Source organism: Pseudomonas monteilii (genome assembly GCA_001534745.1).
GTDB lineage: Bacteria > Pseudomonadota > Gammaproteobacteria > Pseudomonadales > Pseudomonadaceae > Aquipseudomonas > Aquipseudomonas alabamensis.
Genome location: CP013997.1, coordinates 227,503 through 342,845 on the forward strand (window position 1 = coordinate 227,503; position 115,343 = coordinate 342,845).

Annotated in this window: 92 protein-coding genes and 2 tRNA genes (1 of these 94 running past the window's edge); 51 read left to right on the plus strand and 43 right to left on the minus strand. The window is 64.5% G+C overall.

Going from position 1 to position 115,343, the window contains the following annotated elements; all coding sequences use genetic code 11:
- On the plus strand, positions 1-1,166 hold the 3' portion of the coding sequence (locus APT63_01050) for a hypothetical protein (protein ID AMA44308.1). 124 nt of this gene lie to the left of the window's left edge; 1,166 of the gene's 1,290 nt are visible here — the last part of the coding sequence; its start codon lies beyond the left edge, outside the window; its stop codon occupies positions 1,164-1,166.
- A 167-nt stretch (positions 1,167-1,333) separates the two neighbouring features.
- On the opposite strand, the gene APT63_01055 is transcribed toward APT63_01050, so the two are convergent.
- A complete protein-coding gene (locus APT63_01055) occupies positions 1,334-2,656 on the minus strand; it encodes a histidine kinase (protein AMA47760.1) in 1,323 nt (440 codons plus the stop codon).
- 67 nt (positions 2,657-2,723) lie between these two features.
- Positions 2,724-3,440, minus strand: coding sequence for a two-component system response regulator (locus APT63_01060; GenBank protein ID AMA44309.1), 717 nt, complete (start codon positions 3,438-3,440; stop codon positions 2,724-2,726).
- A gap of 134 nt (positions 3,441-3,574) precedes the next feature.
- On the opposite strand from APT63_01060, the gene APT63_01065 reads away from it, so the two are divergent.
- Both APT63_01065 and APT63_01070 read left to right on the plus strand, forming a co-directional pair.
- Positions 3,575-5,869, plus strand: a complete 2,295-nt coding sequence (locus APT63_01065; protein ID AMA44310.1) for a TonB-dependent receptor — start codon at positions 3,575-3,577, stop codon at positions 5,867-5,869.
- A gap of 270 nt (positions 5,870-6,139) precedes the next feature.
- Positions 6,140-6,379 (plus strand): bifunctional antitoxin/transcriptional repressor RelB, encoded by a 240-nt coding sequence (locus APT63_01070; protein ID AMA44311.1) that lies wholly within the window; start codon positions 6,140-6,142, stop codon positions 6,377-6,379.
- Positions 6,380-6,572: 193 nt separating this feature from the next.
- On the opposite strand, the gene APT63_01075 is transcribed toward APT63_01070, so the two are convergent.
- The 10 genes from APT63_01075 to APT63_01120 all read right to left on the minus strand — a co-directional run bounded on the left by APT63_01075 (position 6,573) and on the right by APT63_01120 (position 14,247).
- Entirely contained in the window at positions 6,573-7,799 is a 1,227-nt protein-coding gene (locus APT63_01075; GenBank protein AMA44312.1) for a toxin/anti-toxin system, HipA-like toxin module, read from the minus strand.
- On the minus strand, positions 7,799-8,122 hold the full coding sequence (locus APT63_01080) for an XRE family transcriptional regulator (protein AMA44313.1): 324 nt from the start codon (positions 8,120-8,122) through the stop codon (positions 7,799-7,801). Before APT63_01080 ends, APT63_01075 begins: the two co-directional genes overlap by 1 nt.
- A 335-nt stretch (positions 8,123-8,457) precedes the next feature.
- Positions 8,458-8,769 (minus strand): hypothetical protein, encoded by a 312-nt coding sequence (locus APT63_01085; protein ID AMA44314.1) that lies wholly within the window; start codon positions 8,767-8,769, stop codon positions 8,458-8,460.
- Positions 8,770-9,253: 484 nt separating this feature from the next.
- A tRNA-Thr gene (locus tag APT63_01090) sits at positions 9,254-9,329 on the minus strand.
- Positions 9,330-9,434: 105 nt separating this feature from the next.
- Positions 9,435-9,650 (minus strand): hypothetical protein, encoded by a 216-nt coding sequence (locus APT63_01095; protein ID AMA44315.1) that lies wholly within the window; start codon positions 9,648-9,650, stop codon positions 9,435-9,437.
- Positions 9,651-9,975: 325 nt separating this feature from the next.
- Positions 9,976-11,223 (minus strand): SAM-dependent methyltransferase, encoded by a 1,248-nt coding sequence (locus APT63_01100; GenBank protein ID AMA44316.1) that lies wholly within the window; start codon positions 11,221-11,223, stop codon positions 9,976-9,978.
- 46 nt (positions 11,224-11,269) lie between these two features.
- Positions 11,270-11,959, minus strand: a complete 690-nt coding sequence (locus tag APT63_01105) for an ABC transporter permease (protein ID AMA44317.1) — start codon at positions 11,957-11,959, stop codon at positions 11,270-11,272.
- Positions 11,956-12,651 (minus strand): ABC transporter permease, encoded by a 696-nt coding sequence (locus APT63_01110; GenBank protein ID AMA44318.1) that lies wholly within the window; start codon positions 12,649-12,651, stop codon positions 11,956-11,958. Before APT63_01110 ends, APT63_01105 begins: the two co-directional genes overlap by 4 nt.
- Before the next feature lie 55 nt (positions 12,652-12,706).
- Complete coding sequence (locus tag APT63_01115; GenBank protein ID AMA44319.1) at positions 12,707-13,462, minus strand: amino acid ABC transporter; 756 nt, start codon at positions 13,460-13,462, stop codon at positions 12,707-12,709.
- A gap of 11 nt (positions 13,463-13,473) precedes the next feature.
- Positions 13,474-14,247: an amino acid transporter gene (locus APT63_01120; GenBank protein AMA44320.1), complete on the minus strand. Its 774-nt coding sequence runs from the start codon at positions 14,245-14,247 to the stop codon at positions 13,474-13,476.
- 602 nt (positions 14,248-14,849) lie between these two features.
- Between APT63_01120 and APT63_01125 the strand changes: the two genes are divergently transcribed.
- Complete coding sequence (locus APT63_01125; GenBank protein ID AMA44321.1) at positions 14,850-16,250, plus strand: GABA permease; 1,401 nt, start codon at positions 14,850-14,852, stop codon at positions 16,248-16,250.
- Positions 16,251-16,916: 666 nt separating this feature from the next.
- Here the strand turns inward: APT63_01125 and APT63_01130 are convergent.
- The 5 genes from APT63_01130 to APT63_01150 all read right to left on the minus strand — a co-directional run bounded on the left by APT63_01130 (position 16,917) and on the right by APT63_01150 (position 21,311).
- Complete coding sequence (locus tag APT63_01130) at positions 16,917-17,360, minus strand: hypothetical protein (GenBank protein AMA44322.1); 444 nt, start codon at positions 17,358-17,360, stop codon at positions 16,917-16,919.
- Between the two features lie 202 nt (positions 17,361-17,562).
- Positions 17,563-17,638 (minus strand) — tRNA-Phe (locus tag APT63_01135).
- Positions 17,639-17,728: 90 nt separating this feature from the next.
- Positions 17,729-18,001, minus strand: a complete 273-nt coding sequence (locus APT63_01140; protein AMA44323.1) for a Fe(2+)-trafficking protein — start codon at positions 17,999-18,001, stop codon at positions 17,729-17,731.
- Positions 17,998-19,065, minus strand: coding sequence for an A/G-specific adenine glycosylase (locus tag APT63_01145; GenBank protein ID AMA44324.1), 1,068 nt, complete (start codon positions 19,063-19,065; stop codon positions 17,998-18,000). Before APT63_01145 ends, APT63_01140 begins: the two co-directional genes overlap by 4 nt.
- Positions 19,062-21,311 (minus strand): cell envelope biogenesis protein AsmA, encoded by a 2,250-nt coding sequence (locus APT63_01150; GenBank protein AMA44325.1) that lies wholly within the window; start codon positions 21,309-21,311, stop codon positions 19,062-19,064. Before APT63_01150 ends, APT63_01145 begins: the two co-directional genes overlap by 4 nt.
- 379 nt (positions 21,312-21,690) lie before the next feature.
- Between APT63_01150 and APT63_01155 the strand changes: the two genes are divergently transcribed.
- The 6 genes from APT63_01155 (at position 21,691) to APT63_01180 (ending at position 26,688) form a co-directional block, all read left to right on the plus strand.
- Positions 21,691-23,352, plus strand: coding sequence for an MFS transporter (locus tag APT63_01155; GenBank protein AMA44326.1), 1,662 nt, complete (start codon positions 21,691-21,693; stop codon positions 23,350-23,352).
- Positions 23,353-23,547: 195 nt separating this feature from the next.
- A complete protein-coding gene (locus APT63_01160) occupies positions 23,548-24,141 on the plus strand; it encodes an imidazoleglycerol-phosphate dehydratase (protein ID AMA44327.1) in 594 nt (197 codons plus the stop codon).
- On the plus strand, positions 24,141-24,779 hold the full coding sequence (hisH, locus tag APT63_01165) for an imidazole glycerol phosphate synthase subunit HisH (protein ID AMA44328.1): 639 nt from the start codon (positions 24,141-24,143) through the stop codon (positions 24,777-24,779). Before APT63_01160 ends, hisH begins: the two co-directional genes overlap by 1 nt.
- Positions 24,779-25,042: a 1-(5-phosphoribosyl)-5-((5-phosphoribosylamino)methylideneamino)imidazole-4-carboxamide isomerase gene (locus tag APT63_01170; GenBank protein ID AMA44329.1), complete on the plus strand. Its 264-nt coding sequence runs from the start codon at positions 24,779-24,781 to the stop codon at positions 25,040-25,042. Before hisH ends, APT63_01170 begins: the two co-directional genes overlap by 1 nt.
- 106 nt (positions 25,043-25,148) lie before the next feature.
- Positions 25,149-25,877 (plus strand): 1-(5-phosphoribosyl)-5-((5-phosphoribosylamino)methylideneamino)imidazole-4-carboxamide isomerase, encoded by a 729-nt coding sequence (locus tag APT63_01175; protein ID AMA44330.1) that lies wholly within the window; start codon positions 25,149-25,151, stop codon positions 25,875-25,877.
- 40 nt (positions 25,878-25,917) lie between these two features.
- Positions 25,918-26,688 carry an imidazole glycerol phosphate synthase cyclase subunit gene (locus APT63_01180; protein ID AMA44331.1) on the plus strand — a complete coding sequence of 257 codons (771 nt, stop codon included), beginning with the start codon at positions 25,918-25,920 and terminating at the stop codon, positions 26,686-26,688.
- A gap of 560 nt (positions 26,689-27,248) precedes the next feature.
- Here the strand turns inward: APT63_01180 and APT63_01185 are convergent.
- From APT63_01185 to APT63_01195, 3 genes are all read right to left on the minus strand, one after another.
- Positions 27,249-28,427, minus strand: coding sequence for a choline ABC transporter ATP-binding protein (locus APT63_01185; GenBank protein ID AMA44332.1), 1,179 nt, complete (start codon positions 28,425-28,427; stop codon positions 27,249-27,251).
- Positions 28,424-29,269: a choline ABC transporter permease subunit gene (locus APT63_01190; GenBank protein AMA44333.1), complete on the minus strand. Its 846-nt coding sequence runs from the start codon at positions 29,267-29,269 to the stop codon at positions 28,424-28,426. The genes APT63_01185 and APT63_01190 overlap by 4 nt, the downstream gene beginning before the upstream one ends.
- 75 nt (positions 29,270-29,344) lie before the next feature.
- On the minus strand, positions 29,345-30,292 hold the full coding sequence (locus tag APT63_01195) for a glycine/betaine ABC transporter substrate-binding protein (protein AMA44334.1): 948 nt from the start codon (positions 30,290-30,292) through the stop codon (positions 29,345-29,347).
- Between the two features lie 442 nt (positions 30,293-30,734).
- Between APT63_01195 and APT63_01200 the strand changes: the two genes are divergently transcribed.
- Positions 30,735-32,114: a serine dehydratase gene (locus tag APT63_01200; GenBank protein AMA44335.1), complete on the plus strand. Its 1,380-nt coding sequence runs from the start codon at positions 30,735-30,737 to the stop codon at positions 32,112-32,114.
- Between the two features lie 392 nt (positions 32,115-32,506).
- A complete protein-coding gene (locus APT63_01205; GenBank protein AMA44336.1) occupies positions 32,507-33,613 on the plus strand; it encodes an AraC family transcriptional regulator in 1,107 nt (368 codons plus the stop codon).
- A 227-nt stretch (positions 33,614-33,840) separates the two neighbouring features.
- On the opposite strand, the gene APT63_01210 is transcribed toward APT63_01205, so the two are convergent.
- The 4 genes from APT63_01210 to APT63_01225 all read right to left on the minus strand — a co-directional run bounded on the left by APT63_01210 (position 33,841) and on the right by APT63_01225 (position 36,513).
- Positions 33,841-34,098, minus strand: a complete 258-nt coding sequence (locus tag APT63_01210; protein AMA44337.1) for a hypothetical protein — start codon at positions 34,096-34,098, stop codon at positions 33,841-33,843.
- Between the two features lie 320 nt (positions 34,099-34,418).
- Positions 34,419-34,814: a hypothetical protein gene (locus APT63_01215; GenBank protein ID AMA44338.1), complete on the minus strand. Its 396-nt coding sequence runs from the start codon at positions 34,812-34,814 to the stop codon at positions 34,419-34,421.
- A gap of 135 nt (positions 34,815-34,949) precedes the next feature.
- On the minus strand, positions 34,950-35,693 hold the full coding sequence (locus tag APT63_01220; protein AMA44339.1) for a hypothetical protein: 744 nt from the start codon (positions 35,691-35,693) through the stop codon (positions 34,950-34,952).
- A 49-nt stretch (positions 35,694-35,742) separates the two neighbouring features.
- The gene (locus APT63_01225) at positions 35,743-36,513 is read right to left on the minus strand and encodes a hypothetical protein (protein ID AMA44340.1); all 771 of its coding nucleotides are present in this window, start codon (positions 36,511-36,513) and stop codon (positions 35,743-35,745) included.
- A 252-nt stretch (positions 36,514-36,765) separates the two neighbouring features.
- Here APT63_01225 and APT63_01230 point away from each other — a divergent pair, with 252 nt between their 5' ends.
- From APT63_01230 to APT63_01260, 7 genes are all read left to right on the plus strand, one after another.
- Positions 36,766-37,743 (plus strand): peptidase M19, encoded by a 978-nt coding sequence (locus APT63_01230; protein AMA44341.1) that lies wholly within the window; start codon positions 36,766-36,768, stop codon positions 37,741-37,743.
- Positions 37,744-37,821: 78 nt separating this feature from the next.
- Positions 37,822-38,352, plus strand: a complete 531-nt coding sequence (locus APT63_01235) for a hydrocarbon binding protein (protein ID AMA44342.1) — start codon at positions 37,822-37,824, stop codon at positions 38,350-38,352.
- Between the two features lie 16 nt (positions 38,353-38,368).
- Positions 38,369-40,429, plus strand: a complete 2,061-nt coding sequence (locus tag APT63_01240; GenBank protein ID AMA44343.1) for an N-methylproline demethylase — start codon at positions 38,369-38,371, stop codon at positions 40,427-40,429.
- A gap of 189 nt (positions 40,430-40,618) precedes the next feature.
- Positions 40,619-42,574, plus strand: a complete 1,956-nt coding sequence (locus APT63_01245) for a (Fe-S)-binding protein (GenBank protein AMA44344.1) — start codon at positions 40,619-40,621, stop codon at positions 42,572-42,574.
- The gene (locus tag APT63_01250; protein ID AMA44345.1) at positions 42,574-43,806 is read left to right on the plus strand and encodes an electron transfer flavoprotein subunit alpha; all 1,233 of its coding nucleotides are present in this window, start codon (positions 42,574-42,576) and stop codon (positions 43,804-43,806) included. Before APT63_01245 ends, APT63_01250 begins: the two co-directional genes overlap by 1 nt.
- 10 nt (positions 43,807-43,816) lie before the next feature.
- Positions 43,817-44,587, plus strand: a complete 771-nt coding sequence (locus APT63_01255; protein AMA44346.1) for an electron transfer flavoprotein subunit beta — start codon at positions 43,817-43,819, stop codon at positions 44,585-44,587.
- 492 nt (positions 44,588-45,079) lie between these two features.
- A complete protein-coding gene (locus tag APT63_01260) occupies positions 45,080-45,559 on the plus strand; it encodes a hypothetical protein (GenBank protein AMA44347.1) in 480 nt (159 codons plus the stop codon).
- A gap of 53 nt (positions 45,560-45,612) precedes the next feature.
- Here APT63_01260 and APT63_01265 read toward each other — a convergent pair whose 3' ends face one another.
- Positions 45,613-46,905: a Rieske (2Fe-2S) protein gene (locus APT63_01265; GenBank protein ID AMA44348.1), complete on the minus strand. Its 1,293-nt coding sequence runs from the start codon at positions 46,903-46,905 to the stop codon at positions 45,613-45,615.
- A 295-nt stretch (positions 46,906-47,200) separates the two neighbouring features.
- On the opposite strand from APT63_01265, the gene APT63_01270 reads away from it, so the two are divergent.
- The 3 genes from APT63_01270 to APT63_01280 all read left to right on the plus strand — a co-directional run bounded on the left by APT63_01270 (position 47,201) and on the right by APT63_01280 (position 49,018).
- A complete protein-coding gene (locus APT63_01270; protein ID AMA44349.1) occupies positions 47,201-48,301 on the plus strand; it encodes a hybrid-cluster NAD(P)-dependent oxidoreductase in 1,101 nt (366 codons plus the stop codon).
- Positions 48,302-48,500: 199 nt separating this feature from the next.
- A complete protein-coding gene (locus APT63_01275) occupies positions 48,501-48,731 on the plus strand; it encodes a hypothetical protein (GenBank protein ID AMA44350.1) in 231 nt (76 codons plus the stop codon).
- Entirely contained in the window at positions 48,728-49,018 is a 291-nt protein-coding gene (locus APT63_01280; GenBank protein AMA44351.1) for a cell division protein ZapA, read from the plus strand. The genes APT63_01275 and APT63_01280 overlap by 4 nt, the downstream gene beginning before the upstream one ends.
- Positions 49,019-49,219: 201 nt before the next feature.
- Here APT63_01280 and APT63_01285 read toward each other — a convergent pair whose 3' ends face one another.
- The gene (locus APT63_01285; protein ID AMA44352.1) at positions 49,220-50,260 is read right to left on the minus strand and encodes a threonine aldolase; all 1,041 of its coding nucleotides are present in this window, start codon (positions 50,258-50,260) and stop codon (positions 49,220-49,222) included.
- Positions 50,261-50,607: 347 nt separating this feature from the next.
- Between APT63_01285 and glyA the strand changes: the two genes are divergently transcribed.
- The 7 genes from glyA to APT63_01320 all read left to right on the plus strand — a co-directional run bounded on the left by glyA (position 50,608) and on the right by APT63_01320 (position 60,008).
- The gene (gene glyA / locus APT63_01290) at positions 50,608-51,861 is read left to right on the plus strand and encodes a serine hydroxymethyltransferase (protein AMA44353.1); all 1,254 of its coding nucleotides are present in this window, start codon (positions 50,608-50,610) and stop codon (positions 51,859-51,861) included.
- A 15-nt stretch (positions 51,862-51,876) separates the two neighbouring features.
- Positions 51,877-53,127, plus strand: coding sequence for a sarcosine oxidase subunit beta (locus tag APT63_01295; protein ID AMA44354.1), 1,251 nt, complete (start codon positions 51,877-51,879; stop codon positions 53,125-53,127).
- A gap of 15 nt (positions 53,128-53,142) precedes the next feature.
- Entirely contained in the window at positions 53,143-53,478 is a 336-nt protein-coding gene (locus APT63_01300) for a sarcosine oxidase subunit delta (protein AMA44355.1), read from the plus strand.
- Positions 53,475-56,492, plus strand: a complete 3,018-nt coding sequence (locus tag APT63_01305) for a sarcosine oxidase subunit alpha (GenBank protein ID AMA44356.1) — start codon at positions 53,475-53,477, stop codon at positions 56,490-56,492. The genes APT63_01300 and APT63_01305 overlap by 4 nt, the downstream gene beginning before the upstream one ends.
- Before the next feature lie 172 nt (positions 56,493-56,664).
- Positions 56,665-57,297: a sarcosine oxidase subunit gamma gene (locus APT63_01310; protein AMA44357.1), complete on the plus strand. Its 633-nt coding sequence runs from the start codon at positions 56,665-56,667 to the stop codon at positions 57,295-57,297.
- 11 nt (positions 57,298-57,308) lie between these two features.
- Positions 57,309-58,166, plus strand: a complete 858-nt coding sequence (locus APT63_01315) for a formyltetrahydrofolate deformylase (protein AMA44358.1) — start codon at positions 57,309-57,311, stop codon at positions 58,164-58,166.
- 642 nt (positions 58,167-58,808) lie between these two features.
- A complete protein-coding gene (locus tag APT63_01320; GenBank protein ID AMA44359.1) occupies positions 58,809-60,008 on the plus strand; it encodes an aldehyde dismutase in 1,200 nt (399 codons plus the stop codon).
- Between the two features lie 47 nt (positions 60,009-60,055).
- On the opposite strand, the gene APT63_01325 is transcribed toward APT63_01320, so the two are convergent.
- Together APT63_01325 and APT63_01330 are read right to left on the minus strand one after the other, a co-directional pair.
- The gene (locus tag APT63_01325; protein ID AMA44360.1) at positions 60,056-60,265 is read right to left on the minus strand and encodes a hypothetical protein; all 210 of its coding nucleotides are present in this window, start codon (positions 60,263-60,265) and stop codon (positions 60,056-60,058) included.
- A gap of 3,971 nt (positions 60,266-64,236) precedes the next feature.
- Positions 64,237-65,133 (minus strand): acyltransferase, encoded by an 897-nt coding sequence (locus tag APT63_01330; protein AMA44361.1) that lies wholly within the window; start codon positions 65,131-65,133, stop codon positions 64,237-64,239.
- A gap of 194 nt (positions 65,134-65,327) precedes the next feature.
- Between APT63_01330 and APT63_01335 the strand changes: the two genes are divergently transcribed.
- From APT63_01335 to APT63_01350, 4 genes are all read left to right on the plus strand, one after another.
- A complete protein-coding gene (locus tag APT63_01335; protein ID AMA44362.1) occupies positions 65,328-65,828 on the plus strand; it encodes an ATP-dependent zinc protease in 501 nt (166 codons plus the stop codon).
- Between the two features lie 115 nt (positions 65,829-65,943).
- Entirely contained in the window at positions 65,944-66,624 is a 681-nt protein-coding gene (locus APT63_01340; protein AMA44363.1) for a two-component system response regulator, read from the plus strand.
- A complete protein-coding gene (locus tag APT63_01345) occupies positions 66,624-68,054 on the plus strand; it encodes a histidine kinase (GenBank protein ID AMA44364.1) in 1,431 nt (476 codons plus the stop codon). Before APT63_01340 ends, APT63_01345 begins: the two co-directional genes overlap by 1 nt.
- 105 nt (positions 68,055-68,159) lie before the next feature.
- The gene (locus APT63_01350) at positions 68,160-69,488 is read left to right on the plus strand and encodes a hypothetical protein (protein ID AMA44365.1); all 1,329 of its coding nucleotides are present in this window, start codon (positions 68,160-68,162) and stop codon (positions 69,486-69,488) included.
- A gap of 285 nt (positions 69,489-69,773) precedes the next feature.
- On the opposite strand, the gene APT63_01355 is transcribed toward APT63_01350, so the two are convergent.
- The 5 genes from APT63_01355 to aceE form a co-directional block, all read right to left on the minus strand.
- Positions 69,774-70,397, minus strand: a complete 624-nt coding sequence (locus APT63_01355) for a glutathione S-transferase (protein AMA44366.1) — start codon at positions 70,395-70,397, stop codon at positions 69,774-69,776.
- A gap of 10 nt (positions 70,398-70,407) precedes the next feature.
- Positions 70,408-71,073, minus strand: coding sequence for a peptide-methionine (S)-S-oxide reductase (locus APT63_01360; GenBank protein ID AMA44367.1), 666 nt, complete (start codon positions 71,071-71,073; stop codon positions 70,408-70,410).
- Positions 71,074-71,136: 63 nt separating this feature from the next.
- A complete protein-coding gene (locus tag APT63_01365) occupies positions 71,137-73,830 on the minus strand; it encodes a diguanylate cyclase (protein ID AMA44368.1) in 2,694 nt (897 codons plus the stop codon).
- Positions 73,831-74,127: 297 nt separating this feature from the next.
- A complete protein-coding gene (locus APT63_01370; GenBank protein ID AMA44369.1) occupies positions 74,128-75,786 on the minus strand; it encodes a pyruvate dehydrogenase complex dihydrolipoyllysine-residue acetyltransferase in 1,659 nt (552 codons plus the stop codon).
- Positions 75,787-75,797: 11 nt separating this feature from the next.
- On the minus strand, positions 75,798-78,443 hold the full coding sequence (gene aceE, locus APT63_01375; GenBank protein ID AMA44370.1) for a pyruvate dehydrogenase: 2,646 nt from the start codon (positions 78,441-78,443) through the stop codon (positions 75,798-75,800).
- 380 nt (positions 78,444-78,823) lie between these two features.
- On the opposite strand from aceE, the gene APT63_01380 reads away from it, so the two are divergent.
- The 8 genes from APT63_01380 to APT63_01415 all read left to right on the plus strand — a co-directional run bounded on the left by APT63_01380 (position 78,824) and on the right by APT63_01415 (position 88,975).
- Complete coding sequence (locus APT63_01380; GenBank protein ID AMA44371.1) at positions 78,824-81,754, plus strand: bifunctional glutamine synthetase adenylyltransferase/deadenyltransferase; 2,931 nt, start codon at positions 78,824-78,826, stop codon at positions 81,752-81,754.
- Between the two features lie 259 nt (positions 81,755-82,013).
- Entirely contained in the window at positions 82,014-83,063 is a 1,050-nt protein-coding gene (locus APT63_01385) for an ADP-heptose--LPS heptosyltransferase (protein AMA44372.1), read from the plus strand.
- Position 83,064: 1 nt separating this feature from the next.
- Positions 83,065-84,123 carry an ADP-heptose--LPS heptosyltransferase gene (locus tag APT63_01390; protein AMA44373.1) on the plus strand — a complete coding sequence of 353 codons (1,059 nt, stop codon included), beginning with the start codon at positions 83,065-83,067 and terminating at the stop codon, positions 84,121-84,123.
- Complete coding sequence (locus APT63_01395; GenBank protein AMA44374.1) at positions 84,123-85,247, plus strand: glucosyltransferase I RfaG; 1,125 nt, start codon at positions 84,123-84,125, stop codon at positions 85,245-85,247. Before APT63_01390 ends, APT63_01395 begins: the two co-directional genes overlap by 1 nt.
- On the plus strand, positions 85,244-86,050 hold the full coding sequence (locus APT63_01400) for a heptose kinase (GenBank protein AMA44375.1): 807 nt from the start codon (positions 85,244-85,246) through the stop codon (positions 86,048-86,050). The genes APT63_01395 and APT63_01400 overlap by 4 nt, the downstream gene beginning before the upstream one ends.
- A complete protein-coding gene (locus tag APT63_01405; protein ID AMA44376.1) occupies positions 86,050-86,784 on the plus strand; it encodes a heptose kinase in 735 nt (244 codons plus the stop codon). The genes APT63_01400 and APT63_01405 overlap by 1 nt, the downstream gene beginning before the upstream one ends.
- Complete coding sequence (locus APT63_01410) at positions 86,781-87,533, plus strand: lipopolysaccharide kinase (protein AMA44377.1); 753 nt, start codon at positions 86,781-86,783, stop codon at positions 87,531-87,533. Before APT63_01405 ends, APT63_01410 begins: the two co-directional genes overlap by 4 nt.
- Positions 87,533-88,975, plus strand: a complete 1,443-nt coding sequence (locus APT63_01415; protein AMA44378.1) for a serine/threonine protein kinase — start codon at positions 87,533-87,535, stop codon at positions 88,973-88,975. The genes APT63_01410 and APT63_01415 overlap by 1 nt, the downstream gene beginning before the upstream one ends.
- On the opposite strand, the gene APT63_01420 is transcribed toward APT63_01415, so the two are convergent.
- The 3 genes from APT63_01420 to APT63_01430 form a co-directional block, all read right to left on the minus strand.
- On the minus strand, positions 88,948-91,953 hold the full coding sequence (locus tag APT63_01420) for a hypothetical protein (GenBank protein AMA44379.1): 3,006 nt from the start codon (positions 91,951-91,953) through the stop codon (positions 88,948-88,950). The two genes, APT63_01415 and APT63_01420, sit on opposite strands and share 28 nt — an antisense overlap.
- A 117-nt stretch (positions 91,954-92,070) precedes the next feature.
- Positions 92,071-92,775: a DNA polymerase III subunit epsilon gene (locus APT63_01425; protein ID AMA47761.1), complete on the minus strand. Its 705-nt coding sequence runs from the start codon at positions 92,773-92,775 to the stop codon at positions 92,071-92,073.
- Positions 92,776-92,783: 8 nt separating this feature from the next.
- Positions 92,784-94,721: a cyclic nucleotide-binding protein gene (locus APT63_01430; GenBank protein AMA44380.1), complete on the minus strand. Its 1,938-nt coding sequence runs from the start codon at positions 94,719-94,721 to the stop codon at positions 92,784-92,786.
- Between the two features lie 205 nt (positions 94,722-94,926).
- Between APT63_01430 and APT63_01435 the strand changes: the two genes are divergently transcribed.
- Positions 94,927-95,385: a two-component system response regulator gene (locus tag APT63_01435; GenBank protein AMA44381.1), complete on the plus strand. Its 459-nt coding sequence runs from the start codon at positions 94,927-94,929 to the stop codon at positions 95,383-95,385.
- 621 nt (positions 95,386-96,006) lie between these two features.
- On the opposite strand, the gene APT63_01440 is transcribed toward APT63_01435, so the two are convergent.
- From APT63_01440 to APT63_01465, 6 genes are all read right to left on the minus strand, one after another.
- The gene (locus APT63_01440) at positions 96,007-98,196 is read right to left on the minus strand and encodes a malate synthase G (GenBank protein ID AMA44382.1); all 2,190 of its coding nucleotides are present in this window, start codon (positions 98,194-98,196) and stop codon (positions 96,007-96,009) included.
- Positions 98,197-98,615: 419 nt separating this feature from the next.
- Positions 98,616-99,503, minus strand: a complete 888-nt coding sequence (locus tag APT63_01445) for a chloramphenical resistance permease RarD (GenBank protein AMA44383.1) — start codon at positions 99,501-99,503, stop codon at positions 98,616-98,618.
- A 61-nt stretch (positions 99,504-99,564) separates the two neighbouring features.
- Positions 99,565-100,539: a serine/threonine protein kinase gene (locus APT63_01450; GenBank protein ID AMA44384.1), complete on the minus strand. Its 975-nt coding sequence runs from the start codon at positions 100,537-100,539 to the stop codon at positions 99,565-99,567.
- Positions 100,540-100,628: 89 nt separating this feature from the next.
- Complete coding sequence (locus APT63_01455) at positions 100,629-101,393, minus strand: molybdenum-dependent transcriptional regulator (GenBank protein AMA44385.1); 765 nt, start codon at positions 101,391-101,393, stop codon at positions 100,629-100,631.
- A 655-nt stretch (positions 101,394-102,048) separates the two neighbouring features.
- The gene (locus APT63_01460; GenBank protein AMA44386.1) at positions 102,049-102,504 is read right to left on the minus strand and encodes a transposase; all 456 of its coding nucleotides are present in this window, start codon (positions 102,502-102,504) and stop codon (positions 102,049-102,051) included.
- A gap of 214 nt (positions 102,505-102,718) precedes the next feature.
- Positions 102,719-103,456: an amidophosphoribosyltransferase gene (locus APT63_01465; GenBank protein ID AMA44387.1), complete on the minus strand. Its 738-nt coding sequence runs from the start codon at positions 103,454-103,456 to the stop codon at positions 102,719-102,721.
- A 79-nt stretch (positions 103,457-103,535) separates the two neighbouring features.
- Here APT63_01465 and APT63_01470 point away from each other — a divergent pair, with 79 nt between their 5' ends.
- The 8 genes from APT63_01470 to APT63_01505 all read left to right on the plus strand — a co-directional run bounded on the left by APT63_01470 (position 103,536) and on the right by APT63_01505 (position 112,425).
- Complete coding sequence (locus tag APT63_01470) at positions 103,536-104,594, plus strand: biotin synthase (protein AMA44388.1); 1,059 nt, start codon at positions 103,536-103,538, stop codon at positions 104,592-104,594.
- A 2-nt stretch (positions 104,595-104,596) separates the two neighbouring features.
- Complete coding sequence (locus APT63_01475) at positions 104,597-105,748, plus strand: 8-amino-7-oxononanoate synthase (GenBank protein AMA44389.1); 1,152 nt, start codon at positions 104,597-104,599, stop codon at positions 105,746-105,748.
- Between the two features lie 13 nt (positions 105,749-105,761).
- Positions 105,762-106,493, plus strand: coding sequence for a transporter (locus APT63_01480; GenBank protein AMA44390.1), 732 nt, complete (start codon positions 105,762-105,764; stop codon positions 106,491-106,493).
- Positions 106,486-107,310, plus strand: a complete 825-nt coding sequence (locus APT63_01485) for a malonyl-[acyl-carrier protein] O-methyltransferase BioC (GenBank protein AMA44391.1) — start codon at positions 106,486-106,488, stop codon at positions 107,308-107,310. Before APT63_01480 ends, APT63_01485 begins: the two co-directional genes overlap by 8 nt.
- Position 107,311: 1 nt before the next feature.
- Entirely contained in the window at positions 107,312-107,995 is a 684-nt protein-coding gene (locus APT63_01490) for a dethiobiotin synthase (protein AMA44392.1), read from the plus strand.
- A gap of 104 nt (positions 107,996-108,099) precedes the next feature.
- Positions 108,100-108,396: a pyrroloquinoline quinone biosynthesis protein PqqE gene (locus tag APT63_01495; GenBank protein ID AMA44393.1), complete on the plus strand. Its 297-nt coding sequence runs from the start codon at positions 108,100-108,102 to the stop codon at positions 108,394-108,396.
- Between the two features lie 353 nt (positions 108,397-108,749).
- On the plus strand, positions 108,750-110,555 hold the full coding sequence (locus tag APT63_01500; protein AMA44394.1) for an acyl-CoA dehydrogenase: 1,806 nt from the start codon (positions 108,750-108,752) through the stop codon (positions 110,553-110,555).
- Between the two features lie 91 nt (positions 110,556-110,646).
- Positions 110,647-112,425: an acyl-CoA dehydrogenase gene (locus tag APT63_01505; protein AMA44395.1), complete on the plus strand. Its 1,779-nt coding sequence runs from the start codon at positions 110,647-110,649 to the stop codon at positions 112,423-112,425.
- Positions 112,426-112,686: 261 nt separating this feature from the next.
- On the opposite strand, the gene APT63_01510 is transcribed toward APT63_01505, so the two are convergent.
- Complete coding sequence (locus APT63_01510) at positions 112,687-113,610, minus strand: LysR family transcriptional regulator (protein AMA44396.1); 924 nt, start codon at positions 113,608-113,610, stop codon at positions 112,687-112,689.
- A 221-nt stretch (positions 113,611-113,831) separates the two neighbouring features.
- Here APT63_01510 and APT63_01515 point away from each other — a divergent pair, with 221 nt between their 5' ends.
- Positions 113,832-115,088, plus strand: coding sequence for an acetylornithine aminotransferase (locus APT63_01515; GenBank protein ID AMA44397.1), 1,257 nt, complete (start codon positions 113,832-113,834; stop codon positions 115,086-115,088).
- The last annotated feature ends 255 nt before the right edge of the window (positions 115,089-115,343 follow it).

Consider the following 115,343-nt stretch of genomic DNA (forward strand, 5'->3'; position numbering starts at 1 on the left):
ACGCCTACATCCACCGCGACAAGAAGCACGGCGCCTCGAACCAGGCCGAATGGGGCCAGGGCTTCATCGGCACCTTCGCGTCGGGCTTCACCCAGGGCACCGTGGGCGTGGGCGTCGATGCCTTCGGCCTGTACGCCCTGCGCCTGGACGGCGGCAAGGGCCGCAACGGCGGGGCGGGTGTCGACTTCTTCAAGCCGAGCGACGGCGAGCCGACCAACTCCCCGCACAACCTGGCGCGTGCTGGCGCGGCGATCAAGTTCCGCGTGTCCAACACCGTGCTCAAGTACGGCGACATGATGCCGTCGCTGCCGGTCCTGCAATACGACGACTCGCGCCTGCTGCCAGAAAGCTTCGCGGGCACCATGATCACCTCCAAGGAGATCGACGGCCTGGAGCTGAACGCCGGCCGCTTCACCCAGGAAGCGCGCAAGAGCATGGAAAGCCGCGACAGCGGCGGCCTGAAGTCGATCAACGTGTTGGGCGGCAGCTACAAGTTCACCGACAACCTGTCGGCCTCGCTGTACACCTCGGACATCGAGGACGTGCTGAAGAAGCACTACCTGGGCGTCAACTACGTCCATGCGATCGCCGACGATCAGGCACTGACCCTGGACTTCAACGGCTACAAGACCAGCATCGACAGCAAGTACGAGCGTGAAGCCGGCCTGACCGGTGACTCCAACACCATCTGGAGCCTGGCCGCGACCTACGCGTACGGCCCGCACTCGTTCACCCTGGCGCACCAGCGCAGCACCGGCAGCACCGGCTACAACTACGGCTGGTACCAGAACCGTGGCGGCGTCGGCGACGGCGGCTCGACCATCTACCTGGCCAACTCCTACTGGTCCGACTTCAACGCCGAGGACGAGCGCTCCTGGCAGGTCGCCTACGGCCTGGACTTCAGCGCCTACGGCGTGCCGGGCCTGAGCTACAAGGTCGCCTACGTGCGGGGTGACAACATCAACACCCACGGCTTCGGCGAAGGCAAGGAGCGCGAGTTGTTCAACCAGGTGCGCTACGTCGTTCAGGAAGGCCCGGCCAAGGACCTCTCGGTCAAGCTGCGCAGCTCGATCCTGCGGACTTCCAACAGCGTGCGCCAGAACGGCTACAACGACGACGGCAACGAAGTGCGCGTGTTCGTCGAATACCCGATCAGCATTCTCTGATCCTCTGGACGGGGTGGCGTGAAGTTTTGCAGCACGCTATCCCCGACCGCACCGATGTCCCTGTGAGCGAGCACGTGTTTCGCGTGTCGCGACGTCATCGAAGGGACATCGTGTTTCGGGCATTCCGGTCTGTTCAGGCCCTCTTCATGCCTTCCCTCGATCACCTCTCACGCCTCTGGCTCGACCGGTAAGCTCACCGTCGCCTGCAACCCGCCGCCTTCCCGATTCGCCAGCCTCAACTGCCCGCCATGACTCGCCGCGATCCGCTGGGCGATGCTCAACCCCAGGCCATAGCCGCCATGGGCCCGATTGCGTGAGCCCTCACCCCGCACGAACGGCTCGACGATGCTCGCCAGCTGGGCCGGATCGATGCCTGGCCCGCGATCTTCCACGTGCACGCACACCCAGCCCGCTTCGCGCTCCAGGCGGACACCGACCTCGCGGCCATAGCGCAGGGCATTGGTGATCAGGTTCTGCAGGCAGCGCTGCATCATCAGCGCGTCCACTTCTACAGCACCTACGCTGCCTTGCACCGGCAAGGGCTCGTCGGCACTGGCCAGGTCGGCGCAGACCCGACTCACCAGACGTTCCAGAGTCACGACCTGCAGGTTCTGCTGCTCGCCGGCCTGCAGGTAATCGAGCACCTGGCCGATCATGCCGTCCATCTGCGCGACGTTCTGGCGCAGGCGGTCCTTGTCCACGCCCTCGGGCAGGCGCTCGAGGCGCAGGCGCATGCGGGTCAGGGGTGTGCGCAGGTCGTGGGAGACCGCCGCCAGGAAGTAGGCCTTGTCATGGATCATGCCCACCAGCCGCTGCTGCATGGCGTTGAACGCCTGCGCCGCCTGACGCACCTCGTGCGGCCCGTCCAGCCGTAGCGGCGGCTGCGCCAGGTTCTGGCCCAGCCCGCGCGCCGCTTCGCTCAGCCGTTGCAGCGGCCGCAGGCACAAGCGCACCGCGACCAGGCAGACCACCAGCACCGCGATGATGCGCAACACATAGACACGCAGCAGGTAGTCGCCGATCAGCACCCAGGCCGACTCGCCGCTCCAGCCCTGCAGTTCACGACCCTCGACGATCAGCCAGTGACCGTCCGGCAGCCCCACCGCGAAGCGCAGGTGTGCCTGGGCCGTGCGCAGACCGAACAGGCTGTGCCAGACCACCGGACGCCCCTGTTCATCGATCAGTTCACCGAGCAGCAAGCGGACGGCCCGTGGCTGACCCAACTCGTGGGTGAGTGCCTGGTTGAGGAGCAGCTCGATCCGATGCCGACCGGGCCGATCGTCATGGCGCGTGGCAGGCAGCCGGTCGGCGCAGCGCACTCGGTAGCGCGGCGGCACTTGGGCGCTGGGCACATGGCAATCGGCCTGGGCGATGAGCGGAGCGGCCCGCGCCGCCATCAGGCGCACCGGCGCCTCCAGCACCTGGGCGAAGCGCACGTCGAACCAGATGCTGCTGGACATTAGCTGCACCACCAGGGTGCCGCTGACCATGATCAGCAACAGTTGACCGAACAGCGTCCGCGGCCACAGGCGGCGGAGCAGGGCAGGGACGGCCACCTCAGCTGGCCGCGACGGCGCGCGCGATGCTCAGCAGGTAGCCTTCGTTGCGGATGGTGAGGATCTGCACGCCGCTGTCCGGGAGGCGTTGCAGGTGCTGGCGCAGGCGGCTGACGCACATGTCTACCGAGCGGTCCTCGGGCAGGTGGTCACGACCGAAGGCACTGCGCGTCAGTAGATCCCGCGAGACCACGCGCTCGCTGGCTTCGAGCAGCTCGCGCAGGACCCGATGGTCGGAGCGCGGCAAGGTCAAGGTCGTGCCATCGGGGAAGGTCAGCAGGCGCTTGACCGAGTCCAGCCGATGCCCGGCGAAGGCCTGCACCGTCTCGTCCTGGGTGTCGGCGCATTCGAGCCGCTGGGGGCGGCGCAGCACGGCCTTGATGCGGGCGATCAGCTCACGCGGCTCGAAGGGTTTGGCCAGGTAATCGTCGGCGCCGACTTCCAACCCGACGATGCGGTCGAGGGTGCTGCCCTTGGCCGACAGCATGATCACCGCCAGCCCCGGGTGCGCCTGCAAGTGCCGGCACAGGCTCAGGCCATCCTCGCCCGGCAGCATCAGGTCCAGCACCACCAGATCGACCTTGTGCCGCGCCAACTGGGCGCGCATCTGCACACCGTCGGCCGCCGCGATCACGGTATGGCCGGCCTCGCTGAGGTAGTCGCAGAGCAGTTCGCGGATCTCGTCGTCATCGTCGACGACCAGCAGGGTGGCATTCATGGGTCACGGCCTCGTTGGAAGATGCTGGCGCTCATTACGTTCGATTACATCCCCGTACAAGCTCGTCATGGAGCCCGAGAGCCGCATTCGTAGAATCCTACCAAAAAATCATCTGCGAATACGACGCTTTCCCAATGACATCATCGAACCGCATTACCGTCTCACCCTTCATCAACCGGGGCGGCAGCCGCCTGACCCCATTGGCCGCCTGCATCGCCTTGAGCCTCAGCCACGGCGCGTTCGCCGCCGATGTCCAGCCCCTGCAACTGGATGCCACCCAGATCGAAGACAGCGCCCTGATCGCCGATGACGCCGGCCAGATCGGCTATACCGTCGAGTCCACGCGCAGCTCCACGGGCCTGGACCTCACGCCTCGGCAGACCCCGCAGTCGGTCACCACCATCACCCGCCAGCAGATGGACGACCGGCAGATCCAGACCATCGAGCAGGCGCTGGAAACCACGCCCGGCGTCACCGCCAGCAAGGCCGAGGTAGGCGGGCGTACTGACTACCGCGCGCGCGGGTACTCCATCAGCAACTGGAAGGTCGACGGCCTGCAGTTTCAGGGCGGTTCGGACTTCAACGGCGGCGGCAACGCCCTGAACATGGACCTCTACGAGCGCATCGACATCGTGCGCGGCGCCAACGGCCTGCTGGGCGGCACGGGCGACCCGTCGGCCACGGTCGACCTGATCCGCAAGACCCCGACCCGCACCTTCGGCGGCAGCGCCTACGCCACCTACGGCAGCTGGGACAAGCGTCGCCTGGGCGCCGACCTGAACCTGCCGCTGTCCGAGGACGGTCGCTTGCGCTCGCGCTTCGTGATGACCCAGCAGGAGGCCGACTCCTTCCGCGATCACCAGTCCGACCGCAGCCGCGCCGCCCTGGCCACCTTCGCCTTCGACCTGGACGACGCCACCACCGTCGGTGCCGGCTTCCAGTACGAGTACAACAAGGTCGTCGGCGGCGGCTGGGGCGCGAACATCCCGATCTGGTACGCCAACGGCCGCAAGACCGGCCTGCCACGCAGCACCAACGTGGTGCCCAGCTGGAGCTTCGGCGAATATACCACCCGTACCACCTTCGGCTCGTTGCAGCACCGCTTCGACAATGACTGGAACCTGGACCTGCGCGTGGCCCAGAGCAGCAGCGATGCGCTCAACCACCGCGGCCTGGCCAAGGTCAACTCGGCTGGCCGTGGCCGCTTCGGCGGGTACTGGAACGAGGACGGCAGTGGCGCGATCCTCAACGGCCTGCACAGCTCGACCGACACCACCCAGCAGTCCGCGCAGATCGACCTGGACGGCCCGTTCCAGCTGTTCGGCCGCACCCACCAGGCCATGGTCGGCTACAACGACAGCCGCACCGTCGCCTGGTCGCCCCAGTACAGCTGCACCCTGGTCGGCGCCGACCGCATCAGCGCGCCCTCGGTGGGCTGCCAGTTCCGCGCCAACAACGGCTTCCCGGTCAGCAACTGGTACGACGACGTGGACGATGACTTCGACATGCTCACGTCCAGGACCGGCCTGCACAGCAAGACCACCACCCGCCTGCAAGGCCTGTACGCCGCCACCCGCCTGAGCGTTACTGACCCACTGTCGGTCATCCTCGGCGTGCGCAGCAGCGACTACAGCGCCATCACCCGCAGCACCGCCGGCGTGCGCAGCAGCCAGCAAGAGCACGGCATCGTCACCCCGTACATGGGCGTGGTGTACGACCTCAACGACACCTACTCGCTGTACGCCAGCTACACCGACATCTTCACCCCCCAGAGCGCCGAGACCAGCACCGGCGGCAAGGTCGAGCCGATCCGCGGACAAAGCTACGAAACCGGCCTCAAGGGCGAATGGTTCGACGGCCGCCTGAACGCCTCGGCGGCGTACTTCCGCACCAAGCAGGAAAACAAGGCCGTGACCGACGGCGACCTGCTGACCCCGACCGGCGACACCGCCTATACGACCGGCACTGGCCAGGAAACCGACGGCATCGACCTGGAACTGGCCGGCGCCCTGACCCCGAACTGGAACGTCTACGCCGGCTACACCTACCTGCACTTCCGCCGCGTGGACAGCGATGGGCGCAGTGATCCGTCGCACCTGTTCAAGGCCTCCACCACCTACCGCCTGTCCGGCCCGCTCGAGCGTTTGACGCTGGGGGCTGGGGTGACTGCGCAGAGCAACATCCGCGCATTGTCCTCGCCGGCGGGGCAGCCGGTGAATGGGGTGAGCAGCGGGTCGACCGATGTGAACTGGTCGGGGTATGCGATCTGGAATGCCATGGCCAAGTATCAGGTGACGGATGAGACGGCGGTGAGCCTTAACGTCAATAACCTGTTCGACAAGCATTACTACACGCGGTATGGGTTCTATGCCGGGGCGATTTATGGGGATCCGCGGAGTATGGCGGTGACGGTGAGTACGGCGTTTTGAGGTGAGGTGAAGTTGAGGGAGCTGTGTGGAGCATGCTCAGGGGCTAGGCTGTGTACTCGCTAAAACACCTTCAGCCTTGCCTGCGCTATCTCCATCCTTGGGTCGGCGTGAAACCGCCGACCTGTGGGAGCCAGCTTGCTGGCGATGAGGGCTGTGAAGGCTGTAAAGATGCAGACTGCTGCAATGGCAGCCAAGCATCCTGTGAAGCGCTGCTCAGAAAGCATGCGCTCAGATCTTGAAGAGCAATGACCATTTCTTGAGGACGTTTCCATGGCATGGATAAGTGTTCGCGTCGATGACGAGTTGAAAATGCGTGCTGACAAGGAGCTGGAGAAGCTTGGTGTCACGCCGGCGGAGCTGATGCGTCAAGCACTTCGGTACGTAGCCAAAGGTGGAAATTTGCCTTTCGAGACAATCCCTGTAATGGATGAGGATGAGGCTCTATCGGTCAAGGTGGGAGAGCGGTTGGCACGTCCACAGCGGGTTAAGGTTTCGTTGGATGGCCTGTAGTTCTGAGTTCGACCGACATGCCCGTAAGAATGGCGAACGCTTGGGACTGCGGCAAGACAGCAGTCGTAAAGAAGTATCCGCCACACGTGACGTTCAATCTGTCGATTCAAGCTGGGGCAACTGACAAAGGTGATGCTCGACGATAAAGCAAGCACCAATACTAAGATTTCAATCGAGGGCTTCGCAGCCTGTTCTAAGCCAGCAATCTTTCGCTGCTTGTTGCATCCACCGCCGCATCCAGCTCAGCCCCAGCCAAATACTGCGCATAGTGCTCTTTCAGTTCCGACTCCCAAGAAGCGACCTGATCCAATATGCCTACCGCCTCATCTTCCGTCAGTGCAAAATGCTTATGTTGGCTAAGCAAATTATTTCGACTTATAAGGGTACCGTTCATACCAACACTCATCGACAGCCCTTGTGCAGGCCCCTCTCCCAGTACGGGAAGAACGTCATACATAGGCGAGAGGCGCCAAGCCTTTCCCTGCCAGATCACAGCGTGGTTGCGAGGATGATCGTCACTGTTCCCTACGAGAGCGTTGTAGGCCATTCGCCTATAGAGTTCTTGCCTATCAGAGTCTGGTGCGCCTCTGCGATACAGCTCATCGGCGAGCGCCGCATAGATCCACCCGTCGTTGCGCTGCGCGTGCCATTCGGCATCGAGAAGCGTTAAGCCACTCATCATTGGGATGCGCCGAAACCTTGCATCAGTCTCTGACCATTTTCGGTCAAATCGCTCCACAAGTAACGTGTTGCCTTTTTCACCTTGATGGAGCGCAGTTCGGGCGACATTCATCCCCTTAGTAGCCGCAAAGGTCATGCAGGCATACTCAAATTTCGGCAGGTCGTAGTGATCAAATTTATCGCGAGGCTTAGCAAGAATCAGCTTGTGATCAAAGCGGTATGTGCGCTTGGGCCTGGCACCGCCAACAGCTGAGCGCTGATCCCGTATTTTTAAAGCTTCCAACTGCTCAGCGCTCAGTTGGCTGTCATAGATCGCAGCGCAAACATCTATGAAGTGATTGAGCCCTTTGGCCTCAAGCATTTTCATAGGTCTTTCGCCTGTACCCGGCCTCGGTGTGCGAGCTTCGCCTGCCATGATATTTCCGGCGCGATCTTCGTTAGGAGATAACAACAGGAGCTGGATAGGAGTGAGTTCTCCCTTTTGGGTGCGGCGCAGCAATCGTTCTCCCCAGCCATCTGGCATCGCATCATCAATGAACCCGGGAACGCCGCCATTCTTTTGTACCTGAATGGGTCGAGTGGAGAGCGGATACCGTATCGGATCAGGCACCCAACCCTTGGCATCCACGATCTCCGGCGCGTAGACGAAGGTTCCCGTGCGGCCAGAAAGGGTCAGCCTACCCAGCGTCACAGTCTCACCCGTTTCCGGACACTCCATGTAAATATAAGCGCGAGACATCAGAAGTCCTCCGCGTTGCTGCGCGGCAGTTTTACGCGCTTTGTGGTGTTGGTTTCTAGAGAGTTGAGATCAAGTGCAGGATCATCGAGCAGTGCTTGGAAAACTCGGTCAGAGATCCCCACGGTAAATAGCGCGAGCATGAAATCGCGCAATGAAACACCTTCAGCCTTCCCTCCCTCGAGGTGACGAACAGCTCGGAGAGAAATTCCAGCTAGTTCTGCAAGGTCAGTCTGCCGTATCCCCATGCGCAAACGCGCTTCCTTCATCAGAAGGCCTATACGGTAAAGCACAGAGGTGCTCTGAACAGGGAAAAAATTTTTCATAAGGTAGCACCTAGCGAAATCCTATGGATGTATAAGATACCATTGATCGCACATTAGAAATCTTTTACAGATTTTAAAGTGTAATAAAATGGTACCTTATGTACGATAAGGTCTTATAAGAAGATATCTTAAAAGGGCTAGAACCAGCGCGGGCAAGTCAAATATCGCTTGCGGTAGATTTTTCCCCTTTTAGCACTACCCTTGCCAGGTCAGCCTTCGGCTGTGCCCGCTGCAGGACCCGAACGACGGCGGTTCGGAATCAGCAGCGCATTGCAGAGGCTTTCACTAACGGGTGCCGCTGGCCAGCTACATCTGCGGCACATCGCCCATGTTCCTCAACCGCTCGAATTCTTTAGAGACGACCGGCAGCAGAAGGTCGTCCAGAGATTTTTCAGCTTCACCGCTTGGCCCTCGGTCAGTCGCTTGACTGCCCTAGTCCGAGCGCTAGCACAGCAGACTCGCGCAAGCTGAATCTCCAGTGCATCGAGAGTGCCGTGGATATAGCCGTCCATGTACTCACGGCGCTTGAACAGGATCGAATTCTCCGGCGCTTCCTGGTAGTCCCGGTGGACCTCCCAACTGGTGCTTTTCTGGATCAACTCGATGACAGGACAGGAAGCCGCAGGGGTAGTCCAGAGCTGGGGCAAATGACCCGCATTCAGCGTCTTTGTCAGAGCTGATCGTAGACACGACCAAGGCTTTATATCCCTCAATCTTGGCCTCGGCAGGATCAAGCTTGTGTGCCATCGCGCTGCGCAAGGTGGTGAGCTTCGCTATCAGCGTCCATGGTTTGGTGAGGCTCAAAAGGGCTGATGGAGATAGGGATCTGGCAAGGAGACTGACTTGGGTGAAGCTGAAGCGTGCACCCTCAAGGTGACTCGGCTGCGGCATGGATTCCACGTAGCGATGGCTTTGAGTACAGCTGTCAGCTCATCCAGCCCTTCCGGGAAGTGCCGCTTGTAGCGGTTGAGATTTTCTTGGGAAAAGCTGAGATCAAGTGGGGCCCATCCGCTGTCATCGTGCCTATCCTTAGACCCTTCATCTGTAGTCGATGCGCTTGTTACGCCAGATGTTACGTAAGCGGAAAAAACGAAAGGCCCACCTTTCGGTGAGCCTTTTGAGTACTGCGTATGGTGCCGGCACCAGGAGTCGAACCCGGGACCTACTGATTACAAGTCAGTTGCTCTACCAGCTGAGCTATACCGGCCTAGGGGCGCATTATAACGATCGATTCGCCGGTGTAAACCACTTCCGTGCGTTTAATCGCGCAATCGCTAAGTCACCGCCCACAAACGGGATTTTCCTACCTGCCTCAGCGTGTCGAGGCTGGGTTGAAGAACAGCTTGTGGTTGTCGCATTCGCCCTGGCGGCAGCGGTCGGTGCGGGCTTCCAGCGGCAGGCCGCGGTCGCCGCCGAGCTGCATGGTCGGCATGTCCCAATCGGTGGAGGCATGGGGGTGGGGCGGGCTGGCACAGGCGGTGAGCAGGGCGAGGGCGGCGAGGGCAAAGAGCGGTTTCAACTCAGTCACGGGCTTAGCTTCTGGGATCAGGGAGTCTGGAGGGCGGCCATGATACTGCCGTCGGTGACGAAGCTGAATGCTCCAAATGTATGAAAGGGATACAGCGCCGTGTGGATACCTGCTCGTTAGGGTCGACTGAGCAGGTTTTCGCGGCAGGGGGAACAGGCTGGGGAATAACCGCCAAAATGCTTATTCACAATCCGTGTGCCAAGTCGAGCAGGTTTTCAGATCGTTTGGAAATTGCCCCTGCTCAATCTGCAAGTCCCCATTTCGCGGGTTATAAGGACGCTTGCTGGGGCTTCAGGAATGCCTGAAACGCTAGTGAAAACCTCGATTACGCACCCTTTATCACAGGCTTGTACACAGACTTATCCACAGGTTGTTCTGCGAGGATGAGCAGGTTCCGCGGCGTCAACGCGTAGTCACAAAATACCCCGACCCGCACGTCGTACGCCTGCTCGCGCAGGTACAGCGCCCGGTCCAGCACCAGCCACAGCTCCAGCGGCCGCCGGAACAGGTTCCGTACCCGCTCCAGATTGCGCACCTGGGCCAGTCGCTGCCAGCCATGGGCTTCCAAGGCCGCCCACGCCACGGGACCTTGCACGGGCACGCCCTTGAGCTGCGCCAGGTCCCGGCAGTAGGCCTCGAACGGTTTCTCCAGCCAGGCGACTGGCAACGACGGCGTGGGCAGGTAGTCATCGACGCCGCGCTGCTGGCGTTGCAACAGGTCGAAGCCCAGCCGGCGTGCCATGGAGAGGTCGCGCTGGCGCCGCGTGCGGGCGCCGGCGGTGACGGCTTCGCTCAGGGGCAGGCCGAGATCGTCGAGGGACAGGTGCAGCGACGAGGCGCGTGCTGTCTGGGACACGGGTGTGTACTGCTCGCCGGCGATGCGGTTGTAGCAGCAGGGCGCCACGGCGATCTGGGGGCAGCCGCGCTGGCTGGCCAGGTGCAGTAGGCGTACGTGCAGGTCGCCACAGGCGTGCAGCGCCACGGGGCTGGGCTGGTCTTCGAGCCGATCGATGCAGTCGGCGGCCATGACGTCCTGCCGCAGGTGCCGGGCGGGGAGGTGGTGGTGATCGCTGAGGACCTGGCCGGCGTTCACCAGCGTGGCGTCGTACTCCAGGCAGGTCAGGCGCTGGCCGGGTTGCAGCAGACGACGGCCCAGATGACCCTTGCCAGCGCACCAGTCCAGCCAGTGCTCGGGTGTGCGTGCATAAGTCAGGCAACGACCGAAGGCTTCGATCTGTGCCCACTTGCGGCCGGGCACTCCGGTGGACTGGCGAGGGCCTGCGGCAGCGAGTTCGACCTGGGGCAGGGGCCCTGCATCGGCAAGGCGCAGCGCCTGTTCGGCCAGTGCTGGAAACGGCATCGGCAGCGTCGTCGGGTCGAGCGCCTGTTCGGCGTCTTCCAGGGAGCACCGGCGCAAAGATGCCGCCAGGGCCGGGTGCTCGTCTTCCCAGGCCAGCGTCGGCTCGGTGAAGGGGCGCGGCCTCCACAAGGCCTGGTGCGCGATCAAGAAGCGATCGAGCGCCTGGAAGCGCTCGTCGAGCAGGTCGCCGTGCAGGTAGGAGGTCGGGGTCATGACGGTCGCAGGACACGGGGCCGTTGCCAGCCCCGCGCTCGCTGGCTCAGCGGCCCTGGCTGGCGTCGACGCGCAGCCAGCGCTCGAGCAGCTTGAAGCACTGCACCAGCAGGAAGGAGATCAGCAGGTAGAACACGCCGGCGGCGAAGAAGATCTCCACCGGCAGGTAGGTGCGGGCGATGATGGTACGCGCCATGCCGGTCAGCTCGAGCAGGGTCACGGTGCTGGCCAGGGCGCTGGCCTTGAGCATCAGGATCACTTCGTTGCTGTAGGCCGGCAGGCCGATGCGCGCGGCGCGCGGCAGCATGATGTAGAACAGCGCCTTGCCGCGGGACATGCCCAGGGCGCGGGCCGCTTCGATCTCGCCCCGGGGGATGGCCTGCAGGGCGCCGCGCAGGATCTCGGCTATGTAGGCAGCGGTGTGCAGGGTCATGGTCAGCACCGTGCACCAGAACGGATCGCGCAGGTAAGGCCACAGCGAGCTGCTGCGCACCGCATCGAACTGCGCCAGGCCGTAGTAGACCAGGAACAGCTGCACCAGCAGCGGGGTGCCGCGGAAGAAGAAGATGTAGCCGAAGGGCAGGGCGCGCACGTACCAGCTGCGCGAGGAACGGGCGATGCCCAGCGGGATGGCCAGGATCAGCCCGGCGATGACCGCGATGGCCACCAGCTCCAGGGTCAGGGTCGCGCCCTGGGCCAGGCGCGGCAGCCACTTGATGATGACGTCCCAGTTCATGCGTTGTCCCTCGCGAAGCCGCGAGCGGCGCGTTTTTCCAGCAGGTGCATGCCGGTCATGGCGATGACGGTCAGGCCCAGGTAGATGAAGGCGGCGACCATGTAGAAGGTGAAGGGCTCCTTGCTCACGGTCACGGCGATCTGCGCGTGGCGCATGATTTCTTCCAGGCCGATGACCGAGACCAGGGCGGTGTCCTTCATCAGGATCATGAACAGGTTGCCCAGGCCCGGCAGCGCCACGCGCCACATCTGCGGCAGGACGATGCGCGACAGGATGCGGCCACGGGACAGGCCCAGCGCCAGGCCGGCTTCACGGTGCCCCTTGGGGATGGCCAGGATCGCGCCGCGGAACACCTCGGTGGCATAGGCGCCGAAGCACAGGCCCAGGGCGATCACTCCGGCGGCGAAGGCGTCGAGTTCGAGCCCAGGCAGGTTCAGGGCTTCGCCCAGGCGGTTCATCAGGCTCACGGTGCCGAAATAGATCAGCAGGACCCAGAGCAGTTCGGGGATGCCGCGAACCAGGGTGGAATAAGTGCCGCCCAGCCATTGCAGCGGCTTGAACGGGGAGGTCTTGGCCAGCGCGCCGAGCAGCCCGAGGACCAGCCCCAGCAGCAGGGCGCACAGCGCCAGTTTTACGGTCATCAGTGCGCCGGCCGCCAGGGCCGGACCGAATCCGTGCAGGTCGATAGTCATGGGTAGGTGCATTCAAGGGACGGGCGCCGCGCAGGGCGGCGCCGGTCGGGGTGCCTCAGTAGATGTTGAACGGGAAGTACTTGTCGTTGATCTTCTTGTACGTGCCGTCGGCGATGATTTCTTTCAGGGCGGTGTTCAGCTGGGTGCGCAACGCGTCGTCACCCTTGCGCACGGCGATGCCGATCTTGTCGCTCTCGACCACCGGCTCGCCCTTGAACTCGTAGTTCTGGCCGTCCTTGCTCTTGAGCCACTCGTAGTTGACGTACTTGTCGGCCAGGATGCCGTCGATGCGACCGGCTACCAGGTCCAGGTAGGCGTTCTCCTGGGTGTCGTACAGCTTGATGTCGATGTCGCTGCCGTAGTTGTCTTCCAGCCAGGTGCCAGCCAGGGTCGCGCGCTGGGTGCCGATGGACTTGCCCTTCAGGTAGTCCTTGTCGGTCTTGAAGTCGACGCCCTTGGGTGCGATGAACTGCAGCTTGTTGGAGTAGTAGGGGTCGGTGAAGTCGACCGCCTGCTTGCGCTCGTCGGTGATCGACAGCGACGACACCAGGAAGTCGAACTTCTTGGCGTTCAGGGCCGGGATGATGCCGTCCCAGTCGGAGGTGACCACGCTGCACTCGACCTTCATCTTGGCGCACAGGGCGTCGCCGATGTCCCGGTCGAAACCGACCACGTTGCCGCTGGCGTCCTTGTTGTTGAAGGGCGGGTAGGCGGCTTCGATACCCATGCGCAGCTTTTCGGCGGCCATCGCGTTGGCAGAGAACACCAGCGTGGCGGCAGCGGCCAGGAGGAATTTCTTGTAGGTCTGCATGTGTTGCTCCGTTAGCTGTGACTGGACATGAACTGCTTGCAACGCGCCGAGGCCGGGTTTTCGAAGACCTGCTGCGGCGTTCCTTGCTCTTCGACCAGGCCCTGGTGCAGGAAGACCACTTCGCTCGACACCTGACGGGCAAAGCCCATCTCGTGGGTGACCAGCAACATGGTACGGCCTTCCTCGGCCAGGGCACGGATGACGCTAAGCACTTCCTGGACCATTTCCGGGTCGAGGGCCGAGGTCGGCTCGTCGAACAGGATGACCTTGGGCTTCATGGCCAGTGTACGGGCAATCGCCGCGCGCTGCTGCTGGCCACCGGAGAGCTGTGCCGGATAGGCATGACGCTTGTCGTGAATGCCGACCTTGGCCAGCAGCGCTTCGGCATGCTCGATGGCCTCGGCCTTGCTCTGGCCCAGCACGCGGCGCGGTGCCTCGATCAGGTTGTCGAGGATCGACATGTGCGGCCAGAGGTTGAAGTTCTGGAAGACGAAGCCGATCTCGCTGCGCAGTCGGTTGATCTGGCGATTGTCGGCGGCGACCAGCTCGCCGTTCTTGACTGGCTTTAGCTTGAGTTCTTCGCCGGCGACGAGGATCTGCCCGGCGTGGGGGTTTTCCAGCAGGTTGATGCAGCGCAGGAGCGTGGATTTGCCTGAGCCGGACGAACCGAGGATCGAGATCACGTCACCATCGCGTGCGGTGAGCGAAATGCCCTTGAGAATCTCCTGCTCGCCATAGCGTTTGTGCAGGTTGCGGATTTCAAGCGCGGGCGTGGCCTGGGCCATGTGCGGTCCTCATGTCTTCGAGTGCGTTCCCAGCTTATTGGCGGCCTTCCTGGCGAGCGCCAAGCTAGCATAGCGGCATCGTGACAGCCACCGGGTCGCGGTTTGCTTCAAGGGATGCCAGGGCAGGTTGTCGCATCGTCACAGAAGACTGTCGCGCGGATGTCTGCCTGGCTGCTCGTCCGTGATGAAGCCTTTGATGAAAAAAAGGCGCGATGGTGCCAGTTTTGGCGCGGGGAGGGAAGTCGCGGCCGACGGGGTAGTACCTGGGGCGCCTGTGACGGCGTGCCGGTTGTACCTGGGTTGCGCCTTTATTGCGCCCTTGCGGTGCAGGAGTGTTACCTAGGCCCACCTTTGGTGCAGTTGTAAGTGAGTATTTCAGTAAAACCCCATTCGAGGGGGGATTTGGCGGGCTTTCGGTCACTTTGTGGCCAAAGGGCCTGTAAGCCTTGTTTTACGCGGTTGTGCGAAATATCCGACACTCTGTCTGCTGTCATGGCGCGCTTATTGCCAGTGGATGAACATGGTGCGCAATGCGGCACTGGTCCACGGATCGACCGGCACCTTGCATTCGCAGACGTCCACCCTTCGCAAAAGGTGCTTTCATGAGCGGCAGCAACAATTCCAACGACCTCGCTCAGGGGCTCAAACAACGGCATGTCACCATGCTGTCCATCGCTGGCGTCATCGGTGCCGGCCTGTTCGTCGGCTCGGGCCACGCCATCGCCGAAGCCGGTCCTGCCGTGCTGCTGGCCTATGCCGCTGCCGGTACCCTGGTGGTGCTGGTCATGCGCATGCTGGCCGAAATGGCCATCGCCTCGCCCGACACGGGCTCGTTTTCCACCTATGCCGACCGCGCCATCGGGCACTGGGCCGGTTTCACCATCGGCTGGCTGTATTGGTGGTTCTGGGTGCTGGTGATCCCGCTGGAAGCCAACGCCGCGGCGGCGATCTTGCATGCCTGGTTCCCGGCCGTGGACCTGTGGGCCTTCTCGCTGATCATCACCTTGGCCCTGACCGTCACCAACCTGTTCAGCGTCAAGAACTACGGCGAGTTCGAGTTCTGGTTCGCCCTGCTCAAGGTACTGGCCATCGTCGCCTTCATCGTAGTGGGCTGTGTGGCCATGTTTGGCCTGGTACCGGGCAGCCAGGTCAGCGGCGTCAGCCACCTGTTCGACACCCAGGGCTTCATGCCCAATGGCCTGGGCGCTGTGCTGGCGGCCATGCTGACCACCATGTTCTCGTTCATGGGTACCGAGATCGTCACCATCGCGGCGGCCGAGTCGAAAGACCCGGGCAAGCAGATCACCAAGGCGACCAACTCGGTGATCTGGCGGATCTGCCTGTTCTACCTGGTGTCGATCTTCCTGGTCGTGGCCCTGGTGCCATGGAACAGCCCGGAACTGGCCAACACCGGCTCCTACCAGACCGTGCTGAACCTGATCGGTGTGCCGAACGCCAAGCTGATCGTCGACATCGTCGTGCTGATCGCCGTCACCAGCTGCCTGAACTCGGCGCTGTACACCTCCTCGCGCATGCTGTTCTCCCTGGCCAAGCGTGGCGACGCGCCGGCCGTGGCCCAGCGCACCAGCAAGGCGGGCACACCGCACTGGGCCGTGCTGATGTCGACCGCGGCGGCCTTCCTGACCGTGTTCGCCAACTTCCTCGCCCCGGCGGCCGTGTTCGAGTTCCTGCTGGCCAGTTCGGGTGCGATCGCGCTGCTGGTGTACCTGGTGATTGCCATCTCGCAGCTGCGCATGCGTCGTCAGCGTGAAGCCAACGGTGAAGCCATCGCCTTCAAGATGTGGCTGTTCCCGGGGCTGACCTGGGCGACCATCGTCTTCATCGTCGGCGTGCTGGGGGTGATGGCGGTCCGTCCGGACCACCGTGCCGAGATCGTCGCGACCGCGCTGCTGAGCATCGGCGTGGTGGCGGCAGGGCTGCTGGTGCAGCGTCGTCGCAAGGCGCAGGGCCTGGGCAACGGCCGCGTGGCGCTGGATCACTGAGTAAGAGGTGGGGGCGGGCCCAATCGCGGCCTAAGGCCCCCTTCGATCTGGACGGCATGCTGCCCTGATAGATCGGCGCAGGACCCTTGTGGGAGCAACTGTCTTTTCTGCTCGGCACATGCCCGACCGCATGCGGCGCCTGGCAGGGCCCTATCGCTGGCAAGCCAGCTCCCACACAGACCTTTGCAGCCATCAACGTAGTCATGGCTGCGAAAGCAGCTTGTGGAAGCAACTGTCTTTTCTGCTCGGCAGATGCCCGACCGCATGCGGCGCCTGCAAAGCCTATCGCTGGCAAGCCAGCTCCCACACAGACCTCTGCAGCCATCAGCGCAGTCATGGCTGCGCAAGCAGCTTGTGGGAGCGACTGTCTTTTCTGCTCGGTACATGCCCGACCGCCTGCGGCGACTGGCAGGGCCCTATCGCTGGCAAGCCAGCTCCCACACAGACCTCTGCAGCATCAGCATAGGTATCACTGCACAAGCAGCTTGTGGGAGCGGGCTCGCCCGCGATGGCGTCCGATCCGTCGCCGCCTGCCTTGCAGGCAAGCCCCACAGCTCCGTGTCCTGATTCCTGGACGGTGTGTCTGCCAGCTTGTTGACCTGAACGAAAAAGGCCTCGCCCCCTGAATGGGAGCGAGGCCTTTTTCATGGCCGGGGCATGCTGCCCTCAGCCGAACTGCTTCTGCTGTTGCTGCTGCTTGGCGACCGCTTCGGAGGCCGCGATGTAGGCTTCCTGGAACTCGTCGCTTTCCAGCCAGGCCATGGTGGTGTCTTCGTCGGCGCCGTCGAACCAGTCGCGGTAGGCGGTGAAGACCAGCACGATGTAGTCGGTGGCGTGTTCTTCCTTGTGGCCCTTGAGCACCAGTGCCAACAGCGGATCGACCAGGAACACCGAGATCATCGGCACCAGGCCGCCTTCCTGGGCCTGCTTCATGCGGGCGAACAGGTCGTCGTAGCTGCCCGAGTCCTTGGCCTTGTTGAAGACCTGCTCGACGCTGGTGCTTTCGCCGCTGCTCGCCTTGACCGACTGGCCGCTGCGAACCATGCGGTTCTGCTTGGCCTTGCTGGCGGCGCGCTTGGCGCGTTTCTGTTGTTTGGTGTTGGAGGCCATGGGCGCGGTCCTGGATTGGGTTTTAGAGGCTTGGGGGCTGCTGCGCGGCCCATCGCGGCACAGGGCCGCGCCTGCATGGGTAGGGCGGACCGTGCGCAACGAACAGCGGGGCGGCCTTCAGGGCGGTGTCGCCGATACGCTCATTCTTTCCCGCCGCCCAACAAAAAACCCCTGAACCTTTCGATTCAGGGGTTTCGGATTTTGGTGCCCAGAGACGGAGTCGAACCGCCGACACGAGGATTTTCAATCCTCTGCTCTACCGACTGAGCTATCTGGGCAACGGGGCGCATTAAAAAGCTTTTTCAGGTTTCGGTCAAGCGTCTTTTCAAATTTTTTTAAATTAATTCCGTCGCTTACGGTTTTCCGGCTCATTCGCTGGGCGGAACGTACCCTTCGGCCTTGGCGTAGTCCTCGCCCGAGAAGAACTTGTCCATCTCGCCCTGGAGGAACTTGCGGTCCTCGGCGTTCATCATGTTCAGGCGCTTCTCGTTGATCAGCATGGTCTGTTCCTTCTGCCAATCGGCCCAGGCCTTCTGCGAGATGTGGTCGAAGATGTCCTGGCCCTTGGCCCCTGGGTAGGGCGGACGCTCCAGGCCTGGCAGTTCCTCGTTGTACTTGCGGCACAGCACGGTGCGGGTCATGGCGACTCTCCTGCGTTCAATTCATCGGCCGCGCGGTGCAAGAGCTTCTTGACCGGGGCGGCAAGGCCCAGGCGCGGCGGGGTGGCGAGGTTATACCAGAGCCAGTCGGCCTCCACCACGGGCGCGGCGCGGGTGTCGACCCGCACCTGCCAGGGCGCGATGGCCAGCTGGAAATGGCTGAAGGTGTGGGTCAGGCCAGGCAGCGCGCGCTGGGTGAGCACGTGCAGGCCATGCTGGGCGGCGAGGTCCTCGATCTGCTCGACCTGCTCAAGCTCCGGCAGGCTCCACAGGCCGCCCCACAGACCGCTCGAGGGGCGCCGGTAGAGCAGGATCTCGCCGGCCTCGTTGGTCAGTAGCGGCATCACCGCCTGGCGTTGCGGCAGGGTCTTGCGCGGCTTGGGCTCGGGGAAGCGGGTTTCCAGGCCCAGCAGGTGCGCTTCGCAGCCGGCCTGCAACGGGCAAATCAGGCAGGTCGGCTTGCTGCGGGTGCACACCGTTGCACCCAGGTCCATCATCGCCTGGGTGTAGTGGTTGACCCGGGTGAGCGGGGTGTACAGCTCGGCGGCGTTCCACAGCGCATTGGCCACCTTCGGCTCGCCGGGATAGCCCTGCTGTGCGATGAAACGGGCCAGCACGCGCTTGACGTTGCCGTCCAGGATCGGCGCGCGCAGGCCCATGCTGATGCTGGCGATGGCGCCCGCGGTCGAGCGGCCGATACCCGGCAGCTCGGTCAGCTCGGCCACGCTGCGGGGGAATTCGCCGCCGTACTGCTCGACGACGATCTTCGCGGCCTTCTGCAGGTTGCGGGCGCGGGTGTAGTAACCCAGCCCCGTCCACAGGTGCAGCACCTCGTCTTCCGGTGCGTCGGCCAGGTCACGCACGGTCGGCAGCGCCGTCATGAAGCGGTCGAAGTAGTTGAGCACGGTGCTGACCTGGGTCTGCTGCAACATGATTTCCGACACCCACACCCGGTACGGGTTGATGTCCTGCTGCCAGGGCAGGTTGTGGCGGCCGTGCCGGTCGAACCAGGTCAGCACGGCACTGGAGAACTGCTGGGAATTCATCGTTTGAACAGGCCCTTGAGCGCGTCTTTGAGCTCGGGACTGACCTTGTCACCCAGCTTTTCGTCGATCTTCTCGTTGAGTTTGTCGTTGAGGCGGTTGCCCGCCAGTTTGGCGGCCACCTGGCCCAGGCCGTCCTTGTCCAGGCGGCAGGCCTTGGCGCCCAGTTCCAGCGGGCCTCGGCAGCGCAGAGGCAGCTCGACGCCCACGTAGCGTTCGTTGACCTGGCAGGCCGGGTCCGGCATGGCGCGCTGGTCGCCCTCGACGATGACGCCGATGCGGTAGTCCATGCCCAGCACGCGCAGGTCCAGGTCGCCGTGACCGTTCACGGTCAGGCCCGGAATCCGTGCCTTGAGGTCGGGGTTGCTGGCCACGCCGTTGCGGATCGCCAGGCTGCCGCGCAGCTCCTGGAACGGCGTGTCCTTGCCGCGTGGCTCGCCGGTGAGCGACTTGCGGTTGAGGGTGGCGATGGCCTGGCACAGCTGCTGCTCGAGGTTGGCCTCGACCAGCACGCCATTGGCGATGCTGAAGTTGGCCTTGCCGTTGAGCGTGTCGATCAGCGCCTTCTGGCTGTTGCCACTGGCGGTCAGGTCGCTGGCCAGGGTCAGCTGGCCTTTGACCGGTGGCGCCTTCTGCGGATCGTCGGTCTTGATGAAGTGCTCCACCGGCACGTTGTCGATGCGGGTGTTGACGCCGATCTGCGGTACGGCCGGGCGCGCGTCGAGGGTGCCGGTGACGGCGAAGCTGCCGTTGTACAGGTTGCCGCGCAGGCCTTGCAGCGTGATCAGACCACCCTGGCCGCCGGCCGTGAGGTGAGCGTTGTCGATCGGCAGCTTGTCCAAGGTCAGTTTCCCGAAGGCCAGGTCGGCTTGCAGGTCCAGGGTGCGCAGGCGCTCCACGGGCAGCAGCGTGTCGGTGCTCCAGGCCTGCTGGGTGGGCTTGTCAGGCAAGTCCGAGGTGCCGGCACCCGCCACGGCAGTGGCTTCCTGCTGGTTGACCTCGGCCTGGCGGGCAGCCTTGGCGCCCTTGGCTGCTTCGCTCTTGGCCGGCAGGTAGCGATCGGCGTCGAGCGCATCGGCGTTCAGCTGCACACGCAGGGCCTGACGGGCGAAGTCCTCGACCGCCAGGCGACCGGTGAAGGTGCTGTCGTCGAGCTTCAGGTTGAGGCCTTCGAGGGCCAGGCTATTCTGGCTGGCATCCAGGCGCCCGACGAGTTCGAGCTTGCCGAACGCGGCAGGGTCGCCCGTGGCCGGCAGCGGGTGGCCGATGCCGTCGAGGAAGGTGCGCAGGTTGAATTGGGCGATGGACAGCGTGCCGTTGACCCGTGGCGCCGTGTCCAGGCCACTGACGTCCAGTTCGCCCAGGGCGCGCAGCTGGTTGGCCGACACCTTCAGGCTGCTCCAGGCCGCCGTGTGGGCGGCCATGTCGACCAACAGCTGACCCTGGGCGGCGAACGTCACGGTCTTGCCGGCCAGCGGCTCACCGGACGTCTCGCCGGACAGGCGCATGTCTTCGAGGGTGTAGCGCTTGTTGGTGCGGTCGAAGCGCGCCTGCCCGGTCAGCTCGGCACGCACCTTGAGGTTCGGCTGGCCGACGCTGAGAAAGCCCGAGGCCTTGAGCGGGATATTGATGCCTTCGTGCACGGCATCGGTGCTGACCTGGATGCTTTCGGCCTCGAAGGTCTGGCCCGTGGTGGCGTCGCTGTAGTGCACGCGGGCGTTGTTGACGGTCAGGCTGTCGATGTCGAGCTTGAGCGCGCGTTCGTTGCCCTCGCGCGCGGCCGGTGCGTCCTTGCCGTCAGCCGAAGGGCTGGCGTCGGGCGAGGCAGGTGCCGTGGCGTCCGCCACCGGCTTGCCGATGTCTTCCCAGTTGCCGTGACCCTGGGCGTCACGCGCCAGCGTCAGGTTCAGGCCTTCGATGCGCACGTCGCTCATCTGCACTTCACGGCGCAGCAGCGGCAGCACGCGGACCGACAGGCCGAGCATCTGCAGGTCGGCGAAGGGGGTCTTGGGGTTCTGCAGGGTGGCGACGCTGGCCTGGTGCAATTCCAGGCCCAGCCAGGGGAACAGGCTCCAGCCGATGTCACCGTCGAGGGTCAGTTCGACGTGGGCCTTTTCGCGAGCCAGCTGGCGAATCTCGTCTTTGTAGTCGTTGGGATCGAAGAGGTGGGTCAGGGCGAATCCCAGAGCCACGATGATCAGCAGCAACCCGAGCAGCACCAGCCCCAGGATTTTGCCAAAGGCTTTCATGGGCGAGTCCTTGTAGTCCGATTTCTGAATATGGCGACCGCCGAGTATAACGCCGCCGCTCGCGGGCCTGAGTATCCGACAAGACATATGGGGCATTTCGCGCACTTTTTGTCGGCTTTGGCGACAGTCAGGGCCTACCGTCGTCCTTTCATGCAGGAGCGCGCGGCCGAAGTGTCGCAAAGCGGCGCATGCGTCAATGATGGCATTTCGTCTCTAAAGGCGCGCGCGACCGTCTCGTCGCTGGTACTCTTGCGCGCCTGCAAAACGCCTGCGACCGGTTGTCGCGGCGTTATCAGCACCGGCTGGCCATCGCCTGCGTGCAGTCAGGACGGCACCGCGCATCGATCCGCCTCGCGAATCCGACACTTGAGGAACAACAATGAACAAGAGTATCGAGACCGGAGCCAGGGCCCGCGCCCCAGGTTTCCTGTCCAAGGAGCGCATCATCGCTCGCCCTGGCTTCAACCGCTGGCTGGTCCCGCCGGCGGCGCTGGCCATCCACCTGTGCATCGGCATGGCCTACGGCTTCTCGGTGTTCTGGCTGCCGCTGTCGCAAGCCATCGGTATCAGCGCTCCCGTCGCCTGCTCGCCGGACATGGGCTTCATCGCTCGCCTGTTCAGCGCCGAATGCGACTGGCCGATCTCGATGCTGAGCTGGATCTATACCTTGTTCTTCGTGTTCCTGGGCTGCTCGGCCGCGGTCCTCGGTGGCTGGCTCGAACACGCCGGCCCACGCAAGGCCGGCCTGGTCTCGGCCTTGTGCTGGTGCGGCGGCCTGCTGATCTCGGCCATTGGCGTGAAGACCCACCAGCTGTGGCTGATGTGGCTGGGCTCGGGGGTGATCGGGGGGATCGGCCTGGGTCTGGGCTACATCTCGCCGGTCTCGACACTGATCAAGTGGTTCCCGGACAAGCGCGGCATGGCCACCGGCATGGCGATCATGGGCTTCGGCGGCGGCGCGATGGTCGGCGCTCCCCTGGCCACCACGCTGATGGGGCATTTCGCTACCGGCCAGGACGTCGGTGTCTGGCAGAGCTTCATGGTCATGGCGGCGATCTACTTCGTGTTCATGACCGCTGGCGCGCTCGCCTACCGCGTACCGCCGACCGGCTGGAAACCCGCCGGTTGGACCCCGGTCCAGAAGAAGGCCGGCAGCGGCATGATCACCGACCGTCACGTGCACGTCAGCGTGGCCTGGAAGACGCCTCAGTTCGTGCTGATCTGGCTGGTGCTGTGCCTGAACGTCTCGGCCGGTATCGGCATCCTCGGCATGGCCTCGCCGCTGCTGCAGGAAGTGTTCGGTGGCAAGCTGCTGGGCAATGAGCTGAGCTTCAGCGAACTCAATGCCGGCCAGCTGGCACAGATCGCCGCCATCGCCGCCGGCTTTACCGGTCTGCTGAGCCTGTTCAACATCGGCGGGCGGTTCTTCTGGGCCTCGTTCTCCGACTACATCGGGCGCAAGAACACCTACTTCGCCTTCTTCGCCCTGGGCGTGGCGCTGTACGCGCTGATCCCGAACATGGGCCACATCGGCAACGTCGCGCTGTTCGTGGCGGCCTTTTGCATCATCCTGTCGATGTACGGCGGTGGCTTCTCCACCGTGCCGGCCTACCTGGCCGACCTGTTCGGCACCCAGATGGTCGGGGCGATCCACGGTCGTCTGCTGACCGCCTGGGCCGCCGCCGGCGTGCTCGGCCCAGTGCTGATCACCTACCTGCGCGAGTACCAGCTGGCGCTGGGCGTCGAGCGTTCGGCCGCCTACGACATCACCCTGTACATCCTGGCCGGCCTGCTGGTGCTGGGCTTCATCTGCAACGCCCTGGTGCGTCCGGTGGCCGACAAATACTTCATGACCGAGTCCGAGCTGGCCGCCGAGCGCGCGCTGAGCCATGACAAGGGTGCCGATGGCAGCCAGGTCCTGGAGTGGAGCGCAGCCCCGGCCAGCAAGCCGCTGGTGGTAGTGGCCTGGCTGGTGGTGGGCATTCCGCTGGCGTGGGGGATCTGGATCACCCTGCAGAAGACCGCTGTGCTGTTCAACTGACCTTGCAGCGAGCCGGGGCGGCGCAGTGCGTCGAACCCCGGCACGAAGACGGCCCGTGCAACGCGGGCCCTCGTCGACGGGCACATGCCTGCGACCGGCAAATTTCCCCGATCACACGTCATCCGCGTTTCAAGCCGGGCATTTCTGCGCCTATAATGTGGCCCTTTTCGCCCAACGATTCTTGCGGAGCTGGTGATGGTCGAACGTAAGGCTTCCGTCGAGCGCAATACCCTGGAAACCCAGGTGAAGGCCTCGATCAACCTCGATGGCAGTGGCAAAGCACGCTTCGCCATCGGTGTGCCCTTCCTTGAACACATGCTCGACCAGATCGCCCGGCACGGGCTGATCGACCTGGACATCGAGTGCCAGGGCGACCTGCACATCGACGACCACCATACGGTCGAAGACGTCGGCATCACCCTCGGCCAGGCCTTCGCTCAGGCCATTGGCGACAAGAAGGGCATCCGTCGCTACGGCCATGCCTACGTGCCGCTGGACGAAGCCCTGTCGCGGGTGGTGATCGACTTCTCCGGTCGCCCCGGCCTGCAGATGCACGTGCCCTACACCCGCGCGTCGGTCGGTGGCTTCGATGTCGACCTGTTCCAGGAATTCTTCCAGGGCTTCGTCAACCACGCCCTGGTGACCCTGCACATCGACAACCTGCGTGGGCACAACACCCATCACCAGATCGAGACCGTGTTCAAGGCCTTCGGCCGCGCACTGCGCATGGCCGTGGAACTGGACGACCGCATGGCCGGGCAGATGCCCTCCACCAAGGGTTGCCTCTGATGCAGACAGTAGCCGTGATCGACTATGGCATGGGCAACCTGCATTCGGTGGCCAAGGCCCTGGAGCACGTAGGTGCCGGCAAGGTGCTGGTCACCAGTGACGCGGCCGTGATCCGCGAGGCGGACCGGGTGGTCTTCCCAGGCGTCGGCGCGATCCGCGACTGCATGGCCGAGATCCGTCGCCTGGGCTTCGACAGCCTGGTGCGCGAGGTCAGCCAGGACCGCCCGTTCCTCGGCATCTGTGTCGGCATGCAGGCGCTGCTCGAGCACAGCGAGGAAAACGACGGCGTCGACTGCATCGGTCTGTTCCCGGGCAAGGTCCGGTTCTTCGGCAAGGACCTGCATGAAGACGGCCAGCACCTGAAGGTGCCGCACATGGGCTGGAACGAAGTGACCCAGGGTGTCGACCACCCGCTGTGGCACGACATCCCCGACCGGGCGCGCTTCTATTTCGTGCACAGCTACTACATCGAGGCCGGCAAGCCGAACCAGGTGGTCGGTCGCGGTCACTACGGTGTCGACTTCGCCGCCGCGCTGGCCGAAGGCTCGCGCTTCGCCGTGCAGTTCCACCCGGAAAAGAGCCATACCCACGGCCTGCAACTGTTGCAGAACTTCATCAGCTGGGACGGCCGCTGGTAATGACCCGTGCGCGCCCCACGCCACCGCGCATGACCCTGGCGCCCGAGCAGGAGCGCCAGGCGCTGGAGACCCTCAAGCGGTTTCTCGAAGACCGCTTCGAGCTGCAGCTGGGGTCGTTCGAGGTGGCCGAGGTGCTCGAGGTGTTCAGCCGGGACATCGCACCCCACTACTACAACCGGGCCATCGCCGATGTGCAGGTGCACCTCAAGGACCGCTTCGAGAGCATCGAAAGCGACCTGTGGGCGCTCGAGAAAGGCGACTGACCCGACGATCACCGCACGCACGGCACGATCGCCAGACGAACCATTGACGCGCATGCGTGCGGCCATCGACGCGCAGCATGCCGCCTGAACCGACGAAGGACACAGCATGCTGATTATCCCCGCTATCGATCTGAAGGACGGCGCCTGCGTGCGTCTGCGCCAGGGCCGCATGGAAGACTCCACGGTGTTTTCCGATGACCCGGTGAGCATGGCCGCCAAGTGGGTGGAGGGCGGTTGCCGCCGGCTGCACCTGGTCGACCTGAACGGCGCCTTCGAAGGCCAGCCGGTCAACGGTGAGGTGGTGACCGCGATCGCCAAGCGCTACCCGCACCTGCCGATCCAGATCGGCGGCGGCATCCGTTCGCTGGAGACCATCGAGCACTACGTCAAGGCCGGCGTCAGCTACGTGATCATCGGCACCAAGGCGGTCAAGCAGCCTGAGTTCGTCGCCGAAGCCTGCAAGGCCTTCCCCGGCAAGGTGATCGTCGGTCTGGACGCCAAGGACGGCTTCGTCGCCACCGACGGTTGGGCCGAAGTCAGCTCGGTGCAGGTCATCGACCTGGCCCGTCGCTTCGAGGCCGACGGCGTCTCGGCGATCGTCTACACCGACATCGCCAAGGACGGCATGATGCAGGGCTGCAACGTGCCCTTCACCAAGGCCCTGGCCGAAGCCACCTCGATCCCGGTGATCGCCTCCGGCGGCATCCACAACCTGGGCGACATCCAGGCCCTGCTGGATGCCAGGACGCCAGGCATCATCGGCGCCATCACCGGTCGTGCCATCTACGAAGGCACCCTCGACGTCGCCGAAGCCCAGGCGCTCTGCGACCGTTGAATGGGTGAGCTGCAAGCGTGCAGCTTAAAGGAGAAAGTTCATGGCTTTAGCGAAACGCATCATCCCCTGCCTGGACGTGGACAACGGTCGGGTGGTCAAGGGCGTCAAGTTCGAGAACATCCGCGACGCTGGCGACCCGGTGGAAATCGCCCGGCGCTATGACGAGCAGGGTGCCGACGAGATCACCTTCCTGGACATCACCGCCAGCGTCGATGGCCGCGACACGACGTTGCACACCGTCGAGCGCATGGCCAGCCAGGTGTTCATCCCGCTGACCGTGGGCGGCGGCGTGCGTACCGTGCAGGACATCCGCAACCTGCTCAACGCCGGTGCCGACAAGGTCTCGATCAACACGGCTGCCGTGTTCACCCCCGAGTTCGTGGGCGAGGCGGCCGACCGCTTCGGTTCCCAGTGCATCGTCGTGGCCATCGATGCCAAGCAGGTCTCCGCGCCTGGCGAGCCACCGCGCTGGGAGATCTTCACCCATGGCGGTCGCAAGCCGACCGGCCTGGATGCCGTGGCCTGGGCGCGCAAGATGGAAGGGCTGGGGGCGGGGGAGATCCTGCTGACCAGCATGGACCAGGACGGCATGAAGAATGGCTTCGACCTGGGCGTGACCCGGGCCATCAGCGACGCGGTCGGTATCCCGGTGATCGCCTCGGGCGGCGTCGGCAACCTGCAGCACCTGGCCGACGGTATCCTGGAAGGGCACGCCAGCGCGGTACTGGCGGCGAGCATCTTCCACTTCGGCGAGTACACCGTACCGGAAGCCAAGGCTTACCTGGCACAGCGCGGGATCGTGGTGCGCTGAGGGTTGTGCGACGTGGTTGCGGGTTGCCTGTATCGCTGGCAAGCCCGCTCCCACAGGTGGCGTCGCCATCGTGCCGATACCTGCTTGAAATGCGTGCCTGTGGGAGCTGGCTTGCCAGCGATAGGGCCTGTGCATTCACCTCAGAGTTGGCAGGCCAATGTTCAAGCTGTCGGTCACGTGTCGGGTTTGCCACCGCTATCGCGGGCAAGCCCGCTCCCACAGGTGGCGTCGCCATCGTGCTGCTGCCTGCTTGAAATGGGTACATGTGGGAGTCCACCCGCCGCCTTGGCGCCGCGCTGTCGCGCAGAGAATATGATGATAGCTGGCAGGATCCGAAGCTTCATTGCTAAGCGATTTTAGGGCCGCCTTGCGGCCCATCGCGGCACAGGGGCCGCTCCTACACCCGTAGTCCCACCGCGGGATTGCAGGGTATCGCGGTCACCTGTAGGAGCGGCCCCAGTGCCGCGATTGGGCCCGCAGGGCCCACGAAATCATCGACACGGTAATGCAGGGATCAAACCGCAGGTACCCCACGGGATACCTGCACCTCCCACGCCTACCTACCCATGACTACGCCCCAACAGCGCATGGTACAGCTCGCTGTCCCCCAGGATCCCCACCACCGAATTGCCTTCCTGCAGCACCAGCTTGTTGCCAGTCTGGTAACGGATCTGCAAGGCTTCGCGCATGCCGATGTCGGCATGCACCAGCGTCGGCGTGCGGGCCAGGTCGTCCACCGATTGTCCCGGCGCCCAGTTCTGCAGGGCCATGCCATTGACGCCCTGGCGTGCGCCCTTGATGGTGTTGCCCTCGGCCAGGTCGAGCCAAGAGTCGTTGCTCGGGTCCAAGCACACCGACCCGTTGAGGCGTTTGCAGTTGTCCAGCGTGCGCATCAGGCTGCGGCCGCACAGTACGTTGAGCGGGTTGGTGTGGGCGACGAAGGTGCGCACGTAGTCGTCGGCCGGATTGAGGACGATTTCTTCAGGACGGCTGTATTGAATGATGCGGCCATCTTTCATGATGGCGATGCGGCTGCCCAGCTTGAGCGCTTCGTCCAGGTCGTGGCTGACGAACACGATGGTCTTGCTCAGCTTGCGTTGCAGTTCCAGCAGCTCGTCCTGCAGCCCCTGCCGGATCAACGGGTCGAGCGCCGAGAACGGCTCGTCCATCAGCAGGATGTCGGCGTCCATGGCCAAGGCCCGTGCCAGCCCGACGCGCTGCTGCATGCCACCAGACAGCTCGTCGGGCTTCTTGTTGCGCCACTGCGTCAGGCCGACCAGTTCGAGCTTCTCGTCCACCAGCTTGCGCCGCTCCTTCTCGGGGCGACCCTGCATTTCCAGGCCGAAGCTGATGTTCTCGCGCACGGTAAGCCAGGGCATCAGGGCGAACTTCTGGAACACCATGGCGATGCGCTGGGTGCGCATCATCTTCAGCTCGGCCGGCGTGCAATGGGCGATGTCGATCTGGCTCCCTTCGTGCTCGACGAACAGCTTGCCGCGGCTGACGGTGTTCAACCCGTTGATGCAGCGCAGCAGGCTCGACTTGCCCGAGCCGGACAGCCCCATCAGCACGCAGATCTCGCCTTTCTGGATGTCCAGGTTGGCTTTCTCCACCCCCAGGACCAGCCCGGTGCGCTTGAGGATCTGTTCGCGGTTCAAGCCTTGATCAAGCAGGGCCAGGGCTTCGCGTGGCTTGTTGGAGAACACCACGTCGACGTCTTCGAATCGAATGATACTCATGCTTCGCTCCTGGCTGGCAGCTCGGGTTGCTTGCAGATACGGTCGAGCATGATCGCCAGCAGCACGATGGCCAGACCCGCTTCGAAGCCCAGTGAAATGTCAGCGGTGTTCAAGGCGTTGACCACCGGTTTGCCCAGCCCGTCGGCACCGACCAGGGCCGCGATCACCACCATCGACAGCGACAGCATGATGCATTGCGTGACGCCGGCGGCGATGCTCGGCATGGCGTGGGGCAGCTCGATGCGCGTGAGCAGCTGACGGCGCGAACAGCCGAATGCCTTGCCGGCGTCGAGCAGTTCCTGGGGGACGTCGCAGATGCCCAGGTAGGTCAGGCGGATGGGCGCTGCGATGGCGAACACCACCGTCGAGATCAGCCCAGGCACCACGCCGAGGCCGAACAGCGTCAGCGTGGGGATCAGGTAGACGAAGGTCGGTACGGTCTGCATCAGATCCAGTACCGGGCGCAGGCCGGTGTAGAACATGGGCTTGTGCGCCGCGACGATGCCCAGCGGCACACCGATGGCCACGCACACCACCGTGGCGAAGGTGACCTGGGCCAGGGTCTCCATGGTTTCCTGCCAGTAGCCCAGGTTGAGGATCAACAGAAAGGAGAGGGCGCAGAACAGGGTCAGCGACCACTTGCGCTGGATCAGGTGCGCCAGCCCGGCGAGGAGGGCAATCAGGACGAGGGGGTTGAACCAGGTCAAGGCACTGGTGACACCATGGATCATCAGTTCCAGGCCTTGGGCGATAGCGTCGAAGTAGTTGGCGCCATGCTGGGTCAACCATTCGACAAATGAGGCCATGTACTGCCCTAGCGGTAATTTCTGATCGATAAGCATGATAGCGAACGTCCACCTGCGAGGATTGAGGTCAACCTGCGCCGTCACGGCGGCGACGCAGGGGCATGCGTGCGGTTACTGCGCCAGCTTGGCTTTCGCGGCTTCCAGCCCCGGTTGGCCATCCACGGTCGTCACCCCGGCCAGCCAGGTGTCGAGCACCTGGGGGTTGGCCTTCAGCCAGGCCTTGGCGGCGGCCTCGGGTTTGACCTTGTCGTCCAGAATGGCGCCCATCAGCGTGCTTTCCATGTCCAGGGTGAACGACAGGTTCTGCAACAGGCGTCCGACGTTGCTGCACTGCTCGACATAGCCCTTGCGGGTATTCGTGAAGACGGTCGCCTTGCCATAGTCGGGGCCGAAGAAATCATCGCCGCCGGAGAGGTACTTGAGCGCGAAGCGCTTGTTCATCGGGTGGGGTTCCCAGCCGAGGAACACGATGTCCTCGCCGCGCTGCTGGGCGCGTGCGACCTGGGACAGCATGCCCGCCTCGCTGGACTGCACCAGCTTGAAGCCGGCGTCCTTCAGGCCAAAGGCGTTCTTGTCGATCATGCTCTGGATCGTGCGGTTGCCGTCGTTGCCCGGCTCGATGCCGTAGAGCTTGCCGCCCAGCTGCTCCTTGAAGCGGACGATGTCGGCGAAGTCCTTCAGGCCCTTGTCGTACAGCGCCTGGGGGACGGCCAGGGTGTACTTGGCGTTTTCCAGGTTGGCGCGCACGGTGTCCACCGTGCCGGCGTCGCGGTAGGGCTTGATGTCGTTTTCCATGGTCGGCATCCAGTTGCCGAGAAAGACGTCCAGGTCCTTGCCGGCCGCCAGGGACTTGTAGGTCACCGGTACCGAGATCATGGTGGTTTTCGTCGTGTAGCCCAGTGCCTGGAGCACCGTGCTGGTCACCGCGGTGGTGGCGGTGATGTCGGTCCAGCCGACATCGGAGAAACGAACGGTCTGGCATTGTTCCGGCTCGGCGGCCGAAGCCATCAAGGCGGTTCCGAGCAATGCGACCGGCAACAGCGAAAGCGGGCCTCTCATGGGGTGGACTCCTGTGTTCTTTTCTTCGGGTGTCCCGGGTCGCCGTGCTTCTGTGGCAGCGGTCGGCCAATGGCTGCCGGGCGGCAGCGGTCGGGGCCGTGCAGTGATGAGTCGCATTCGATCATCCACCAGCCTCGGGCGATCGACTACTGCCAGGGTCGTAACCAGTACAGGGTGGGTCGTATCCAGAGAGGAGGGTGTCGCATATGGAGATTTCCCCGGGGATGGGGGCGGGTTTGCGTCATTAGCCACCCTGAAAGCGCCCTGTGACGCCTTTCGGGGCGGGGCGTAGGCGGACAACATTACGTCGGTTGCAGACCGCGTGCGACCCGGCAAAAGCCCGATGATGCGTGCCTGTGCGGCGGTCCCCTGCCTGAGCCTGTCAGGCCCGCCACCCGCGTCATGTCGCGGGAAGACAAGCCCATCAAGAGGTGATTCGACAATGGCCATCAGCGTGTTCGACCTGTTCAAGATAGGCGTCGGGCCTTCCAGTTCCCATACCGTCGGCCCGATGCGCGCCGCAGCCCTGTTCGTTCAGGGCCTGCGTGAACGTGGCGAGCTGGATCGGGTCGAGCGAGTCGAGGTCCGCCTCTACGGTTCGCTGTCGGCCACCGGCGTCGGCCACGGCACGGACAACGCCACGATCATGGGGCTGATGGGGGAGTGGCCCGACGCCATCGACCCGACCCAGATCGTCCCGCGCATTGCCGACCTGCGCGAAACCAATACCCTGCTGCTGGATAACCGCCGCCCCATCGAGTTCGTCTGGGCGCGCGACATGCAGCTGCTCGACGAGAACCTGCCCTACCACCCCAACGCCATGACGCTGATCGCCGAAGGCCCGGGTGGCAGCACCCTGCACAGCGACACCTACTACTCGGTGGGCGGTGGCTTCGTGGTCGATGCCGCGCAGGCGGCCAGCGGGGTGCTGGACGCCGATACCACCGTGCTGCCCTACGATTTCGACAGCGCCGCGCAACTGCTGCGGCTGTGCGAGGAAAACGACCTGAGCGTGGCGCAATTGATGATGGCCAACGAACGGGTCTGGCGCAGCGAGGCGGAGATCCGTGCAGGCCTGCTCAAGCTCTGGGACGCCATGCAGGAGTGCGTGAACAACGGCCTGAAGTACGAAGGCATCCTGCCCGGTGGGCTCAACGTCCGTCGTCGGGCCGCCAAGCTGCACCGCAGCCTGCAGGAACTGGGCAAGCCGAACGTCATCGGCTCGACCTTGAGTGCCATGGAGTGGGTCAACCTGTTCGCCCTGGCGGTGAACGAGGAAAACGCCGCCGGCGGGCGGATGGTCACGGCGCCGACCAATGGCGCGGCAGGAATCATTCCGGCGGTGCTGCACTACTTCATGCGCTTCAGCAGCGTGGTGGGCGAAGCCGATGTGGTGGACTTCTTCCTGGGCGCGGCCGCCGTGGGCATCCTGTGCAAGAAGAACGCTTCGATCTCGGGCGCCGAAGTGGGCTGCCAGGGCGAAGTGGGTTCGGCCTGCGCCATGGCCGCCGCCGGGCTGGCCCAGGTGCTGGGCGCCACGCCCCGGCAGCTGGAAAACGCTGCCGAAATTGCCCTGGAGCACAACCTGGGGCTGACCTGCGACCCGGTGGGCGGCCTGGTCCAGGTGCCCTGCATCGAGCGCAATGCGATCGCGGCGGTGAAAGCGATCAATGCCGTGCAGATGGCATTGCGCGGGGACGGCGAGCACTTCATCTCGCTCGATCAGGTCATCCGCACCATGCGCGACACCGGGGCCGACATGCACGACAAGTACAAGGAAACCTCGCGCGGCGGCCTGGCCGTCAGCGTCATCGAGTGCTGAGCCGCCTGCACTCTTCTGCACCATGAACCCTTCGGCGTGCCGCGTTGCGGTGCGCCGAAGTGCCCTCTGTCCCCCCTTGTCTGAAGACGACACGATCACCAACGGTGACAGGTAGATTCTGTCGCGTGCAGGTATGTTTCCTGCCAGTGCTACTTAAATGCTCACTGGGGACAAGGAAACGCACTGGCACAAGGGTCGGTGAAGGATTACAGACTCTGTAGAAACCGCCTACAAACTGACTGCATGGTCGTTTTCAGGATTTTTTGGACGACCGTTCAATCTCAGGCACGACATTTGCGTCGTGTTTGGCAAAGCCCCGCAGACGAATCGGGGCCATGACAAGAAACAGTGCCCGCCTGAGGCACACCCTGCATTTGTGTGGAGAACTCGCGATGACGTCGTACACCTCCGGAAGCCAGAACCAGAACCGCACGGCCCCTCAGTCCATCGGCTTCCTGCTGCTGGACAATTTCACGCTCATCTCCCTGGCTTCGGCCGTCGAGCCGCTGCGCATGGCCAACCAACTGTCCGGGCGCGAGCTGTATCGCTGGCACACCCTGACCCTGGATGGCGGACAGGTCTGGGCCAGCGACGGTCTGCAGATCACCCCGGACGCCTCCATGCACAGCGCACCGCCCATGGACACGATCATCGTGTGCGGGGGCGTCGGCATCCAGCGCGCCGTGACCCGCGAGCATGTGAGCTGGCTGCAGACCCAGGCCCGACAGTCGCGTCGGCTGGGCGCGGTCTGTACCGGCAGCTGGGCACTGGCCTGTGCGGGTCTGCTCGATGGGTTTGATTGCAGCGTGCACTGGGAATGTCTGGCCGCGATGCAGGAAGCCTTCCCTCGGGTCAACATGAGCACTCGCCTGTTCACCCTCGACCGCAACCGCTTCACCAGTTCCGGCGGCACCGCGCCCCTGGACATGATGCTGCACCTGATCAGCCGCGACCATGGTCGCGAACTGTCGGCGGCGATCTCCGAGATGTTCGTCTACGAGCGTATTCGTAACGAACAGGATCACCAGCGGGTACCCCTCAAGCACATGCTGGGCACCAACCAGCCGAAGCTGCAGGAGATCGTCGCGCTGATGGAGGCCAACCTGGAAGAGCCGATCGACCTGGACGAGCTGGCGGTGTACGTATCGGTCTCACGCCGACAGCTGGAGCGCCTGTTCCAGAAGTACCTGCACTGCTCGCCGTCGCGCTACTACCTCAAGCTGCGCCTGATCCGCGCGCGGCAGTTGCTCAAGCAGACGCCCATGTCGATCATCGAGGTGGCTTCGGTCTGCGGTTTCGTGTCCACGCCGCACTTCTCCAAGTGCTACCGCGAATACTTCGGCATTCCGCCGCGTGACGAGCGTGTCGGTTCGAACACCACCCAGCAGGTGGCGATGATGCCGATTCCCCAGGCGATGGTGCTGTCGCCGCACAGCGGCCCGATGGCGGCGCTGAGCCAGGCGCGCAACGAGTCGACCTTTGCCAGCGTGAGGCTCTGAGAGGGCGGCGTCTGCATCGCAGGCAAGCCCGCTCCCACAGGCCCGTTACAGCCCGCAGGCACTGCGACGGCTTGTCTACCTCGGCGTGACGACGGGGTGTGGGAGCGGGCTTGCCCGCGATGAGGCCGGTGCAGGCGATGCATCGGCCTCAGAAGGTTGGGAAAGGGGCGAACGCCGCCTGAAAGCCCACGCCTTGGCAGAACATCCACCAAGGCCCGGTCTTGGTATCAGCCGCGGGTCTTGAACTGTGCCAAGGCTGGCAACAGTTGCTTGTCGATCGCCTGGCGTACCGCCGGCAGAATCGTCGCGCTGCCGGTGTACATGGCCTCGACCACATCCTTGAGCGCTCGGGCGTTGGCGTCCGTCAGCCCGCGCACCACCGTCTCGCAGGCCTGTTCGGCACTGGCGCCGGCCGGAATGTCGAACCCGCGCGAACGCAGGTGGCCTGCCAAATCGTCCTGGTCAATCAAATCCGCATGCATCATGGCTGTGTTCCTCTTCGATCGCTGAGCGTGTGCTGCTGTTGTTTGCGACCGATTCTGTGGTCACAGCGACAGCCTCGCAACCTTGGCGTACGCACATGGCCGCTTTGGCTAAGAACAGGTCGTTTCCGGCTAAACCAGGCGCTCGGCAAGTGGCCACACTGCATGCATCGACCGCACCGAAGGGCTTGGTCACCCTCGTTCGTGCATCGTGGACAGTGCTCGCGCTTGGCCCCGGACGCTCACGGCTGTCCGGGGCCATTTTTTATGCGGTGTGTCGTTTGCCCGAAGGGGCGAGTGCGAGAAGCGGACTGGTCTGGCAGCTAGGGCTGCAGAATCGATTGCAGGTATTCGGAGCGGTCGTCGCTGTGCTGGGCCATGCAGTTGTTCCAGGCGGCCTGATAGGCCTGACTGTCCGCTTGCAGAGTGCCTGTTTCGGCCTCGCAATCGGCCTTGCGCACCTGGTACCACAGGGTATTGGCCGCGTTCAGACGAGTCGTCAGCGTTTCGGCCTGGGCCTGCGGGTATTGTTCGGTGACACGCTGCAAAAGCTCCTCGAACGCTGCCTTGAGTTCACGCTCTGCAGTCTGCTGATTGAACGCCGCGCACGCATAGGCCTGTTGGTCGTTCTCGACCGTATCGCAGGGCGTGCTCTCGTCCTGCGCGGCATGGGCGTTCAGTAAACAGCACATCAGGGCCAGGCCCGCCATACGTCTCATTCGTTACGCTCCAGGTCACCGGGGAAAGGGCGCGATTTTCGCGCAACACCCCGAGGGTTGAACAGCAGGGGGCGGCGGTTTTCATCGAAACGCTTGCCGCCTTGTCGGCCTGCACACGGCAAGCGTGTCGTTACATCATGCCCTGTCGGTCTTGGGCGTGGGGTGCTGGGCCGGCTCCAGCAGGTCCTGTGGCTCGGGAACGTCCGGCAGGTCCGGCAGGTCCTGGCCATGCTCGATCGGGCTGATGTACTGGCTCACCTTGTCGCCGAGCGCCTTGCTCACCTTGCCTCGGATGGCATCGTAACCTGGCCCCAGCTCGAACTGCCCACAGCGCAGTTTGAACACCGAGCCTTCGGGCAAGGGGTCGAACACGTCAGCCGACGCCTTGAATACCTTGCCCAAGGCCGGGGTTTCGACGGTCAGTGCGAAGGTCTGGATACTGGAGGCGTCCGTCACCTGAACCAGTTCGAACCAAAGGTCTTTCGGCGGCCGAATGCCACGGGGCTTGTAGATCGACGTGTGGAAAATGGACAGGGCTGGCGCGTTGACCGGACGGCGCAAGCTGCGCAGCAGGTACAGCAGCGACTCCTTCGTATGGGTCGACATGGCAGCGGCGTCGACCAGCTCGGAAAGCGTGGTGCTTTGCTCTTCGAGCTTCAGCGTATGGATCGTGTAGCCCTTGCGTACCCACTGAGTGCGCGCCAAGGCCGACGTGTAGTGATGATGCCAATCGCTCAAGGTGGTGAAAGAGGCCTTGTCGGCCATCAGCTGCGCCAGCAGGCTGGATTGCAGGATATCGACTTTCAACGTATCGGCGACGGAGTCTGGGAACGCGACGATCTGCGCGGCATTGACATAGCATTGAGCAAAATCCGACATGGGATGTGTCCTCCGGTAGGGTGCGCCGCGCGGCGGCGCACCTGTGATCTCACAGTTCGATGCCGGCAAAGAAATCTTCGGCGCCCTTGTTGAGCTTGTCTTCGATCTGGTTGCGAATCTTGCTGTAGTGGTGGATGTTCAGCTCGATTTGCGTGGCCGCGCGGTAGATCGTCACGTCGCTCTTGTTGAAGCGGAAGAACAGCACCTTGCGTTGCCTGACGTGCTTCTTGAAGTCGATGCAGGTCATGACCATGGCCGGCACGCCCGAGCGGGTTTCCGTGCAGGGCAGCGTCTGGAACGTGGCGTAGGTTTCGGAGGCGCTATTGTTTTCCAGGATGTTCAAGGCTTTTTCGTTGCCTTCCAGGGCGCCGAACGCCCGGCGCGCCATGTCAACGAAGGCCAATTGCCCCTGGCTGGCCGCCTGGATGATCTCCAGCGCGATATCGTCCATGGAGAAGGTGCGTGCTTTCGGGGAGTACAGCTGGCGTGCGTAGTTTCGGGTGTTCCAGCCGGCGTACCTGAGCACTTCGAAATAGGCGTCGAACCATTTGCCGAGGTGGGTCTCCTTGTTGGCCTTCTTGTTGGCCACCTGTTGGGCGAGCGACACGCAGTTCATGACGTCCTTGGCATTCTGCTCGGACAGGCGATCAGTCAGGCCGAGCACGGCATCGCCGACCACCGCGCCATTGTCCTGGCCAGGGACGATCAGGTCGCCGGGTTTGGAGGTGAGCGCCGACGTCTGGGACGTCAGGGCCATGCGGCGCGGCATGGGCGCCAGCTCGATTTGCGAGAAGAATTCGATGGCTTCGGATTGCAACATGTCAGGTCTCCTGATGAATGGGCCGCATCGGTGCGGCGTGATCCAGCATGCAGGGGGCGCGTTCGACGTCGCAGAGGGAGGGGTTTCAGCGCGAGCCAGACGTTCGGCGATGCCCCGAATCGGCGATTGACGCTTTCGGCAAACCCCCTGTCGTTTTTGCATCCTGTTCGTCGGTCGCGCAGGCATATGCTGGCCTCCAAAGCGCCCATGCACTCGCGGCGCGACCAAGATCGATAAGAAGGGGACAGCCTGATGAGCCCAGCCGAATTGCACGCCGACAGCATCGTCATCGACGGTCTGATCATCGCCAAGTGGAACCGTGAACTGTTCGAAGACATGCGCAAGGGCGGCCTGACCGCCGCCAACTGCACGGTGTCGGTGTGGGAAGGGTTCAAGGCGACCGTGGACAACATCGCCGCCAGCCAGAAGCTGATCCGCGAGAACAGTGACCTGGTGATGCCCGTGCGCACCACCGCCGACATCCGCAAGGCCAAGGAACAGGGCAAGACCGGCATCCTCTTCGGTTTCCAGAACGCCCATGCCTTCGAAGACCAGATCGCCTACGTGGAGATCTTCAAGCAGCTGGGCGTGGGCATCGTGCAGATGTGCTACAACACCCAGAACCTGGTTGGCACCGGCTGCTACGAGCGTGACGGCGGCCTATCGGGCTTCGGTCGCGAGATCGTCGCCGAGATGAACCGCGTCGGCATCATGTGCGACCTGTCCCACGTCGGTTCCAAGACCTCCGAGGAAGTCATCCTCGAGTCGAAGAAGCCGGTCTGCTATTCCCACTGCCTGCCCCTGGGCCTGAAGGATCACCCGCGCAACAAGTCCGACGAAGAGCTGAAGTTCATCGCCGATCATGGCGGTTTCGTCGGCGTGACCATGTTCGCGCCGTTCCTGGCCAAGGGCATCGATTCGACCATCGACGATTACGCCGAAGCCATCGAGTACGTGATGAACATCGTGGGTGAAGACGCCATCGGCATCGGCACCGACTTCACCCAGGGCCATGGCAAGGACTTCTTCGAATACCTGACCCACGACAAGGGCTACGCCCGCCGCCTGACCAACTTCGGCAAGATCATCAACCCGCTGGGTATCCGTACCGTCGGCGAGTTCCCCAACCTTACCGAGACCCTGCTCAAACGCGGTCACTCGGAGCGGGTGGTGCGCAAGATCATGGGCGAGAACTGGGTCAACGTGCTGCGCGACGTCTGGGGCGAGTAAGCCCTCACCTACACGTTTCAGCCTTGGCCACCGCGCCAGGGCGCTCTCATCCAACAATAATTCTGGAGTTAGGTTTCCATGGCCAAGATCGCCCCGCAATTGCCCATCGAAGTCGACAGCGAGACTGGCGTCTGGACCTCCGATGCCTTGCCGATGCTGTACGTGCCGCGTCATTTCTTCGTCAACAACCACATGGGTATCGAAGAAGTCCTGGGCGCCGACAAGTACGCCGAGATCCTCTACAAGGCCGGCTACAAGTCCGCCTGGCACTGGTGTGAGAAAGAAGCCGAGTGCCATGGCCTGGAAGGCGTGGCGGTGTTCGAGCACTACATGAAGCGCCTGTCCCAGCGTGGCTGGGGCCTGTTCGAGATCCAGGACATCGACCTGGACAAGGGCACCTGCAGCGTCAAGCTCAAGCACTCGGCGTTCGTGTACGTGTACGGCAAGGTCGGCCGCAAGGTCGACTACATGTTCACCGGCTGGTTCGCCGGTGCCATGGACCAGATCCTCGCTGCCCGTGGCAGCTCGATTCGCACCGTGGCCGAGCAGGTCTACGGTGGCTCTGAAGAAGGTCACGAAGATGGCCTGTTCGTAACGAAGCCGTTGTAAAGCCGGAGAACGCGTCATGGCCTTCGAAGCAATGTTCCAGCCGATCCAGATCGGCAAACTGACCATCCGTAACCGTGTGCTCAGTACCGCCCACGCCGAGGTGTACGCCACCGACGGCGGGATGACCACCGATCGTTACGTCAAGTACTACGAAGAGAAGGCCAAGGGCGGCATTGGCATGGCGATCTGCGGTGGATCGTCCGTGGTGGCCATCGACAGTCCCCAGGAATGGTGGGCGTCGGTGAACCTGTCGACCGACCGGATCATCCCGCATTTCCAGAATCTGGCCGACGCCATGCACAAGCATGGCGCCAAGATCATGATCCAGATCACCCACATGGGGCGGCGTTCGCGCTGGGACGGCTTCAACTGGCCGACCCTGATGTCGCCGTCCGGCATCCGTGAACCCGTTCACCGGGCCACCTGCAAGACCATCGAGCCCGAGGAAATCTGGCGGGTGATCGGCAACTACGCCCAGGCCGCGCGCCGGGCCAAGGAAGGCGGCCTGGACGGCGTCGAACTGTCGGCCGTGCACCAGCACATGATCGATCAGTTCTGGAGCCCGCGCGTCAACAAGCGCACCGACGAATGGGGCGGCAGCTTCGAAGGTCGCATGAAGTTCGGCCTGGAAGTGCTCAAGGCCGTGCGTGCCGAGGTCGGCGACGACTTCTGCGTCGGCATGCGCATCTGTGGCGACGAGTTCCACCCGGACGGTCTCAGCCACGAAGACATGAAGGAAATCGCCAAGTACTACGATGCCACCGGCATGGTTGATTTCTTCGGGGTGATCGGCTCGGGGTGCGACACGCACAACACCCTGGCCAACGTCATTCCCAACATGAGCTACCCGCCGGAGCCGTTCCTGCACCTGGCGGCCGGCATCAAGGAAGTGGTCAAGGTCCCGGTCCTGCACGCGCAGAACATCAAGGACCCGAACCAGGCCCAGCGTATCCTCGAGGGCGGTTACGTCGACATGGTCGGCATGACCCGCGCCCACATGGCCGACCCGCACCTGATCGCCAAGATCAAGATGGGCCAGGTCGACCAGATCAAGCAGTGCGTCGGTGCCAACTACTGCATCGACCGTCAGTACCAAGGCCTGGACGTGCTGTGCATCCAGAACGCCGCGACCTCCCGTGAATACATGGGCGTGCCGCACATCATCGAGAAATCCACCGGGCCCAAACGCAAGGTGGTGGTGGTTGGTGCCGGCCCTGCCGGGATGGAAGCTGCACGGGTCGCCGCCGAGCGTGGCCACGACGTGACCGTGTTCGAGAAGAAGGAGCAGATCGGCGGGCAGATCACCATCGCCGCCAAGGCGCCGCAACGCGATCAGATCGCCGGCATCACCCGCTGGTACCAGCTGGAGTTCGCCCGTCTGAAGATCGACCTGCGCCTGGGCACTGCCGCGGACGTCGACACGATCAAGGACCTGCGTCCGGACATCATCGTGCTGGCCGTCGGCGGCCACCCGTTCGTCGAGCAGAATCCGCACTGGGGCGCCGACGAAGGGTTGGTGGTGAGCAGCTGGGACGTGCTCGACGGCAAGGTCGCGCCGGGCAAGAACGTGCTGGTCTACGACACCATCTGCGAATTCACCGGCATGTCCACCGCCGACTTCATTGCCGACAAGGGCAGCCAGGTCGAGATCGTCACCGACGACATCAAGCCGGGCGTGGCCATGGGCGGCACGACCTTCCCGACCTACTACCGCAGCATGTACCCCAAGGAAGTGATCATGACCGGCGACATGATGCTGGAAAAGGTCTATCGCGAGGGTGACAAGCTGGTGGCGGTGCTCGAGAACGAATACACCGGGGGCCGTGAAGAGCGTGTGGTCGACCAGGTGGTGATCGAGAACGGCGTGCGCCCCGACGAAGCGTTGTACTACGCCCTCAAGGACGGTTCGCGCAACAAGGGCCAGATCGACGTCGAGGCGCTGTTCGCCATCCAGCCTCAGCCGATCCTGTCGCAGCCGGGCGAAGGCTACCTGCTGTATCGCATCGGTGACTGCGTGGCCCAGCGTAACGTGCATGCGGCGATCTACGATGGCCTGCGGTTGTGCAAGGACTTCTGATCGCCCCCGTATCGACCCCGTCCTGATGGGCGGGATTGGTTCCCTTGGAGGAGCGGGCTTGCCCGCGATGCGCCAGTACACGCAACGGTGTTGTCTGATCTGACGCAGTCGCGGGCAAGCCCCGCTCCCACAGGGGTCGGCGTCGCCCGCAAGCGCGGCGCGCAATCGCAGTTGTTGTGGGAGCCTCCCATGTTGAACACCCTGATACCCATTCTCCTGTTCGCCGCGTTGGGCCTGGCCGTGCTGGGTGCCGTGCGCCGCGTGCGCATGTGGCGCCGTGGGCGGCCGTCCAAGGTGAACGTGCTCGGCGGCCTGCTGGCCGTGCCGCGTCGCTACCTGGTCGACCTGCACCATGTGGTCGGGCGCGACAAGTACATCTCCAATACCCACGTGGCGACTGCGGGCGGCTTCGTGCTGTCGGCACTGCTGGCCATCCTGGTCTACGGCTTCGGCCTGCAGAGCCAGATCCTCGGCTACGCGCTGCTGGTGGCCACGGCGATCATGTTCACGGGTGCCATCTTCGTCTACAAGCGTCGCGTGAACCCGCCAGCGCGCCTGTCCAAAGGCCCCTGGATGCGTCTGCCCAAGAGCCTGCTGGTGTTCGCCGCGACCTTCTTCATCGCCACCTTGCCAGTGGCGGGCATCCTGCCGGCCGGGACCGGTGGCTGGATCCTGGTCGGTCTGCTGTGCCTGGGCGTGTTCTGGGGCGTGTCCGAGATGTTCTTCGGCATGACCTGGGGCGGGCCGATGAAGCACGCCTTCGCCGGTGCCCTGCACCTGGCCTGGCACCGTCGCCCCGAGCGCTTCGGCGGTGGCCGTTCCAGCGGGCTCAAGCCGATCGACCTGGAAGACCCGAATGCATTGCTGGGCGTGGAAAAGCCGGCCGACTTCACCTGGAACCAGCTGCTGGGCTTCGACGCCTGCGTCCAGTGCGGTCGCTGCGAAGCAATGTGCCCGGCGTTCGCCGCCGGCCAGCCGCTCAACCCGAAGAAACTGATTCAGGACATGGTCGTCGGCCTGGCCGGCGGCACCGATGCCACCTTCGCCGGCAGCCCTTACCCGGGCAAGCCGATCGGCGAGCACGGCGGTGGTCCTCACCAGCCGATCGTCAACGGCCTGGTCGATGCCGAAACGCTGTGGTCGTGCACCACCTGCCGCGCCTGCGTCGAGGAATGCCCGATGATGATCGAGCACGTCGATGCCATCGTCGACATGCGCCGTCACCTGACGCTGGAAAAAGGCGCCACGCCGAACAAGGGCGCCGAAGTGCTGGAAAACCTGATCGCCACCGATAACCCGGGCGGCTTCAACCCAGGCGGGCGGATGAACTGGGCGGCGGACCTGAACATGCAGCTGCTCAGCGAGGTCAAGCGTACCGAGGTGCTGTTCTGGGTCGGTGACGGCGCCTTCGACATGCGCAACCAGCGTACCCTGCGCGCCTTCGTCAAGGTGCTCAAGGCGTCCGGTGTGGACTTCGCCGTACTCGGTCTGGAAGAACGCGACAGCGGCGACGTGGCGCGCCGACTGGGCGACGAGGCGACCTTCCAGCAACTGGCCAAGCGCAACATCCAGACCTTGAGCAAGTACAGCTTCCAGCGCATCGTGACCTGCGACCCGCACAGCTTCCACGTGCTCAAGAACGAATACGGCGCGCTGGGCGGCGAGTACCAGGTGCAGCACCACAGCACCTACATCGCCGAACTGATCGCGGCCGGCAAGCTCAACCTGGGGCAGCACAAGGGCGGTAGCGTGACCTACCACGACCCGTGCTACCTGGGCCGCTACAACGGCGAATACGAAGCTCCGCGCGAAGTGCTGCGCGCGCTCGGGATCGAAGTGCGCGAGATGGAGCGCTCGGGCTTCCGCTCACGTTGCTGCGGCGGTGGCGGCGGTGCGCCGATCACCGACATCCCGGGCAAGCAGCGGATCCCGGACATGCGCATGGACGACATCCGCGAAACCGAGGCCGAGGTGGTCGCGGTGGGCTGCCCGCAATGCACGGCCATGCTCGAAGGCGTGGTCGAGCCACGGCCACAGATCAAGGACCTGGCCGAGCTGGTGGCCGACGTGCTGATCGAGGACGAGACGCCTGCTGCCACGCGAAAGGCAGCGCCTGCCAAACCTGAACTCGCGGAGGTGCACTGATGAGCGAGATCATTCGTCGCGACCCACGGGTCGAATGGATTGCCCGCAACCGCCTGCACCCGCTGCATGCGGCGATGCAGACGCAACAGACCCAGTGGATGGGCCCCCACGGGGTGATGCGCAAGAACGTCCACGCGATGGCGGCCGGCTTCATCGGCCCCAGCGGCCTCAAGCGCATCGACCGCAGTGGCGCCCAGCAGGGCACCGCGACGGGCACGCGCCGTGGCGCCGCAGCCGAAGTCCAACTGCCGCTGCATCAGGTCCTGAACCCGGCCTTCTACGTCGCGGTGGTACCCGACATGATCGGTGGCCGCCTGGGCGCCTACGACCGCGACGTGCTCGGCCTGGCGCGCAGCCTGGCAGGCAGCGACGGCGCGGTCCTGGCGATCGTGTTCGGTGAGCACAAGGAAGACCACTTCGACACCGCGGGCGTCGATCGTCTGCTTGTGATCGAAGGCGATCAGTACAAAGGATACGCACCAGAGCAACTGGTCCAGGGCCTGCGCGCGGTGGACAGCCAGTTCGCGCCGCAGCACTGGCTGCTGCCGGACAGCCGTGGCAGTGGCGGTGAGCTGGGGCGTCGGCTCTCGGCGGCACTGGGCGAGCGGCCGGCCACGCGTGTCTGGCAGGTCAAGGACGGCCAGTGCATCGGCCGTGCCGGGGCTGGACAACAGGACCTGCAACGCAGCCTGCCACGGGTGATCCTGGCAGCGCCCGAATGCGCCGAACCCGTCAGCGAGACGCGTCACGAGGCACTGCCGGTGGAGCTTTCGGTACAGGTGGCGCGCAGTCTGTCGCGCATCGAGGACCTGGGCTCGGTTGCGGTCGATCCTGCCTCGATCGCCATGGCCGAATCGGAATTCATCGTCTCCGGGGGCAACGGTATCAAGGACTGGGACCTGTTCCACCGGGCTACTGCCGCGCTGGGCGCGACCGAGGGCGCTTCGCGGGTGGCGGTCGACGATGGCTTCATGCCGCGCCACCGTCAGGTCGGTGCGACCGGTACCTGGGTTACCGCACGGGTGTACGTGGCCGTGGGCATTTCCGGGGCCGTTCAGCACCTGCAGGGCATCGGTGCCTGCGAGAAGGTGGTGGCGATCAACATGGACCCGGGTTGCGACATGATCAAGCGCGCGGACCTTTCGATCATCGGCGACAGCACGGCGGTGCTGCAGGCACTGATCGAGGCCGTCGAACAGCTACGCGGTGGCGAACAGCGCGACGCGGCCTGAGGAGGCAAGCATGAAGACCAAAGTCATCAGTCTGGTGTCGATCGGCTCGCACCCGGGGTCGGGCCGTGCGCGGCGCGCCGAGCAGGACGCGCGTGCCGTGGAACTGGGCTTGCAGTTGGCCGGCGACGCGTTGCAGGTCGTGCATGCCGGGGATCCTCGGGAAGAGGCCCTGCGTGGCTACCTGGGCATGGGCCTGGATCACCTGGACGTGCTCGAGCAACCGGTCGGGGCAGACGTGCTCAACGTCCTCACCGACTACCTGCGAGAGGCTGGCGCGCAATTGGTGCTGACCGGCAGCCAGGCCGAAACCGGCGAGGGGTCGGGCATGCTGCCGTTCCTGCTGGCCGAGCGTCTCGGCTGGCCGCTGGTGGTCGGCCTGGCCGAGGTGGAATCGATCGAGAACGGCACCGCGCATGTGCTGCAAGCCTTGCCACGAGGTCAGCGACGTCGTCTCAAGGTTCGTTTGCCCGTGCTCGCCACCGTCGACACCGCCGCGCCCAAGCCTCGCCAGAGTGCGTTCGGCCCGGCACGCCGGGGTGTACTGGCCGCCCGTAGCGCGGCCATCGTGGAAGACGATCTGCTGGCCGAGGCCGAGCTGCAGCCGGCCAAGCCACGCCCCAAGCGCCTCAAGGTGATCAAGGCCAAGAGCGGCGCCGACCGGATGAAGGCGGCGACGGCCAAGGCCAGTGGGGGAGGCGGCAAGGTGCTCAAGGATGCTTCACCCACTGAAGCGGCCGATGCAATCATGAAGCTTCTGATCGAGGAAGGCGTGTTTCGTTAAGCCTGTCTTGCCGCGTGCGACTGACAAATTTGCCAGTTGCACGCATTTCTCAGCGTTGCAAAATGGTCAGCACCATGGAGCGACGCAATGATGACCACTTTCTTGCTGGCGACTAATATGCAGGGTTCTGTGCTGGGGGGCAGCGGCTTTCCTCATAGAAGCTACCCTCCCTACGGGGCATTACTCACCACTTCCGGGCCTCGCTTGGCCTTCACAGGCCAGCCGAGAGATCCTCTGACCGGTTGCTATCATCTTGGCAATGGGCGACGTCAGTTCAACCCCCGCACGCGGCGTTTCAACAGCCCTGATTGTTCGAGCCCTTTTGCCAGGGGCGGATTGAATGCCTACAGCTATTGCGCAGGGGATCCCCTCAACCGTGTTGACCCCACGGGTGCGTACTTCCAGTTTGTCATCAACGCTGCGAGAATTCTTGCCCCCGCGTCCACGTTGTTTGGTGCGGTGCTGCGTACGGCAAGAAATGTCATCGGGCGCATGCAGCCCGGCGCCGCCACCTTCCCAGATCCGCATGTCTCCACGCGTGTCGGCAACGCCCAGTACATGGTGTCAGGTGCTACAGGCATAGCAGCGCAGACGCTCAATGTCGTTAGTATGGGCCTTGGAGCGGCTGACCTGTCGTCGCCCGTGACGTGGCTCAATTTTGCCAACAATGTGGGAACGATCAGTGCCTCGGTTTCAGCTAACTTCTTGGCTGGACGCGACGTCTACCGCTACTTGCGCAGTCACCCTGGGCAACTGGGGAGAGTGGCGGGAGAAACGTTATTGGAATTGACGTTCGTTGACGAGACATTGTCTGCCGTAGCCAGAGGCGTGACCGCAGCGGGGCGGCGAGTCTTTGATGCAGGACGCAGGATTCAGCAGTTTGGACATGACATGCTGCAGCGCACTTTGCGTGCCGAGGGTGAACAACCACCCTCGATTTCGCTGAGTAACCTGTCCATTCGAACTGGCTAGGCCCTGTATCCAGAAACAGCTCTTCAGCGGTACCCGGGTACAGGGCCAAGGTTTTACTGCGTCTTAACTTCCTTGAGATAGGGCGCAGGCTCAGCCCCCAGGTTGTTCAACACTCGCTCGCTGTACCAGTCGATGAAGTTCACCACGCCGAACTCGTAGGTCTTGGAGTATGGGCCCGGCTGGTACGCCGTGGAGTTGATGCCGCGCTGGTTCTCTTCGGCCAAACGACGGTCCTGGTCATTGGTGGCATCCCAGACCTTGCGCATGTTCGCCGGATCGTAGTCGACGCCTTCGACGGCGTCCTTGTGCACCAGCCACTTGGTGGTGACCATCGATTCCTGGGCGCTGATCGGCCACACGGTGAAGACGATCATGTGGTCGCCCATGCAGTGGTTCCAGGCATGGGGCAGGTGCAGGATACGCATCGAGCCCAGGTCCGGGTTCTGGATGCGGCCCATCAGCTTCTTGCATGCCGGCTTGCCGTCCATGGTCATCGACACGGTGCCCTTGAGCAGCGGCATGCGCACGATACGGTTACGCAGGCCATGGCTCTTGTGCAGGTACGGAATCTTCTCGGCTTCCCAGGCGGCGGAGCAGGCCGCGACCTGGTCCTTGAATTCCTGGCTGGCGCGCGGATCGTTGGTGTCGTCGAACTCCAGCAGGGTCTGCAGCAGCTCGGGGTGCGAACCGTTGCAGTGGTAGCACTCGCGGTTGTTTTCCAGCACCAGCTTCCAGTTGGCCTTTTCGAACAGCTGGGTCTGCACCGCGACCTTGGTGTTCTCCATGTCGTACGGTTCCATGTAGTGGTCCAGAGTGGCCAGGAACTCGTCGATGGCCGGCGGGTTTTCCGCCAGGCTGATGAAGATGTAGCCGCCAGCAACCTTCACGTTGACCGGCTTGAGACCGTACTGCTTCATGTCGAAGTCGGTGCCCATCTCGGTACCGGCGAACAGCAGGCGACCGTCGAGCTCGTAGGTCCACTGGTGGTACGGGCAGACCAGCTTGGCCACCTTGCCCTTGTCGCTGACGCACAGGCGCGAGCCACGGTGACGGCAGACGTTGTGGAAGGCGTGCACCTTGCCCTCGGTACCGCGTACCACCAGGATCGGGTTCTTGCCGATCTGCAGGGTGATGTAGTTGCCCTTGGCCGGGATCTCGCACGTCATGCCCGCGATCAGCCACTCTTTATGGAAGATTTCCTCCATGTCGATCTGGAACAGACGCTCGTCGGTATAGAACGGCTGGGGCAGCGAGTAGGTGCGCTCGCGGGTCTGCAGCATCTCGGCGGTGGCCTTGCGTGCAGGTTCCAGTGGATCGCCCAGGCTCAGGGTTGCGGTGACGTCCATCGTATCGGTCCTCTTGGCCGCCAGCGGCCAACGAAAAAGTGGCTAATCGTTCTTGTTGTGCCGCAGGGCTGCTTGCATGAAACAGCGTGTTCATTTGCGGTGGAGTGTGCGTTCGCCGCAGTCCCGATCCGTATCCATGGGCGACATGGCCGAATCCGTTCCCGACGCGCCAGCCCTTGCCACGCAAGGCTGGTCGCGATAAGCACGCCGACGTCGCAGATAGGCAAGTGCGACGTATCGGGCTTGCGCATCATCGGGCCATAAAAAATGCCGTTGTCGGCTGTTGGAGACGAACATGTCCAATCCTTTCCTCAATCCGGTCACCACCCAGACCTGGGCCAATGGCCGCCATGTCGTGCGCTGCGTCAAGGTCATCCAGGAAACCTGGGACGTGCGTACGTTCTGTTTCATGGCCGACCAGCCGATCATGTTCTTCTTCAAGCCCGGGCAGTTCGTGACCCTCGAGCTGGAGATCGAAGGCCAGCAGGTGATGCGCTCCTACACCATCTCCAGCTCGCCCTCGGTGCCCTACAGTTTCTCGGTGACCATCAAGCGCGTACCGGGGGGCAAGGTCTCGAACTGGCTGCACGACACCCTGCACGAGGGTCAGGAGCTGGCCGTGCACGGACCGGTGGGGCTGTTCAACGCCATCGACTTCCCATCGCCCAAGGTGCTGTACCTCAGCGGTGGCGTCGGCATCACGCCGGTGATGTCGATGGCCCGCTGGTTCTACGACACCAACGCCAACGTCGACATGGTCTTCGTGCACAGCGCCCGCTCGCCCAAGGACATCATCTACCACCGCGAACTGGAGCAGATGGCGTCGCGCGTGCCCAACTTCGGCCTGCACATCATCTGCGAGAAGCATGGGCTGGGTGAGCCCTGGGCCGGCTACCGGGGCTACCTGAACCAGCGCCTGCTGGAGCTGATGGCGCCGGACTTCCTCGACCGCGAGATCTTCTGCTGCGGCCCGACGCCCTACATGACCGCCGTCAAGCGCCTGCTCGAGGAAGCAGGCTTCGACATGAAGCGCTACCACGAGGAATCCTTCGGTGCGACCCCGGCGGAAGCCAAAGCCGACGCCGTGGAGCACGCCGAGCAGGCAGCCGACGCACCGGACGTGCCGACGGCGGACCTGAACCTGGTGGAGTTCGTCGACAGCGGCAAGAGCATCCGCATCGCCCCGGGCGAAACCGTGCATGCTGCTGCTGCCAAGGTCGGCCTGATGATTCCGAAAGCCTGCGGCATGGGCATCTGCGGCACCTGCAAGGTGCTCAAGCTCGGCGGCGAGGTGGACATGGAACACAACGGTGGTATCACCGAGGAAGACGAAGCCGAGGGCTACATCCTGTCGTGCTGCAGCGTGCCGAAGGGCGACGTGCGCATCGAATACTGACGCCAGTTGCACCGCGCCGGCCGCTGCTGCCGGTGCTTTCTTCTCGCTGGGTTCTGGACGAGCGGACAGCCGTTTCCGGAACCCAGTGCGCTCGCTCGAGTCCATGTGCCCAGCTGGTAACGGATGTTACCGATATTTAATGGCAGGCCTGGGCGCTTTTCTTTATCGTGTGCGCCCCCGCAACAACCGAGATAGCGCAATGTTGGAAGCATCCCTGAACACCCTCGAACAACTGGTTGGCGACCTGGTGCAGCAGAACGCCCGTCTGACCGAGCAGAACGCCCAGCTCAGCCAGGAGCTGACCCAGTCCAAGGAAGAGAACGACACGCTGCAGCTGGCGTTGATGGAGCACGAGGAGAAGCACGGTGCCACCGCCGCGCGTATCCAGGCCCTGGTCGAGCGCGCCAGCGCCGGTACCGTCGGCGCATGAGTTCGGTCAACGTCGTGTCGATCCTCGGCAGCGACTACTCGATCAAGGCGCCCGAGGGGCAGGAGCAGACGCTGGCCCAGGCCGTGCAGATGCTGCAGCGCTCGCTGAGCGAGACCAAGCGCCAATACCCGACCCTGATCGGCGACAAGCTGCTGGTGCTGGCCGCGCTCAACCTGTGCTCGCGCCAGATCGACCTGCAGCGTGAGCATCAGCAGACGCTCGACCGTTGCCAGGAGCAGGTCAGCGCCACGGTCCAGACCCTCAGCCGCACCTTGGGTGAAGGCTGAGGCCGATCAGTTCGCCGGTCGTGGCCTCGGTGTCGGCACGGGCGCCATCGCGGGCAAGCCCGCTCCCACGGGCCTCCATTTCAGGCACACAGTACGGCCACTTCGGCGCGGCCTGTGTGGGAGCGGGCTTGCCCGCGATAGCGGCAGTCCCGCTACAGTGCCCTTGCCAGGCCAGCTCGATCCTGTCAGCCCCTGGAGCTCTCAACCCGCCATGACCTGTCGGATATCCGCCGCCAGTTCCTGCACCCGCGCCACCTGAATGTCCCATGAGCACATGAACCGCGCACCGCCGCTGCCGATGAAGGTGTAGAAGCGCCACCCCTTGTCACGCAAAGCCTGCAACGCCGCCTCCGGCATCTGCAGGAACACCCCGTTGGCCTCGACCGGGAACATCAGGCTCACCCCAGGAATGTCACTCACCAGGCTGCCCAACAGCTGCGCGCACTGGTTGGCATGCTGGGCATGACGCAGCCAGGCGCCGTCCTCCAGCAACCCGACCCAGGGCGCCGACAGGAAGCGCATCTTCGAAGCCAGTTGCCCAGCCTGCTTGCAGCGATAGTCGAAGTCGGCCGCCAGGTCATGGTTGAAGAACAGGATCGCCTCGCCCACGGCCATGCCGTTCTTGGTCCCGCCGAAGCACAGCACATCGACCCCCGACTTCCAAGTCAGCTCGGCCGGCGAGCACCCCAGGAACGCGCATGCGTTGCTGAACCGCGCCCCGTCCATGTGCAGGTTCAGGCCCAGTGCCTTGCAGGTCGCGCTGATGGCCTTGAGTTCGTCGGGGCGGTAGACGGTCCCCACCTCGGTGGCCTGAGTCAGCGTCACCACACGCGGCTTGGGGTAATGGATGTCCTGGCGTTTGCTGGCCACGTCACGAATCGACTCGGGCGTGAGCTTGCCGCCGACGCTGCCTGCCGTGAGCAGCTTGGAACCATTGGAGAAGAACTCGGGCGCGCCGCATTCGTCGGTCTCGACGTGGGCGGTCTCCGAACAGATGACGCTGTGGTAGCTCTGGCACAACGAGGCCAGGGCCAGGGAGTTGGCGGCCGTCCCGTTGAAGGCGAAGAACACTTCGCAGTCGGTTTCGAACAGCTGGCGGAAGTGATCGGCCGCGCGCTGTGTCCATTGGTCGTCGCCATAGGCACGTTCGTGGCCCAGGTTGGCCTGCTCCATCGCCGCCCAGGCTTCGGGGCAGATGCCGGAATAGTTGTCGCTGGCGAATTGCTGATTGTTGTTGTTCATGAGGCAGTCCCGAAAGGGTGAAAACGCACTCTAAACCATTGCCAGGCCTACTGCCTACGCACGCTGCCCAGGCTGCCGGACACCACTGCGTGGCCTGTGCGCAGGCTCTCTGGCAAGGGCATTTCCGGCATCTTCACCGTACAGCGTCACACCATCACAGGCCCTTGCCCGAAGCGGCCCGACAGACAGCCCATCGTCAGGTTCCGTCGTCTCGACCGAGCAATGTCGTAAACGCGCCATTGCAAGGCGTGCGCAGGCATCTGCCACCCCCCGTCGCGGCCCTACCATCGCCGCAAAGGGTCGAAGTGCCCTCAATGACAAGAATGATCGCTGCCGGGAGAATCAAGATGTTCAGCAAGCAAGACCAGATCCAGGGTTACGACGATGCACTGCTGGCGGCGATCAATGCCGAAGAGCAGCGTCAGGAAGACCACATCGAGCTGATCGCCTCGGAAAACTACACCAGCAAGCGCGTGATGCAGGCTCAAGGCAGCGGCCTGACCAACAAGTACGCCGAAGGATACCCGGCCAAGCGTTACTACGGCGGTTGCGAGCACGTCGACAAGGTCGAGCAGCTGGCCATCGACCGCGCCAAGGAACTGTTCGGTGCCGACTACGCCAACGTCCAGCCGCACTCCGGCTCGTCGGCCAACAGCGCGGTCTACCTGGCGCTGCTGCAGCCGGGCGATACCTTGCTGGGCATGAGCCTGGCCCATGGCGGTCACCTGACCCACGGCGCCAAGGTCTCGTCCTCCGGCAAGCTGTACAACGCCGTGCAGTACGGCATCGACACCGCCACCGGCCTGATCGACTACGACGAAGTCGAGCGCCTGGCCGTCGAGCACAAGCCGAAGATGATCGTCGCCGGCTTCTCGGCCTACTCCAAGACCCTGGACTTCGCCCGTTTCCGCGAGATCGCCGACAAGGTCGGTGCGCTGTTGTTCGTCGACATGGCCCACGTCGCGGGCCTGGTCGCCGCCGGTCTGTACCCGAACCCGATTCCGTTCGCCGACGTGGTCACCACCACCACCCACAAGACCCTGCGCGGTCCACGTGGCGGCCTGATCCTGGCCAAGTCCAACCCGGACATCGAGAAGAAGCTCAACGCCGCAGTCTTCCCGGGCGCTCAGGGTGGCCCGCTGATGCACGTCATCGCCGCCAAGGCCGTGTGCTTCAAGGAAGCGCTGGAGCCTGAATTCAAGACCTACCAGAAGCAGGTCATCGAGAACGCCCAGGCCATGGCCCAGGTCTTCGTCGACCGTGGCTACGATGTGGTCTCCGGCGGCACCGACAACCACCTGTTCCTGGTCAGCCTGATCCGTCAGGGCCTGACCGGCAAGGACGCCGATGCGGCCCTGGGTCGCGCTCACGTCACCGTCAACAAGAACGCCGTTCCCAACGATCCGCAGTCGCCGTTCGTCACCTCCGGCCTGCGCATCGGCACCCCAGCCGTCACCACCCGTGGCTTCAAGGTCGCCCAATGCGTGGCACTGGCTGGCTGGATCTGCGACATCCTCGACAACCTCGGCGATGCCGATGTCGAGGCCGATGTCGCCCGGAACGTCGCCGCCTTGTGCGCGGACTTCCCCGTTTACCGCTGAGTGGGAGCTTTGATCATGAAACGCTTTTCAGGCTTCGGCCTTCTCAAACATTCCCTCAGCCACCACGAGAACTGGCAGCGCATGTGGCGCACGCCGACGCCGAAGAAAGTCTACGACGTGGTCATCGTCGGCGGTGGCGGTCACGGGCTGGCCACGGCCTACTACCTGGCCAAGGAACACGGCATCACCAACGTGGCCGTGATCGAGAAAGGCTGGCTGGGCGGCGGCAACACCGCCCGTAACACCACCATCGTGCGCTCCAACTACCTGTGGGACGAATCGGCCCGCCTGTACGAACATGCCATGAAACTGTGGGAGGGCCTGTCCCAGGACCTGAACTACAACGTCATGTTCTCCCAGCGCGGCGTCTACAACCTGTGCCACACCCTGCAGGACATCCGTGACTCCGAGCGCCGCGTGAGTGCCAACCGCCTCAACGGCATCGACGGCGAACTGCTGAACACCGAACAGGTGGCGGCCGAGATCCCGTACCTGGACTGCTCGAAGAACACCCGTTACCCGATTCTCGGCGCCACCGTGCAGCGTCGCGGCGGCGTGGCTCGTCACGATGCCGTGGCCTGGGGCTTCGCCCGTGCCGCCGACGCCCTGGGCGTGGACCTGATCCAGCAGACCGAGGTCACGGGCTTCCGCAAGGAGAACGGCGCGGTCATCGGCGTCGAGACCAACAAGGGCTTCATCGGCGCCAAGCGCGTCGGCGTGGTCACCGCGGGCAACTCCGGGCACATGGCGCGCCTGGCCGGCTTCCGCCTGCCGCTGGAATCGCATCCGTTGCAGGCTCTGGTATCCGAGCCGATCAAGCCGATCATCGACAGCGTGATCATGTCCAACGCCGTGCACGGCTACATCAGCCAGTCCGACAAGGGTGACCTGGTCATCGGCGCCGGTATCGACGGCTACGTAGGCTACGGCCAGCGCGGTTCGTACCCGGTCATCGAGCACACCGTCCAGGCCATCGTCGAGATGTTCCCGATCCTCTCGCGCGTGCGCATGAACCGCCAGTGGGGCGGCATCGTCGACACCTGCCCGGATGCGTGCCCGATCATCACCAAGACGCCGGTCAAGAACCTCTTCTTCAACTGCGGCTGGGGTACCGGTGGCTTCAAGGCCACCCCGGGCTCGGGCAACATCTTCGCGGCCAGCCTGGCCAAGGGCGAGATGCACCCGATCGCCAAACCCTTCTCGATGGATCGCTTCTACACCGGCGCATTGATCGACGAGCACGGCGCCGCCGCCGTCGCCCACTAATCGGAGACAACGTCCATGTTGCATATTTTCTGTCCCCACTGCGGCGAGCTGCGCTCCGAAGAAGAATTCCACCCTTCCGGACAGGCGCACATCGCCCGCCCCCTGGACCCGGCGGCCTGCTCCGACGCGGAGTGGGGCGAGTACGTGTTCTTCCGTGACAACCCCCGTGGCATCCACCACGAGCTGTGGGATCACGTCGCCGGCTGCCGCCAGTATTTCAACGTCACGCGCAACACCGAGACCTACGAGATCCTGGAATCCTACAAGATTGGCGAGAAGCCGAAGATGGCCGCTCGTGAACACACACCCGCTCAGTCGGCGGCCGTCAACGCACGGGGAGAAAACGTATGAGCCAGACCTATCGCCTCTCCAGCGGTGGCCGCGTCGACCGTAGCAAGGTGCTGAACTTCACCTTCAACGGCAAGAGCTACCAGGGCTATGCCGGTGACACGCTGGCCGCCGCGCTGCTGGCCAACGGTGTCGACATCGTCGGTCGCAGCTTCAAGTACTCGCGTCCGCGCGGGATCATCGCCGCCGGTTCCGAAGAGCCGAACGCGATCCTGCAGCTGGGCTCCAGCGAAGCCACCCAGATCCCCAACGTGCGTGCCACCCAGCAGGCGCTGTACTCGGGCCTGGTTGCCACCAGCACCAACGGCTGGCCGAACGTCAACACCGACGTGATGGGCATCATCGGCAAGGTCGGCGGCAACATGATGCCGCCCGGGTTCTACTACAAGACCTTCATGTACCCCAAGTCCTTCTGGATGACGTACGAGAAGTACATCCGCAAGGCCGCCGGCCTGGGCCGTTCGCCGTTGCAGAACGACCCGGACAGCTACGACTACATGAACCAGCACTGCGACGTGCTGATCGTCGGCGGTGGCCCTGCGGGTCTGGCCGCCGCCCTGGCCGCCGGACGCAGTGGCGCCCGGGTGATCCTGGCCGACGAACAGGAAGAGTTCGGCGGCTGCCTGCTCGACAGCCGTGAAACCCTCGATGGCAAACCGGCCGCCGACTGGGTCGCCGCTGTCGTGGCCGAGCTGGAATCGCTGCCGGAAGTGACCTTGCTGCCGCGTGCCACGGTCAACGGCTACCATGACCACAACTTCCTGACCATCCACGAACGACTGACCGACCACCTGGGCGATCGCGCACCGATCGGCCAAGTCCGTCAGCGCGTCCACCGCGTGCGCGCCAAGCGTGTGGTGCTGGCGGCAGGGGCCCAGGAGCGTCCGCTGGTCTACGGCAACAACGACCTGCCCGGCAACATGGTGGCGGGTTCGATTTCCACCTATGTGCGCCGCTACGGCGTGGCACCGGGCCGCAAGCTGGTCCTGTCGACCAACAACGACCATGCCTACCGTGTGGCCCTGGACTGGCACGACGCAGGCCTGCAGGTCGTGGCCGTGGCCGACGCCCGCCACAACCCGCGCGGCTCGCTGGTCGAGGCAGCACGTGCCAAAGGCATCCGCATCCTCACCTCCAGCGCCGTGATCGAGACCCGGGGCGGCAAGCATGTGACCGCTGCCCGCGTGGCGGCCATCGACGTGCCGGGCCACCAGGTCACCAGCCCGGGCGAATGGCTCGAGTGCGACCTGGTCGGCACCTCCGGCGGCTACAGCCCGGTGGTCCACCTGGCCTCGCACCTGGGCGGTCGTCCGGTATGGCGTGAAGAAATCCTCGGCTTCGTGCCGGGCGATGCGCCGCAGAAGCGCGTCTGCGTAGGCGGCGTGAACGGCATCTACGCCCTGGGCGATGTCCTGGCCGATGGCTTCGAAGGTGGCGTGCGCGCGGCCAATGAAGCAGGCTTCAAGGCGGTCGTCGGCACCTTGCCGAAAACCGTCGCGATCAAGGAAGAAGCCACCGTCGCGCTGTTCCAGGTTCCGCACGACAAGGGCACCGCCCGTGCACCGAAGCAGTTCGTCGATCAGCAGAACGACGTCACGGCCGCGGCCATCGAGCTGGCCGTTCGTGAAGGCTTCGAGTCGGTCGAGCACGTCAAGCGCTACACCGCGCTGGGCTTCGGTACCGACCAGGGCAAGCTGGGCAACATCAACGGCCTGGCCATCGCCGCGCGTTCGATGGGCATCACCATCCCGCAGATGGGCACCACCATGTTCCGCCCGAACTACACGCCGGTGACCTTCGGCGCGGTAGCCGGTCGTCACTGTGGGCACATCTTCGAGCCGGTGCGCTTCACCGCGCTGCACGCCTGGCACCTGAAGAACGGCGCCGAGTTCGAGGACGTCGGCCAGTGGAAGCGTCCGTGGTACTTCCCCAAGGCGGGCGAAGACATCCATACCGCCGTGGCCCGCGAGTGCAAGGCCGTGCGTGACAGCGTCGGCCTGCTCGACGCCTCGACCCTGGGCAAGATCGACATCCAGGGCCCGGATGCACGCGAGTTCCTCAACCGGGTGTACACCAACGCCTGGACCAAGCTCGACGTGGGCAAGGCGCGGTATGGCCTGATGTGCAAGGAAGACGGCATGGTCTTCGACGACGGCGTCACCGCCTGTCTGGCCGACAACCACTTCCTGATGACCACCACCACCGGCGGCGCCGCCCGCGTCCTGCAGTGGCTGGAGCTGTACCACCAGACCGAATGGCCGGAGCTGAAGGTGTACTTCACCTCGGTCACCGACCACTGGGCCACTCTGACCCTGTCCGGCCCCAACAGCCGCAAGCTGCTGGCCGAGGTCACCGACATCGACCTGGACAAGGACGCCTTCCCATTCATGACCTGGAAGGAAGGGCTGGTCGGCGGTGTGCCGGCGCGGGTCTTCCGGATTTCGTTCACCGGCGAGCTGTCGTACGAGGTCAACATCCAGGCCAACTACGCCATGGGCGTGCTGGAGAAGATCGTCGAGGCCGGCAAGCAGTACAACCTGACGCCGTACGGCACCGAGACCATGCACGTGCTGCGCGCCGAGAAGGGCTTCATCATCGTCGGTCAGGACACCGACGGCTCGATGAACCCGGACGACCTGAATATGAGCTGGTGCGTCGGTCGCAACAAGCCGTTCTCCTGGATCGGCCTGCGCGGCATGAACCGCGAAGACTGCCTGCGCGAAGACCGCAAGCAACTGGTCGGCATCAAGCCGCTGGACCCGACCAAGTGGCTGGCCGAGGGCGCGCAGATCATCCTCGATCCTCAGCAGCCGATGCCGCAGGAGATGGTGGGTCACATCACCTCCAGCTATGCCCACAACTCGCTGGGGTATTCCTTCGCGATGGGCGTGGTCAAGGGCGGCCTCAAGCGCATGGGCGAACGCATCTGGGTCTCGCAATCGGACGGTAGTGTGAGCGAAGCGGAGATCGTGTCTTCGGTCTTCTTCGACCCGAAAGGTGAACGTCAGAACGTCTGAGCCCCCGGCACCCACCGGTGCCTGGCGCACCATAGAAGCTTCTTGTGGGAGCGGGCTTGCCCGCGAAGGCGGTGTTCATATCACCGCCTTCTTTCGCGGGTCCGCCTGCGCCCACGCAAGCACCGACGCTCCAGGCATCGCGGTCGAATCCAGAATTCAAGGCAGGTAAAAAATGAGTGCGATCAACGTCTACCAGCAAAACCCCAGCGCCGACGTCAAGGCCCAGACCCCGCTGCACCATGCCGACCTGGCCAGCCTGGTCGGCAAGGGCCGCCAGAACGCCGGCGTCACCTTGCGGGAAAAGAAATTCCTCGGGCACCTGACCCTGCGCGGCGATGGCCATAACCCGGCGTTCGCCGCGGGCGTGCAGAAGGCCCTGGGCCTGGAGCTGCCGGTCGCCCTGACCGTGGTGGCCGACGGCGAGACCTCGCTGCAATGGGTCGGCCCGGATGAGTGGCTGCTGATCGTCCCTGGCGGTCAGGAGGTCGAGGCCGAGCAGAAGCTGCGCGCGGCCCTCGAAGGCCAGCACATCCAGGTGGTCAACGTCAGTGGCGGGCAGACCCTGCTGGAGCTGCGTGGCCCGAACGTACGCGACGTGCTGATGAAGTCCACCAGCTACGACGTGCACCCGAACAACTTCCCGGTCGGCAAGGCCGTCGGCACCGTGTTCGCCAAGTCGCAGCTGGTGATCCGCCGCACCGCCGAGGACACCTGGGAGCTGATGATCCGTCGCAGCTTCGCCGATTACTGGTGGCTGTGGCTGCAGGACGCGTCGGCTGAATACGGCCTGACCATCGAGGCCTGAGGAGAACACCGATGAGCCGAGCACCGGATACCTGGATCCTGACTGCCGACTGCCCAAGCACGCTCGGCACCGTCGACGTGGTGACGCGTTTTCTGCACGAGCAGCAGTGCTATGTCACGGAGCACCATTCGTTCGACGACCGGCTGTCCGGCCGCTTCTTCATCCGCGTGGAATTCCGCCAGCCTGCCGGTTTCGACGAGGCCGCGTTCCGCGCGGGCCTCGGCGAGCGCAGTGCGGGCTTTGGCATGGGCTTCGAACTGACCGCCCCGGATCACCGCCCCAAGGTGGTGATCATGGTGTCCAAGGCCGACCACTGCCTGAACGACCTGCTGTACCGGCAACGCATCGGCCAGCTGGGCATGGACGTGGTCGCGGTGATCTCCAATCACCCCGACCTCGAACCCCTGGCCCAGTGGCACAAGATTCCCTATCACCACTTTCCGCTCGACCCCAAGGACAAGCCCGGGCAAGAGCGCAGGGTGCTCAAGGTCATCGAAGAGACCGGCGCCGAACTCGTGATCCTCGCCCGCTACATGCAGGTGCTGTCACCCGAGCTGTGCCGTCGGCTTGACGGCTGGGCGATCAACATCCATCACTCGCTGTTGCCAGGCTTCAAGGGCGCCAAGCCCTACCATCAGGCCTACAACAAGGGCGTGAAGATGGTCGGCGCCACGGCCCACTACATCAACAACGACCTGGACGAAGGCCCGATCATCGCCCAGGGCGTCGAGACCGTGGACCACAGCGACTACCCCGAGGACCTGATCGCCAAGGGCCGCGACATCGAATGCCTGACGCTGGCGCGAGCGGTGGGGTATCACATCGAGAAGCGCGTGTTCCTCAATGCCAATCGGACGGTGGTTCTGTAGGCGGTAGCGTCCAGGTCTGTATTGACGGGGCGGGGCGATGTGTCGCTTGCGGGACATGGATCCGTGCAGGCTTGCCATGGAGGCTGTGCCGACGCCATCGCGGGCAAGCCCGCTCCCACAGGGGCCGGTCCGACGTCCCGGCAGTATCGCTTCTGCATGCGCTGTAAACGCCTGTACCACACGGGTGGGGCTGCGGGTGTGGGAGCGGGCTTGCCCGCGATGGCAGTCGTGCCGACAGCCGTGCGGTGACAGGCCGCCCCTCCCTCTGAAGGCTGACACTCTCACAGCTGCCGGTCCCGCGCTCCGGCAAGTCAGCCTGCCCATGCGCTGCGATGGCCTGTACCACCCCGGTGGGTCTACGGGTGTGGGAGCGGGCTTGCCCGCGATGGCGATCATGCCGACAACCGTGCAGTGGCAGGCCGACGTGTCCCATTGAAGGCTGACGCTCCAAAGCAAGTCACTGTCGTTCCCAGTCACCGTCCCCCCCTTCCGACAAGACCACAATGGACCGCACCAATGCGCGGCCCTGTACGCCTTTGCGCCGTGGCAGACGTCCCTCCACGGCATCCGCAACATCTGTCGCCCATGAAGGGCGGCGCTTCAACCACCGCTGCATAACTAGAATTCAAGCGAGGTAAGAGCATGTCAGGCAATCGTGGAGTGGTGTATCTCGGCGCCGGCAAGGTCGAGGTGCAGAAGATCGACTACCCGAAAATGCAGGACCCACGTGGCAAGAAAATCGAGCACGGGGTGATCCTCAAGGTGGTCTCCACCAACATCTGCGGCTCCGACCAGCACATGGTCCGCGGCCGCACCACTGCCCAGGTCGGCCTGGTCCTGGGTCACGAAATCACCGGTGAAATCGTCGAGAAGGGCAGCGACGTCGAGCGCATGCAGATCGGCGACCTGGTCTCGGTGCCGTTCAACGTTGCCTGCGGCCGTTGTCGCTCCTGCAAGGAAATGCACACCGGTGTCTGCCTCACCGTCAACCCGGCCCGCGCCGGGGGCGCCTACGGCTATGTGGACATGGGTGACTGGACCGGCGGCCAGGCCGAATACGTGCTGGTGCCGTACGCCGACTTCAACCTGCTGAAACTGCCCGAGCGCGACAAGGCCATGGAAAAGATCCGTGACCTGACCTGCTTGTCCGACATCCTGCCGACCGGCTACCACGGCGCCGTGACCGCGGGCGTCGGCCCAGGCAGCACCGTCTACGTCGCCGGTGCCGGTCCGGTCGGCCTGGCCGCTGCCGCCTCGGCTCGCCTCCTGGGCGCCGCCTGCGTGATCGTCGGCGACCTCAACCCGGCTCGTCTGGCCCACGCCAAGTCGCAAGGCTTTGAAGTGGTCGACCTGTCCAAGGACACCCCGCTGCACGAGCAGATCGTCGACATCCTCGGCGAGCCGGAAGTGGACTGCGCGGTCGATGCCGTCGGCTTCGAGGCCCGTGGCCATGGCCATGAAGGCGCCAAGCACGAAGCCCCGGCCACGGTGCTGAACTCGCTGATGCAAGTGACCCGCGTGGCCGGCAGCATCGGTATCCCGGGCCTGTACGTGACCGAGGACCCGGGCGCATCGGATGCCGCCGCCAAGATCGGCGCCCTGAGCATCCGCTTCGGCCTGGGCTGGGCCAAGTCGCACAGCTTCCACACCGGCCAGACCCCTACCATGAAATACAACCGTCAGCTGATGCAGGCGATCATGTGGGACCGGATCAACATCGCCGAGGTGGTGGGCGTGCAGGTGATCAACCTCGACCAGGCACCGCAAGGCTATGGCGAGTTCGATGCCGGGGTGCCGAAGAAATTCGTGATCGACCCGCACAAGATGTGGGGCGCGGCGTGATGCCGTGAGGTGACGTCACGAAGAGCCCCTCGCATCGAGGGGCTTTTTCATGGCTGCTCGTCTGGGTGTTGCACGACGAGGACCGAGCCTTTGTCGTCGGTGGCCAGCAGGCCGTTGGTTCGGGGGGCGTTGGCGCTCACTTCAGCCAACGGCTGTTCTGCAGTGCGGAAGATAGTGCGATGCTGACCGCCCTGACTCACGGTGATCAGCTTGCCGGCTTGATAGAAGAAAAGCGAGCAGTTCGAGGCTTTGCTCATGATTCAAATTCCCATTGGGCTAGGTGAAGGGAGACTGCATGGAGTCTATTCTGAGCGCCCGTAGGGATTTTGATACTGGCAGAAATGACAGTTCATGGGCTGCTGTGATCTCTGTGGGGTTTCGTACAGCTTTGCCAAGAATTTCAGCCAACCTTGTCGGCGATTATAGTTACAGCAGTTTTCGAACTAAGTCTACGGTCACGTTGAAGACATGATTTTTCGTCTTAATTATAAAGCAGGCCTCGGATGCGGTCGCGATGTTGCCGAATGTTCTCTAGGTTTCGAGTTAAATAGTCAGGAACAGAAATTCCAGTTCTGCGCATTGCTCTGATGTTTCTTCTGATTCTTTCGGCCCTAGCCGATTCCTCTTGGAGCTCAGTCCGATATCTTTCAACCCGTTCGGGAGGGAGCGAAGTTTTTATGTGAGGGCGAGCAGGAAGTCTTTCATACTTTGGTGGGGGCGGTGGTTCTATACGTGCACCGGAAGGAGTCAACGTTGGAACTACTGCGCGCGTATGGCCTTTGGGTAACCGCCTGGAATAGGGGGGGAGGTGACCTGGATTATAATTGGGTGGCGAAACAGGAGATGAAAAGGCGTGAGGACTCGACGAGAAGTAGGGGGGCGCGTCCATTGAAGAAGGCGTGATGACATGAGCTGGGCTATCGAGGTTCATCAGGAGTTGTGAACGTGTTTGCATTTTTGGTTTCAAACGTCTCAAGACTCGAACGCTAGCTTTGAAATGGCCTGTAGGGTCAGTGTAATTAGTGGGATCGCCGTTGTTGTAACTGTAGGTGTTAAGACCTCCTGCGCCAAAAGGAGCTAGGATGTCTGGTGCGGTATAACGCATTAAGGCCGCGCTGTACGGTCTATACCCTGCACCTAATATATATAGCCCTGTAAGAAGATCAAGGGGTTCGCCATTAAATGACAGCAGGCTTGATTTGTCGAAGCAAAGAGGCGTGTAGCCATAGGTTGTATAATTATGTGTGAGATTATTTGTCATTGGAAAGTACCGTTAAGTCCCAAGGGTTACGGGCTTAGTCTCCAGTGTTTGGGAAAAATAGTGATGGCGCTACTGGCAGAAATGTCAGGAGGCGTTATCACGGCTACGCGTTTCGGTGGCCCCGTCATGACCGGTCTGAAGAAAAACCTTGAAGGTTTAAGGGGGCACTCATCTCCGGGGGCATGTTGGCCGACAGGAGGCCACAAAACCAATTTCAGGTACTTATAGCCCAGGCCAGCCTAATCAATGCCCTAGTGTGGTGTTTCAGAAGTATCACTAAACATTTGGTCTATGCTCTCTAGACGTTCACTATCCAGGGTATCGACCGTGGAAAAGACCTTCAAGCTTTCTACTGATCCGTTGTTTGTCGACAAGGTGCACGACAGCGTTGGGCTTTACTTGAACCCACCCGAACGAGCCTTGGTGCTGTGCGTCGATGAGAAGAGTCAGATCCAAGCATTAAACCGCACGCAGCCCGGCTTACCGCTTTCCCCCGGTAACCCTGCAACCCGCACATATAACCACAAACGACACGGTTGGAGTTATTTCGCGGGTTGAGCTCAGCATGGCACATCTGGCTTCGTGTAGTTCAAATGTGGAAGCCTTGAGCACGTATTTATTGTGGAGATCATTCAAATCCTTCAGAAACTCTGCTTCGAAGGATCTAGCCATCAAGCGTGTGGGTGGCGTCGGTAACGTGAGCTCGGGCCCCTGTTTGGGTAACCGGAGCACAGGCGGTTTCTTCAAAGGGTACAGGAAAAATGTCCCGTAGGATCGGTGCGATTTACAGGGTCTCCTGAACAGTAGGCGTAGGTATTTATGCCGTCATCACCAGAAAGACTCAGGCTGTCAGGTGAAATGAAGTGCATTGATTGAGTGTCGTAAGCTCTAAAGCTCAGTATAGAGAGCGTCGTCACGGGGCGTGGGTGTTCTCCGTTGAATCCAATCAGGTGTTCTGTTGATTGGATTGTTGTGGGGAAGCCATAAGTTAAGTAAGCATGCGTGCCATAGGTATTCATGCGACTTTGCTCGCTGTCAGAGAAACCGTTGTTTTCTCTCTGTCACCACGCCCGTGTCTCGCTATGTTTATTACTTGCGCATGGCGGAACTGGCAGAAATGAAAGGTGGCAGGCCAACTCTATACTCGTGCGGTACGCCGACATTCAACCTGCCAAACTGCGGAAAGGCCAGGGAGGCGATCCGTGATCTGCCCGTTCGATATCCCTCCGGCCAGCTACCACGGTGCTGTCGCCGCGAACGTAGGCCTGGGCGGCACCGTCTATGTCGCCGCTGAGGCCCGCCTGCTCGGCGCTGCCGTGGTGATCGTCGGCGACCTAAAGCTGGCGCACCCGGCGCAGCGGTAATCAGGGTCCCTTCCGGATTCCCTCAAGTGCTTGATTCAACATATCAACGCGTTGCATTGCTTTTTTTACCTGCCCGGTTAATTGCGAAAAACTGTTTGCTTCAGCTGTGCGCCCGAGGTTTAGATCTTTCCGACGTTTCAGCTGGGAATAGGCATACTCAAGTTGTTCTTTAAGGAGGCTAAGCTCTTTTTGAGCTTCTCTTCTGTGGGACAATAAGGTTTTTTCTATACTTTCCGTCTGCAGGTTGCGGCCACTGGTTGCTTGACGACTGCCTTCTGAGAGCCGTTGACCTGAGGACCGTTCTGGAAGCGGTCTTGTGCGTGTAGTGACAGGTGATTGCTCTTGGGAAGTGAACTTCTTTAAAACAGGCGGTGGGGTTTTGCCTTTAGGTGTTCTTAGGCGTAAACGGTTAGCCGCGCCCTTGAAAAAGCTCCGAATGAATTGCGGAACGTTTCCAGAGGGATCCATTTTATTGATGGGGTCATTATTGCAGTAAGCATATGCATTAAGCCCGCCTTGGTCAAATGGACTAAGTAGGTCAGGGCTGGAGAAACGAAAAAGTGTCGGATGGTAGGTCCGATTTCCGTTGCCCAATGCGTAGGTTCTTGTCAGAGGGTCAAGGCGTTGCCCGTTAAATGCGAGTATCGCTGTTGACTGTCCTGCTTCAAAAAAACCATAGGCTGCGTAAGTCGTCTTGTCAGGCACTTTGTTGAGAACAGAGTTGGCTTGGTCAACGTGCAGTATGTGAGCGGCCTTACCTGGATCGAGTTGCGCTATGACAGTGGTGTGTGATCGCACTATGTGGCGAATACCTTTATCAGAAAGCTCAGTTGCCAAGTGGCCAGCTTGGTAAAAGAGCATAGTATCTCCTTCCGGCGGCGTTCCCGATGTGGTGGCCAGGGCGCTCAGGCGTGGGGGGTGTTTTTCATTATGGGTCGTCATGACGTCGAGGCTCATGAAGCGAGAGAAGGCTTTCAATCTGCACGACCGCGCACGTGGCCACAACTGACACATTTGCCAGGTAATGGTTACTGAAACGTCTCGTCATCCAAGCCCTTCCGACTCGACAGGTTCGCCCGGTGAACGCATTGACGTTAATGGCTAAGCGGGTATCTGGACAGCCGCACGACAGGCATGGGGTATCGGAAAGGCGTTGGACACGGGATGGAGGCCGCAGCGATTTGGGCAAGACGTTCAAAGTGCTTGAGGCGGGTGTCGGAACGGTCAAATTTGCGCCATTGATCCTGCACGATCTGGAGCAGCAAGGGATTACCAACCCGCTGTTGCAGACCCTAGAGAGTGTTCAAACGACCCCGTTCTGATGGGGTTACCTCGGCCTTAGGCAGGGTGGGCGAGCCTTTGGACAAGACAGCCACAACACTTGACTCTGACCAATGCCCTGGGCAATGTCGAAAACCGCGCCGACCTGGACACGGCGTTCTAGGCGCTGGGATGCATATTGAAATGATCGGTCAGTTCGCGCCCTTGATCCTTCAGTCTTTAAGACAGCAGGGCATTGGCGGACCGCTGCTGCAAAGCCTGGGTTCCTTGTGGACGACACCGGCTGCCGTGCCGTCCGTGTAATCCTCGGCCAACGCCAGTGTCAGTGGGCCAGACGCATCTCTGAACGCAACGCCTCAATGCGTTCGTCCTTTTCCAGCCACAGCCGATTGACCCACGCCTGCACCCTCTGTCGAAACACCGGATCCTCTTCATAATCCCCTGCCCACAACGCAGAATCCAGCTCACGTACCTGGATATCTACGATCACCCGCGAAATGCTGCCGTCGAGCAACGCCCAAAACCCCGGCGCCTTGTCGCCGGGATAGACGACCGTCACGTCCAGCAACGCATCGAGCTGCTCTCCCATGGCCGCCAGCACGAACGCCACGCCGCCTGCCTTGGGTTTAAGCAGATGACGGTAGGGCGACTGCTGCTCCCGGTGCTTGGCCTGGGTGAAACGGGTACCTTCAAGGTAATTGACCACGGTCACCGGCTGACGCTTGAACAGCTCGCAGGCGGCCTTGGTGATCTCAAGATCCTTGCCCTTGAGTTCCGGATGCTTTTCCAGGAAGGCCTTGCTGTAGCGCTTCATGAACGGATAGTCCAGACCCCACCAGGCCAGCCCCAGCAGAGGTACCCAGATCAGCTCCTTCTTCAGGAAGAACTTGAAGAACGGCGTGCGGCGGTTGAGGCTTTCCATCAGCGCCGGGATGTCCACCCAACTCTGATGGTTGCTAACGCACAGGTAGGAAGTATCCGTTCGCAGGTTGTCGATGCCGCGGATGTCCCAGCGGGTCGGGATGCACGCGGCGAAGATCCGCTTGTCGATCTCGGCCCAGGTTTCGGCCACCCACATGACCGCGCGCGAGGCCCAGTCGCGGCCACGGGCCGGCAGCACCAGCTTGAGCACGGCGAAGAACAGCAAGGGGCAAATCAATACCAGTGTGTTGAGCAACAGCAGGGTGGCCACGAGGATGCCGGTGAACAGGCGACGCATAGGGAAACTCTTGTGGTCTGAGCAGGGGGCCATGATAAGCATGCCATTGCGCCCCGCCAAATGTGTCGGGCCGGGCGGCGCGAACAAATGTTTCACATTGTGTTGGCTAGAGTCGCAGGCCGTTGCCAGGAGCCGTTGAAACATCGACGTGCGATTGGCGTCCAACCGGTACTGTCGAATCAGGAGCCTTGCCCGTGAAACCCATGCTTGCCTTGCTGTGCACCTTGTCTCTGCCCGTCATGGCGGCGGACCCCATGCTCTATGGGCGCTACGAACACGTCGGCCTGCCGGAACTCGGCGAAACCCTCAAGGCCAAGATGGACACCGGTGCCTGGACCGCCTCGCTGTCGGCCAAGGACATCGAGCGCTTCAGCCGCAATGGCGACGACTGGGTACGCTTCCGCCTGGCGACCCCGGACGCCGACGGCAAGGTCTACGAGCACAAGCTGGCGCGCATCAGCAAGATCAAGAGCCGCGCCGACGAGGACGACGAAGGCGAGGCGGCCGGTTTCGCCAAGCGGCCGGTGATCGACCTGGACCTGTGCCTGGGCAACGTCAAGCGCACCGTCGAGGTGAACCTCACCGACCGCAGCAGCTTCGACTACCCGCTGCTGATCGGCGCCAAGGCCCTGCGCGAGTTCAAGGCGGCCATCGACCCGGCGCAGCGTTACACCGCGGACAAGCCGGACTGCTGAGAGAAGGGCTGCAAGTCGTACGCTGCAAGCTAGAAGCTAGAAGCCGTAACCAGTAGGATTCCAGCGCACATCCATACGCCTGCTTCCAGCTTGCAGTTCGCCGCCCGAGATCCTCATGCCCCACATCCTCATCGTCGAAGACGAAGCCGCCATCGCCGACACGTTGGTCTACGCCTTGCAGGCCGATGGCCACAGCACCGACTGGGTCACCCTGGGCGGCGCGGCGCTCGAGCGGCTGCGCCTACAGCCGGCGGACCTGGTGATTCTCGACATCGGCCTGCCTGACATCAGCGGGTTCGAGACGTGTCGGCAGTTGCGTCGGTTTTCCGAGGTGCCGGTGATGTTCCTCAGCGCACGCGATGGCGAAATCGATCGGGTGGTGGGGCTGGAGATCGGGGCCGACGATTATGTCGTCAAGCCGTTTAGCCCGCGCGAAGTGACGGCGCGGGTACGGGCGATTCTCAAGCGCATGGCGCCACGGGTCGAGCCGGTGGAGGCCGCAGCGGCATTTCAGGTGGACATCCTGCGCATGCAGATCCACTACCGGGGGCAGCCGTTGTCGCTGACGCGCCATGAGTTTCGCCTGCTGCACTGCCTGTTGGCGCAACCGCAGCGGGTGTTCAGTCGCGAGCAACTGCTCGACGCGCTCGGGGTGGCCTCCGATGTCGGCTACGAGCGAACCATCGACAGCCACATCAAGAGCCTGCGTGCCAAGCTGCGCCAGGTCGCCGCGCACGCCGAGCCGATCCAGACCCACCGCGGCCTGGGCTACAGCTACAGCCCGGACCAGGCCTGATGCGCCTGGGGATACGGATTTTCCTGGTGTACTTCCTGTTCGTCGGCCTGGCCGGCTACTTTCTGCTCAATACCGTGCGTGAGCAGATCCGCCCGGTGGTCCGCCAGTCCTCCGAAGAAACCTTGGTGGACACCGCCAACCTGCTGGCGGAAATCCTGCACGATGACGTCAAGGCCGGCACCTTGGGCCAGAGTCGCCTACCCGAAGTGCTCAAGGCCTATGGCCTGCGCAGCCCTGGCGCGCAGATCTGGGGGTTGACCAAGCATCAGGTCAGCCACCGCATCTACGTCACCGACGCCCACGGCATCGTGCTGCTCGACTCCAGTGGTCAGGCGCTCGGCCAGGACTACTCGCGCTGGAACGACGTCTACCTGACCTTGCGGGGCCAGTATGGCGCGCGCTCCACGCGCAGTGTCGAGGCAGACGAGAGCACCTCGGTCATGCATGTGGCCGCACCCATCCTGGATGAAGGCCGCATCATTGGCGTGGTCACCGTGGCCAAGCCCAACAGCTCTTTGCAGCCCTACATCGACCGTTCCGAACGACGTCTGCTGACCCTCGGGCTGGGCGTGATCGTCATGGGCCTGCTGGTCGGGGCAGCCTTGTCCTGGTGGCTGGCGCGTGCCCTGCGCAAACTGGCCCGTTACGCCCAGGCGGTCAGCGAGGGCGAACGTGCCGCGCTGCCGTTCTACAAGGGGGGCGAGCTGGCGCACCTGGCCGGTGCCGTCGAGCGCATGCGCACGCAGCTCGAGGGCAAGGCGTACGTCGAGCGTTACGTCCACACCCTGACCCATGAGCTGAAAAGCCCGCTGGCCGCGATCCGTGGCGCCGCGGAGCTGCTGCAGGGAGAGATGCCGGCCGAGCAGCGGGCGAAGTTCGCCGCCAACGTGGAGCGCGAGAGCGAACGCGTGCAGCAGATGATCGAACGCCTGCTCGACCTGGCCAAGGTCGAGCAGATGCAGGCGTTGGACGACGAACAGCATGTGGACATCGCGGCACTGGTCGATGAGCTGTTGATGGCCCAGGCGAGTCGCCTGGCGGCTGCGGATATCCAGGTGCGCCAGGGGCTGCCGATGCGCCGCGTGCTGTGCGACCCCTTCCTGATGCGTCAGGCCCTGGCCAATCTGCTGGACAATGCCCTGGACTTCACGCCTCCGGGCGGCGCTCTGACGTTCGACCTGACACACGAGGGCGAACGGGTGGCGCTGAGCGTGTTCAACCAGGGGGAGGCGATTCCGGACTACGCCATCGGCCGGGTTGCCGAGCGGTTCTACTCACTGCCTCGTCCCGGCAGCGGGCGCAAGAGCACCGGCCTGGGGCTCAACTTCGTGGCCGAGGTGATGCACCTGCATGGCGGCGCCCTGGCCGTGGACAATGTCGAGGGCGGAGTGCGCGTGCAGCTGTGGCTGCCGGCGCGACGCTTCGGCTAAGCCTGCACGGGTCGAGCTTCCTGCAACTTCACACACACACCACACAGGCTCCTCGAAGCCTCCACACAGCCTGCGCACACTGCCTCCATTGCCACAGGAGGCCCCATGAACAAGACCCTTGCTTTCAAGCTTGGCACCATTGCCCTGCTGACGTTGCTGCTGCTGATTCCGCTGCTCATGATCGGTGGCCTGATCGGCGAACGCCAACGTCTGCGCGACAGCGTGGTGCAGAACATTGCCCAGAGCGCCAGCTTCGACCAACGCATCAGCGGCCCGCTGCTGGTGGTGCCATACCGCAAGCTGCAACGCCGCTGGATCGACAAGGACGGCCAGCGTGTGCAGGACGTCAGCACGGTCGCCGGGCAGCTCTACATCCTGCCCGAGACCTTCGCCGCCGACCTGAACGTGGACACGGAACAGCGGGCGCGTGGCATCTACCAGGCACGGCTGTTCCACGCCAAGGGGCACCTGGGCGGCAGCTTCCGGTTGCCGGCGCGCTGGGGCATCGACAAGGATTTCGAAGACTACCGCTTCGACACGCCACGTCTGGTGGTCGGCATCAGCGACATTCGTGGGATCGAGAATGCCCTGCAACTGACCGTCGACGGCAAGGCCCAGACCTTCGAGGCCGGCACCGGACTGGACTGGCTACGCGACGGGGTGCAGGTGGCCTTGCCCCAGCTCGAGGATCCGGTCGCCCGTGAGTTCGAGTACGGTTTTGACCTGGCGTTGCAGGGCACGGGGCAGTTGCAGCTCCTGCCGGTCGGACGCACCAGCCGTGTCGACCTGCGCGCCAGCTGGCCGCACCCGAGCTTCATCGGCAGCTACCTGCCCAACCGCCATGCGATCGACGACAACGGCTTCACCGCGCACTGGCAGACGTCCTTCTTCGCCACCAACCTCGAAGACGCCTTGCAACAATGCGCCATGAACGGGCAGTGCGAGGCCTTCGGCGAGCGCACCTTCGGCGTGAGTTTCGTCGACCCGGTCGACCAGTACCTGAAAAGCGAACGCGCCATCAAGTACGCCCTGCTGTTCATCGCGCTGACCTTCGCCGGTTTCTTCCTGTTCGAGGTGCTCAGGAACCTCAGTGTCCACCCGGTGCAGTACATCCTGGTCGGCACGGCCCTGGCCTTCTTCTACCTGCTGTTGCTGTCGTTGTCCGAGCATCTGGGCTTCGGGCTGGCGTATGGCCTGTCGGCGACGGCCTGCGTGGCGCTGATCGGGTTCTACCTGAGCCATGTGTTGCACAGCGCGGCCCGCGGTGTCGGCTTCGCGGCGGGGTTGGCGGCGCTGTACGCCTTGCTTTACGGGCTGCTCAGTGCCGAGGATTACGCCCTGCTGATGGGGTCGCTGCTGTGCTTCGGTTTGCTGGGCGTGTTCATGGTTCTCACGCGCCGGCTCGACTGGGCGCGGGTGGGGCGGCCGACATGAGGGAGGATAAAGCGATCGGGCGTTGGCTGGCGCAGCGGGTTGGGCAGTTGTTCGGTACGACGCCGCAGCTACACGCTACAAGCAGAGCGACGTAGAGACTTGCGCGGTAGGCATCCGGTCCGGCGGCGCCGACATCGCGGGCAAGCCCGCTCCCACAGAGGGCTGTGCCAGCCCGACGAATTGGCGCTGCGAGCGACCGATCCATCGAGCTGATACATGCCCGAAGCAGGACCTTGTGGGAGCGGGCTTGCCCGCGATGCAGACGCCGAGGAGGGAGCAGTGCTCTCAGGCCGTCGGCACCGTGGCACGCATGGACGGCCGTTGGGCGACCTCGGCATACCAGGCCGCCAGCCCCGGTTGTCGCTCACGCCAGCCGAACCCAGGCTGGCGCAGATCCAGGTAGCCCAGGGCACAGGCCACGCCGATGGCGGCGATGTCGAATGCCGAAGCCAGCTCGGCCAGGTGTGCCTGCTCGAAGTCGGCCAGGGCGCGCTGGATCTTCTGCGTCTGCGCCTCTGTCCAGCCGTCCCAGCGCTTGTCCTCGGGACGCAGAAAGGTCTCGTAGCGGGTCGAGACCGCCGCATCCAGTACGCCGTCGGCCTGGGACGCCAGGGTCAGCCGCCGCCAACGGGCGGCGCCTTCGCGTGGAATCAGAGGGTGGCCGACATGCTGCTGGTCCAGGTACTCGCAGATCACCCGGCTGTCATGCAGCACGGTGCCATCGGCCAGGCGCAGGGCCGGGATCTTGCCGAGCGGGTTGTCCTGGTTGAGCGTTTCGTCACCGTTGACCGGGCTGATGTTCACACCCTGCAGGGTGACCCGGTCCTGCTGCCCGGTCTCGTGCAGCAAGACCATGACCTTGCGCACGAACGGCGACAAGGGCGAGTGGAACAGTGTCATGCCGCTCATCGCCGGCTCCTCAGTTGCCCTGCAGGCTCGGTGGCAAGCAGACACCGGTGCCGCCGATGCCGCAGTAGCCGTTGGGGTTCTTGGCCAGGTACTGCTGGTGGTAGGCCTCGGCGAAGTACACGGTCGGCGCCTGGTCGATCTCGGTGGTGATCGCGCCGAAACCAGCCTTGTCCAGTTCGGCCTGGTACTCGGCCTGGCTCGCCTTGGCCTGTTCCAGCTGCTCAGGGCTGGTGCAGTAGATCACCGAGCGGTACTGGGTGCCGACGTCGTTGCCCTGACGCATGCCCTGGGTCGGGTTGTGCAGTTCCCAGAACATCGCCAGCAGTTCGCGGTAGCTGACCTTGGCCTTGTCGAACACCACCAGCACCACTTCGGTGTGGCCGGTCAGGCCCGAGCAGACTTCCTCGTAGGTCGGGTTCGGGGTGAAGCCGCCCGCGTAGCCCACCACGGTGCTGACCACGCCGTCGCGCTGCCAGAAGCGGCGCTCGGCGCCCCAGAAGCAGCCCAGGCCGAAGATGGCGAAGTCGACATCCTCGAAGAACGGGCCGAGCAGGGGGGTGTCCTTGAACACGTAGTGGAACTCGGGCAGGGCCATCGGCGTTTCACGGCCAGGGAGCGCCTGCTCCGCGGTAGGCAGGACGTTTTTGTTCACCAGGATTTCAGAACGCAGGACCATGGCCATACCTCTTGAGTCGGTCGAAAGGGAAGATCCCTAGTGTGCCCGAGAGTCGCGCGGCTGTCAGGTCGCCGGGCCACGGGGATAGCGTGTGAGGCGCTCGACCAGTTCGCGGCCTGGAATCGGCTTGTCGAACAGATAGCCTTGGCCGACATCGCAGCGATGACGCCGCAGGAACGCCAGTTGCGCCGCCGTCTCGATGCCTTCGGCCACGACCTTGAGCTTGAGGTTATGGGCCATGGCGATCACCGCCGAGGTGATTTCCATGTCGTCCTGGTTGTCGGGAATCTCGCTGATGAAGCTGCGATCGATCTTGAGGATGTCGATCGGGAATTTCTTCAGGTAGCTCAGGGATGAGTACCCGGTACCGAAATCGTCCATCGCCAGGTTCAGCCCCAGCTCCTTGAGCTGTTCGAGCTGGCGCCGGGTGTCGTCGGTGGCTTCCAGCAGCAGGCCCTCGGTCAGTTCCAGCTCCAGCAGATGAGCCGGCAGGGCCTGCTCCTGGAGGATGCCCGCGATCGAGCTGACCAGCTCAGGGTCGGAGAACTGCTTCGGCGAAAGGTTGATGGCCACATGCAAGTCGCCCATGCCCGCCGCGCTCAGGCGCTTGCTCATGGCGCACGACTCGCGCACCACCCACTTGCCGATGGGGATGATCAGGCCGGTTTCCTCGGCCACGCTGATGAACTGGTCCGGACGGATCATGCCGCGCTCGGGGTGGTTCCAGCGCAGCAAGGCCTCCAGGCCCAGCAACCGACCGCTGCGCAGGCACAGCTTGGGTTGGTAGAAGACTTCCAGCTCGTCCTGGGTCAGGGCGCGGCGCAGGTTGTTCTCGACGAACAGCTTGTAGCTGGCCTCTGCGTTGAGCACTTCGGTGAACACCTGCACCTGGTGCTTGCCGTTGGCCTTTGCCTTGTGCAGCGCCAGGCCGGCGTTCTTCATCAAGGTCTGCGGGTCACGGCCGTGCAGCGGCGCGCAGGCCAGCCCGACCGAGGCGGTGACGTTGATCAGCTGGTTGTCGACGAACATCGGCTTGTCGAGGGTATGCAGCAGGCGTTGGGCGATGTGCTGGCCGTCTTCCAGGGCCGTGTCGTCGAGCAGCACGGCGAACTCGTTGCTGGCAAAGCGCGCCAGGCACCCACTGTCGTCCAGGCTGTTGCGCAGGCGCCGGGCCAGGCTGACCAGCAGCTTGTCCCCGGCATGATGGCCGAGGCTGTCGTTGATGCGCTTGAAGTTGTCGATGTCCACGAACAGCAGGCAGATCAGGCTGTCGCCATCGCGCGCGAAGCGCTCGTCGAGGCAGCGGATGAACGCCGGCCGGTTGCCCAGGCTGGTGAGGTTGTCGGTGTAGGCCAGACGCTCGATGCGCTGCTGGGCCAGCTTGCTCTGGGTGATGTCTTCGTAGATGCCGATGTAGTGGGTCAGCTCGCGGTTGTCGCCATAGACCTTGGAGATCGACAACTGGCCCCAGTAAGGCTCCAGGCTCTTGCGGCGGCTCTTGAACTCGCCCTGCCAGCTGTTGCCGATGGCCAGGGTGGAAGGGGAATCGAACAGCAGCTCGCTGAGGTTTGCCAGCGCCGGCAGCTCAGCCAGGTGATGGCCCTGCACTTCCTCGGTGCTGTACTGCGTGATGGCCGTGAAGCTCGGGTTCACATACTCGACCACGCCCTCGCGGTTGACCAGCAGGAAGGCGCTGGCGCTCTGTTCCACCGCCCGCTGGAACAGGTGCAAGGCACTGGTCGCGGTGCGCCGATTCTGGCTGGTGATGACCTGGGCGACCTGATCGGCCAGCTCGCCGGCGAAGGCAATCTCGTCGGCCTGCCAGGTGCGTGGACCGCTGGTCTGCTCCAGGCACAGCACGCCTACCACCTGGCCGTCGATGCGAATGCCTGCGTCCAGCAGGGCATTGTTGCCGGTCGGGTACAGGCCATCGACCAGGTCCCGCGTGCGCGGATCGTGGCTGGCGTTGTGCGCATCGATGGCCCGGCTGGCGTGCAGGGCATCGAGGTAGTCGGGAAAATGGGCAATGTCGAGCGGCTCGGGCAGCACGTGCTGCTGCTCGTCCTGGTACCAGGCGGAAATCGGCTCCAGCCGCTGGTCGACCAGGTGCCACAGGCTGGCGCGGTCGACCCGGTAGATCTCGCAGGCACTGCGGGTGATCAGTTCGGCCGCTTCGCGCAAGGGATTCACGGCGCTGTAGCGCTGGCGCGCCAGGCGCAGGATCAGGTTCTGCTGGGCCTGCACGCGCTCGAGGTGCTCGAGCTGTGCCTGCTGCACGCTCTGGTTGGCCAGCAAGGCGCGCTCCAGGTGCGTGTTGCGGCTTTCCAGGTCGAGGGCATCAAGGTCCGGATCGGCAATCGACGTGTCGTCGAGCACGGTCAGGTAACCGCGCAACATCTGCCGGGTCGCCTGACGGAATGCCTCGCCCGCTTCCAGCACGCGCAGGATCCGGTCGTCCAGGTGCAGGGTATAGCGCACCTGGTAGTGGGGCCGGTGCGCCAGTTGCAGCTGGATGTCGTCATGCAGCCGGTAACGGGCTTCGGGCTCCATCAGGCTGGCGAACGGCGAGCCGACCAGGGCGCACAGTTCGGCAGCGGGCTGGCCCAGGGCACGCTCGCACGCGGGGTCGAGGTAGAGGAGCGCCCAACTGGCTTCGTTGAGCCGCTCGAAACGCAGCATGCCGAGCCGGGAGGGCACGGGCAACTGCGTGACGACCTCGGCCACCACGCGGCTGATGGCATCGGGTTGGCTTTTCATCGAAGACTCGCTCGGACAAGGCAATGGGCGCGGAATACGGTTCATCGACGGCGCGTTCAGCAAGGTTGCATCATGCCCCATGGACTGGCAAGCGGCCATAGAGGCCTGCAGGCAGTTTATCGGTCGAAGACGGGAAGTCTGAAGGGTTCAGACGAGGCGTTAGGAGGGAAATGGCCCCAGACGCAGAGGTGACGGTGTCCGAGACGGACCGGGTCGCACCTGCAGGCCCCGTGCGTGGCGGGGCCCCGGTGTGAGACACCAGCGCCGCTCTCCTGGCGAGGACAGCGGCGAAGGGGGTTACAGCAGCAGCGTGCGGATGTCCGCCAGCAGGTCACCCAGGCGCTTGGTGAAGCGCGCGGCAGCGGCGCCGTTGATCACACGGTGATCGTAGGACAGCGACAGCGGCAGCATCAGCTTGGGCTGGAAGGCCTTGCCGTCCCAGACCGGCTGCATGGTGGCCTTGGACACCCCGAGGATCGCCACTTCCGGCGCGTTGACGATCGGCGTGAAGCCGGTGCCGCCAATGTGCCCGAGGCTGGAGATCGTGAAGCAGGCGCCCTGCATGTCGTCGGCGGCCAGCTTCTTGGTACGGGCTTTTTCGGCCAGTGCCGCCGCTTCGCCGGCCAGTTGCAGCAGGCTCTTCTGGTCGACGTTCTTGATCACCGGGACCAGCAGACCATCCGGGGTGTCCACGGCGAAGCCGATGTTGACGTACTTCTTGCGGATGATCGCCTTGCCGCTCGGGGCCAGCGAACTGTTGAAGTCCGGCAGTTCCTTGAGCAGGTGGGCACAGGCCTTGAGCAGCAGCGGCAGCACGGTGAGCTTGACGCCGGCCTTCTCGGCCACGGCCTTCTGCGCCACGCGGAAAGCTTCGAGCTCGGTGATGTCGGCCGAGTCGAACTGGGTCACGTGCGGCACGTTCAGCCAGCTGCGGTGCAGGTTGGCGGCACCGACCTGCATCAGGCGGGTCAGGGCGACTTCCTCGACTTCGCCGAAACGGCTGAAATCGACGGCCGGGATCGGCGGAATGCCCGCACTACCGGTCGCGCCTGCAGCAGCCGGCGCTTCCTTGGCCTTCTGCATCATGGACTTGACGTACGCCTGTACGTCTTCCTTGAGGATGCGACCGTGTGGACCGGAGGCGCTGACGGCGCCCAGCTCGACGCCGAACTCACGGGCCAGCTGGCGTACCGCCGGGCCTGCATGGACCTTGGCGTTGTTGCCAGCGGCGGGTGCAGCAGGCGCAGCAGCCGGTTTCTCGGCAGCCGGCGCAGGGGCGGCGGCCTTTTCAGGCGCGGCGGCTGGCGCAGGTGCCTCGGCCTTGGCCGGGGCCGGCTTCTCGGCCGCCTGCGCTGGCGCGGCGCCAGCGATCTTGAGCTTGAGGATCAGATCGCCCGTGCCGACTTCGTCGTCGAGCTTGGCGATCACTTCCTCGACCACACCGGCGGCCGGAGACGGGATCTCCATGGAGGCCTTGTCAGACTCCAGGGTGATCAGCGACTGGTCGGCTTCGACGGTGTCACCGGCCTTGACCAGCATCTCGATGATCTTGGCCTTGCCCGACGAACCGATGTCCGGCACGTGGATGTCCTGCACGCTGGAGCCCGCGGCAGGCGCAGGTTCAGCGGCAGCCGGCTGAGCCGGGGCGGCTGGTTTTTCCTCGGCAGCGGGCGCGGCGGCCGGCTTGTCCTCGGCAGCAGGCGCCTCGGACGCCGCGTCGGCGCCCTCGGCTTCCAGTTCCAGCAGTTCGTCGCCTTCCTTGAGGGTGTCGCCCAGCTTCACCTTCAGGGACTTGATCACACCGGCCTTGGGGGCCGGAATTTCCATGGAAGCCTTGTCGGATTCCAGGGTCAGCAGGCTCTGGTCAGCCTCGATGCGATCGCCGACCTTGACGAACAGCTCGATGACTTCACCTTCACCGCTGCCGATGTCAGGTACGCGAATGAGTTCGCTCACAAAAAATCTCCTCAGCAGTCCAGTGGGTTGCGCTTGTCCGGGTCGATGCCGAACTTGGTGATGGCCTCGGCCACCACGCTCGGTTCGATCTCGCCGCGATCGGCCAAGGCTTCCAGAGCGGCCAGCACCACGAAGTGACGGTCGACTTCGAAGAAGTGACGCAGCTTCTTGCGGCTGTCGCTGCGACCGAAGCCATCGGTGCCCAGCACCTTGAACTCCTGGCTCGGTACCCACTGGCGAATCTGTTCGGCGAACAGCTTCATGTAGTCGGTAGAGGCGATGACCGGGCCCTTGCGGCCGCCCAGGCACTGCTCGACGTAGGTCTTCTGCGGGGTCTGGCCCGGCTTGAGACGGTTGGCGCGTTCCACGGCCAGGCCGTCACGACGCAGTTCGTTGAAGCTGGTGACGCTCCAGACGTCGGCACCGACGTTGTACTCCTCGCGCAGGATCTTGGCCGCTTCGCGGACTTCGCGCAGGATGGTGCCCGAACCCAGCAGCTGCACATGGTGCGCGGCTTCGCGGGTGTCTTCCTCGAGCAGGTACATGCCCTTGACGATGCCTTCCTCGGCGCCGGCCGGGATGGCAGGCTGCTGGTAGGACTCGTTCATCACGGTGATGTAGTAGAAGACGTCCTGTTGCTCTTCGGTCATCTTCTTCATGCCGTCCTGGATGATCACCGCCAGCTCGTAGCCGTAGGTCGGATCATAGGTGCGGCAGTTCGGGATGGTCGCGGCCAGCATGTGGCTGTGACCGTCTTCGTGCTGCAGGCCTTCACCGTTGAGGGTGGTACGGCCGGCGGTGCCGCCGATCAGGAAGCCACGGGTACGGCTGTCGCCAGCGGCCCAGGCCAGGTCACCGATACGCTGGAAGCCGAACATCGAGTAGAAGATGTAGAACGGCAGCATCGGCTGGTTGTGGCTGCTGTACGAAGTACCGGCGGCGATGAACGACGACATGGCGCCAGCTTCGTTGATGCCTTCCTCGAGGATCTGGCCCTTCTTGTCCTCGCGGTAGAACATGACCTGGTCCTTGTCGACCGGATCGTACAGCTGGCCGACGGAGGAGTAGATGCCCAGCTGACGGAACATGCCTTCCATGCCGAAGGTACGCGCTTCGTCAGGGATGATCGGCACGATGCGCTGACCGATTTCCTTGTCCTTGACCAGCTGCGCGAGGATTCGCACGAAGGCCATGGTGGTGGAGATTTCGCGGTCGCCCGAGCCGTCGAGGATGGCCTTGAGGGTGTCCAGCGGCGGCGTCGGGATGCTGAAGCTCTTGGCGCGACGCTGGGGCACGAAGCCACCCAGGGCTTCGCGACGCTTGGCCAGGTACTTGGCCTCGGCGCTGTCGGCTTCCGGACGGAAGAACGGCAGGTTCTCGAGGTCGGCATCCTTCACCGGAATGTCGAAGCGGTCGCGGAATTTGCGCAGGCTGTCGACATCGACCTTCTTGGTGTTGTGCGCGGTGTTCTTGGCTTCGCCTGCACCGGTGCCGTAACCCTTGATGGTCTTGGCCAGGATGACGGTGGGCTGTTCCTTGTGGTTGACCGCCTGGTGGTAGGCCGCATAGACCTTGTACGGGTCGTGGCCACCACGGTTGAGCTTCCACACTTCCTCGTCGGACAGGTCTTCGACCATGGCCTTGAGTTCGGGCGTGTTGAAGAAGTGCTCACGGACGAACGCACCGTCCTTGGCCTTGTAGTTCTGGTACTCGCCGTCGATGACTTCGTCCATGCGGCGCTGCAGGGCACCGTTGGTGTCCTTGGCCAGCAGTGGGTCCCAGAAGCGGCCCCAGACGACCTTGTTGACGTTCCAGCCACCGCCACGGAACACGCCTTCGAGTTCCTGGATGATCTTGCCGTTGCCGCGCACCGGGCCGTCCAGACGCTGCAGGTTGCAGTTGATCACGAAGATCAGGTTGTCCAGCTTCTCGCGGCCGGCCAGGGAGATGGCGCCCAGGGATTCCGGCTCGTCGCACTCGCCGTCGCCCATGAAGCACCAGACCTTCTGCTTGCCGGCCGGGATGAAACCGCGCGCTTCCAGGTACTTCATGAAGCGTGCCTGGTAGATCGCCTGGATCGGGCCCAGGCCCATGGACACGGTCGGGAACTGCCAGAAGTCCGGCATCAGCCACGGGTGCGGGTACGACGACAGGCCGTTGCCGTCCACTTCCTGGCGGAAGTTGTTCATCTGGTCTTCGCTGATGCGGCCTTCGAGGAAGGCACGGGCGTAGATGCCCGGCGAGGCGTGACCTTGATAGAAGATCAGGTCGCCGCCATGTTCTTCGGTCGGGGCCTGGAAGAAGTAGTTGAAGCCGATGTCGTACAGCGTCGCGCTGGAGGCGAAGCTCGAAATGTGACCACCCAGGTCCGAATCTTTCAGGTTGGTGCGCATGACCATGGCCAGGGCGTTCCAACGTACCATCGAGCGGATGCGGCGTTCCATGAACAGGTCGCCAGGCATGCGCGCTTCGTGGGTGACAGGGATGGTGTTGCGGTATGGCGTGGTGATGGCATACGGCAGCTGCGAACCACTACGGGTGGCCAGCTCGCCCATGCGGGTCATCAGGTAGTGAGCGCGGTCTTCGCCTTCTTTGTCGATGACCGACTCCAAGGCATCCAGCCATTCCTGGGTTTCGACGGGATCGAGGTCTTGCATGGCTTGCTCCAGGGCGGAAAGGCAACCAGAATCGATTGCCTGAGTTTGCGACTGGCCTTTTGGGCAGACGTCGTGAATTCTTGGGGCGCCGTGCAGTGCGCCGGCGTCGTGTAGTTTTACTACAAACGGCCATGTATTTCATGCTTTTGCGCCGAAGGGGGGACAGCGGCGCGACGCACGCGTGGCTTCTGGCCACTTCACACGTTGTGAACTAAAACGATACCGCTAAGAAAAAATAGCGAGATACCGAAGAATGCTTCGCTCTTATTGCCCTAAAAGCCAAGACGAAGCTATTTAACGCTTTTGTACGACAGTCCGATCATCGGTCGGACGGCCGCATCTGCCGCCACGCGTTTTCACACGCCGATCAAGGATAGCCCATGCGTCTGCCTTTGCCGCCCCAACTTCCCGCCATTCTCCAGCCCCTGGTCACTCGCAACCGACAGGCCCTGGACGACGCCTTGGCCGCCCATCTCGAGGCGGCGGGGCATGCCTTCAGCGAGGCGCGGCGTCGCCAGTTCGACCAGGTCGCGGCCGCCAGCGAGTTTGTGCTCGACCAGAGTCTGCGCGAGCCGGGCATGGTCTGCGAGCTGCTGGCCAGCGGTGAACTGGAGCGCGCCTTGGCGCCGGGCGAGTTGCGTGAGCGCATCGCCACTGCGGCAGCGGCGGCAGACAGCGAAGACGCCCTGGCGCGCCAGTTGCGCCGCGAGCGCAACCGCCAGCAGGTGCGCATCATCTGGCGCGACATCACCCGCCAGGCCGATCTGGCGCAGACCTGCCGTGACCTGTCCGACCTGGCCGATGCGTCGATCGACCTGGCCTACCACTGGCTGTATCCGCGCCACTGCCAGCAGTTCGGCACCCCGATCGGCCGCAGCGGCGCGCCGCAGCACATGGTGGTGCTGGGCATGGGCAAGCTGGGCGCCGTGGAACTGAACCTGTCTTCGGACATCGACCTGATCTTCGCCTTCCCCGAAGGTGGGGAGACCGAAGGCGTCAAGCGCCCGCTGGACAATCAGGAGTTCTTCACCCGTTTGGGACAGCGCCTGATCAAGGCGCTCGACCCGGTCACCGTCGACGGCTTCGTGTTCCGCGTCGACATGCGCCTGCGGCCCTATGGCTCGGCGGGCGCCCTGGTGCTGAGCTTCAATGCCCTGGAGCACTACTATCAGGACCAGGGTCGCGACTGGGAACGCTACGCCATGATCAAGGCGCGTGTGGTGGCGGGTGACCAGGACAGCGGCGCGCAGCTGCAGGCGATGCTGCGGCCTTTCGTCTATCGCCGCTACCTGGACTTCTCGGCCATCGAGGCGCTGCGCACCATGAAGCAGCTGATCCAGCAGGAGGTGCGGCGCAAGGGCATGGCCGACAACATCAAGCTCGGCTCCGGCGGCATCCGCGAGGTCGAGTTCATCGCTCAGGCCTTCCAGCTGATCCATGGCGGACGCGACCTGAGCCTGCAGCAGCGGCCGTTGCTCAAGGTGCTGGCCACGCTCGAAGGGCAGGGCTATCTGCCCCCGGCGGTCGTGACCGAGCTGCGCGACGGGTACCAGTTCCTGCGTTATACCGAGCATGCCATCCAGGCTATCGCCGACCGTCAGACCCAGATGCTGCCAGAGGACGAGACCGGCCGCGCCCGGGTCGCCTACATGCTCGGTTTCGACGACTGGGAGACCTTCCACGCGCAGCTCATGCACTGGCGCGGCCGCATCGACTGGCACTTCCGTCAGGTGATCGCCGACCCCGACGAGGACGAGGCCGAAGGGGAGCTGGTGGTCGGCGGCGAATGGTCGCCACTGTGGGAGCAGGTCCAGGACGAAGAGGCGGCCAGCCGCCAGCTGCACGAAGCCGGCTTCGGCCGTCCCGACGAGGCCCTGCGGCGCCTGGCCGGTTTGCGCGCCAGCCCTTCGTTGCGCTCGATGCAGCGCATCGGTCGCGAACGCCTCGACGCCTTTATCCCGCGCCTGCTGGCCCAGGCCGTGGAGCACGCCGACCCGGACCTGGTGCTCGAGCGTGTACTGCCGTTGGTGGAGGCCGTGGCGCGGCGCTCGGCCTATCTGGTGCTGCTGACGGAAAACCCTGGGGCCCTGCGCCGCCTGCTGACCCTGTGCGCGGCCAGCCCGTGGATCGCCGAGCAGATCGCCCGCTACCCGCTGTTGCTCGACGAGCTGCTCAACGAAGGACGGCTGTTCAGCCCGCCCCTGGCGCCCGAACTGGCCTCGGAGCTGCGCGAGCGGTTGACGCGCATTCCCGAGGACGACCTGGAGCAACAGATGGAGGCCCTGCGGCATTTCAAGCTGGCCCACAACCTGCGCGTGGCCGCCTCGGAGATCACCGGCCACCTGCCGCTGATGAAAGTCAGCGACTACCTGACCTGGCTGGCCGAAGCGATCCTCGACCAGGTGCTGGCCCTGGCCTGGCGCCAGACCGTGGCTCGCCACGGGCAGCCCAAGCGTCTCGACGGCAGCCTGTGCGACCCAGGATTCATCATCGTGGGCTACGGCAAGGTCGGCGGAATCGAACTGGGGCACGGCTCGGACCTGGACCTGGTGTTCATCCACGACGGCGACCCGCAGGCCGAAACCGATGGAGCCAAACCGATCGATGGGGCGCAGTTCTTCACCCGCCTGGGGCAACGCATCATCCACCTGCTGACCACCCATACCGCGTCCGGCCAGCTCTACGACGTCGACATGCGCCTGCGGCCGTCGGGGGCTGCCGGCCTGCTGGTCAGTTCGCTCGGGGCATTCGAGCGTTACCAGCAGAAAGAGGCCTGGACCTGGGAGCACCAGGCACTGGTCCGGGCACGCGTGCTGGTCGGCTGTGGCCAGGTCGGCCAGGCGTTCGAGGCGGTGCGGGCCCAGGTACTGGGACAGCCACGGACCCTGGAGACGTTGCGTGGGCAAGTCAGCGAGATGCGCGCCAAGATGCGCGACAACCTCGGTAGCCGCGCCACCGCTGCCGGTACGGCAGCCAACGCGTTCGACGCCGGTCAGCCGTTCGACATCAAGCAGGACGCCGGTGGCATCGTCGACATCGAGTTCATGGTGCAGTACGCCACGCTTGCCTGGTCCCATACGCACCCGGCGCTGCTGCGCTGGACCGACAACGTGCGCCTGCTCGAAGAACTCGAGCAGGCCGGGCTGCTGCCAGCCAGCGATGCCGGGCTGCTGCGCGAAGTCTACAAGGCCTACCGTTCGGCCTCCCACCGGCAGGCCCTGCAGAAGCACCCAGGCGTGATCGATGCAGCGCAGTTCGCCGACGAGCGCCGTCAGGTACGGCGCATCTGGGCGGCGCTGGGGTTGTCGTGACCGGGAGCGGGCGCACGGTGGTACACTGATCGGCATTTAGCCTGAAGAGCACGTGGTGCCTCGGGTGGTCGGCAGCATAGGGCAGGAAGGGGCAACAAGACCGCATGGCGGTCCATCGCGGCACTGGGGCCGCTCCTACAGAGGCCGCAAGGCGCCTCGATTCGGGAGCGGCCCCAGCGTCTTTGAACGCCCTGCCACCATTCGCCGCCCCTCAGCCCGATCGAGGCCCCAGGCTTCCCGGAGCGATACTGGAAGACGCATGAACATTCTGATCATTGGGCCCAGCTGGGTCGGCGACATGGTGATGGCGCAGACCTTGTTCCAGTGCCTGAAACTGCAGCACCCCGAGTGCGCGATCGACGTGCTGGCCCCCGAGTGGAGCCGGCCGATCCTCGAACGCATGCCCGAAGTCCGCCAGGCCTTGAGCTTTCCGCTCGGCCACGGCGCGCTTGAGCTCGGCATCCGGCGGCGCATCGGCAAGTCCCTGGCCGGTCAGTACGACCAGGCGATCGTGCTGCCCAACTCGCTGAAATCGGCGCTGGTGCCCTTCTTCGCCGGGATCCCCAAGCGCACCGGCTGGCGGGGCGAACTGCGCTTCGGCCTGCTCAACGATGTGCGCACGCTGGACAAGGCCCGGTACCCGCTGATGATCGAGCGCTTCATGGCGCTGGCCTATGCGCCCGGTACCGAACTGACCCAGCCTTACCCGCGGCCGGCGCTGCGCATCGAGCCTGCCAGTCGCGACGCGGCCCTGGCCAAGTTCGGCCTGGAGCTGGACCGGCCGGTCCTGGCGCTGTGCCCCGGGGCCGAGTTCGGCGAATCCAAGCGCTGGCCGGCCGAGCATTACGCCGAGGTGGCCGAGGCCCTGATTCGCCTGGGCTGGCAGGTCTGGCTGTTCGGCTCGAAGAAGGACCACCCGGTGGGTGAGTCGATTCGCGAGCGGTTGATCCCAGGCTTCAGGGAAGAGTCGGTGAACCTCTCAGGGGAAACCTCGCTGGCCGAGGCCATCGACCTGCTGTCCTGCGCCAAGGCGGTGGTATCCAACGATTCAGGACTGATGCACGTGGCCGCCGCGCTGGCCCGGCCCCTGGTGGCCGTGTACGGCTCGACCTCGCCGGGGTTCACGCCGCCGCTGGCCGAGCAGGTCGAGGTGGTGCGCCTGGGGATCGAGTGCAGCCCCTGCTTCGAGCGCACCTGCCGGTTCGGGCACTACAACTGCCTGCGCCTGCTCGAGCCGCCCGCGGTCATTGCCGCCCTGCGCCAGCTCCCCGGTGCGGCGCTGATCGATGTCGTGGCCGAGGTCGACTGACGTGCGTGTGCTGATCGTCAAGACCTCGTCCCTAGGCGACGTGATCCATACGCTGCCGGCGCTGACCGATGCGGCCCGCGCCATCCCCGGCATCCGCTTCGACTGGGTGGTGGAGGAGGGCTTCGCCGAAATTCCCGGCTGGCACCCGGCCGTGGACCAGGTCATCCCGGTGAACATCCGCAGGTGGCGCAAGCAGCTCTGGCAGACGTTCAAGAACGGCGAGTGGCGCCAGTTCAAGGCGCGCGTGCGCGAGCGTTCCTACGACCTGGTCATCGATGCCCAGGGCCTGCTCAAGTCGGCGTGGCTGACGCGCTACGTCAAGGCGCCGGTCGCCGGGCTGGACCGTTATTCGGCACGCGAAGGCTGGTCGAGCCGCTTCTACGACCGACGCCTGTCGGTCGCCCTCTGCCAGCATGCCGTGGAGCGCGTGCGCCAACTGTTCGCCCTGGCGCTGGCCTACGACCTGCCCGAGGGGCTGGGCGACTACGGCCTGGACCTGTCCCGTCTGGACCTGCCGCCGACTGCGCCGTACGTGGTGTTCCTGCATGGCACCACCTGGGACACCAAGCACTGGCCGGAAGCCTACTGGCGTACCTTGGCCGAGCGCATGGATCAGCACCGCCTGAAGGTCTGCCTGCCCTGGGGCAACCCGGTCGAGAAGGCCCGGGCCGAGCGCATCGCCCAAGGCCTGGCGCATTGCCAGGTATTGCCCAAGCTGAACCTGGCTGGCGTCGCCCGTATCCTGGCCGCTGCCAGGGCCTGCGTGGCAGTGGACACCGGCCTCGGGCACCTGGCCGCGGCACTGGACGTGCCGACCGTGTCGCTGTTCGGCCCCACCGACCCTGGCCTGACCGGCGCTTACGGGCGTGCCCAGGTGCATCTGGGCAGCGACTGGCCCTGCGCGCCTTGCCTGCAGAAGACCTGCACCTACAAACCGAGCGCCGAGGACCTGCGCCGGTTCGACATCCAACGCGAGTGGCCGCTGTGCTTCACTCGCCTGAATCCCGAGCACGTGGCGAGCCGCCTGAGCACGCTGCTGCTGACCGAGGCTGTTCGTTGATGCAACTGGCTTTCGTACTCTACAAATACTTCCCCTTCGGCGGACTGCAGCGTGACTTCATGCGCATCGCCCTGGAGTGCCAGGCACGGGGTCACCAGATCCGCGTGTACACCCTGATCTGGGAAGGCGACGTGCCGCCCGGCTTCGAGGTGAACGTGGCCCCGGTCAAGGCGCTGTTCAACCACCGGCGCAACGAGAAGCTCAGCGCGTGGATGGCGGCGGACCTGGCACGGCGCCCGGTCGATCGCCTGATCGGCTTCAACAAGATGCCGGGCCTGGACGTCTACTACGCTGCCGACGGCTGTTTCGAGGACAAGGCGCAGACCCTGCGCGGCGGGCTGTACCGCCGTTGGGGCCGCTACCGGCACTTCGCCGACTACGAGCGCGCGGTGTTCGGGCGCGAGGCGAGCACCGAGATCCTGATGATCTCCGAGGTGCAGCAGCCGTTGTTCGTCAAGCATTACGGCACACCGGCCGAGCGCTTTCACCTGTTGCCCCCCGGCATCTCCCCGGACCGTCGCCGCCCGGCCGATGCCGCGTCCATCCGCGCGCAGTTCCGCCGTGAATTCAAGCTGGCCGACGATGACCTGCTGCTGGTGCAGATCGGCTCGGGCTTCAAGACCAAGGGCGTCGACCGCAGCCTCAAGGCGCTCGCCGCGTTGCCGCCAGCCTTGCGCAAACGCACCCGGCTGATGGTGATCGGCCAGGACGACCCCAAGGTCTTCCAGTTGCAGAGCACCGCGCTGGGGCTGGGCGAACACGTGCAGTTCCTCAAGGGGCGCAGCGACATCCCGCGCTTCCTGCTGGGCGCCGACCTGCTGATCCACCCGGCCTACAACGAGAACACCGGCACGGTCCTGCTCGAAGCCGTGGTCGCCGGCCTGCCGGTGCTGGTCTCGAAGGTCTGCGGCTACGCCCATTACATCGCCGAGGCCGACAGTGGCCAGGTGCTGGACGAGCCGTTCGAGCAAGCGCAGCTCGACGACTGCCTGCGCCGCATGCTCGAAGACGATGCCGCCCGTGCCCAGTGGTCGCGCAATGGTGTGGCCTTCGCCGACAGCGCCGACCTCTACAGCATGCCGCAGCGCGCCGCCGACGTGATCCTCGGGCAGGAGACTCCATGAAACTGATACTGGCCGAACCCTTCGCGCGGCTGTGGGCCGGACGCGACCCCTTCGAGGCGGTCGAGGGCCTGCAGGGCGTGGTCTACCGGGAACTGGAGGCGCGCCGTACGCTGCGCACCGAAGTCGACGGCAAGGGCTACTTCGTCAAGATCCATCGCGGCATCGGCTGGGGCGAGATCGCCAAGAACCTGCTCACCGCCAAGCTGCCGGTACTCGGCGCCGGTCAGGAGTGGCGCGCGCTCGAACGCCTGCACCAGGCCGGCGTACCGACCATGACCGCCGTGGCCTACGGCGAGCGCGGCGACAACCCGGCCACTCAGCACTCGTTCATCGTCACCGAAGAGCTGGCACCGACCATCAGCCTCGAGGACTACAGCCTCGACTGGGTACGCCAGCCGCCTGCCCCTCGGCTCAAGCGCGCGCTGATCGCCGAGGTCGCGAACATGACCGGCACCATGCACCGGGCCGGGGTCAACCACCGCGACTGCTACATCTGCCATTTCCTGTTGCACACCGACCGGCCGGTGACCGCCGACGACCTGAAGCTGTCGCTCATCGACCTGCACCGGGCCCAGACGCGTGCCGCCACGCCCCGGCGCTGGCGCGACAAGGACCTGGCCGGCCTGTACTTCTCGGCCCTGGACATCGGCCTGACCCGCCGTGACCTGCTGCGCTTTCTCAAAGGTTATTTCCGCGCGCCGCTGCGCACGATCCTGGCCGAAGAGGCCGCATTGCTCGCGGCCTTGCGTGGCAAGGCCAACAAGCTCTATGCCCGCAAGCAACGCTACGGGGACGCGCTCTGATGGCCGGCTGGACACTGGCACCGGACTACCAGCACTTGGCAGACGACTTCGGCAGCCTCGACGCGGTATTCGCCTTGCAGGGCGAGCGCCTGACCCGCGACCCCCTGAGCGAAGTGGTCCGCGTCCAGCGCGATGGGGTCAACTACTACGTCAAGCGCTACACCGGCGCGGGCAAGGGCCTGCGCCGCTACCTGGGGCGCCCGCGGATCAAGGCCGAGTGGCAGAACCTCAAGCAGTTCGCCAAGTGGCACATCCCGACCGCCGAGGTGGTCGCCTGGGGGCTGGAGCGCAACGGCCTGGCCTTCGGTCGCGGGGCAATGATCACCCGCGAGCTGCCGCGCACCGAAGACCTCTCGGTGCTGGCCGAGCGCAACGACCCACGCCTGGCCGACCGCGCCTGGGTGGCGCATATCAGCGATCAGCTGGCGCAGCACACCCGGGTCATGCACCAGCACCACTTCACCCACAACGATTTGAAGTGGCGCAACCTCCTGGTCGACGACCAGGCCACGGTGTACTTCATCGATTGCCCGACCGGCGACTTCTGGCGCGGCTTCATGCTGCGTCACCGGCTCATCAAGGACCTGGCGTGCCTGGACAAGGTCGCCAAATACCATCTTTCAGCCACGCAGCGACTGCGGTTCTACCTGCGCTATCGCGGGCATGCCCGCCTCACCACGGCGGACAAGCGCCGGGTGCGCCAGGTCGTGGCTTTCTTCGAGGGGCGGGAATGACCGACTACCTGGCCGATGCCGAGCGCGCCCTGTTGCAGCGCCATGGCCTGGACGATTTCGACGCGCTCTGGTCGCTGCAGCTCGAGGCCGTCGACGAGCCCAACACCGGGCGCGGCGGCTGGAGCAGCGTCTATCGCCTGGAGCTGGAGGGCAAGGGCTACTACCTCAAGCGCCAGAGCAATTACCTGACGCACACCCTGCACCGCCCGTTGGGCGAGCCGACCTTCGCCCGCGAGTTTCGCAACATCGCGCGTTACCAGAAACTCGGCATCCCGGCCCTGCAGGCGGTGTTCTACGGTCAGCGTAAGGTGGGCGGCGAATGCTGCGCCCTGTTGATGACCCGCGCGCTGGATGAGTGGACCGATCTGGATCACCTGCTGGAGCAATGGCCGCATCTGGACACTGCGCAGCGCCAGGGTATCCTCCAGGCCTGCGGACGGCTGGCGCGCACGCTGCACGCGGCAGGCCAGGTGCATGGTTGCTTCTATCCCAAGCATATTTTCCTGCGCGCGCGCAGCGAGGGCTGGCAGGCGCAATTGATCGACCTGGAGAAGACCCGGCCGCTGTTGTTCGGCCTGCGTGATCGGCTCAAGGACCTGGAGCCGCTGCTGCGTCGAGCCCCGATCTGGACGGAACAGGACCGGCGCGTCCTGCTGTCGAGCTACCTCGAACAGGCGCCCGACAGCGCGCTGGTCGAGACTTGGCAGGCCCGACTGACCCAGCGGCGACGCCACAAGGAGACGCGTTGATGCGCTTGTCTGAACTGAAACAGGCTGGCCGCACCCCCGAGGTGCCGCTGTCCATCACATTGGCCGATGCGGCAGGCAGCGCCGAGCTGCAGCTGCTGAGTCTGCTGCGGGTGTTGCCCGGGCAGCGCTATGTCGGGGCCGGTATCTGGCGCGGCCGTACGGTGCTGGCCAAGCTGCTGGTCGGCCCGAGCGCGGCACGGCATTTCCAGCGCGAGCTGGAGGGTGTACGGCTGCTGGCGGCCCAAGGCTTGAGCACGCCACAGTTACTGGCCGACGGGCTGAGCGAAGGCGAGGGCGGCTGGCTGCTCTTCGACTACCTGGAGCAGGCCCACAGCCTGGGCGATGCCTGGGCCGCGGTCGAAGCGCGGGCGCCCCTGGACGATGCGCAGCAGGAGGTCCTGGGGCAGGCCCTGGAAGCGGTGGCCAAGTTGCATGCCAAAGGGCTCTGGCAGGAAGACCTGCACCTGGACAACCTGTTGCGCCAGGGCGATACGCTGTACCTCATCGACGGGGCCGGCATCAAGGCCGAAACCCCTGGTCAGCCCCTGTCGCGCCAGCGCGTGCTGGAAAACCTCGGCGTGTTCTTCGCCCAGCTGCCGAAACGCCTGGAGCCCTATACCGAGGAGTTGCTGGTGCACTACCTGCTGGCCAACGCCGAGCACGCGTTGCCGCTGGAGGCCTTGCAGAAGCAGGTGAACAAGGTCCGGGCCTGGCGCCTGAGCGATTACCTCGACAAGGCGGGGCGCGAATGCACGCTGTTCAGCGTCGAGCGCAGCCTGTCCGGTCTGCGTGCGGTGCAGCGTGATCAGCTACCGACGCTGCTACCGGTTCTGGAGCAGGCCGACGCGTTGATCGAGCGGGGGCATCTCTACAAGACCGGCGGCGCCGCCACGGTGGCGCGGATCGAGAGCGGCGGTCGCCAGCTGGTACTCAAGCGCTACAACATCAAGGACGTGGCGCACTGGTTCAAGCGCTTCTGGCGTCCGAGCCGTGCCTGGCATTCCTGGATCGAAGGCCAGCGCCTGACCTTCCTCGACATCGCTACGCCGCGCCCCTTGGCCGTGCTCGAGCACCGGGTCCTGGGCCTGCGCCAGCGCGCCTACCTGGTGACCGAGTACGTCGATGGCCCTGACCTGATCGCGTGCTTCGCGCCGTTCGTCGACAGCGGTGATGCGCCCGAGGCGCAGGTCCAGGCGCTGGTCGAGCTGATGCAGCGGCTGATCCAGGAACGGATCAGCCACGGCGATCTGAAAGGTCACAACCTGTTCTGGCAGGACGATCGCTGGTCGTTGATCGACCTGGACGCCATGTGTCAGCACAGTTCGCAGATGAGCTTCGCTTCGGCCCAGGCCCGCGACCGTGCGCGCCTGCTGCGCAACTGGCCGACCGACAGCGCGCTGTATCGGCGCCTGGATCAGCTGTTGCCGCGCGCGGGCTCGTAAGGGGCTGGCAGGGCCAGCCAGCCGCTGCTGCGCCCGGCTTGATGGGCACGGATGCGCCATTGCGCGTCCTCCCAGCGCAGCACGGCCCAGGCCTCTACTCCGCCCACGAGGGCAGGGGGGATCAACAGGTGGTAGTGATCGGGCAGCAGGTGCTGGCGCAAGGGCAGGGTCAAGGGCCCGGCCTGCAGGTACAGTGCATCCGCAGCCTGGTAAAGGCCGACGCCGCCGGCCAGCGGTCCGGCCTGTGGCGGTCGCGCCACCGCGCACTGTTCGAACAGCTGGGTCAGGTCTGGCAGGCCGTCGTGCCAGAGCAGCGGTGAATCGATGACCCAGGCGCCATTGGCCAGACGCTTGACCGGCAGCTTGGTATAGGCCTCCGGCAGCTGGGGATCGACCGCACGCCAGCGGCGCCCGTCGAAGACCACCTGATAGAACCGTCCTTCGTCGTCCTGGACGTAATATTCGGTCACGCCAGCGATCGACGAAGTCTTTTCATAGACCCCCTCGCCATAGATGCCGCCCAGTCGGTAGCGCAACCGGTCGACATTGGGCGCGACCTGGTAATGGTTCGGCAAGGTGAGCGTCGGGTTGCTGGGTATGTGCCGCAGCGCACGCCGCATGATCGACGAGCCGGCAGCACTGCTCACTCCGTCGGCCAGGTGGGACAAGGTCTCGAACAGCTGGAGGAAGGCACCGTGGCGGTCACCTTCCTGAAGGTCGTCCAGGCCCTCGAGCGCCGAGACCACTGCGCGACCGAAGGCCACGGGCATCATGATGCGGTGCGGGAGCACCAGGCTGATCAGGTCGAGCAGGAGCCAGAGCGTGTGCAACGCTGTCTCGCCGACCAGCTCCAGGCGCGTGTTGCTGCTGGCGTCGACCTTTTCCAGCAGGGCATGCACTTCGGCGCGGTAGCAGGCATCGAACAGATGGCCCTGAATGACGGGACGCGCCAGGTGCGGTCCCAGTCGCCCCTTGACCAGAAGGGCCTCCACCTCACGGGCACGCAACAGGGGCAGGCGCTCCTTGACATAGTCCCGCAGCGAAGGATTGTCGCGCAGGTCACGTAACAGGTGACGCGCGTTGCGGTAATGTCGCCAGGGGCGGCGGTCGGGCGCATCGGGGGCATACACCAGAAAACCGCTCATGCGACCCTGTTCGGCAGCCACCAGCAGGACGCCCCTCACCGTGTGCTGCATGATCATCAATTGATGCACGTTGATCGCGGCATGCGTGAAGCAGGGCCGGTGCGCACTGTCCGGATAATCCAGCACACAGGTGGCCCAGGCATAGCCTCGACCTGGCCAGGTCGTCAGGTAGTGGCCGGCGTACAGCGCCTTGACCGCCTCCGCGCGCATGCGCGCCCGATTGATGCGGCCGTGCGCGCGCTGGCGCCACTGGCCCGCGGTGGACGTGAGCAGGTGCGTGCGCAGGAAGGAGGCGTAATTGGCACCTGCATCGAGTTCGCGGACCAGTCGTCGAATCAGCGCCGCGTCCAGACCTTCCGGGGCGGCACTGCCGTCGACCCGGTGCAGGCGCGCGGTCAGCCAGTAGTCGATGTCGAACCAGCTGACGTTCAGCAAGGCCAGTTCGTCGAGCGTGTAGGTGATCGAGACCAGCTCGACGGTTTCGCCCACCTGGGGCCGACTGGCAACGGGAATGTAGCTGCTGGGCAACAGGGGATTGAACAGAGGGCCGATCTGGCGAGCCATGGTGACGGTCAGGCGCAGGTCGTCCAAGGTCACATCGAGCCCGGTGGCCCGGTGCAGGCGTTCGCTCAGGCGCGCACGTGTCCAGGCCTTGAGGGTATGGCGCGTGGTGAACTGCTCCAGGGTAGGCAGACCGGGAGCGCCCGCCTGTTCGACCGCGGTCGCCAGCTCCTGGAGGGTCTGCATGATGTGCGTCAGAGACTGCTGGGACGCCTGGCGTAACCAGGCCGGCATGTATTTCTCCAACAGCAGGGCGTAACGGGTGGCCAGCGCCCCCCGGCTGTCGAGGTACGCGGCCATGCGCAGCTTGCCCTTGAGCTGGGTGTCGAAGGCGCGCACATCCCGTTGCAGCCCGCTGCGCCAAGTGTCCTGCCAGGCCCGTATGGCGCGATGATGCTGGGCGTCGCGCACGGCCTGCACCTGCGCCTCGACCATGTCGCCGGTATGCCAGTCATAGCGAAGGCGGCTGGCCTGGCGAGCGCGCTGTCGGTCCTGGGGCGTTGCCAGTAGCGCCAGCAACGGCGCGCTCTGGATGGGGTCCTCCAGCCGCTCGCACAACTCCTGGTGCAAGGCGGCCAGGCTCGCGAAGGCCTCGATGCCATGGGACAGACTGCACAGCAGCGCCACGCCCACGGCCTCGTGGTGCTTGAGCATCCGACCCTCGGGGCCCTGCTGGACCAGGACCAACGTGCCGGGCAGCGATTGCCGCCAGTTGGGGTCGACGCCTTCGAGCAACAGCTTGTAGAGCTGCGGGCGCGCCTCGAGGGGGAGCTGCTGGCGTTGCCAGGCGTGGGGAAATTCCAGGCAGGTTCGAAGCAGCCGTTCATGGACGGCATCGAGGGTTTCGTCGGCCCGGCGCAGGCGCAGTTCGGTGTCCAGGTATTCTCGACGCAGCGACACCAGCCGTGCCTGGCACGTCAGGCCGCGGGCGTCACGGGCTGTCCAGAGCTGGGTGTGGCGTGTGTGCCAGGCCTGGCGTACCTGCTGACAGAACGTTTCGACCCGGTCGGCGAAATCCGCCGGCAAGGGGATCTCGCTGTCGCCGGCCTGGCCGGTCGGTGGCGCGGTGAAGCGTGTGCCTTCCAGCAGCCGCTTGCCGACACGGTCGAGCAACGTCCTGCCATCGTCCAGGAGCAGGTGATGGGCGCGAATGTCGGGGCTGTTCAGCCACAGGGCGAGCTGCTGGTTCAAGCTGCGCTCGATACCGGCGGGTAACGCCAGCAGCTGTTTCACCTGCCGGTCCAGCGCTTCGAATTGTTGCAAAGGGGTCATGGTCGGGCTCCTGCGAAGGGGCCGGCCATGGTGGCCGAGTGCACGGGCGGCTCGGCAACAGGCATGTACCGCCGCCGCTCGTCGCGATGCGTCCATCCCGACGGGGTGGGGGTGGGCCTACAGAAGCGTGCTGGCGGTCTGGCGGCGGCGCCATTGCCGCACGCGCTGCTCGAGCAGCAGCGGGCTGTCGAGCTGCTGACGGCGTGCCTGGCTGAACAGGATCAAGGCCAGCTCGGCGGTCACCTGGGCGTCGGCGCTGGCATGGTGGCGCGCCTGGACCTGCAGGCCGAAGCGTGCTGTCCAGTCGTCCAGGCCCGCTTCGCGCAAGACCGTTTCGGGGTTGAGCATCGGCGCCAGTTCCGCCACGTCCAGGAACGGGTGCTGCAAGCGATGGCCCAGGCTGTCCTTCAGCGCACGCGCGAGCATCCGCTGATCGAACGGAGCATGGAAGGCCAGCACCGGGCTGTCGCCGATGAACTCGAGCAGCTCGAGCAGGGCTTCGCCGGGGTCGCTGCCGGCCGCCAGGGCACTGGGGCCGAGCCCGTGAATGAGCACGCTGGAGGTGGTCTTCTGGCTCGGTCGGCACAAGGTGCGCTCGAACTGCTGGCCCAAGGCGATGGCGCCATCCTCGATGACCACCGCACCGATCGACAGCACCTGGTCGCGCTGCGTGTCCAGGCCGCTGGTTTCCAGGTCGAGCACCACCCAGCGCTGGGCGCGCAGGCTGTGCGAACCCAGTGGCTCAGGCGGCGGCAACGCCGCGAGACGCTGATGCACGTCTGGTGCGAGCGTGGGGAGGCTCGGGCGCAGCCAGCGCAGCAGATCGAAGCTCACAGCTGATACCGCAGGGCCAGGCTGGCCTGGAGGCGCTGGGCCTGGCGCAGGGATTCGCGCAGGATACGCCGGTCGAGGTGGTTCAGGCTGTCGGGATCGAGGCGGTTGGAATAAGGCCGGCCTTCGCGACTCTGGCGCTGGTGCTGCTGCATGCGCGTCTGCTGGATGAAGTGATAGGCCTCTTCGAAGGCGGCCCCATCGAGCGTATCGACCACGCCCTTGTCGACCAGTTGACGCAGACGCTCCAGGGTATTGTTGGCGCCGATGCCGTGGGCCAGCGCCAGCAATCGGGCCCCGTCGACGAAGGGCGTCAGGCCTTGCACCTTGAGGTCGAGGGTAGCGGCGCGCTCGCCGTCCTGGCGCGTCAGCACGAAATCGCGGAAGCGGCCGACCGGAGGGCGCTGGCGCAAGGCATGCTCGGCCATCATGCGCTGGAACAACCGGTTGTCGGCCACCTGCCCGAGGATGCCGTGGCGCAGCGCCTCGCCAGCCGAGTGCTCGCCCCAGACCACCCGCAGGTCGAAGTAGATGCTCGACCCCAGCAGGTTGTCGGGCGATGCCTCGCGGATGAACTCGGCGAAGCGCCGCGCCCATTCCGTGCGTGACAGGCACAGCGCCGGGTTGCCTGCCATGACGTTGCCGGTACACAGGCTGAAGCCGCACTGGGCCAGGCACTGGTTGATGTGTCGTGCCAGCGGCAGCAAGCGTTCCCGGATCGCGTGCGCGTCAGCGGCATCGTCTGCCTCGAAGACGATGCCGTTGTCCTGGTCGGTGTACAAGGTCTGTTCGCGACGGCCCTCGCTGCCGAAGCACAGCCAGCTGAAAGCGACGCCAGGATCACCGCGTTCGGCAAGGGCCAGTTCGATGACCCGGCAGACGGTATGGTCGTTGAGCAAGGTGATGATCTGCGTGATCTGCGTCGAGGAGGCGCCATGGGCCAACATGCGCTCGACCAGCATGCCGATCTCCTGGCGTAGCGCCACCAGATGCTCCAGCCGCGAGGCATGGCGAATGGTCCGGGCCAGGTGGACCAGGTCGACACGCTGCAGGGAGAACAGGTCGCGCTCCGATACCACGCCACACAGACGCCCGTCCTCGACCAGGCAGACATGGGCGATGTGGCGTTCCGTCATCGCCATGGCCGCATCAAAGGCACTGGCCTTGGGGTCCAGGGAGAAGGGGGCGGCTGTCATGTGCTGGTGAATGGGCGCCTCCAGCTCGGCGCTGGCGTGGGCCACCGCCTGACGCAGGTCGCGCAAGGTGAAGATGCCGACCGGAACACGGTGCGGATCGACGACCACGATGCTGCCGACCTGTTGCTCGTGCATCATGCGGACGGCTTCACGCATCGGTGTGTCCGGTGCGCAGGCCACCGGATGACGCATGGCCAGCTCACCCAGCGGTGTGTTCAATGAGTATTGCGTACCCAGCGTTTCCACTGCCTGGCGCCGTACCTGCTGGTTGACCTGGTCGAGCAGGCTGCTCACCCCGCGCAGGACGAAATCGCGAAAGGGTTCGGACAGGGAGAACACGCGGATGAACGCGGCCTTGTTCAGTTGCAGGCAGAAGGTGTCTTCGCCGGCTAGATGCTCGGTGCGTGTGGCGCGCTCGCCCAGTAGCGCGGCCAGCGGGAAGCATTCGCCCGTGGTGATTTCGAACGTGGTCTCCATGCCAGGGCGGGTCGCCTGTTGCCGTTCACCGACCACGCGTCCCTGTTTGACGATGTGGAAGTGCTCGACAGCGCCATCGCTGGGCCTGAGGATGCTTTCGCCGGCGGCATAGAAGCGCAACTGGCACTGCTCGACCAGGTACGCCAGGTGGGCCTGCTCCATCTGGTTGAACGGTGGGAAGCGCTGCAGGAACTGCACGGTGCCCTGGATGTTCTGCAACACGGCGGTCTTGCCAGCCTTGTCGAAGGCGTCCTGTCTGCTCATCGCCCTACCGCATCGTCATGCCGGCGCCGAGTGCGCGCGGTCTGTTGTTGTACGGGCATGGTCGAACGAAGGCCATGACCTGCCCATTGGACGTAAGTCTAGAGCCGACCGTCAGCGGCCCTCTGTCGGAACCCCGACGAAAGGTCGCTTGCGCGCCACAGGTTTGCGGTCTGAACTGGATGAACGGGACTTACGCGAGTAGACCATGGGTGAGCACGATGACATCTTGAGCGACGCCGAGCGTGAGCTGCTGGCTCACCTGGGCACGCCCGTTGCGTCGCCCCAGTGTGTGCTGGTGGTGGATGACAATGACGTCAATCGCCAGGCGTTGTGCATCTACTTGAGCACCAAGGACCTCACGTGCCTGGAGGCGGCCAACGCCGCTCAGGCCTTGGAGATCCTGGCGTGCGAGCCAAACATCGGCGTGATGATCACCGACCTGCGCATGGCCACGGCCGATCCCAGTGAACCCCAGGATGGCCTCGAGCTGATTCGACTGATTCGCCACTCGAGGTGGGCGGCGCTGTCGATCATCGTGGTCTCTGGCGATACCGATGTGGCCGAGGCGGTGGACGTCATGCACCTGGGGGTCGTGGATTTTCTGCTCAAGCCGGTCGACCTCGACAAGCTGCTGTGTCTGGTCAGGCAGGAGCTGGGTGTCTGACCGGGTCTGGCCTGACGAGGGAAGAAGCGCCAGGGCGAACAGATTGCTTGCTGAACCATGGGGCAGGTGTACGGGCTCTATCGCTGGCAAGCCAGGTTCTATAGAGCAAAAACTAGCTTACTGATTTCAAAGGAAATAATTTCAGAACTTTGTGGGCCCTGCGGGCCCAATCGCGGCACAGGGGCCGCTCCCACAGGTGACCGCGATAGCCTGTAATCCCGCGGTGGGGCTACGGGTGTAGGAGCGGCCCCTGTGCCGCGATGGGCCGCAAAGCGGCCCTAAAATCGATTAGCAATGAAGCTTCGGATCCTGCCAGCTATCGCCATGTTCTCTGTGCGACAGCGCGGCGCCAAGGCGGCGGGCGGACTCCCACAGGTAGCCCTTTCAAGCAGGTAGCCACACAATGACGAAGCCACTTGTGGGAGATTTTATGGTTTCCGCCAAGTGCTAATGTGGGCCCTGGCGGGCCCAATCGCGGCCGGTCCGGCGTCCCGGCAGGGGCCGCTCTACACCCGTAGCCCCACTGCGGCGTTGCAGGCCATCGCGGTTCTGTGGGAGCTGGCTTGCCAGCGATAGCGGTGGCGACGTCACGGTGTCGCCAGCCGGCTATCGCCTGGCGTTTCACACGTCCCGGCATTCCTGCGCACGCGCCTTGAACGCCTGCCGTTGACGATGCAGCACCGGCTCGGTGTAGCCGTTGGGTTGCCGAGCACCCTCGACGATCAACTCCCGGGCCGCCTGGAAGGCGATGCTGTCGGCGACGTGCGGCGTCATCGGGCGATAGTGCGGATCATCGGCATTCTGCCGATCCACCACGGCTGCCATGCGGGTCAGGCTTTCCATCACCTGCGCTTCATCGATCACCCCATGACGCAGCCAGTTGGCCAGCAGCTGACTGGAAATGCGCAGGGTGGCGCGGTCTTCCATCAAGCCGACGTCATGGATGTCCGGCACCTTGGAGCAGCCAATGCCCTGGTCAATCCAGCGCACCACGTACCCCAGGATGCTCTGGGCATTGTTGTCCACTTCGAGGCGAATCTCTTCGACGGTTCCCGGTGCGCCCTCGACCAGGGGCAGCGTGAGCAGGTCGTCCAGGGCGGCCGGTGCACGGGCGGCCAGCTCGGCCTGACGGGCGCGAACATCGACGCGATGATAGTGCAGGGCGTGCAGCACGGCGGCGGTCGGTGACGGCACCCAGGCCGTACTGGCACCGGCCAGGGGGTGCGCGACCTTCTGCTCCAGCATCGCCGCCATCAGGTCGGGCATGGCCCACATGCCTTTGCCGATCTGCGCCCGGCCCGGCAAGCCGGCCGCCAGGCCCACGTCGACGTTGTTGTTCTCGTAGGCGCCGATCCAGGCCTGCTGCTTCATGATGCCCTTGCGCACCATGACACCGGCCTCCATGGACGTATGGATCTCGTCGCCGGTGCGGTCGAGGAACCCGGTGTTGATGAACACCACGCGCTCGGCCGCCGCCCCGATGCAGGCCTTGAGGTTGACCGTGGTGCGCCGCTCCTCGTCCATGATGCCGATCTTCAACGTGTGGCGCGCCAGGCCCAGTACTGTTTCCACGCCACTGAACAGCTCGACGGCGAAAGCCACCTCCTCAGGACCATGCATCTTCGGCTTGACGATGTACACACTCCCGCTGCGGCTGTTGCGCCAGTGACCGGCACCGTTGAGGTCGTGCAGCGCGGCCAGGCCGGTGACCAGGGCATCGAGCATGCCTTCCGGCACCTCGTTGCCGTGGCCGTCGAGCACGGCAGGCGTCGTCATCAGGTGGCCGACGTTGCGCACGAACAGCAGTGAGCGGCCTGGCAGGATGAGTTGGCCACCGTCGGCGCGGGTGTACTCGCGATCCGACGCCAAGGTACGGGTGAAGGTCGTGCCGGACTTGGTGACGCGCTCGCAGAGATCGCCCTTCATCAGGCCCAGCCAGTTGCGGTAGACGAGCGTCTTGTCCTCGGCATCCACGGCGGCGACCGAATCCTCGCAGTCCATGATGGTGGTCAAGGCCGCTTCCATGAGCAGGTCCTTGATCCCTGCGCTGTCCGTGCGTCCGATGGGCGTCTCGGCGTCGATCTGGAGTTCCACGTGCAGGCCATGGTGGCGCAGCAGAATGGCCGTCGGCGCCTCGGGCTGGCCACGGTAGCCGACCAGTTGGGACGGGTCGCGCAGGCCACTGGACTGCCCATCGGCCAGGGTGACCTGCAGGGCGCCGTGTTCCACGTGGTAGCGCGTGCTGCCTGTGTGCGAGCCCGTGGCCAGCGGCGCGGCCTGGTCGAGGAACGCGCGGGCGAAGGCGATGACCCGTGCACCCCGTACCGGGTTGTAGCCCGCGCCTCGCTGCGCGCCGCCGTCTTCGGCGATGGCGTCGGTGCCATAGAGCGCATCGTACAGCGAGCCCCACCGGGCATTGGCCGCGTTCAAGGCAAACCGTGCATTGGTCACGGGCACCACCAGTTGCGGCCCAGCCAACTGAGCGATTTCCTCGTCGACGTTCTCGGTGGTGATCTGGACGTCGTCGACCGATGGCAGCAGGTAGCCGATCTCCTGCAGAAACGCCTTGTAGGCCGCGGCATCGTGTGGCTCGCCCCGATGGGCGCGGTGCCAGTCATCGATCTGCGCCTGTAGCGCGTCCCGTTGCGCGAGCAAGGCCCGGTTGCGCGGTGCGAGCGCCTCGATCAGCGCCGTGGCATGCGACCAGAACCGGTCGGCGTCGATACCTGTGCCTGGCAAGGCTTCGTCGACGATGAAATCGTGCAAGACCTTGGCGACCTGAAAGCCGCCGACATTGATCCGTTCAGTCATGGTGTGCCTCACTCTGCTCAGCTGTCTTGTTCGTAGGGGTGACGCGTGGTGCCGGTCAGACCGCTCGTTGCAGGGGGGGTGTCGTGCAATCTTGTAGTCCGTCTTGGCGGATACTACATGAAGCGAGGCTGGCGTGAACATGCGGCGCGAGTCGTGCGCATGGCTGGCACGATGACGGCATCTGAGGCAGGGTCGAACCGGTCGTTGGTTATCCAAGCTTTTCGTGCGCCTGCTTGTGGATAACCTGGGGGTGTACGGCTGGAGGGCCCACGGTGCAAGGGTTGTGGGAGTTTGTACAAAAAAGGTACAAATCTGTAGCGCTTGTGCACACCGTGCGTGGGTAGGCTTGTGGATAACCTTTGGGAAGAATGCTACAGCCCACGAGATTCGCGGGCTGCGGCAGGTTGTTCATTTAATGATCAGCTGCGTTTGCGTAACTGGGTGAGGATGTCCACCGTGTAGACGGCCAGGCCTGCCCAGATGAACATGAAGGCCACCAGGGTGGACGACGACAGGTGTTCGTCGAACAGGAGCACGGCTTGCAGCAGGACCAACGTGGGCGCCAGGTACTGCAAAAAGCCCAAGGTGGTGTAGGGCAGGTGTCTGGCGGCTGCGTTGAAACAGACCAGGGGCACCAGCGTGACCGGGCCGGCGGCGATCAGCCAGAGCGCCTCGCTGCTGGTGTAGAACGCCGGTTGCGCGGTGCTGGCGGTCGGGTTCAGCAGTAGCCAGCCCACTGCCAGCGGCACCAGCATCCACGTTTCCACCACCAGGCCTGGCAGTGCAGCCACGGGGGCCTTCTTGCGGATCAGCCCATAGAAGCCGAAGGTCAGCGCCAGGGTCAGCGAGACCCAGGGCAGGCTGCCGACCTGCCACACCTGCTGGGCCACGCCGAGCGCGGCCAGCAGCACGGCGACCCATTGCAGGCGCCGCAGCCGCTCGCCGAGCAGCAGCATGCCCAGCAGCACGTTCACCAGCGGGTTGATGTAGTAGCCCAGGCTGGCCTCGAGCATCCGCCCGTTGTTCACGGCCCAGACGTAGGTCAGCCAGTTGCCGGCGATCAACGTGCCGCTCAGGGCCAGGATCGCCAGACGGCGTGGATGATCGCGCAAGGCCTGCCACCAGCCGGGATGCTTCCAGACCATCAGCAGCAGCGCGCCGATCACCGCTGACCAGAGCACCCGGTGGACGATGATTTCGGCGGCCGGAACGCTCTGGATGGCCTTGAAGTAAAGGGGGAACAAGCCCCAGATGATGTAGGCCGCCAGGCCCAGGAGATACCCGCGACGCGGGTTTGCAGCGTGCATTGCCGTTTTTCCTTGCAGGAATGAGGGGGCAGGGGTGCCCCGTCGTGATGAAAGAGGTCTTTCAGAACAGCTTCAGCGGCGCCTCGTCCAGGGCGGCGCGCTGTTCGCGCAGGGCCAGGATCTGATCGCCCCAGTAGCGCGGCTGACCGAACCACGGGAAGCTGCGCGGGAAGGCCGGGTCGTCCCAGCGACGCGCCAGCCAGGCGCTGTAGTGCAACTGACGCAGGGCCCGCAGTGGCTCGATCAAGGCCAGCTCGCGAGGGTCGAAGTCGTGGAATTCGTTGTAGCCATCGATCAGCTCGGCCAACTGCCCGAGGCGTTCCTCGCGGGTGCCTGCGAGCATCATCCACAGGTCCTGGACCGCAGGCCCGGTACGGCAGTCGTCGAGGTCGACGACGTTGAAGCGCTCGTCACGGTACATCAGGTTGCCGGGGTGGCAGTCGCCGTGCAGGCGGATCACCTGGTGGGGGGTGGCAGCGTAGATGGCCTCGACCCGCTTGAGCAGATCGCGGGCCACCGACTCGAAGGCGGGCAGCAGCTCCTTGGGCACGACACCGTTGCGCAGCAGGGTGTCCAGCGAAGCGTGGCCGAAATTGGCCACGGTCAGGGCCTCACGGTGCTCGAACGGGCGTGTCGCCCCCACGCCATGGAGTCGGCCCAGCAGCTGGCCCAACCGGTAGAGCTGGTCCAGGTTGCCGGGTTCGGGCGCATGGCCACCCCGGCGTGGGAAGAGGGCAAAGCGAAAATCGCGGTGCTCGAACAGGGTCTTGCCGTCATGGGTGAGCGGCGCGACCAGAGGTACCTCGCAGGCCGCCAACTCGGCGCTGAATGCATGCTCTTCCAGAATGGCGGCATCGCTCCAGCGACCGGGCCGATAGAACTTGGCGATCACCGGCGCATCGTCCTCCAGCCCGACTTGGTAGACGCGGTTCTCGTAACTGTTCAAGGCCAGCACGCGGGCGTCGCTGAGAAAGCCCAGGCTCTCCACCGCGTCCAGGACGAGATCGGGGGTGAGGGTATCGAAAGGATGGGACATGCTGACTCCGAAGGGGCTACGTAAGGCCATGGTAGCGCATTGGAGGCGATCGACTGGGACGGGTAGGAGGTAGCCGTACCGAAGCCGCGTCAGGCGGGCACGCCCAGCAATACCTGGGAAGCCTCGAAGCGGGCCCAGAGCAGGTCGCCGATGCGCACCGAATGGGCCTCGAGCCACGCGGCTTCGGCGAAGGCGCAGAGGGTCTGGCCATTGTCCAGTTGCAGGCTCAGTTCACTGGGGCCGCCCGGGTCGGGCACCAGGCTGTCGACGCGGGCGCGCAGAGCGTTGCAGGCGGGATCGATCGCGCCGGGTTCGCGGCTCAAGGCAACGGCGCCGGCCTTGAGCAGGGCGATGACTGGGGCACCGACGTCCAGGGCCAGCCGCTGAGTGCTGCCACGGGTGATGGACGCGACGATCACCAGCCCGCCGGCCAGGGTCAACTGAAGCCGGTCATGGTGCCCGGCAGGGGTGATGGCGCTGACCTGCCCCTGCCATTGATTGCGGGCGCTGGTGCGCAGCGTCAATCGCCCCAGCAGGTCCAGGTCGTCCACGTGCTCGGCGGCTTCCAGCACCTGCGCTTGCAGGCGCTGCAGACGCAGGTACAGGCGCAGCACGCGTTCGCCTTCGTCGGACAGTCGCGCACCACCACCGCCACGGCCCCCAGTGCTGCGTTCGACCAGAGGGTGCGTGGCCAGGTTGTTGAGTTCATCGATGGCATCCCAGGCAGCCTTGTAGCTCATGCCCGCCGCCTTGGCCGCTCGCGTGATCGAGCCTTGTTCGGCGATGTGTTGCAGCAACGCGACCCGGTGGGGGCGGCGGGCGATGTGCTGGGTGAGCAGGGCAGGCAAGGACATGGCGATCGTCGATGGCATGGAGTGGAATACGGACGGTGCCGCGGGGCAGGGGGTAAGTCAATCCACCTAGTCGAGGCCATGGCGCTTTCAGCGGTCGAGACCGCTTCGGCAGGACGTCGGTCTTTCACTGCAAAAGCGGCAGCGGCCCCATCGCGGGCAAGCCCGCTCCCACAAGCTGCTTGCGCAGCGATGCCTGCATTGCTGGCTGCAGAGGTCTGGGTGGGAGCTGGTTTGCCAGCGATAGGGCCCTGCCAGGCGCCGCCTGCGTCGCGGGTAAGCCCACACATCAGTCCATGCGAACGGGCATGTACCAAGTAGAAAAAATTGCTCCCACAAGCTGCTTGCGCAGTCATGCCTACATCGATGGCTGCAGAGGTCTGGGTGGGAGCTGGCTTGCCAGTGATAGGGCCCTGCCAGGCGCCGCATGCGGTCGGGCATGTACCGAGTAGAAAAGACAGTTGCTCCCACAGGTTTAGCGTCCAGCCTGACAGGGCGGTGTCGTGAGCCTGCAAGGGCTGGCAAGACCGCGAGGGCTTGGAAGACAAAGCCTCTGAACCCGCCGCCACAGCCTGCCAGCGAAGCGCTGCAGGCCTTGTGGGAGCTGGCTTGCCAGCGATTCAGACACCGCGGACTATCAGGCTGTAAGACGCAGGGTTCAGAGCCAGACCGCATCCCAATGCGGATAGTCGCCCACCCGTCGGACCAGCCCAGCCCTTACAGGATTCATGACGATATAACGCGCAACGACCTTGAGGTCTTCTTCACGGCGCAGGGCGCGGTCATGAAAACCCGTTTGCCAGACCGCGCCGGTTCGCCCCAGGCACCTGTTGAGCTGCAAGGCACTGCGAGACTTGACCTGTCGCATCAGCGTCGCAAGCGAGACCGGACCCAACTGCACCAGCCAATGAAAATGGTCGGGCATGACCACCCACGCCAACGAGCACGCTCGACCTTCGGCCTGGACCTGGCGAAATTGCGCGACCACCGTACGGGCCGCAGACCAGTCAGCCAGCAGTGGCTGCCTGTCGAGGGTGGTCGTGGTCAGCAGGTAGATGCCGTTTCTTTGCGAGAAGCGACCTGCCCTCAAGCGTTCACTCCGTGGACGTTCCATGTCCGTGGCTCCTGACAAAAGGTGTGTTTCAGCAGAAGGGATAGCTGGGCATCCACGAGTTGCTCGCTTACCGTTACGCGTCATCGACGACACCCTTCCAGCCGTCCAGCCGTCCAGCCGTCCAGCCGTCCAGCAAGCGCAGCGCCGCAGGCCCTGTGGGAGCTGGCTTGCCAGCGATTGCAGGCGCCGCCGCTACCTGCGCAAGCTCCGATACTCACGCATGCCCCGGCTTGGCCGTGCGCGCCAGGCAGTACACGTCCACCCGACGCGCGCCGGCCTGGCGCAGCAGGCTGGCCAGGGCCTGGGCCGTGGCGCCGGTGGTGAGCACGTCGTCGACGAGAGCCAGGTGCAGACCTTCTACGGCACCGGGATCGAGCACCTGAAAGGCCTGGTACAAGTTGCGCCGACGCGCCGCCGCCTGCAGGCGCTGCTGGGCCGGGGTGTCACGGGTGCGCGCGACGCACTGCAGGTCGCAATCGATCCCCAGGGCCTTCGACAACCACTGCGCCAGCAGTGCCGCCTGGTTGAACCCGCGCTGGCGCAGGCGTCGCCGTGCCAGGGGCACGGGTACCAGTCGATCCGGTCGCGGCAACCCTTCGGCGAAGCGGTGCTGCAGCGCCATGCCCAGCACGTCCGCCATCACCCGCCCCAAGGGCCAGCGCGCCTGGTGCTTGAACCGTGTGATCAGGCTGTCGACGGGAAAACCGTAGTACCAGAGCGCCTGGACCTGCTGGAAAGCCGGGCGCCGTCGATGACAGGCCCCGCAGGTCAGGCCATCGAGGGGCAAGGGCAGTGCACACACGCGACATCTGCTGTCCAGCCAGGGCAGTTCAGCTTCGCACTCGGCACACAACGGATAGGGTTGCTGCGCAGGCTCGCTGCACAATGTACAGAAATGTTCATTGTTTAACCACTTGTAAACCATGCTCATGTATCTGGGTTGACAGTGCATAGGGCTTCCCCGACTATTCGCCTCATCCGTGATGCGCTGGGGTTCCGGCGCGTGTCAGAGCCTACCTAGGGAAACGCCGATGAGCGCCAGCACAATTGCAACCACCCGTCACGACTGGACCTTGGCCGAGGTCCGCGCACTGTTCCAGCAACCGTTCAACGACCTGCTGTTCCAGGCGCAAAGCGTGCACCGCGCGCATTTCGACGCCAACCGCGTGCAGGTCTCGACCTTGCTGTCGATCAAGACCGGCGCCTGCCCCGAAGACTGCAAGTACTGCCCGCAGTCCGGTCATTACAACACCGGGCTGGAAAAGCAGAAGCTGATGGAAGTGCAGAAGGTGCTGGAAGAGGCCGCTCGCGCCAAGGCCATCGGCTCGACCCGTTTCTGCATGGGCGCGGCCTGGAAGCATCCGTCGGCCAAGGACATGCCCTATGTCCTGCAGATGGTCCAAGGGGTCAAGGCCATGGGCCTGGAAACCTGCATGACCCTCGGCCGGCTCGACCGTGAACAGACCGCCGCCCTGGCCGAGGCCGGTCTGGACTACTACAACCACAACCTCGACACCTCGCCGGAGTTCTACGGCAGCATCATCACCACCCGCACCTACGCCGAGCGTCTGCAGACCCTGGCATACGTGCGCGATGCCGGCATGAAGATCTGCTCCGGGGGCATCCTGGGCATGGGCGAGTCGCTCGACGACCGCGCCAATCTGCTGATCCAGCTGGCCAACCTGCCCGAGCACCCCGAGTCGGTGCCGATCAACATGCTGGTCAAGGTGGCCGGTACCCCACTGGCCAATGAAGAAGATGTCGATCCGTTCGATTTCATCCGCATGCTGGCCGTGGCGCGGATCCTCATGCCGCAGTCCCATGTCCGACTCTCCGCTGGCCGTGAACAGATGAACGAGCAGATGCAGGCCCTGGCCTTCCTGGCCGGCGCCAACTCGATCTTCTACGGCGAGAAGCTGCTGACCACCGGCAACCCGCAGGCCGATCGGGACATGCAGCTGTTCGCACGCCTGGGCATCCAGCCCGAGGCCGGCGAAGGGCATGCCGACGAAGTGCACCAGGCCGCGATCGAGCAGGCCGTGATCGAGCAGCGCAACGGCGAGCTGTTCTACGACGCCGTCTCGGCGTGAGCATGGCGTTCGATCTGGAGGCGCGCCTGGCACAGCGTCGCGCTGCGGACCTGTACCGCCAGCGCCCGACGCTGCAGAGCCCGCAAGGCCCCGAGGTGGTTGTCGACGGCCAACGGCTGACGGCCTTTTGCAGCAACGACTACCTGGGCCTGGCCAACCACCCCGAGGTCGTCGAGGCCTGGTGCGCCGGTGCCCGGACCTGGGGCGTGGGCGGTGGCGCCTCGCACCTGGTGGTCGGCCATTCGGCGCCGCACCATGCGGTCGAAGAGGCCCTGGCCGAGTTGACCGGTCGTCCCCGCGCGCTGTTGTTCTCCACCGGCTACATGGCCAACATGGGGGCGATCACCGCGCTGGTCGGGCAGGGCGACACGGTGCTGCAGGATCGCCTCAACCATGCCTCGCTGCTCGACGGGGGACTGCTCAGCAAGGCCCGTTTCAACCGTTACCTGCACAACGATGCCGCCAGCCTGGCCAGCCGTCTGGCACGCGCCACCGGCAATACCCTGGTGGTCACCGACGGGGTGTTCAGCATGGACGGCGACCTGGCCGACCTGCCTGCCCTGGCCAAGGCGGCGCGTGCGCGCGACGCCTGGCTGATGGTCGACGACGCACATGGCTTCGGCACGCTCGGTGAGCAGGGGGGCGGTATCGTCGAGCACTTCGGCCTGGGCATCGACGACGTGCCCGTACTGGTCGGCACCCTCGGCAAGGCCTGTGGCACGGCCGGTGCCTTCGTGGCCGGCAGCGAGGCGCTGATCGAATCGCTGATCCAGTTCGCCCGGCCCTACATCTACACCACCAGCCAGCCGCCCGGCCTGGCCTGCGCCACGCTCAAGAGCCTGGAACTGCTGCGCCGCGAACGCTGGCGACGTGAGCATCTCGATGAGCGGATCGCGCAGTTCCGCGAAGGCGCCCGGCGCATCGGCCTGCGCCTGATGGACAGCCCGACGGCGATCCAGCCGATCCTGGTGGGCGACAGTGCACAGGCCCTGCAACTGTCGCAGCGCCTGCGCGAGCGCGGCCTGTTGGTGACGGCCATCCGGCCCCCTACCGTGGCAGCGGGCAGCGCACGGTTGCGGGTGACCCTGAGCGCGGCGCACAGCGCAGCCCAGGTCCAGCTATTGTTGAATGCATTGGATGAATGTCATGCCTGACGAGGGTGCGCCAATGCGAAATCGACTGATACTGCTGGCAGGCTGGGGGCTCGGTACCGCGCCTCTGCAACCCTTGGCGGCCAGCTTGCGCGCCCAGGACCCCAGGCTTCAGGTGGACCTGGTGACGCTGCCGGAACTGGCGGACGCCGACCCTCAGGCCTGGATCGAACGGCTCGACCGCACCTTGCCCACCGACACCTGGCTGGGTGGCTGGTCGTTGGGCGGCGCGCTGGCCAGCCAATTGGCCAGCCGCCGTGGCGATCATTGCTGCGGCCTGGTCACGCTGGCCAGCAACCCGAGCTTCGTCCGGCGGGCCGACTGGGCCCACGGCATGGCGCCCGACACCTTCGACACCTTCCTCGACGGTTGCCGCAGCCACACCCAGGTCACGCTCAAGCGCTTTCGCGGGCTGTGCGGCAAAGGGGCGAGCGACCTGCGCCGGATCTCCCGGCAGCTGGACGTCGGGCTGCCCGACACCGATCCGCTGTACCTGGCCAACGGCCTGGAGGTCTTGCGTCAACTGGATACCCGGGCTGCGCTCGATGCCTACAACGGGCCGCAGCTGCACCTGTTCGCCGGTGCCGATGCCCTGGTGCCGGCCGAGGCGGCCAAGGCGCTGAGCGACATCCTGCCGGACGTCGAGGTCGGGTTGATGGAGGACTGCGGCCACGCTTTCGTCCTCGAATGGCCGGACGACCTGGCGACCAGCATTACGCATTTCCTGCACGAGAGTGGCGATGACTGACCTTTCACAGCCGCCGCTGGCGCCCTGTCTTCCCGACAAGCGCCAAGTGGCCGCTTCGTTTTCCCGTGCCGCGCCGACCTACGACAGTGTCGCGGCCTTCCAACGCGATGTCGGTGAGCGCCTGCTCGCCGCGCTGCCTACCTCATTGACGCCCTCGAGGTGGCTCGACCTGGGCTGCGGGACCGGGCATTTCAGCCGTACGCTGCGTGCGCGCTTCGACGGCGCGCACGGCCTGGCCTTGGACCTGGCCGAGGGCATGCTGCGTCACGCCCGGGTCCGCGACAGCGCCGCTGGTTACGTGGCTGGCGATGCAGAATCCCTGCCGCTGCGCGACGCCAGCGTGGACCTGATGTTCTCCAGTCTGGCCATCCAGTGGTGTGCCCGCCTGGATCGCGTCCTGGCCGAAGCTTCACGGGTCCTGCGGCCCGGTGGCGTGCTGGCCTTCAGCAGCCTGTGCGTCGGTACCCTGGCCGAGCTGCGGGCCAGCTGGCAGGCCGTGGATGGGCATGTGCACGTGAACCGGTTCCGGGACTTTCAAGATTATGAGCGACAGAGCCTGGCCAGTGGCCTGGAGGTCGTCCAGGTGCAGCGCCGCGCCCATGGGCTGCATTATCCGGACCTGCGCAGCCTGACCCATGAACTCAAGGCCCTGGGCGCCCACAACCTCAACCCCGGACGGCCGTCGGGACTGACCGGACGGGCGCGTGTCGCCGCGTTGATGCAGGCCTATGAGCGCCTGCGCGAGCCCCAGGGCCTGCCGGTGACCTATCAGGTGGTCTACGGCGTGCTGCGCAAGCCATCGGACACAGGAGCATGACATGACCCACGCCTACTTCATCGCCGGTACGGACACCGACGTCGGCAAGACCACCGTCGCCGCCGGGCTGCTGTGCGCGGCGCGGGCGGCCGGGCTGAGCACCCTGGGCGCCAAGCCGGTCGCCTCCGGCTGTGCCGTCACCCCGAAAGGCTTGCGCAACGCCGATGCCCTGGCGCTGATCGCCCAGAGCAGCCTCGTGCTGCCCTACGAGCAGGTCAACCCTTACGCCTTCGAGCCTGCCATCGCCCCGCACATCGCGGCGCGCGAGGCGGGTGTGGCGCTGCACGTGCCCTCGCTGCGGGCAGCCATGCAGCACGTGTTGCAGCAACGTGCGGACTTCACCCTGATCGAAGGCGCGGGCGGCTGGCGCGTACCGCTGTCCGACCAGGCTGCACTGTCGGACCTGGCGATCGCCCTCCGGCTGCCGGTGATCCTGGTGGTCGGGGTGCGCTTGGGCTGCATCAATCATGCGCTGCTCAGCGCCGAAGCCATCGCCCGCGATGACCTGCAGCTGGCAGGCTGGGTCGCCAATGTGATCGAGCCCCGCACGGCGCGGTTGGAGGAGAACCTGGCCAGCCTCGCCGAACGCATGCCGGCACCCTGCCTGGGACGCGTACCCCGGTTGGGTGACGCCAGCGCCAAAGCCGTGGCCGAGCACCTGAACCTGGCGCTGCTCGGTGATTGACCGATGGTCGGATGGCACGGGGCCATCTCTGTTTGGGCATGGATCTTCAGGCGGCAAGGCTGCTCTAATGGCATGACCCGTCATCGCTCTGACAGGAGTTTTCCATGAACATCAGCGGCACCTCCGCCTACCAGCCGGGCCTGAGCGCTATCCAGGCCGGGCAGCGGCGCATCGACGAAACGGCCGGGCAAATTGCAAGCACGGCCGTCGAGCGTACGGCCACCAGCCAGTCGAGCGACTACCAGGCCGAGCGCCTGCGCTCGGTGGACCGCAGCCAACAGCTGGACCTGGCCACCCAGACCGTGCAATTGGACCTGGGTCTCTATCAGGTCCAGGGTGGCCTCAAGGTCGAAAAGGCCTCCGACGAGCTGCTGGGTCGGCTCATCGATATCCAGGCCTGACCTGGGCACGTCCACCTCGCCTGTCCTCGAAACGGCGCTCTTCGGAGCGCCGTTTTTCGTAGAGCGTTCTACTGCGCATGTGCCCTGCATAGAGGAATGCGCTGTGGCATGACGCTCCTGCTTTCCACGCCTACCCAGTCAGTGAGGACATGAGCGCTGTTCACTGACTTACCGGTCACGCTCAATGGCACGATCGTCACTTTTAGCGGCAGAAAAGACCTGCCTGACCCTCCTTGACAACCTACGGCCCTAAACGTAAGTTTCAAACACCTGTTTGACCAAAAAATCGTCACTGCCTTGTGATGCACACCCTGGTCATCCTCCTTCGGATTCATCAGTTGAGGTTCCTCGCCATGCCTGATTACAAAGCCCCCTTGCGCGATATCCGCTTCGTCCGCGACGAACTGCTCGGCTATCAAGCGCACTATCAGAGCTTGCCAGGCTGCGAGGACGCCACCCCGGACATGGTCGACGCGATCCTCGAAGAGGGCGCCAAGTTCTGCGAGCAGGTCCTGGCCCCGCTGAACCGGGTCGGCGATCTGGAAGGCTGCACCTGGAGCGAGACGGGCGTGAAGACGCCGACCGGTTTCAAGCAGGCTTACCAGCAGTTCGTCGAGGGCGGCTGGCCGAGCCTGGCCCATGACGTGGCGCACGGCGGGCAGGGGCTGCCCGAGTCGCTGGGCCTGGCGATCAGCGAAATGGTCGGCGAGGCGAACTGGTCCTGGGGCATGTACCCTGGCCTGTCCCATGGCGCCATGAACACCCTGTCGGCCCACGGCACCGCCGAGCAGCAGCACGCCTACCTGAGCAAGCTGGTGACCGGCGAGTGGACCGGCACCATGTGCCTGACCGAACCGCACTGTGGCACCGACCTGGGCATGCTGCGCACCCGCGCCGAGCCACAGGCCGATGGCTCGTACAAAGTGTCCGGCACCAAGATCTTCATTTCCGCCGGCGAGCACGACATGGCCGAGAACATCGTCCACATCGTGCTGGCCCGTCTGCCGGACGCACCTGCAGGCACCAAGGGCATCTCGCTGTTCATCGTGCCCAAGTTCCTGCCGAGCGCAGACGGCGGGGTGGGCGAGCGCAATGCCGTGACCTGTGGCTCGATCGAGCACAAGATGGGCATCCACGGCAACGCCACCTGCGTGATGAACTTCGACGCCGCCACCGGTTACCTGATCGGCCAGGCCAACAAGGGCCTGAACTGCATGTTCACCTTCATGAACACCGCGCGCCTGGGGACGGCACTGCAAGGGCTGGCCCACGCCGAAGTGGCGTTCCAGGGCGCGCTGAAGTACGCCCGCGAGCGCGTGCAGATGCGTTCGTTGAGCGGCCCCAAGGCGCCGGACAAGGCCGCCGATCCGATCATCGTCCACCCGGACGTGCGCCGCATGCTGCTGACCATGAAGGCGTTCGCCGAAGGCAACCGCGCCATGGTCTACTTCACCGCCCAGCAGGTGGACATCCTCAAGTACAGCCAGGATGAAGAGGCCCGCGCCAAGGCCGATGCCCTGTTGGCCTTCATGACCCCGATTGCCAAGGCCTTCATGACCGAGGTCGGCTTCGAGGCCGCCAACCACGGCGTGCAGGTGTTCGGTGGGCATGGCTTCATCGCCGAGTGGGGCATGGAGCAGAACGTGCGCGACAGCCGCATCGCCATGCTCTACGAGGGCACCACCGGCATCCAGGCTCTCGACCTGCTCGGCCGCAAGGTGCTGATGACCCAGGGCGAAGCGCTCAAGGGCTTCACCAAGATCGTGCACAAGTTCTGCCAGGCCCAGGCCGGCAACGAAGCGGTCAAGGAATTCGTCGAGCCGCTGGCCCAGCTGAACAAGGAATGGGGCGAGCTGACCATGAAGATCGGCATGGCCGCGATGAAGGATCGCGAGGAAGTCGGGGCCGCGTCGGTGGACTACCTCATGTACTCCGGCTACGCCTGCCTGGCCTACTTCTGGGCCGACATCGCCCGGGTCGCCGCCGAGAAGCTGGCCGAGGGCACCTCCGAGGAAGCCTTCTACACGGCCAAGCTGCAGACCGCGCGCTTCTACTACCAGCGCCTGCTGCCACGCACCCGCGCCCATGTGGCGGCGATTCTCTCCGGTGCAGGCAACCTGATGGACATGAACGAAGAGCACTTCGGCCTGGCCATCTGATCCTCCCCCCACGGGCCGCCTCGAACAGGCGGCCCGTCGCCTTCTGTGCAGCGGCCCGCGGGCCGCTTCGATCGTTCAACGAGAGGTAGCCATGGCTGACTACAAAGCGCCCCTGCGCGACATGCGGTTCGTTCTTGAAGAAGTCTTCGACGTCGCCACGCTGTGGGCGCAGATGCCGGCCCTGCGCGAGCTGATCGACGCCGAGACGGCGATGGCCGTGCTTGAGGAAGCGGGCAAGGTGACGGCCGAACGCATCGCGCCGTTGAGCCGCTCCGGTGACGAGGAAGGCTGCCGGTGGGAGGCGGGTGCCGTCAGCACGCCCGCGGGCTTCATCGAGGCCTACCGGACCTATGCCGAAGGCGGCTGGGTCGGCGTCGGCGGTGACCCTACCTACGGCGGGATGGGCATGCCCAAGGCGATTTCGGCGCAGGTCGAGGAAATGGTCAACGCGGCCAGCCTGTCGTTCGGCCTGTACCCGATGCTGACCGCCGGGGCCTGCCTGTCGATCCACGCCCATGCCAGCGAAGCGCTCAAGCAGCGCTACCTGCCGAATCTCTACGCCGGCACCTGGGCCGGCTCGATGTGCCTGACCGAACCCCATGCGGGCACCGACCTGGGCCTCATCCGCACCCGGGCCCAGCCACAGGCCGATGACAGCTACCGCGTGACCGGGACTAAGATCTTCATCACCGGCGGCGAGCATGACCTGACCGAGAACATCATCCACCTGGTACTGGCCAAGCTGCCCGATGCACCGCCCGGGGCCAAAGGCATCTCGCTGTTCCTGGTGCCAAAATTCAGCGTCGACGAGCAGGGCAGGCTGGGCGAGCGCAACGCGGTCCATTGCGGGTCCATCGAGCACAAGATGGGCATTCAGGCCTCGGCCACCTGCGTGATGAACTTCGACGACGCGATCGGTTACCTGGTCGGCGAGCCGAACAAGGGCCTGGCGGCCATGTTCACCATGATGAACTACGAGCGACTGGGCGTCGGCATCCAGGGCCTGGCCTCGGCCGAGCGCTCCTACCAGAACGCCATCGACTATGCCCGCGAGCGCGTGCAAGGGCGTGCCGTGGGCGGCGCGCAGGCACCGGACAAGGCCGCCGACCCGATCATCGTGCACCCCGACGTGCGGCGCATGCTGCTGACCATGAAGGCGCTGAACGAAGGCGGGCGGGCGTTCTCCACCTACGTGGCCCTGCACCTGGACAACGCCAAGTTCAGTGATGACCCGGCCACGCGCCAGCGCAGCGCGGACCTGGTGGCGCTGCTGACCCCGGTGGCCAAGGCCTTTTTGACCGACCTGGGGCTGGAGTGCACCGTGCATGGCCAGCAGGTGTTCGGCGGCCATGGCTACATTCGGGAGTGGGGCCAGGAGCAGCTGGTGCGAGACGTGCGCATCACGCAGATCTACGAAGGCACCAACGGCATCCAGGCCCTGGACCTGATGGGGCGCAAGGTGGCGGGTAGCGGCGGGGCGTTCTATCGCGTGTTCAGCGATGAGGTGCGTGCCTTCGCCGATCAGGCCGGCGCTGGGCTGAGCGAGTTCACCGAGCCGTTGATGGCTGCACTGGGCCAGCTGGACGCGCTGACCGACTGGGTGCTCGAACGCGCGCAGCACGATGCCGAGGAAATCGGAGCGGCATCGGTCGAGTACCTGCACACCTTCGGTTATGTCGCCTACGCCTACTTGTGGGCACGCATGGCCCAGGCGGCGATGGACGGCGCGAGCGAGGATGATTTCTATGGGAGCAAGCTGGGCACGGCCCGGTTCTACTACGCACGCTTGCTGCCACGGGTGCATTCGCTGATCGCCAGCGTCAAGGCTGGCAGTGCGAGCCTGAACTTTTTACGGCCTGAACAGTTCTGAAACAGCGCGTATCTGGAAACGAGACAGATTTGTAAGCATTTTCCTACACGGCGTGGTGACTTTTCTCCACTTCCCGGCGATTGGATCCACTGTTAATCTTTCTCACATGGACGACGCGCTGGGAGCGCAGAGGACAGCACAAGGATCTGCTCAGGATGACCTGCCAAGATGGCGGGAACGATACGGAAATCGATGAAACGGATGTCAGAGACACAGTCTGGAATACCCCGCCTCGGCGGGGTTTCCTTTTTTGTGCGTCCGTCAGGCTGACGGGTCGAGACGCCCCCGTCCGCCCACGCCTGTGACGGTCTCTTCCTCGAGCAGCGTTCGCAGCAGTTCCACCGCGGCCTGCTGGCGTTGCGCATCGCGAAACACCAGGCCCACCTGAAGCGGCACACGCGGTTCGCTCAAAGGCTTCCACAACAGGCCCTGATCGTCTTCGGCGGCCTCCTTGGCGCGTCCTGGCAGAATCGTCGCCAGCGAGGTGTACGCCAGGCTGTCCAGAATGCCGCCCATGTTGTTCATTTCCGCCTGAACCTGCGGGCGCCTGCCCAGGTTGGCCAGTTCGGCCTGCCAGATCTGCCGGATCTGGAACTCCTCGCCCAGCATCAGCATCGGCAGCTCCGCCGCCTGGCTGAGCGAGACCTTCTTGAAGTCTTTCAGCGCATGGTCGTTCGGGATCACCAGTTGCAGTTCATCCTCGTACAACGGCAGCCCGTGCAGCCCTGGTTGACGCGGCGCCAGGTAGCTGATGCCGATGTCCAGGCTGCCATTGAGCAGACGCCGCTCGATGTCCAGGCCGGACAGCTCGTAGATCTGCACGATCAGGTGCGGCTGGGCCTTGCGGACGCGCTCCAGCAGGCGCGGTACCAGGCTGGGTCGTACCGTCTGCAGGACACCGATGGCCAACGTGCGCAGGGCCTGGCCCTTGAAGCTGCGCAGGGCATCGCGGGCCTGGCGCAGACCGTCGAGCAGGGGCAGAGCATGGTTGTACAGCGTGTGGGCGGCCAGCGTCGGCAGCAGGCGTCTGTTGCTGCGCTCGAACAGGCTGACCTCAAGGATCTGCTCGAGCTGACGGATCTGTTGCGACAAGGCCGGCTGGGACAACGACAGGCGTTCGGCGGCGCGACCGACGTGGCCCTCTTCATAGACCGCGACGAAATATCGCAGTTGGCGGAAATCCATAAGCGCTACTTATCGGAAAAGCTCGAAAAACCAAATGGCCGGTGGCCGGTAAGGCGCCTAGTCTACGCCGCGTCATGGCGGTTGGCAGATGTTTTACGCACCTGCGCGCCATGGATGCGAATGACGTTTGGATAGGCCAGGCAAAACACCTTTTTCGACGGTGTACCGTTCGGCGCATGACCGAGCCCTGGCAGCCTTGACCGTGATCGGCTGGAGCCTCGATGAACCTGTTCAACTTGCGCCGGATGGCGCCGACTGCCGACGTGCCGCTGTCTTCACCCCGTTTCGAACCCCTGACGCCCGATGCGTCGCGCCGTTTCCTGATGCCCGCTGCTCGACAGGCCGACCAGGTGTTCGTGCGCGGCCAGGGGTCCTGGCTATGGGACGATCAGGGGCATGCCTACCTGGATTTCCACCAGGGCGGTGCGGTGAACAGCCTGGGACATAGTCCGGACGTGCTGGCCAAGGCGCTGGCCGACCAGGCACGGTCGCTGATCAATCCCGGCGCCGGCTTTCAAGGGCAAGGGCTGCTCACACTGGCCCAGCGATTGTGCCAGAGCACCGGCAGCGATCAGGCCTATCTGCTCAACAGCGGCAGCGAAGCCTGCGAGGCGGCCGTCAGGCTGGCGCGTCGCTGGGGTCAGCAGCATCGCCATGGGGCCGACCGTATCATCGTTGCACGCCAAGGCTGCCACGGGCGAAGCCTGGGGACGCTGCCGGCCTGCAAAACCGAAGCCGCCTCCGGGTTCAGCCACGTCCCCTTCAACGACTTGGCGGCCCTGCATGCCGCCGTGGATTCCAACACCGTGGCCATCTTGCTCGAGCCGATCCAGGGGCAGGCCGGCGTGATCCCCGCGTCACGTGAGTACCTCAAGGGCGCCGAGGCCCTGTGCCGTGCGCTGGGCATCCTGCTGATCCTCGATGAAGTACAGACCGGCATGGGTCGTTGCGGCACCTTGCTGGCCGAGCAGCGTCATGGCGTGCGCGCCGACCTGGTCGCCCTGGGCAAGGGACTGGGCGGTGGCGTACCCCTGGCCGCCTTGCTGGCACGGGGCACGGCCTGCTGCGCGGCGCCCGGAGACCTGAGCGGCAGCCACCATGGCAATGCGCTGATGAGCGCGGCCGGTCTGGCGGTCCTCGAGACGGTGCTGGCGCCGGGCTTTCTCGACCAGGTCGAGGACACCGGCCGTCACCTGCGCGATGGCCTGAGCCGACTGGCGGCGCGCTTCGGTCAAGGCGAGGTGCGTGGCCAAGGGCTGCTCTGGGGCCTGCACCTGCGCGAGGCCTCTGCCCAGACCCTGGTCGCGGCGGCCATGCAGGAGGGTCTGCTGCTCACGGCGCCCCAGGCCGATGTCTTGCGCTTCACGCCAGCGCTGACCGTCAGCAAGGGCAACATCGACGAGATGCTCAAGCGCCTGGCGCGCGCTTTCGCCATGACCCGCGCCCATTCATTCGAGGCCCGTCGCGCCTCCGCCTGACGCCTCCACCGAACCGTCTGCGTTCCTGCGCATCGCCCCTGGCCCGCCCCTTTGGCCCGGGGCGTTTTTTTGCGCGCAATAAGCTGGCTTGAACCTCTGTTTGAAAGCGACAGTCTGTTGAGTTAACCAATCGAGGAGCTACGACATGGACCTGATCCGCATTCTGATCGCCATCATTCTTCCACCCGTAGGCGTCTTCCTGCAGGTCGGTTTCGGCGGCGCGTTCTGGCTGAACATCCTGCTGACCATGCTGGG

Bases quoted from the DNA above. Each gene is read 5' to 3' on its own strand.
- glyA (AMA44353.1), top strand. From the start codon at position 50,608: ATGTTCAGCAAGCAAGACCAGATCCAGGGTTACGACGATGCACTGCTG.
- APT63_01170 (AMA44329.1), top strand. From the start codon at position 24,779: ATGACCCGTGCGCGCCCCACGCCACCGCGCATGACCCTGGCGCCCGAG.
- APT63_01435 (AMA44381.1), top strand. From the start codon at position 94,927: ATGGGTGAGCACGATGACATCTTGAGCGACGCCGAGCGTGAGCTGCTG.
- APT63_01400 (AMA44375.1), top strand. From the start codon at position 85,244: ATGAAACTGATACTGGCCGAACCCTTCGCGCGGCTGTGGGCCGGACGC.
- APT63_01450 (AMA44384.1), bottom strand. From the start codon at position 100,539: ATGTCCCATCCTTTCGATACCCTCACCCCCGATCTCGTCCTGGACGCG.
- APT63_01130 (AMA44322.1), bottom strand. From the start codon at position 17,360: ATGGCCTCCAACACCAAACAACAGAAACGCGCCAAGCGCGCCGCCAGC.
- APT63_01145 (AMA44324.1), bottom strand. From the start codon at position 19,065: ATGAATTCCCAGCAGTTCTCCAGTGCCGTGCTGACCTGGTTCGACCGG.
- APT63_01155 (AMA44326.1), top strand. From the start codon at position 21,691: ATGAACAAGAGTATCGAGACCGGAGCCAGGGCCCGCGCCCCAGGTTTC.
- APT63_01080 (AMA44313.1), bottom strand. From the start codon at position 8,122: ATGAAAAATTTTTTCCCTGTTCAGAGCACCTCTGTGCTTTACCGTATA.
- APT63_01075 (AMA44312.1), bottom strand. From the start codon at position 7,799: ATGTCTCGCGCTTATATTTACATGGAGTGTCCGGAAACGGGTGAGACT.
- APT63_01515 (AMA44397.1), top strand. From the start codon at position 113,832: ATGAACCTGTTCAACTTGCGCCGGATGGCGCCGACTGCCGACGTGCCG.
- APT63_01485 (AMA44391.1), top strand. From the start codon at position 106,486: ATGACTGACCTTTCACAGCCGCCGCTGGCGCCCTGTCTTCCCGACAAG.
- APT63_01210 (AMA44337.1), bottom strand. From the start codon at position 34,098: ATGATGCATGCGGATTTGATTGACCAGGACGATTTGGCAGGCCACCTG.
- APT63_01470 (AMA44388.1), top strand. From the start codon at position 103,536: ATGAGCGCCAGCACAATTGCAACCACCCGTCACGACTGGACCTTGGCC.
- APT63_01195 (AMA44334.1), bottom strand. From the start codon at position 30,292: ATGAGAGGCCCGCTTTCGCTGTTGCCGGTCGCATTGCTCGGAACCGCC.
- APT63_01205 (AMA44336.1), top strand. From the start codon at position 32,507: ATGACGTCGTACACCTCCGGAAGCCAGAACCAGAACCGCACGGCCCCT.
- APT63_01270 (AMA44349.1), top strand. From the start codon at position 47,201: ATGTCCAATCCTTTCCTCAATCCGGTCACCACCCAGACCTGGGCCAAT.
- APT63_01410 (AMA44377.1), top strand. From the start codon at position 86,781: ATGACCGACTACCTGGCCGATGCCGAGCGCGCCCTGTTGCAGCGCCAT.
- APT63_01455 (AMA44385.1), bottom strand. From the start codon at position 101,393: ATGTCCTTGCCTGCCCTGCTCACCCAGCACATCGCCCGCCGCCCCCAC.
- APT63_01310 (AMA44357.1), top strand. From the start codon at position 56,665: ATGAGTGCGATCAACGTCTACCAGCAAAACCCCAGCGCCGACGTCAAG.
- APT63_01495 (AMA44393.1), top strand. From the start codon at position 108,100: ATGAACATCAGCGGCACCTCCGCCTACCAGCCGGGCCTGAGCGCTATC.
- APT63_01110 (AMA44318.1), bottom strand. From the start codon at position 12,651: ATGACTATCGACCTGCACGGATTCGGTCCGGCCCTGGCGGCCGGCGCA.
- APT63_01280 (AMA44351.1), top strand. From the start codon at position 48,728: ATGAGTTCGGTCAACGTCGTGTCGATCCTCGGCAGCGACTACTCGATC.
- APT63_01175 (AMA44330.1), top strand. From the start codon at position 25,149: ATGCTGATTATCCCCGCTATCGATCTGAAGGACGGCGCCTGCGTGCGT.
- APT63_01225 (AMA44340.1), bottom strand. From the start codon at position 36,513: ATGTTGCAATCCGAAGCCATCGAATTCTTCTCGCAAATCGAGCTGGCG.
- APT63_01465 (AMA44387.1), bottom strand. From the start codon at position 103,456: ATGCACTGTCAACCCAGATACATGAGCATGGTTTACAAGTGGTTAAAC.
- APT63_01260 (AMA44347.1), top strand. From the start codon at position 45,080: ATGCAGCCCGGCGCCGCCACCTTCCCAGATCCGCATGTCTCCACGCGT.
- APT63_01340 (AMA44363.1), top strand. From the start codon at position 65,944: ATGCCCCACATCCTCATCGTCGAAGACGAAGCCGCCATCGCCGACACG.
- aceE (AMA44370.1), bottom strand. From the start codon at position 78,443: ATGCAAGACCTCGATCCCGTCGAAACCCAGGAATGGCTGGATGCCTTG.
- APT63_01480 (AMA44390.1), top strand. From the start codon at position 105,762: ATGCGAAATCGACTGATACTGCTGGCAGGCTGGGGGCTCGGTACCGCG.
- APT63_01315 (AMA44358.1), top strand. From the start codon at position 57,309: ATGAGCCGAGCACCGGATACCTGGATCCTGACTGCCGACTGCCCAAGC.
- APT63_01350 (AMA44365.1), top strand. From the start codon at position 68,160: ATGAACAAGACCCTTGCTTTCAAGCTTGGCACCATTGCCCTGCTGACG.
- APT63_01385 (AMA44372.1), top strand. From the start codon at position 82,014: ATGAACATTCTGATCATTGGGCCCAGCTGGGTCGGCGACATGGTGATG.
- APT63_01490 (AMA44392.1), top strand. From the start codon at position 107,312: ATGACCCACGCCTACTTCATCGCCGGTACGGACACCGACGTCGGCAAG.
- APT63_01285 (AMA44352.1), bottom strand. From the start codon at position 50,260: ATGAACAACAACAATCAGCAATTCGCCAGCGACAACTATTCCGGCATC.
- APT63_01505 (AMA44395.1), top strand. From the start codon at position 110,647: ATGGCTGACTACAAAGCGCCCCTGCGCGACATGCGGTTCGTTCTTGAA.
- APT63_01405 (AMA44376.1), top strand. From the start codon at position 86,050: ATGGCCGGCTGGACACTGGCACCGGACTACCAGCACTTGGCAGACGAC.
- APT63_01115 (AMA44319.1), bottom strand. From the start codon at position 13,462: ATGCAGACCTACAAGAAATTCCTCCTGGCCGCTGCCGCCACGCTGGTG.
- APT63_01305 (AMA44356.1), top strand. From the start codon at position 53,475: ATGAGCCAGACCTATCGCCTCTCCAGCGGTGGCCGCGTCGACCGTAGC.
- APT63_01055 (AMA47760.1), bottom strand. From the start codon at position 2,656: ATGGTCAGCGGCACCCTGGTGGTGCAGCTAATGTCCAGCAGCATCTGG.
- APT63_01190 (AMA44333.1), bottom strand. From the start codon at position 29,269: ATGCTTATCGATCAGAAATTACCGCTAGGGCAGTACATGGCCTCATTT.
- APT63_01060 (AMA44309.1), bottom strand. From the start codon at position 3,440: ATGAATGCCACCCTGCTGGTCGTCGACGATGACGACGAGATCCGCGAA.
- APT63_01215 (AMA44338.1), bottom strand. From the start codon at position 34,814: ATGAGACGTATGGCGGGCCTGGCCCTGATGTGCTGTTTACTGAACGCC.
- APT63_01360 (AMA44367.1), bottom strand. From the start codon at position 71,073: ATGGTCCTGCGTTCTGAAATCCTGGTGAACAAAAACGTCCTGCCTACC.
- APT63_01330 (AMA44361.1), bottom strand. From the start codon at position 65,133: ATGCGTCGCCTGTTCACCGGCATCCTCGTGGCCACCCTGCTGTTGCTC.
- APT63_01240 (AMA44343.1), top strand. From the start codon at position 38,369: ATGGCCTTCGAAGCAATGTTCCAGCCGATCCAGATCGGCAAACTGACC.
- APT63_01300 (AMA44355.1), top strand. From the start codon at position 53,143: ATGTTGCATATTTTCTGTCCCCACTGCGGCGAGCTGCGCTCCGAAGAA.
- APT63_01160 (AMA44327.1), top strand. From the start codon at position 23,548: ATGGTCGAACGTAAGGCTTCCGTCGAGCGCAATACCCTGGAAACCCAG.
- APT63_01200 (AMA44335.1), top strand. From the start codon at position 30,735: ATGGCCATCAGCGTGTTCGACCTGTTCAAGATAGGCGTCGGGCCTTCC.
- APT63_01445 (AMA44383.1), bottom strand. From the start codon at position 99,503: ATGCACGCTGCAAACCCGCGTCGCGGGTATCTCCTGGGCCTGGCGGCC.
- APT63_01460 (AMA44386.1), bottom strand. From the start codon at position 102,504: ATGGAACGTCCACGGAGTGAACGCTTGAGGGCAGGTCGCTTCTCGCAA.
- APT63_01380 (AMA44371.1), top strand. From the start codon at position 78,824: ATGCGTCTGCCTTTGCCGCCCCAACTTCCCGCCATTCTCCAGCCCCTG.
- APT63_01475 (AMA44389.1), top strand. From the start codon at position 104,597: ATGGCGTTCGATCTGGAGGCGCGCCTGGCACAGCGTCGCGCTGCGGAC.
- APT63_01125 (AMA44321.1), top strand. From the start codon at position 14,850: ATGAGCGGCAGCAACAATTCCAACGACCTCGCTCAGGGGCTCAAACAA.
- APT63_01295 (AMA44354.1), top strand. From the start codon at position 51,877: ATGAAACGCTTTTCAGGCTTCGGCCTTCTCAAACATTCCCTCAGCCAC.
- APT63_01395 (AMA44374.1), top strand. From the start codon at position 84,123: ATGCAACTGGCTTTCGTACTCTACAAATACTTCCCCTTCGGCGGACTG.
- APT63_01500 (AMA44394.1), top strand. From the start codon at position 108,750: ATGCCTGATTACAAAGCCCCCTTGCGCGATATCCGCTTCGTCCGCGAC.
- APT63_01105 (AMA44317.1), bottom strand. From the start codon at position 11,959: ATGAACTGGGACGTCATCATCAAGTGGCTGCCGCGCCTGGCCCAGGGC.
- APT63_01325 (AMA44360.1), bottom strand. From the start codon at position 60,265: ATGAGCAAAGCCTCGAACTGCTCGCTTTTCTTCTATCAAGCCGGCAAG.
- APT63_01180 (AMA44331.1), top strand. From the start codon at position 25,918: ATGGCTTTAGCGAAACGCATCATCCCCTGCCTGGACGTGGACAACGGT.
- APT63_01185 (AMA44332.1), bottom strand. From the start codon at position 28,427: ATGAGTATCATTCGATTCGAAGACGTCGACGTGGTGTTCTCCAACAAG.
- APT63_01070 (AMA44311.1), top strand. From the start codon at position 6,140: ATGGCATGGATAAGTGTTCGCGTCGATGACGAGTTGAAAATGCGTGCT.
- APT63_01440 (AMA44382.1), bottom strand. From the start codon at position 98,196: ATGACTGAACGGATCAATGTCGGCGGCTTTCAGGTCGCCAAGGTCTTG.
- APT63_01100 (AMA44316.1), bottom strand. From the start codon at position 11,223: ATGACCCCGACCTCCTACCTGCACGGCGACCTGCTCGACGAGCGCTTC.
- APT63_01255 (AMA44346.1), top strand. From the start codon at position 43,817: ATGAAGACCAAAGTCATCAGTCTGGTGTCGATCGGCTCGCACCCGGGG.
- APT63_01275 (AMA44350.1), top strand. From the start codon at position 48,501: ATGTTGGAAGCATCCCTGAACACCCTCGAACAACTGGTTGGCGACCTG.
- APT63_01355 (AMA44366.1), bottom strand. From the start codon at position 70,397: ATGAGCGGCATGACACTGTTCCACTCGCCCTTGTCGCCGTTCGTGCGC.
- APT63_01250 (AMA44345.1), top strand. From the start codon at position 42,574: ATGAGCGAGATCATTCGTCGCGACCCACGGGTCGAATGGATTGCCCGC.
- APT63_01345 (AMA44364.1), top strand. From the start codon at position 66,624: ATGCGCCTGGGGATACGGATTTTCCTGGTGTACTTCCTGTTCGTCGGC.
- APT63_01150 (AMA44325.1), bottom strand. From the start codon at position 21,311: ATGAAAGCCTTTGGCAAAATCCTGGGGCTGGTGCTGCTCGGGTTGCTG.
- APT63_01510 (AMA44396.1), bottom strand. From the start codon at position 113,610: ATGGATTTCCGCCAACTGCGATATTTCGTCGCGGTCTATGAAGAGGGC.
- APT63_01065 (AMA44310.1), top strand. From the start codon at position 3,575: ATGACATCATCGAACCGCATTACCGTCTCACCCTTCATCAACCGGGGC.
- APT63_01245 (AMA44344.1), top strand. From the start codon at position 40,619: ATGTTGAACACCCTGATACCCATTCTCCTGTTCGCCGCGTTGGGCCTG.
- hisH (AMA44328.1), top strand. From the start codon at position 24,141: ATGCAGACAGTAGCCGTGATCGACTATGGCATGGGCAACCTGCATTCG.
- APT63_01230 (AMA44341.1), top strand. From the start codon at position 36,766: ATGAGCCCAGCCGAATTGCACGCCGACAGCATCGTCATCGACGGTCTG.
- APT63_01365 (AMA44368.1), bottom strand. From the start codon at position 73,830: ATGAAAAGCCAACCCGATGCCATCAGCCGCGTGGTGGCCGAGGTCGTC.
- APT63_01220 (AMA44339.1), bottom strand. From the start codon at position 35,693: ATGTCGGATTTTGCTCAATGCTATGTCAATGCCGCGCAGATCGTCGCG.
- APT63_01120 (AMA44320.1), bottom strand. From the start codon at position 14,247: ATGGCCCAGGCCACGCCCGCGCTTGAAATCCGCAACCTGCACAAACGC.
- APT63_01320 (AMA44359.1), top strand. From the start codon at position 58,809: ATGTCAGGCAATCGTGGAGTGGTGTATCTCGGCGCCGGCAAGGTCGAG.
- APT63_01265 (AMA44348.1), bottom strand. From the start codon at position 46,905: ATGGACGTCACCGCAACCCTGAGCCTGGGCGATCCACTGGAACCTGCA.
- APT63_01415 (AMA44378.1), top strand. From the start codon at position 87,533: ATGCGCTTGTCTGAACTGAAACAGGCTGGCCGCACCCCCGAGGTGCCG.
- APT63_01430 (AMA44380.1), bottom strand. From the start codon at position 94,721: ATGAGCAGACAGGACGCCTTCGACAAGGCTGGCAAGACCGCCGTGTTG.
- APT63_01140 (AMA44323.1), bottom strand. From the start codon at position 18,001: ATGACCCGCACCGTGCTGTGCCGCAAGTACAACGAGGAACTGCCAGGC.
- APT63_01235 (AMA44342.1), top strand. From the start codon at position 37,822: ATGGCCAAGATCGCCCCGCAATTGCCCATCGAAGTCGACAGCGAGACT.
- APT63_01420 (AMA44379.1), bottom strand. From the start codon at position 91,953: ATGACCCCTTTGCAACAATTCGAAGCGCTGGACCGGCAGGTGAAACAG.